Here is an 86,688-nt window from a genome sequence, read left to right as displayed (position 1 = left end):
ACAACTTCCTGGTGACCGACCCCGCCGACATCGCCCGGACCATCGCCGAGGCGTTCCACATCGCCTCGACGGGCCGTCCCGGGCCGGTGCTGGTGGACATCTCCAAGGACGCCCTGCAGGCCGAGACGGACTTCAGCTGGCCGCCGACGATGCAGCTGCCCGGCTACCGGCCGGTGACCAAGCCGCATTCGAAGCAGATCCGCGAGGCGGCCAAGCTGATCGCCGAGGCGAGGCGGCCGGTGCTGTACGTCGGCGGCGGCGTCCACAAGGCGCGCGCGTCGGCGGAGCTGCTGCGCCTGGCCGAGCTGACCGGCATCCCGGTCGTGACGACGCTGATGGCGCGTGGCACGTTCCCCGACAGCCACCCGCAGCACATGGGCATGCCGGGCATGCACGGCAGCGTGTCCGCGGTCGGCGCGCTGCAGAAGTCCGACCTGATCATCGCCCTCGGAGCCAGGTTCGACGAGCGCGTGACCGGCGAGCTGTCGTCCTTCGCGCCGCACGCGAAGGTCGTCCACGCCGACGTCGACCCGGCGGAGATCTCCAAGAACCGCCACGCCGACGTGCCGATCGTGGGCGACTGCAAGGAGGTGCTCGCCGAGCTCGTCGCCGTGCTGTCCGGGTGGGGCCCGCAGGCGGACCGCGCGGAGTGGTGGCGGGTGCTGCGGGGCTACAGGGAGACGTACCCGCTCGGGTACGAGGGGTTCGAGGACGGCTCGCTCGCCCCGCAGTACGTCATGGAGCGGCTCAGCGCCATCGCCGGACCCGAGGCCGTCTACACGGCGGGCGTGGGGCAGCACCAGATGTGGGCCGCCCAGTTCATCGCCCACGACAGGCCGGGCACGTTCATCACCTCCGGCGGGGCGGGCACGATGGGCTTCGCCGTGCCGGCCGCGATGGGCGCCAAGATGGGCCGCCCCGACGCGGTCGTGTGGGCCGTCGACGGCGACGGCTGCTTCCAGATGACCAACCAGGAGCTCGCCACCTGCGCCCTGGAGGGCGTGCCGATCAAGGTCGCCGTCATCAACAACGGCAACCTCGGCATGGTCAGGCAGTGGCAGACGCTGCTGTACGGCGAGCGCTACTCCGCCACGAGCCTGCAGGCGGCGCGCCGCATCCCCGACTTCGTGAAGCTCGCGGACGCCTACGGCTGCGTCGGGCTGCGGTGCGAGCGTCCCGAGGACGTCGACGCGACCATCAGGAGGGCCATGGAGATCGACGACGTGCCCGTGGTGGTCGACTTCGTCGTCCACGAGAACGCCATGGTGTGGCCCATGGTGCCCGCGGGCACCAGCAACGACGACATCAGGTACGCCCGCGACATGGCCCCCACCTGGGACACCACCGAGTGACACCGGAGCCGCCCCGGCGAACGCCCCGCGGCTGCCGACGTGTAGCTCGCCCCAGGTGAAGGCCAGGACGCCCCGACGAGGCCGCTGGTGGAGCGGGCCTCCCCGGAGATCGCCCGCAGGTCGTCACAGGACGCCTGGTCGGCCGGGACGATCACGAGCCGGTCCTCGGAGACTCCGGGCGTCACCATGGCGGGTCCTCGCCGACCAGCCCGTCGACCGACTCGCGGATGAGGTCCGCGTGGCCGACGTGACGGGCGTACTCCTCGACCATGTCGATCAGCAGGCGGCGGAGGCTGGGCGTCTCGCCACGCGAGGAGGTGTACGCGGACGCGCCACCGAGGCCGCCCGCCTCCAGCGCCTGCCGCACGTTGGCTCGGGAGCGGGCCACGGCCTCCTCCCAGAGCGCCATGAGCCGTTCGGGCGTGTCGTCGGCCGTGAGGCGCCACTCCCAGCCGGGACCGGCGCCGGCGGGCGCCGTGAGCGGCGGCGCCGGGTCGTTCCCGAGCAGGCGCTGCGAGAACATCTCGTCCTCGACCAGGGCCAGGTGCCTGAGCAGCCCGCCCAGCGTGACCGCCGACGCGCCGACCGTCGCCCTCAGCCCGTCCGCGTCCACGCCGCCGCACTTCCACGCGAGGGTCCTGCGCTGGCGCTCCAGCGACCCGAGCAGGGTGTCCGCCTCATCGCCCGCGACCGGCGGCTCGCGCAGCACCGGCTCGTTGTTTCCGTCCATGACGAGAAAGGCTACGGTCCGTTCCGGACGATCCGCTGCTTCCTGAACCCCCTGGCCTGCCGTCGAAACGCCGTCCGCCGCGATCCGCTCCGGGGTGCGCGCGTCGCCTCGGAACACCGCACCGGCTCCCGGGAGCACCGACCGCCGTCACCCCGTCCCCCGGAGGCCCCGTGAGACTCCTCGACCTCAAGGCGCTCGGCAACAGCAGGTTCCGGCTGATGCTGCTCAGCCAGGCGGCGTCCGTCGTGGGCGAGCAGATGCTCGGCGAGGCGGCTCCCCCGTGGAGTGGCGGCACTCGCCTGTTACGGGGTCGGTGGCCTCGTCGGGGGGCTGGTGACGATGGCGTGGCGTCCGAGGGCCGTCGGGGTGCTGGCGATGGTCGCGATGTCGCTCTACGCCGTCGCGCCGCTCTCGCTGGCGCGCAGGCGCTGGTGGGGCCGCTGGCCCGGGTGACGAGCGCGGAGACCGTGCTGGTGACGGGCGGGTCCATGGCCGGTTTCAAAAAACTCCAGCCGGGTTCGCGGGGGCCCGGCCGGCCGTGGGTGGGCCGGCCGGGGAGCGGGGTCAGGCGAGGTCGAACCGGTCGAGGTTCATCACCTTGTCCCACGCCGCGACGAAGTCCTTCACGAACTTCTCCTTCGCGTCGTCGCTCGCGTACACCTCGGCGACCGCGCGCAGCTCGGAGTTCGCCCCGAAGACGAGGTCCACCCGGCTGCCGGTCCACCTGAGCTCGCCCGTGGCGGCGTCGCGGCCCTCGAAGGTGTCCTCGTCGCCGGACACCGGCTGCCACGTCGTGCCCAGGTCGAGCAGGTTGACGAAGAAGTCGTTCGTCAGCGCGCCGGGGGTCGTGGTGAGGACGCCGAGCTGCGACTGCCTGTGGTTGGCGCCGAGGACGCGCAGGCCGCCGACGAGGACCGTCAGCTCGGGCGCGCTCAGGGTGAGCAGGTTGGCCTTGTCGATCAGCAGGTACTCGGCCGGGAGCCGGCTGCCCTTGCCCAGGTAGTTGCGGAACCCGTCGGCCGCCGGCTCCAGCACGGCGAACGACTCGACGTCCGTCTGCTCCTGCGACGCGTCCACGCGGCCCGGGGTGAAGGGGACCTCGACCTCGAAGCCCGCCTGCCGGGCGGCCTGCTCGACGGCGGCGCAGCCGGCGAGCACGATCACGTCGGCGAGCGAGACCTGCTTGCCGCCGGTCTGTGCCCCGTTGAAGGACTTCTGGATGCCCTCCAGGGCGCCCAGCACGATCGCGAGCTGGTCGGGGTCGTTGACCTCCCAGCCGCTCTGCGGTTCGAGGCGGATGCGCGCGCCGTTGGCGCCGCCGCGCTTGTCGCTGCCGCGGAAGGACGCGGCCGACGCCCACGCTGTGGAGACCAGCTGCGGCACCGTCAGGCCGGAGGCGAGGACCTGGCTCTTGAGCGCGGCGACGTCCTCGGCGTCGATCAGCTCGTACGTCCGCTCGGGGAGGGGGTCCTGCCACAGCAGGACCTCGGACGGCACCTCGGGGCCGAGGTAGCGGACGACCGGGCCCATGTCGCGGTGGGTCAGCTTGAACCACGCGCGGGCGAAGGCGTCGGCGAACTCGTCGGGGTTCTCGAGGAACCGCCGCGAGATCTGCTCGTAGACCGGGTCGACGCGCAGCGACAGGTCGGTGGTCAGCATCGTCGGGGCGTGCCGCTTGGACGGGTCGTGGGCGTCGGGCACGGTGCCGGCCCCCGCGTCGTCCTTGGGCTTCCACTGCCAGGCGCCCGCGGGGCTCTTGAACAGCTCCCACTCGTACCCGAAGAGGGTCTCGAAGAAGGAGTTGTCCCAGGTCACGGGGGTGGGGGTCCAGATGCCCTCAAGGCCGCTGGTGATCGTGTCGCCGCCCTTGCCGGTGCCGTACGTGCTCTTCCAGCCGAGGCCCTGCTGCTCGATCGGGGACGCCTCGGGGTCGGGGCCGACGTGGTCGGCGGGGCCGGCGCCGTGGGTCTTGCCGAAGGTGTGACCGCCCGCGATGAGGGCGACGGTCTCCTCGTCGTTCATCGCCATCCGGCGGAACGTCTCACGGATGTCGCGGGCGGCGGCGAGCGGGTCGGGGGTGCCGTTCGGGCCCTCGGGGTTGACGTAGATGAGGCCCATCTGCACGGCGGCGAGCGGGTTCTCCAGGTCCCTGTCGCCGGTGTAGCGCTGGTCGCCGAGCCAGGTCGTCTCGGGGCCCCAGTAGACGTCCTCGTCGGGCTCCCAGACGTCGGCGCGGCCGCCGCCGAAGCCGAACGTCCTGAAGCCCATGGACTCCAGGGCGACGTTGCCGGCGAGGACCAGCAGGTCGGCCCAGGACAGCTTCTTGCCGTACTTCTTCTTGACGGGCCACAGCAGGCGGCGGGCCTTGTCGAGGTTGGCGTTGTCGGGCCAGCTGTTGAGCGGGGCGAAGCGCTGCTGCCCGGCCCCGGCGCCGCCGCGGCCGTCGCTGATCCGGTACGTGCCCGCGCTGTGCCAGGCCATCCGGATGATGAACGGGCCGTAGTGGCCGAAGTCGGCCGGCCACCAGTCCTGGGAGGTGGTCAGCACCTCGGCGATGTCCCGCTTCACGGCCGGCAGGTCGAGGGTCCTGAACGCCTCGGCGTAGTCGAAGTCCTCGCCGAGGGGGTTGGCCACGGCGGGGTTCTTGGCGAGGATCTTCAGGTTGAGCCGCTCGGGCCACCACTGGCGGTTGCCGCCGCCCTGGGTGGGGTGGGCGGCGCGCCCGTGCGCGACCGGGCAGCCGCCGCTCTCCGTGCTCGCGGCTGTCTCCGTCTTCGCGTCTGTGACGATGGCGTCGTGGTTCTCCGACATGGGAATCCTTCCGGACTGGCCGATCACGTTGCTCAGGAACTGCGGTCTGTGGAACAGGCGGGGCAGACGCCCCAGTAGATGACCTCGGCCTCGTCGATGGCGAAGCCGTGGTCGTCGGACGCGCTCAGGCAGGGCGCCTCGCCGACGGCACAGTCGACGTCGGCCACGACGCCGCACGACCGGCACACGAGGTGGTGGTGGTTGTCGCCGACGCGCCCCTCGAACCTGGCCGGGCTGCCGGACGGTTCGATGCGCCGCACGAGGCCCGCGGCGGTGAGCGCGTGGAGGGCCTCGTACACGGCTTGGAGCGAGATGTGACCCACGCGGTCCCGCACCCCTGACGCGATCGCCTCGGCGTCGAGGTGGTCACCTTCCCTGATGGTCTCCAGCAGCGCGACCCGCGCCGCCGTCACCCTCAGGCCGGCACCGCGCAGCTCCTCGGCGATGGTCGGGGTCCCGGGTGGGGTCATGGCGCCAAACCTACCTTCACAAACACGAACAATTCAAGACAACGAATAGTACAAGTTTACAATCTCGACAGCCGTGGAGCCTTCCATGCCGACCAGGAGCTTTCGGATAAGGCCGAAAGACCCTGACAGGACAGGACGAGCGTGCCACCATGAGGGCACCCTCTCCAAGGAGTGTTCGATGTGTCACGATGAGTCATCTCATGACAGCCTCCTTCCCGAGCCGGTGGCCCGCGCCCTCGACGAGTACCGCGCCCTGCGCGACCGCCACGGCCCCTGCTGGGGCGAGCCGCCGATCGGGTACGTCGTCCAGTCGTGGGCCACGGTGTTCCTCGACCGGCGTCACAGCTTCTACCAGGCCGGTCTGAGGCAGCTCGCCGAGCGCCACCCGGGCGCCTCCCACGGCGAGCTGGAGGACCGCCTGGGCGAGGTGGACGCCCACCGCGGGGTGCGTGACGCGCTCGGCGGCGACGTTCCCGACAACCTGCCCGTGCTGCGGCTGACCCCCGGGGGCGCCGCGCTGGAGGCGCACACCCGGGTCGTCCTCGGCGACGAGCCGTTCCGCACCGCGCTGCTGCTCGACTCCAGCAGGGACGAACCGGTCACGGTGCTCGTCGACGGCGCGGCGCACGAGGTGCCGCCGGGCGGCGCGCAGGTGGTGGAGGTGACGCGCGAGGTCGTGGCGGACGGGCGGCCGGTCGATCTGTCGCCGCTCGCCAGGCGCGCCACCGGCGCCGCGATCCGGCTGAAGGCCGGGTTCCCGTGCCGGTGGAGCGTGACGGGCGCGAACGGGCAGGGCTGGTACCCCGACGGCGCGCCGCCCAAGGTCGACGCGCTGCGCAGGCCGTACTTCCACGGCGACGACGTCGTCCTCGCGGTGCCCGCCGAGGAGATCACGGTGACGGTCACCCGCGGCATGGAGTACGCGGAGGCGACCCGCACGCTCGTCCCCGCGCCGGGCGAGGAGACGGTGGTCGAGCTCACCCCCGAGCGGCTGTACGACGGGGCGGCGCGCGGCTGGTACGGCGGCGACCTGCACGTCCACCTCAACTGGATGGGCGAGGAGCCGGCCGCGCCGGCGCTCGCCGCGATCACCCAGCACGGCGAGGACCTGCACGTTCTCAACCTGGTCGCGGGCAACGTGTCCGGCGAGCGCGTCTACGACAGGGAGGCGCTGGAGCACTGGGTCGGCCGCGACCTGCCCTGGTCCGACGAGCGGCACCTGGCCAGGATCGGAGTCGAGTACCGCAACGACGTGGTCGGGCACCTCACCGCGTTCGGCCTGAACGGGCTGCCGGGCCGCTTCCACAGCGGCTTCGCCGGCTCCCCCGACTGGCCGCCGAACGCGGTCGCCTGCGAGGAACTGCGCGCCCTCGGCGGGACGACCGGCTACGGGCACCCGTTCCACACCGCGTTCGGCGAGGACGACCCGCCGGACGTCGCGCTCGACCGCGGGCGCAACTGCTCGGCGCGGGAGATCGTCGCCGACGCCGCGCTCGGGCTGATCGACACGCTCGACGTGCTCAACCACTCCTCGATCGCCGCCACGGCGGCCGTCTACCACCGCCTGATCGGCGCGGGCAACCGGCTGTCGGTCACCGCGGGCACGGACGTGGTGCTGTCCTTCTGCCGCCGGTTGAGCGCCGCCGCCCCGCCCGGCTGGGCCAGGGTGTACGCCCGCGTGGACGGCCCGCTCACCACCGCGGCGTACGCGGAGGCGGTACGGCTCGGCCGCACGTTCGCCACCACCGGGCCCTGGCTGGAGCTCACCGTGAACGGGCACGGCCCCGGCGACTCCCTCGACCTCGCTCCCGGCGAGGAGGTGGAGATCACGGTGGCCTCGGCCGGCCCGGAGGTCGAGACGCTGGAGATCCGCACCGCGGACGGCGTCCTCGCGCAGGGGCCGCCGCACCGCCTGACCGCGCGGCTCACCCTCGACCGGCCCACGTACGTGGTGGCCGTCGCCACCGGCGGGCCGCACCCGCGCAGCCAGCACCGGATGGGCGCGTACGCGCAGACCAGCCCCGTCTACCTGGACATGGCCGGCGAGCACGTGGTCAGGGAGGCGGACGTCCGCTGGTGCCTGGCCTGGCTGGACCGGCTGGAGACGATCCTCGCGGAGTCGGGCCGTTTCGAGACCAAGGAGCAGTACGCCGACCATCTGGCCCTGTACGACCGGGCCAGGCAGGTCTACCGCGCCCGGCTCGCCGCCCTCGGCCGCTGACCGGCCGGTCCCGCCGGGCGATCCGCCGCCCGGCGGGGCCCCGCCGCTGGTCCTGACCCGCCCGCGGCGCTACCGGAGAGAGCCCGCCGACGGAGCCGGCGGCGTCACCGCCGGGCGGAGCCGGAGTCCGGGCCGGCGGGGCCGAACTCCGGCCGGCGGTCGATGCGCGCGCGGTCGGCGTCCGAGCCGAAGTGGTAGTCGATCTTCCGGGTGGCCTCCGCCCACTCCCGCATCGTCCGCACGGGCGCCAGCGTGCCGACCACGAACGGGTCGTGCCAGCGTTCGACGGCGCGCCGCCAGAGCTCCGCCGGGGAGTCCGTCAGCACGTTGCCGACCGTCCCCTCGTACGCCGCCATCGCCCGTACGGCTCCGTCCGGCTCGATCTGCAGCACGGGGAAGAGGCTGCCCTTCCGGATGCGATCGGGGTGCATCTGCAGCGCCAGGTTGTCCGTCGCGCTCACCTGCACGGACGGCGGGGCCAGGGCGCGCAGGCGAGCCACGTACCCGGCGCTCCCCAGCAGCGCGGCCTGATCGTCCGACAGCAGTTCGTGCTCCACGAACCCGGCACGGCTGGCGAGCCCCTCCGGCACCACCGCCCCGAACGAGATCGACCCCAGGTCGGGGAACCTGGGCGCGACGGCGGCGCAGACGTCCTCGACCTGGTGGACGTTGCTGCGGACCACCACGCAGTCGATCCCGAAGGAGAGGCGTTCCCTCCCGCCGAGGCGCCGCTCCCGCGCGGCCTCGTCCAGCAGTTCCAACGCCCGCAGCGCCCGCTCGAACGACCCGCGCCGCCCGCGGATCCGGTCGTGCACCTCCGCCGTGGCGCCGTCGAGGCTCACGCTCACGCTGGAGAAGGCCCGCGCGACGTCGTCGATCATCTCGGCGCGCAGCGGCCAGCCGCTGGTGAAGAGCGAGACCCGGGTCCCGGCGGCGGTCATCCGCTCGGCGACCTCGACGATGCCGGGCACCACGAGGGGCTCGCCCCCTGCGATGGAGACGCCGTACGGCTCCATGGCGAGGATGGCGTCGGTCACGCGGAGCAGCTGCTCGCGGTCCAGCTGGCGGGTCGGGCGGCGCCCCGACTCCGAATAGCAGTGGGAGCACCGGAGCGGGCAGGCGTAGGTGACATCCCAGATGATCTCGAGCGGACGGTCGGGTATTTCCATGGCTGCGCTCCTGGCTGCGGAAGGGGGCCGGACCGGCCCTGAGGACGGGAGAACCGGCGACGGTCTCCCCGGACGTGTCCCTGGCCACCCGGATCCCGGGGCGTCAGGGGGCGGCGGTGAGGAACTGGGTGGCGGCGAGCTCGGCGTAGAGCGGGTCGGAGGCGACCAGCTCCGCATGGGTGCCGACGGCCTGAACGGTGCCCGCGTCCAGGACGACGATCCGGTCGGCCAGCGTGACCGTCGACAGCCGGTGCGCCACGACCAGCACGGTCGTCGTCCGCGCGACCTCGACGACGGTGTCGCGCAGGGCCGCCTCGTTGACGGCGTCGAGCTGCGAGGTGGCCTCGTCCAGGAGCAGCAGCCTGGGGCGGCGCAGCAGCGCGCGGGCGATGGCCACGCGCTGGCGCTCGCCGCCGGAGAGCTTGCTGCCGCGGTGGCCGACCAGGGTGTCCAGGCCCTCGGGCAGCCGGGCCACCAGGCCGTCGAGACGGGCGACCCGCAGGACCCGCGTCAGGTCGCGCTCGGTGGTGTCCGGGGCGCCGAGCACGAGGTTGTCGCGGAGGGAGCCCGACAGGACGGGCGCGTCCTGCTCGACGTACCCGATGGCGGAGCGCAGGCTCGGGATGTCCCAGCGGGCGAGGTCGCGGCCGTCGAGGAGGATGCTGCCCGAGGTCGGGTCGTAGAACCTCTCGATGAGCGAGAAGACGGTGGTCTTGCCCGCGCCGGACGGTCCGACGAAGGCGGTCATGCCTCGCGGCGGAACGGTGAAGGTCACCCCGCGGTGCACGAACGGCAGGCCGGGCGTGTAGCGGAAGCGCACGTCGCGGAACTCCAGCCGCGCCGGCGCCGCGCCCGGCTGGGGCAGCGCGGCCGGCGGCGCCGCCGGCTCGGCCGGGAGCCGCTCGGCCTCCCGCATCCGGGCGACCGCCGCCGCCCCGATCTGGTACTGGCCGGCCGCACCGACGAGCTGCTGGAGAGGCGGCACCAGGTAGTACACGTACATCAGGAACGCGACCAGCGTGCCCACGCCGATCGTCCCCGAGGTCACCCTGGCGCCGCCCACCGCGAGAACGGTGAAGAAGGCCACCTGGAGGGCGAGTTCCGCGGTGTGCCCGGCGACCGCCAGCCACTTGGCGGCGCGCACGCCGGCCCGCCACGCCCCCTCGGCGGCCCCGTGGAGTGCCGCCTCCTCGCGATGCTCCGCGCCGGACGCCTTCACGGTGCGCAGCGCCCCGAGGGTCCGCTCCAGGACCGCGCTCATGCGCCCCACCGCCTTCTGGACCTCCTTGCTGGCCCGGCTCAGACGCGGCATGGCCACCCGGACGACCGTCCCGGCCAGGGCCAGCACCCCGAGCGTGACGGCGAGCAGCACCGGGTCGAGCACGCCCATCATCGTCACGGTCGCCAGGACCGTGACGCTCCCGGTGACGACGCCGACCAGCGAGTCGGTCGTGACCTGGCGGAGCAGCGCGGTGTCGGAGGTGACCCTGGACATCAGGTCGCCGGGTTCCGCGTGGTCGACGGCGGACATCCGCAGCCGCAGCAGGTGGGAGACCAGGCGACGGCGGGCGGTGAGCACGATCGTCTCGCCGGTGCGGCGCAGCACGTACTCGCCCAGCGGACCGACCCCGGCGGTGACCACGACGAGGACGCCCATCAGCGCCAGCGCACCGGCCAGGGGCCGGTCGGCGCCGAGGTCGTCGAGCAGCCGCTTGGCCGCGAGCGGGAGCGCCAGCCCGACCGCTCCGGCCGTGAGGTTCAGCAGCCCGCCGAGGACGAGCCAGCGCCAGGACGGGCGCATGTGCCGCAGCAGCACGCGCCACGTGGGCGCCGGGCCGGGCGGCCCGTCCATGCCCGCCTCCTGCGTGTCCGCCTGGGCCGGAGCGGGCCGGTCCGGGCCGGGGACGCGGGTCTCGGCCGCCACCCCCGCCGCCGGGGCGTCGGACTGGTCGCGCTGCGTGTCCACGGGATTCCTCGCAAGCATGTCGGGGCCGGGGTCGGGAGAGGGCGGGGTGCGGTCCTCCCCCGCGACCGGCCCCGGCCTGACGCGCCGCGGCGCGTCAGGCCGGGGCCGGGTGCCGGGGACCTTCGCGGGTCCCCGGCGGTGCGTCGTCAGACGCAGATGTAGCAGGCGGTGCCGTTGTAGGACGTCACCAGGCTGGAGCAGGGGTGCGCCTTGCTCTCAGCGGTGCTCAGCGTCTGCAGCTGAAGGATCTGCGCCATTTCCGGGTTTCCTTTCTGTTGGCTCGCCCGCGGGGATCCGCGGCCGAGGTCTCTCGCTCGCCCGCGGGTCGGCGGGTCGAGGTCTTTCAGCTCGCCTGCGGGGTACGCAGGTCGAGAACCGGGAGGATCGACGCGTTCTGGCCGAAGACGACGCCAAGGGCGGCGAGGACTCCGGCCGAACCCGTCTCCACGTCCATGGACAACCGCATGAGCTGGTTGCCGGGGAAGGCGAGGTGGCCCTGGTAGGAGAGGGCGTGCCAGGAGAGCCGGCGCACGTGGTCGAGGATCACGGGCCGGTCCTCCTCGAGGCCCAGGAGGTGCAGCGTCGCGATGGTGCCCGCCCGGCCCATGAGCAGGGCCGGGTGCCGGGTGAACACCGCCCGGCAGGCGCGCCGGACGCCCTCGACGACGTCCGCGAAGCCCGGCTCGTCCCGCAGGCCCAGGTACTGGGAGAGCACCAGGGCCAGGCCGCCGCTGCCGCCGCCGAGGTAGGCGAGGTAGCGGTTGCTCTCCAGCAGGCAGAAGCCGCCGTCCGGCAGCACCTGGCCTCGGGCGATCTCCCGCTGCAGCGCCAGCCGGGCCAGGTCGAGGTGACGCTCGTCCCCGGTGACGCGATGCAGCGCGAGGAAGTAGGCGGCGACCCCGGTCAGTCCGTGCTGGAGGCCGACCCTTCCCTCCGCCGGGAACATCGCCGACCCGCCGTCGCCGAGCTCCGCGGCCAGCCTCTCACCGACGTTCAGTGCTTCGGTGCGCAGGTCCTCGTCCCCGGTGAGGCCGGAGAAGTGCAGGAGGTTGAGGCCCACCCCGGCCAGGCCGCCGTGCACGCCGGGCACGTCGAGGCCGTCGTGCAGCTTCCGGGCGCGGTCGAGCAGGTCGAGGGCGTCGTCCCTGCGCCCGAGCGACTCCAGGGTCGCCGCCACGCCGTGCAGCCCGTTCAGCAGGCCCGGACGCGGGTCGACGGCCCGGCGGGCGGCCTCGACGAGCCAGTCCACGTACGCGGACGGCACGTCGGCGCCTGCCTGCCGCAGCGCCCAGAGCACTCCCGCGGCGCCGTTGGCCACCGTGAACCCTCCGGTCGCGAACTGCTGCGGGTCGCCGGGGAAGAGCCGGTCCTTGCGGTCGGGTGTCGCGCTCGCGTTGATCCCCGCCACGATGGAGTCGCGCACGGCCGGCCAGTCGAACTCCTCGGCCGTGAACATCCGCGCGGGCCCGTCCTCGCCCAGCGGCCCCCGCACCTTCTCGAACTGCCGGACGACGCGCTTCCCGAACCCCGGCGGCAGCGGGAAGTGCTCGGTGATGACGTCGGTGAGGCTGGCGAGCTTCACCGGGTCCCGCTCCTGCAGCGGGCTGATCGGGAGGAACATCCACTGCCGCAGGCAGTTGAGCACGTAGTGGTCGGCGTCACGGCCGGACACGTCGCGCGGCGCGGCGAACCCCGCCGCGGCCAGACCCGGAGGCCGCGTGTCCGCCAGGTCCGACGAGATCTCGAAGTCGATCAGCACGACGCGCCCGTCCGGGCGGACGATGATGTTCTCAGGGTGCAGGTCCGCCAGGCGCACCCCTCTCGCGTGGACGGACATGAGCGCGTGGTCGACCTCGGCCAGGACGCCGGTCGCCCAGTCGGTGTACGCGGCCAGCACCTCGGGGCCCGGATCGGGGCTGGTCAGCGGGTAGCGCTCGAACACCTCGTCCAGCAGGGTCCTGCCCTCGACGTACTCCTCCACCAGGAAGTGGTGCTCCCAGATCACCCGGTGGTCCAGCAGGCGGGGTACGCAGTCGAGGCCGCTCAGCCGCTCCAGCATGTCGCGTTCGTGCGCCAGCCGGGCGACCGCGTCGGTGCCGCCCGTGTCGAGCCCCGCGTGCGGCCTGGCCTCCAGCAGCACCACGTAGCCGCCGGACGCCGCGTCCCTGGCGAGGTAGACCCCGCCGCCGTTGGAGAAGTGCAGCGCCTTCTCGATCTGGTACGGGAACTCCCCCTCCTCGCCCGACCCGCGCTTGTCGACCGAGGCCCGCAGCACCTCCGGGACGGTGACCCATTCCGGCACGGTGAAGGCGGGGGTCCGCTGGTCCGGCACCAGCCGCCCGTCGGGCGCCCGGAGCGCGTAGCCCAGTCCGCCGTCCGACCTGGTGTAGGTGATCGGCTGGAACGCGCCGTACCGGACGTAGACCGGCGAGTCCTCGTACCGGAGGTCGCTGAGGACGTAGGGGCCGGTGAAGCCGCGCAGGAGGTCGGCCAGCAGCGGCAGCACCTCGCTCAGCTGCCCCTCGTCCACCGGGTACAGCGTGAGCAGCTTGCCGCTGCTCCCCCGGTCGGCGTACTTGTTGTTGAGCAGCCGCACCGCCATCCTGCTCCTGAGGAACTTCACGGCGATGTTCCGCTCGACGCAGAAGTCCACGACGAGATCGCAGACGGCGCCCGCGTCGGCGTCCGTCGCCGAGACGTGGATCTTCCATCCCTGTTCGGGGAGCGCGACGTCGGGCGGGAGCATCACGACCCACAGCTCGCTCTCGCCGACGCGCCACCCGCTCGGGAGAGGACGGCGAGCGGTGGGGAACCGGTTGTCGTCGTCCGGTATGCGCCAGACCGGCTCGAAGAACAGCGGATCGGCCTGGCAGTACGCCACCAGCTGGGGAAGCGTCTCTTTCATCTGGTCGGACTCCTGAGTGCCGAGAGCGTTGAGAGGGATCCTGTGGGTGCCGGTCTCCGGCGTCAGGCGCCGGCTGAGACCGGCCGGGGACGGTCCGGTTCGAGGACGACCGGCAGCCCGAGGAGGTAGCGCACGCTGCTCTGCCGGTAGTGCAGGCTCCCGGAGTCGCGGGCGAGCTCCATGCCGGGGAAGCGCCGTACGAGCGTGCCGAGCGCGATCTGCAGCTGGGCCCTCGCCAGCTCCGCCCCCAGGCAGTGGTGGTGTCCGTGGCCGAAGGCCAGGTGAGGGTTGTCCTCGCGCCCGATGTCCAGCACGTCCGGGTCGGTGAAGAACGACGGGTCGCGGTTGGCGGCGACGAGCGACGCGACCAGGAGGTCCCCCTCGGGGAGCCGCCTGCCCCCCGCCTCGATCGGGACCGCCACGTGACGGGCGATGGTGACCGGGAAGGGAGTGATGACGCGCAGAAGTTCCTCGACCGCCGTGGGGACCAGGGCGGGATCGGCGACGAGGCGCTCCCACCGCTCGCGCCGGCGCAGCAGGGCCGCCACGCTGCTGGCCAGCATCGTGGTCGGCGCCCGGTGCCCGTTCACCATCAGGAACCTCGCGAGGGAGACGAGGTCCTCCTCACGCAGCCGGTCCCCCTCCGCTTCGACGACCCAGCCGAGCAGGTCCGCCGAGGGACGTTCCCTCCTGGCCGCGATCAGGCCGCGCAGGTAGTCGTCGATGTCGCCGTGCGCCTTGGGCGGCGGGGACGCCAGCCGTTCCACGATCCACTCGTGCAGGTAGTCACGGTCCTTCGCCGGCACGCCCAGCAGCTCGCACAGCACGATGACCGGGACGGGGTAGGCGAACGCCTGCAGGAGGTCGACGACCTCGCGTGAGGGGACCGCGTCCAGCAGCGCGTCGACCTCGCGCTGGACGCGCGGGCGCAGCCCTTCCACCCGCTCGGGCGTGAGGTGCCGCTCGGCCAGCCGGCGCAGCCGCGCGTGCTCCTGCCCGCTGATCGTGATCAGGTCCAGTTCGCCCCTGTGGGCGAGAGCCGGGTCGTCCGACTGGAGCCGGAAGCCCGCGGTGATCTCCACCTCCCCGATCAGCCGCGGGTCGGCCAGCAGCGCCGTGGTCGCCTGGTGCCCGGTCACGATCCACGACGCCGTCACGCCCGCCGCGTTGACCGGGTGGACCGGTCCGAGCTCCCTCAGCCGCCGGAGCGCCTCGGGGTCGTTGAGCCGCGTGGGGGTGAGCGCCTGGAGCCGTGCCGGGGACGGCGCGGGGACGTCGTCCCGCCGGCCGGATCCCGCCAGCAGGGTGGTGGTCGCGGACACCACCTCCCCGGGGTCCGCGGTGTGGAGCACCAGAACGGGGCAGGGCGGATCCGGGACGCCGGCTCCGGGAACCGGGCCCTCGCCGTGCGCGTCACCGGCGACCACCACCGCGATCACGCGCTCCGGGTGGCGGTCCGCGACCTCCACCGCGGCCGCGCCGGCCGCACGGCCGCCGAGCAGCACGGCGCGGTGCGGGCTCTCCGGCGCCGCCAGGAAGTCGATGATCTGGTCGACGCCGTCGTGGGCGTCGGCGCCGGCGTCGGCGTCGGCGTCGGCGTCGGCGTCGGCGTCGGCGTCGGCGGAGATCCTGACGGTCCAGACCCGCCAGCCCCTGCCGGCGAACTCGTCCGCGAGCCCCGGAGACGCCGCCTCCGCGCCGAGGACGACCACGGCCCGGTCGGCGGCGTCCCGGGTCGAAACCTCTGCCATCCCGGCCCCTCCGCATGTCCAGACAGCCGGAACGCACCGTTCGGCCTTGGTGATCACCGTTTCCCAGCAACCTTGTGAAGGACTTGCCGGCGATTGCGGGCACCTTGTGGATCACCGCCCAGGCGCCCCGATCCGCGCCTCGACCTGGCCCTTGACGCGCTTCTCCGGGCGACACGGAGACGACGATCGCGACGGTGATCGACCGCGGCGCTCGACGCTGACGGCCGCGTCCCGCACTTGTGAACCCTTGCCACGGCCCAAGGCGATCCCGCCCCCAAACCTGACCGGGAAAGCAGGATGTGACGACAATCCGCCCACCCGTCGCCCTGGGCTCCTGCGCGCCGCCGGACTGACGCCGGGGGCGGATCTAGCTCCGGGGCAGGGTGGACGGGGCGAAGCCGAACGCGCGTGAGAAGGCCGCGGTGAACGACGCCGGGGAGGAGTAGCCCAGGCGGCTCGCGACCTGGGTGACGGTGGACGTGCGCAGCAGCGGGACCGAGGCGACGAGCCGGGCGCGGGTCCGCCAGGCGGCCGGGCTGATGCCGGCCTCGCGGCGGAAGCGACGGGTGAAGGCGCGCTCGCTCATGGCCAGGCGGCGCGCCCAGGTCTCGTTGGTGACCTGGACGTCGGGGTCGGCGAGGTAGGCGCGGCAGAGGCCGGCCAGGTCCGGCGACGAGGGCAGCCCGACGTGGAGCGGCACCGGGCTCAGGCGGGTGATCTCGTGCAGCAGCAGTGCCGCGACCGCCCCCTCGCGGCCGGCGAGGTCGTACTCGGCCGCGAAGTCGACGGCGACGAGCAGCAGCTCGCGCAGCAGCGGGGTGACGTCCACGACGGCGCACCTGCGCGGCCACCAGGGCACGGCGTCCGGCTCGATGTAGAGGCTGCGGGTGCTGACGTCGAGCATGGTGACGCGGTGGCGGGTGCCGGCCGGGATGAGGACGGCGCGGTCGGTCGGCACCATCCACGTCTCGTCGTCGGTCTCGACGATCATCACGCCCGTGGCGCCGTACAGGAACTGCGCGCGCCGATGCCTGTGCCAGTCGAGCACCTGTCCTGAGGCGTAGTCGGTGCCGATGGGCAGCACGGCTCTCGCGACCCGGTCGACGTCGTCGAGCTGAACGTTCCGCACAGGCGGAAGCGTAGTGGCCGACTCTCGAAACATCACGACCGGCCTTCGATTGTCCGCCGCGAGGCGGCGCCGGTTGACTCGTGGTCGTGACTGTTCTCGTGCTGGCCGGGATCGGCCTCCTCACCGGCCTGACCACCGTGCTGTTCGGATTCGGCGGCGGGTTCGTCACCGTTCCCGTCATCGTGTGGGCCGACGCGCGGCTCGGCGCCGACGCGGCCCACGTCGCGGTCGCCACCTCCGCCGTGGTCATGATCGTCAACGCCTTCACGGCGACGGTCGCGACCGACCGTGCCGTCCTCCGCCTGCTGCGCCGGAGCGGGACCCTGCCGGCCTTCCTCGCCGTCGGCGGTGCGGCCGGCGCGCTCGCGACCCGCTGGACCCCGGCGTCCGTGACGCAGTGGGCCTTCGTCGCCTACCTGCTCGTCACGATCGCCGACGTGCTCCTGCGGCCCGGCTTCCTCCACCGCCCGGCTGGACGTACGGCCGCCGCCTCCGCTCCAGGAGCGGCGGCCGGTCGCATCCGGGCCCCGCTGGGCGTGCCCATCGGCGTGGCGGCGTCGTTCCTCGGGGTCGGCGGCAGTGTCATGACCGTCCCCCTGCTTCGCAGGCTGGGCCACGACATGCGCACCGCCACCGCGCTCGCCAACCCGCTGACGCTCGCCATCGCGGCGCCGGCGCTCGTCCTCTTCTTCGGCGAGAACGCGAGGACCACCGCGTCCGCGGGCGTCCTCCTGTGGGGTCCGGTCGATCTCGGGGCCGCGGCGGCGCTCCTGGCGGGCGCCCTGCCGATGATCGTCGTCATGCGCCGCCGCCCGCCCCGCATCCCCGACAGGCTGCACGCGTGGAGCTACCTGGCGCTCCTCGTCCTCGTCACCACCGCGATGATCGGCCTCTCCCTCGGCCGCACCTGACGGGGGCACTGCCTCAGTGGCGACGATCCGGTTCCAGCCGGGGCGATGGGGCTCGGCGTCGGGTTCGTCACCCACGCGTTCCGCCAGGACGCCGCGCTCACCTTCCTGGGCGGCGTCGCCGTCCACGGGGGCCTCTATCTCAGCCCCGATCCGTGGGAGCCCTACGTCGAGGAGCACGCCCGCCGCCTGGACGTCCTGGGCCACGTCACCTTCCTGACCACCCGGGACCTCCGCCGGGGCGAGGAGGCCGATCCCGTCGCGCTGGCCCGCGCCCTGTGGCCGCTGGACGAGATCGCCGGACGGTACGACAGGCTCGCCGCGGTGGCGGAGCCTCGGCTCCGGGCCCTCCAGGATCATCCGGAGCCGTCGGAGCCGCGGCGGCTGACCATCGCGGTGGAACCGGCCGCGGAGTTCACCCGGGCGATGGAGGCCGACCCGCTGCTTCCCCCCGAACTGCTCCCCCGGCCCTGGTCCGGCGCGCGGGCCCGCACGCTGACCGCGCGTTGCTGGTCGCTGCTGGAGGAGCGGACCGGCGAGGACGACGGCGCCATCCGCCTGTTCAGTCTCTACGGCGGCCTGAGCCGCCTGGCGGCGGGCGCCTGACGCGCCGTCGCACCGCTCCACGCTGAGCACGGCGAGTCGGGGATCGCCCTCGCCGCCGTGCTCCCTGGCCCGGACGGACCTGAACCCGCCGGGTCAGTTGTTCGCGATGAAGTCGGCGACCAGCCGGTTGAACTCGTCGGCGTGCTCGATCATGGCCCAGTGCCCGCAGCGGTTGAGCAGCACCAGCCGGCTGTTAGGGATGTTCGCCAGCAGGTACAGCGAGGTCTCGAACGAGACGACGCGGTCGTCGCGGCCGTGGATGAGCAGGGTCGGCACCTGGATCGAGGGCAGCAGCTCCGGCTTGACCCACTTCGGCAGGGGGGCGCCCTTCGGCAGGCCGTCCACGTAGTTGCGCAGGTGGTCGGGACGGGCCAGCGCGGCGTCGGAACGCGCCCGGCACAGCTCGGGGGTGGCGAACCGGGCCTTGTCGTAGACCATGATCTCGACGAGCCGGCGCATGTTCTCCGGGCTCGCGTCGCGGTAGGCCTCGATCAGCACCTTCAGGCCCTCGGAGGGGCCGTCACCGGCGCCGAAGAGCGTGGGCGTCCGGCCGACCGGCGGCCCCATGGTGACCAGGTGGGAGATCCGGCCGGGGTGCTCCGTCGCGAGCCGCAGCGAGGTCTGGCCGCCCATCGAGTTGCCGACGAACGCCGCCCTGTCGATGCCGAGGGCGTCCAGGAACTGGATCGCCGCCTCCACGTGGTCGAGCCGGTCGACGGTCGCGGGGTCCGACTCGCCCCAGCCGGGCATGTCCACGGCGTGGACGTGGAAGTGCTCGGCCAGCGCCTCGATGTTGCCGGCGAAGTTGCTCCAGCCCGTCGCGCCCGGTCCGCTGCCGTGCAGCAGCACGACCGGGTGACCGGAGCCCGCCTCGTAGTAGCGGAGCTTCCAGTCCTCGGTCTGGACGGTGCGCGCGATGTCCTTGGCGTGGAGGGTCATCGGTCGCCCTCCCCGCTCGTGGCGGGCGCGGCGGCCAGCAGCTCGGCGACGACGCCCGGCGGACGGTGGCCCCAGCTGTGCAGCCTGTCGAGCGTCCTCACCTCCCACGTCTCGTCGTCGATGACCAGCCCGCCCCAGCCGTACTCGACGCTGAAGCCCGACGGGGTGAAGACGTAGAAGCTGAACATGTGGTCGTTCGGGTGCATCCCGAGCGTCATCTCGAACGGCCGCCCGGCGTCCATGCACCGGTCGAAGGCCAGGCCGACGTCTCGGATGTCGGTCACCTCGGCCATGAAGTGATGGGTCCTCTTCGGCGACGGCAGGTCGCCGAAGGCCACGGTGTGGTGACGGCCGTTGCAGTGCAGGAAGATCAGGTCGGCGACCACGCCCGGGGCCAGTTCCTCGACGATGACGTCGCTGACCTTGAAGCCGAGCAGGTCGATGTAGAAGCGCAGGTAGGTCTCCCGCGGGACGCCGTGCGCGAGGAGGACCTGGTGGCCCGCGCCGCCGGCGCCCGTCACGAACCGGCCGAGCAGCTTCGCGGACTCGAACGGCGTGGCGGCGTCGGCCAGGCCGGTGACCAGCTCGACCCGGTTGCCCATGGGGTCGGCGGTGACGAAGATCCGCTCGACCTTGCGGGCCGCGGCGAGGGCGTCGTCGCCCTCCGTGACCTCGACCCCGGCCGCGCGGAGCTTCTCGACCAGCGCGTCGAGCGCGGCGGCGTCCGAGACCTCGTAGCCGGTGGCCACCAGGTCGTCGGCGGGCCCCGCGGTGACGATCCAGCGGTGGGCCTTCTCGTCGGTGCGCAGGGTGAACCCGCCGTCGGTCTTCTCGCCGAACTGCATGCCCAGCAGCTCGACGGCGAAGTGCTCCCAGTCGGCGAGGTCGCCGACCTCGTAGACGACGTAACCGAGTTCCTTGACTCCGGACATCTCTCTTCTCCTTCTCGGGTAACCGGTCTCAGGCGGGCACGGCGAGGCCGCTGACGTCGGCGGCGGCGACGAACCTGTCGGGGCGGAGCGCCACGGCGCGGGCGCCGTACCTGCGCAGCCACGGCAGGAGGACCTCGTCGAGGTCGACCAGCTCGTCAGGGCCCCGCGTGTACGCCGTCTTCGGCCGCACCGGGACGTAGCGGGCCCCGAGCGCGTCCCAGCCCGCCTTCTCCTCCGCCGTCAGCAGGGTCGCGGGGTCGACGTCGTCGCCGAGCAGGACGAAGCCGTCGCCGAGGAGGTCGTCGAGGCGCGCCATGCGGCCGACGGCGTCGCCGGCGGTCGGCTGCGGGACCATCCGGCCGACGATGCTGGCGTCGCCCAGCGGCCCCCTGATCCATCCGCCCTCGAGCACCGGCGGGGCGATGAGCGGCGGCTCGAACGGGGTGACCGTGTCCTGAGGGACCACGTTCATCGCGGCCTGCTCCTCTTCGGACAGTTCCTGCTTGATGACCCGCCCGAGCTCGACCGCGAGCCCCGTGTAGAAGGCGGCGTTCGGGCGCCGCTCCGCCTCGTAGGTGTCCAGCCAGCTCTCGGGCAGCTCGCCCTTGATCACGCGGGCGAGCTTCCAGCACAGGTTGTGGGCGTCGCGCATCCCGGTCTGCATCCCGGCGCCGGCCCACGGCGGCATCAGGTGGGCCGCGTCCCCGGCCAGGAACACCCGGCCCTCGCGCCAGGTGTCGGCCATCCGGGTGTGGTGCTTGTAGAAGGCGTGCTGGTGGATCTCGACGTCCTCCTCGGTGACGCCGATCGCCTTGAGCAGCGGCCACACCTCGGCGCTCGTCGGGTAGCTGTCAGGGGACTCGTCGGGCTTGAGCGGGATCTCCCATCGGTGGTTGCCGGCGGAGAGCGCGATGTCGACGACGGGCCGCTCCTTGTCGGACCAGAAGGTCAGGAAGTCCCGGTCGGGCCACCACCGCTTGACGCGGCAGTCGATGACCACCCAGGTGACGTCGTTGGTGTCGCCCAGCAGGCGGCAGCCCACCTCGCCCCGGATCGTGCTGCTGCCGCCGTCGGCGCCGATCGCGTAGCGTGCGCGGGTGGTGCGGGTCTCGCCGGTCGCGGTGTCCGTCGAGGTGACGGTGACGCCGTCGGCGTCCTGGTCGATGCCGGTGACCTCGGCGCCGTAGCGGACGGCGACGCGGTCGCCGTGCTCCTGGGCCGCCGCGCGCAGCTCGGCCTCCATCGTCGGCTGGTAGATGTTGTAGAAGCGCGGCCTGCGGCCCAGCGTGGAGGGCGGGTGCTCGACCCGCATGATCTCCGTTCCGCCGTAGGTCACCCAGCGGAGCGCCCGCTGGGGGTCGATCTTCTTCTCGATCCGCTCGTCCACGCCGAGGTCCTGGAAGATCCGCATCGTCCAGTCGTTGACGGTCACGGCCCGGGCCCGGGGATAGATGTCCTTGTCCCGCTCGAGGGCGACGGCGGAGACGCCGTACCTGGCGAGGGTGAGTGCGGCGATCACGCCGGTCGGGCCGTACCCGACGATCGCGACGTCCGCGTCGTAGCTCTCGGTCATGCGCTGACTCCGTTCTCGGCCGCAGGTGCTCGATGCGGCACTTTTGGACCAAACGTTCGGTCCAATAGTGAGGAGGGTAACAACGAGCAGCGGCGACGTGTCAAGACCTGTCCCGGACGGAGCACCCCGCCACCGCGGCCGCGCCGCGGGGATGAGCCGGCGTCTCCGGGTCCCTAGACTTCGGCAGGTGGACAAGCCCGCGCCGGAGGCGCACACCGGAAACCGCCGCGGCCGCCGGTCGCGCCAGGAGATCCTCGACGCGGCCGCCCGGGTGATGTCCGTGCGCGGCTACGCCGGCACGTCGATCTCGACGCTGGTGAAGGAGACGGGCCTGCCGAAGAGCGCCTTCTACCACCACTTCGAGTCCAAGGCGGGGCTGCTCTCCGCCGTCATGGCGCAGGGGGCGCAGGGCTTCTTCCAAGCCATGCGCGAGGCCCACCGCGACCCGCCGGCCGGCGGCACCCCGCGCGAGCGCCTGGGGTGGTACCTGCGGAGGACCGGCGAGGTCTTCATGCACCACGAGGAGTTCCTCCGGCTGCTGCTGGTCCTCGTGATGAGCAACGAGGCCGCCGAGGCGCCGGAGGCGATGCGGACCGTGATCGCGGTCCGCGGCGAGGGCCGCGACCACATGCGGCACATGATCCGCTCGTCGTTCGCGAGCGAGGGCGAGGACGCCGCGAACGCGGTCGCGGACGCCCTCGCCCACTTCGGCATGGCCGGGTTCGACGGCGCGTTCGTCTCGCTCCAGTCGGGGGACGCCAAGCCGATCTCCGAGTTCATGGAGCAGCTCGCCGACGCCATGGTGGCGATGGGCGAGGCGCTGATCGCCGCCCGCTGAGGCGTCGTCCCCCGGCCCCGCCGGTCAGGCCGGGCGCTTCCCGCGCTCGGCCGCCATCGTGAGCGCGATGTCGACGATCATGTCCTCCTGGCCGCCCACCAGCCGGCGGCGTCCGCACTCCATGAGGATGTCGCGGACGTCCACGCCGTACCGCGCCGCGGCGGCCTCCGCGTGGCGCAGGAACGACGAGTAGACGCCGGCGTACCCCAGGGTGAGGGTCTCCCGGTCGACGCGCACCGGACGGTCCTGCAGCGGGCGGACGATGTCGTCCGCGGCGTCCTGGAGCTGGAACAGGTCGCACCGGTGCTCGAAGCCCGAGAGGTCCGCGACCGCGACGAACGCCTCCAGCGGGCAGTTGCCCGCGCCCGCGCCGTGACCGGCCAGCGACGCGTCCACCCGGTGGACGCCGTTCTCGACCGCGACGACGGAGTTGGCGACCGACAGCGAGAGGTTCTCGTGGGCGTGGATGCCGATCTCGGTCCCGGCGTCGAGGACGTCCCGGTACGCCCGCACCCGCGCGGCCACGTCGTTCATGGTGAGCCGGCCGCCGGAGTCGGTGACGTAGACGCAGTGCGCGCCGTAGGACTCCATCAGCTTCGCCTGGCGGGCCAGCTCCTCCGGCGGGGCCATGTGGGAGAGCATCAGGAAGCCGGACACGTCCATGCCGAGCTCGCGCGCCGCGGCGATGTGCTGCGCGGAGATGTCGGCCTCGGTGCAGTGCGTGGCGACCCGGACGGAGCGTACGCCGAGGTCGTGGGCGCGCTTCAGCTCGTGGACGGTGCCGACTCCCGGCAGCAGCAGCGTGGTGAGGCGGGCGTTCACCAGCACCGACGCCGCCGCTTCGATCCACTCCCAGTCCGTGTGCGACCCGGGGCCGTAGGTGAGCGACCCTCCGGCGAGGCCGTCGCCGTGCGCGACCTCGATCGCGTCGACACCGGCCCGGTCGAGCGCGGTGACGATGCGCTTGACGTCCTCCGTGGAGATCCGGTGGCGTACGGCGTGCATCCCGTCGCGCAGCGTGACGTCCTGGACGAAGATCGGGGTGCCCATCACAGGCCCGCCTTCCGTGCCGCGATGCGCTCCGCGACCCGCAGGCCGGCGGAGGTCATGATGTCGAGGTTGCCGGCGTAGGCCGGGAGGTAGTGCGCGGCGCCCTCGACCTCGAGGAAGACCGACACCTGGTGGGTGGGCCGGGAGGCGCCGCCGGCGAGGAGCGTCCCGACCGGCTGGCCGGCGGGCACCTCGGTGATCTGCACCTGCTGTTTGAGCCGGTAGCCGGGGACGTAGGCCGCGACGTCGGCGACCATCTTCTCGACCGACCGCCGGATCTCCTCGCGTGCGGCCGGGTCCGGCGCGGTGACGAGGCACAAGACGGTGTCCCGCATGATCATCGGCGGCTCGGCCGGGTTGAGGATGATGATCGCCTTGCCCCGGCGCGCCCCGCCGACCTGCTCGATGGCGGCCGAGGTGGTCTCGGTGAACTCGTCGATGTTGGCGCGGGTGCCCGGACCGGCCGACCTGGACGCGATCGACGCGACGATCTCGGCGAACTCGACCGGCACCACACGGCCGACGGCGGCCACGATCGGGATCGTGGCCTGGCCGCCGCAGGTGACCATGTTGACGTCGGGTGCGTCGAGGTGCTCGTCGAGGTTGACGGCGGGGACGACGTACGGCCCGATCGCCGCGGGCGTCAGGTCGATCAAGCGCCTCCCGAGCGGGGTCAGCTTCGCGGCGTTCACCTCGTGCGCCTTGGCCGAGGTCGCGTCGAAGACGATCCCGATCTCGTCGAAGCCCGGCAGCGCCATCAGCCCGTCGACGCCCTCGTGCGTCGTCGGGACGCCGAGCCGGGCGGCGCGGGCCAGGCCGTCCGACCGGGGGTCGATGCCGACCATGGCCCCCATCTCGAGGTGCCGCGCCCCGCGCAACACCTTGATCATCAGGTCGGTGCCGATGTTGCCCGACCCGATGATCGCGACCTTCGTCCTGCTCATGGTGCTGCTCCTTCGGTGAAGCGGACCGTCACCGTGCCGAGGCCGGACAGGGTGGCGGTGACGGCGTCGCCGGCCGCGACCGGCCGCATCGGACCGAGCGCGCCGGACAGGACGACCTGCCCCGCCCGCAGCGGCTCGCCGAGGTCGCGGGCTGTGCGGGCCAGCCACACGAGCGCCTCGACCGGGTCGCCCAGGCAGGCCGCGCCGGTCCCGGTGGAGACCTCCTCGCCGCCGATGCTCATCGACATCACGACGTCCACCGGCTCGAACTCGTCGAGGGTGCGGCGCTCCGTCCCGAGCACGTAGGCGCCCGAGGACGCGTTGTCGGCGACCGTGTCGCCGAACGCGATGTCCCACCCGGCTATCCGGCTGCCGCAGATCTCGAGCGCGGCGACCGCGTGCTCGACCGCGTCCCGGACCTGCGGGGCGTCGAGCGGGCCTTCGGCCAGGTCGGAACGGAGCACGAAGGCGACCTCCGCCTCGACGCGTGGCTGGAGGACCCGCCCCACGGGGATCGCGTCCCCGTCGGCGTACGCCATGTCGTCGAAGAGGACGCCGAGATCGGGCTGGTCGACGCCGAGTTGCCGTTGCACCGCCTCCGAGGTGAGGCCGATCTTGCGGCCGACGATCCGGGCGCCGGCGGCGACGCGGCGAGCGGTGAGCGCGGCCTGGACGGCGTACGCGGCGGCCAGGTCGTCCGGGCCGATGAGGTCCCGCACGGGGGCGCACGGCACGCCGGACGCGAACGCCGCGGCGAGCCGCTCGACCGCGGCGGCGATGTCGGGCCGGCTCGTGGCGGCGGGCCCGGTGGTTTCGTTCACACCCCCACTGTGCAGGCAGGATGCGGTGCCAACCAGCACATCGTCTCGTTCAGCGATACGCTGCGAGTGTGACGGAGACGGCCGACCTCGACACCGTGCTGGGCAAGGCGGTGACGATCCTGCGCGCCTTCCGGCCCGAGGACCGCGTCGTCGGGCTCGCCGAGCTGGTGCGGCGCACCGGCCTGCACAAGGCGACCGTGCACCGGCTGTCCGGCGACCTGGTCGCCAACCGCCTGCTCGACCGCGCCGACGGCGGCTACCGGCTCAGTGGCGGCCTGTTCGAGCTCGGGATGCTCGCCTCGCTGGAGCGCAGCCTGCTGGAGGTGGCGATGCCGTTCCTGCAGGACCTCTACGAACGCACCCACGAGACCGTCCACCTCGGGGTGCGGGAGGGTCACGACGTCGTCTACGTCGCCAAGATCGGCGGCCACCGCCAGGCCAGGGCGCCCTCGCGCACCGGGGGGCGGATGCCGCTGCACTGCACCGCGATCGGCAAGGCGCTGCTCGCGCACGCCGGCGCCGACCTGCGGCGCGAGGTGCTGACGGGGCCGCTCGAGCGGCGCACGCCGCACACCGTCGTCGCGCCTGGCATCCTCCGGCGCCAGCTGCGGCGCGTCACCGAGACCGGCGTCGCGTTCGAGGTGGAGGAGTCGGCCGCCGGGCTCGTGTGCGTCGCCGCCCCCGTGCTGGGGCGCGGTGACGAGCCGGTCGCCGCGATCAGCGTGGCGGGCCCCACCGGCAGGTTCCGGCCCGAGGGGCACGTGACGGCGGTGCGCGCGGCGGCGGCGGCGCTCGGCAGCACGCTGATCAGGCGCGATCTCCTCCGGTGAACCCGGCGGCTCAGAGCGCGCGCGTGATCGCCTCGGCCGTGGCCGTCAGCGCGGCGACGAGCGACGGCACCTGCTCCGGGGAGTGGCGGACGCTGGGCATCGAGATCGACAGCGCCGCGACGGTCGCGCCGGCGCGGTCCGTCACCGGGCACCCCACCGCGACCAGACCCCGCTCGGTGCGTTCGAGGTTGAGCGCGACGCCGCTGCGTCGTACGGACCGGAGTTCGCGGCGGAGCCGCGCCAGGTCCGGCGGTTCCTCGGCGGGGTCACCGCGATCGGCGGCGTAGAGGAGCTCCAGTTCCTCGTCCGGGAGCGCCGCCAGCGCCACCAGGCCGCCGGTGGCCTGGTGGGCGGGGAAGACCATGCCTTCGCGGCTGCCCACCCGCAGGGCCTGAGCGCACTCGACGGAGGCGATGAAGCGGACGTTGCGGCCGGTGCGGATGCTGAGGTTCACCGTCTCGTCGATCCGGTCCACGAGCGCCCGCATCGGCCCGAGGGCCGCCGCGCGGAGCGCGCCGACGTCGGACCGGGCGCGCTCGGCGAGGGCGAGGACGGGGCCCACCCGGTAGGTCCGGTCCTCGTCCTGCACCGCGAAGTCGCGGTACACCAGCGCGGTCAGCAGCCGGTGGGCGGTGGAGCGGGCCACGCCCAGCCGTTCGGCCGCCGCCGAGACCGTGATCGCCCCGTCGAGCTGGAGGATCTGTGCGAGTCTGAGGGCGTGGTCGACGCTGTTCGGCGCGTAGGCCGGCGGGGTCTTCATCGGCTTCGCCATGGGACGATCCTGACACACCCTGTTCCGCTATGCAGAATCCTCTTTTCCCGATCTGCCGCCTCGGCGGATAGTCGGGGCCATGTCCGACGTGAACGCCACCAGGTCGCCGGTCAAGATCGCGGCTGAGGACCGGCCCGACCAGCCTCCCCTCAGCCCGGATCTGGAGGACCTCTACCGAGGCTTCGAACAGGCACTGCTCGTCCCGCTGTGGACTGAGATCGGCGACCTGATGCCGCGGCACCCGCGCTCCAGCGCGCGGCCGCACCGCTGGGAGTGGAGCGAGCTGCTCCGCCTCGCCGGACGCGCCGGGGACCTGGTCCCGGTCGGCCGCGGCGGCGAGCGCCGCGCGATCGCGCTGGCCAACCCGGGCCTCGGCGGCAAGCCCTACGCGACGCCGACCCTGTGGGCCGCGATCCAGTACCTGATGCCGGGCGAGGACGCGCCCGAGCACCGGCACAGCCAGAACGCGTTCCGCTTCGTCGTCGAGGGCGAGGGCGTGTGGACCGTCGTGGAACGCGACCCGGTGCCGATGCGGCGGGGCGACTTCCTCCCCCAGCCCGGCCTGCACTGGCACGCCCACCACAACGCGGCCGGCACGCCGATGGCCTGGATCGACGGGCTCGACATCCCGTTCCAGTACGGCGTCGAGGCGCAGTTCTTCGACGTCGGCCGGGACACCCTCACCGACGACGAGCACGCCACCCCCGATCGCTCACGCTCGGAACGGCTCTGGGGGCACCCCGGCCTGGCGCCGGTCTCACAGCTCGCCCGCCACCAGGGCACCCCGCTGCTGTGCTACCGCTGGGCCGACACCGACGCCGCCCTGTCCGACCAGCTCGCGCTGGAGCGGGAAGGGCACGGCGGAACGGTCGAGCCGGGCCACGCCCTGGTCCGCTACACCGACCCGGCGACCGCCGGCGACGTCCTGCCGACGATCCGGGCGCAGTTCCACCGGATCACGGCGGGTGTGGAGACCGCGCCGCGCCGGGAGACCGGCTCGTCGGTCTACCAGGTCTTCGACGGGTCCGGCCGGGTCACCGTCGGCGACCGCTCCTGGACGGTGACCCGCGGCGACCTCTTCGTCGTCCCGTCCTGGCAGCCGCTGTCGATCCGTTCGGAGGCGTCGGCGTCCGACTCCGACTCGGGCGCGCTCGACCTGTTCCAGTTCAGCGACGCCCCCATCCTCACCAAGCTCGACCTGTACCGCAGCCACACCGAGAAGGGCAGCCGATGAAGCTCGCCACCATCCGCCTGGGTGACCACCGCACCGCCGCCGTCCGCGTCGACGGCGACCAGCTCGTCGAGGTGGGCAGGGCCGACGTCGGCGCGGTGCTGGCCGCGCCCGGCGGTCTCGCGGCCGCCGCGGCCGCCGACGGCCCCCGGCACCCGCTCGCCGGAGCCGACCTCGCCCCGGTCGTGCCGCGGCCGGGCAAGGTCGTCTGCGTCGGGCTGAACTACCAGAACCACATCAAGGAGATGGGCCGCGACCTCCCGGAGTACCCGACCCTCTTCTCCAAGTTCGCCGACACCCTCATCGGCGCCAGGGACGCGATCCGGCGCCCGGTGGAGACCGAGCAGTTCGACTGGGAGGCCGAGCTCGCCGTGGTGATCGGCCGGCAGGTGCGCCGGGCGGACGAGGAGCAGGCGGTCGCCGCGATCGCGGGGTTCACCGTGCTCAACGACATCACCTGCCGGGACTGGCAGTTCCGCACCCGGGAGTGGCTGCAGGGCAAGAACTGGGACTCCACCACCCCGATCGGTCCGTTCCTCGTCACCGCGGACGAGACCGGCCCGCGGCCGGCGCTCGACGTCCGCTGCGAGGTCGACGGCCGGGTGATGCAGTCCGACAACACCGGCGACCTGCTCTTCGACCCGGTTCACCTGGTCCGCTACGTCTCGACGATGGTGCGGCTCAACCCGGGCGACGTGATCGCGACCGGCACGCCGGGCGGCGTCGGCCACGCGCGCAGGCCACCGGTCTTCCTGAAGGGCGGCGAGCTCGTCGTGACCGAGATCGAGGCGCTCGGCAGGCTCGAGAACCGCGTCGTCCCCGAGGGCGTGTGATGGCGCGCGACCTGGCCACCGCGCTCGGGTGGGTCGACGCGGGGACCCGGCTGTGCGCGTCGGCGATCGCCGGTCTCTCCGAGGAGGAGTACGGCGCCGCTTCGGCCCTGCCGGGCTGGACGCGCGGGCATGTCGTGGCGCACCTGGCGGCGAACGCCGAGGCGATCGGCAACCTCGTCCGGTGGGCGCGAACCGGCGAGGAGGCCCCGATGTACGCCTCTCCGGAGGCGCGCGCCGCGGGGATCGAGCGGGGTGCGCTGCTGGGCGCGGACGAGCTGAACCGATGGTTCACCGAGTCGGCCTCGGCCCTGGCGGCCGCGATGGCGGCACTGCCCGAGGAGGCGTGGCGAGCCGAGGTGGTGACCGCCCAGGGTCGCGCCGTGCCGGCGAGCGAGACCCCGTGGATGCGCGCCCGCGAGGTGATGGTGCACGCCGTGGACCTCGCGGTCGGGCTCACCTTCGCCGACCTCCCCGACGGCTTCCTGCGGGAGCTGCGGGAGGACATCCGCGCCAGGCGGGGTCACGACACGGTGCCCGACGTCACGGGATCCCTCGCCGACGTGACCGCCTGGCTGGCCGGGCGACCGGCGGACGGAGTGACCTCCGCCGGCGGCGGCCTCCCCCCGACCCTGCCTCCATGGCTGTGACGACAAGGACGGACCCCATGGGCACCTCCCCCTCCACCCGCGCCGACGTGATCGTCGTCGGAGGCGGCATCGGCGGCCTCTCCACCGCGCTCGCCCTGACCCGTCAGGGCCTGCGGGTCAGGGTGTACGAGCAGGCGTCCGCGTTCGGCGAGGTCGGCGCGGGGCTGCAGCTCGCGCCGAACTGCACCCGCATCCTCGACCGCTACGGGCTGCTCCAGGAGGCCACCGCCCTCGGCGTGCTGCCCGAGACCATGGTCATGAAGGACGCCGTGGACGGCGGCGAGCTGACCCGGCTCGACCTCCGCGACGTCGAACGCCGTTACGGCCACCCCTACCTGGTGATCCACCGCAGCGACCTGCACGGGATCCTGCTCCGCGCCTGTGACCGGGCGGGCGTCGAGCTCCTGACCGACGCCCGCTGCACCTCGTACGAGAACGTCGACGGCGGCGCCCGGGCCGGTTTCGCCGACGGCCGCGCCGACGAGGCGGAGGTCGTGATCGCCGCCGACGGGCTGCACTCGGTCGCCCGCGAGCTGCTGGTCCGGGACGAGCCGGTGAGCTCCGGGTACGTCGCCTACCGCGGCGCCGTGCCGTTCGAGCGGGTCGCCGGCAACGGCGTCCACGAGGACGACGTCGTCGTGTACGTCGGCCCGCGCTGTCACTTCGTGCAGTACCCGCTGCGGGGCGGGGAGACGTTCAACCAGGTCGCCGTGTTCGAGTCGCCGAAGGCGCTGGCCGGCGAGGACGACTGGGGGACCCCCGACGAGCTGGACGCGGCGTTCGCCGGGACCTGCGAGCAGGTCCGGAAGGGGCTGCCGCTGATGTGGCGCGACCGGTGGTGGCGGATGTACGACCGCGACCCGATCACGACCTGGGTGACCGGCCGGATCGCGCTGCTCGGCGACGCCGCGCACCCTCCCCTGCAGTACATGGCGCAGGGTGCGATCATGGCGATCGAGGACGGCTGGGTGCTCGGCGAGCACGTCGCCGCCCAGCGTGCCCGGCGGGCCGGGCACGGCTCGGGCGTGGACTGGGACACGGTGCTCGCCGCCTACGAGGCTGTGCGGCCCGAGCACTGCCGCCGGGTCGTCACCACCGCTCGGGCCTGGGGCGAGCTGTGGCACCTCGAGGGCGCCCGGAGGCTGCGGCGCAACGCCCTGCTGCGCGGACGCGACGTCCACGACTACTCGTTCGTCGACTGGATCTTCGGTCCCACGGCGCTGACCCCCGAGGACGAGCCGGAGATGTTCCGCCCGATCCCTCTCGACGCCTCGTCCTCGGACCCGGCCGGCTGATCGCGGGCCGGCCTCGGACCAGCCGGCCGTCGCGCGCCGACGTCCGCGGAGCGGGTCACCGGCGTTCTCCCAGGAAGGCGGAGAGCACCGCCGGGGGCAGCACGCCGCCGTCGGCGAGCGGTCGCCGGCGAAGGAACTCCTCGGCGGATCGGCCGGACGCACCGGCTTCGCGGAGCACCTGGACGGCGTGTCCGGCGGGGAGCAGGTCGAGCCAGCGGAGCACGGCCGCCCGGTGCGCGCCCGCGTCCAGCTCGCCGTGCACCCTGAGCCTGGCCAGGCCGCCGTCGGGGAAGACGTCGAGCCGGACGTGGGTCACCGGCGGGGCGGACACCGAGCGGAGGAAGTGCCGGGTGTCCGGCTGCAGCCGGGTCCTCGGCACCAGGTCGAACCACTCGGCGTCCTCATCCGGGTGATCGGCGTCCGTCCCGCGCAGCGAGGCCCAGCCGGGCGCGTTGCCGACGAAGCACGACGTGTCGATCTCCACGCGGCGGACCTGGCCACGGGCCGCCAGCCTGATCGTCACATGGTCGTTGCCGTCGTCGCGGCGGCGGGCGTTCTCCCAGCCGTCCGCCATGACCCTGGCCCTGCCGGGCAGCAGCAGGTGCACCGGCGAGGAGTAGAAGGAGTTCGAGCAGCCCACCACGGCTCCCCCGTGCTCCAGCGCGGCCAGGTCGATCGTGCCGTCGAGGAACCGCGGATCCGGCACCGGCTCGCCGTGCACCCGGAACCGGGCCACCCCGCCGTCGGGGTGGATGCTGAGCCGGACATGCGTCCAGCGTCGCCGGTCCGTCACCTCGAACGCGTTCCCGGTGTCACCCTTGATCGCGCTCTTCTCGACGATCGTCTCCCAGCTCGCCCGCTCCAGCTCCGCCGCTGACGGAGCCCCCTCGACGCTGGTCGCCTCCACCGAGGCGTACGGCGGATGGTTGCCCTTGAACCAGGCGGTGTCGATCACCACGCCGCGCACCACTCCCGGGACACCGAGCCGGACGATCGCGTGGTCGTTCCCCGGCTCGCGACGGCGACGGGTCTCCCAGCCGTCGTACACCTTGCCCTTGTGGCCGAAGTCCTCCGCCGAGAAGACGGCGGGCCCAGGCTTGATCAGGTTCTCCCTTTCGGCGAACAGCTCGTCGTTGGCGTACACGACGCTGCCGGCCAGCGCACGCGAGGCCAGGTCAGGAAAGCGGGCGAAAGTCATGCTTCTCCTCGGTTGAGCAGTCGGCCCTTCGGCGGGCCGTCGACATCGATCCGTACGCCGCGCAGCCAACCGGCGCGGACGACCCCGGCGAGCGATCGGCCGTGGTAGGGCGTCACGGGGTTGCGGTGGTGCAGCCGCTCCTTGTCGACCGTGAACACCTGGTCGGGCGCGAACACGCAGAAGTCGGCCTGGTAGCCCGGCGCGATCCGGCCCTTGCGGGCCAGTCCCGCCAGCTCCGCGGGACGTCCGGCCGTCCAGCGCGCCACGTCGGCCAGCGTGTGGCCGCGCCGTCTCGCCTCGGTCCACACCGCGGGCAGGCCGAGCTGCAGGGACGCGATGCCGCCCCAGGCGAGGCCGAAGTCGCCGCTGTCGAACCGCTTGAGCTCAGGTGTGCACGGCGAGTGGTCGGAGACGACGCAGTCGATCGTGCCGTCGGCGAGCCCCTGCCAGAGCGACTCGCGGTTGGCCGCCTCGCGGATCGGCGGGCAGCACTTGAACTGGGTGGCCCCCTCGGCGATCTCCTCGGCGCTGAACGTCAGGTAGTGCGGGCAGGTCTCCACGGTGATCCGGACGCCGTCGTGCCGGGCCGAGCGGATCATCGGCAGCGCGTCCGAGCTGGACAGGTGCAGGATGTGCACCCGGCAGCCGGTCCGGCGGGCCAGCTCGATCACCCGCGCGATCGCGAGGTTCTCCGCACCGCGCGGGCGGGAGCGCAGGAAATCCCGGTAGCGCGCGCCACGCGCGGCGGGGGCACGGTCGATCACGTCCGGGTCCTCGGCGTGCACGACCATCAGCGCGTCGAACCCGCGGATCTCCCGCAGCGCGTCCGCCAGCTCGTCCGGCTCCAGGTGGCGGAACTCGTCCACGCCGGAGTGCAGCAGGAAGCACTTGAATCCGAACACGCCCGCGTCGTGCAGCCCGCGCAGCTCGCGCAGGTTGCCGGGCACGGCACCGCCCCAGAAGCCGACGTCGACGTGCACCCGGCCCTCGGCGGCGTTCCGCTTCGCCCGCAGCGCCTCCGCGTCGGTGGTCGGCGGGACGCTGTTGAGCGGCATGTCGATGATCGTCGTGACGCCGCCGGCCGCGGCCGCCCGGGTGGCGCTCCCGAATCCCTCCCACTCGGCCCTGCCGGGGTCGTTCACGTGCACATGGGTGTCCACGAGTCCGGGCAGGAGCACCTCGTCGTCGCCGAGCTCGATCACCTCGGTGGCCGCGAGATCCGCGTCCAGCGGCTCGACCGCGGCGACCGTCCCGCCCCGTACGCCGACGCTGCGCGCCACCTCTCCGGCCGCGGTGACCACCCGGCGGGCCCTGAACACCAGGTCCAGCTCGGCCATCAGGCGCCACCTCCCTGGCCCGGCCGTCCCGCGTCGGCCGGCCGGACGCCGGCCGCGGTCCCGGCGGCGATCGGCCACCCGGTCACGGTCTTGGGGCGGGGCGTCCCGTAGGTGCGTACCTTGCTGGTGGTGAGGCCGAGCCGGACGAGCCCTTCGGCGAGGGCGACCGCGGCGGCGACGCCGTCGACGACGGGCACCCCGGTGGCGCAGGTGATCGCCTGGTCGAGGCCGGCCATTCCGCCGCACCCGAGGCAGATCACCTCGGCCCGGTCGTCGACGACGGCTCTGCGGGCCTGCGCGACGATCGCCTCGACGGCCAGGCCGGGCTCCCTCTCCAGTTCGAGGACCGACAGGCCGCTGGCCCTGATCGACGCGCACCGGCCGGCCAGCCCGGCGAGCCGCAGCCTGTCCTCGATCTGCGGCACGGCGCGGTCCAGGGTGGTGACGACCGAGTACGTGCGTCCGATCAGCATCGCGACCTGCGCGGCCGCCTCGGTGATGTCCACCACGGGGACGTCGAGCAGCTCCTGCAGCCCCTCACGGCCGTGCTCGCCGTATCCGGCCTGGATCACCGCGTCGTACGGCTCGTCGTACCGGACGACCCGGTCCATCACGGCGACCGCCGCCAGGTAGCTCTCGAAGTTCCCCTCCACCGACTCGGGCCCGAACGACGGAGTGAGGCCGACGATCTCGACGCCCGGCGACGCGTGCGCCGCGGCCTGGGCGCGGATCGTGTCGGTCATCGACGCGGTGGTGTTCACGTTCACGATGAGGATGCGCATGTCAGGCACCCGTCCCGTCGCCGCCGCGCGCACCCGGCGGACGGGTGAGGGCGCGCAGTTCGAGCGGGGCGACGCCGGTGAGGGTGTGGAGCTCGGCCTCGCCGACAGCGCCGCAGTCGAGACCTCGGGCGAGGAACCCGGCCATCGCCCGGACGGTCGCGGGCTCGTCGAGGAAGCCGGACTCCTCCTGCTCCAGGTAGCCGCGCAGCCGGGCGGCCGCGGCCGGCAACCCTTCCCTGAAGAAGGCGTAGACGGCGGCGTACCGGCTCGGGAGCTGGGCCGGATGCAGGTCCCAGCCCTGGTGGATGCCGCCCTCCAGCGCGCGCGTGACCAGGCGCGCGTGCAGTCGCCAGGCGGCGCGGACCGCGCCGGCGCCGCCGACCGGGAGGACGTTGGTCGAGCCGTCGCAGACGCGCACGCCGGTGCCGGCGGCGGCGACCCGCATCACCGCCTTGGCGTGGTCGGCGACCGGATGCTCCACGCTCTGGTACGCCGCCGGCACCCCGAGCGCCGCCGAGTAGTCGTAGGCGCCGTAGTGCAGGCCCGTGCAGCGCCCGGCCGAGGCGTGGATCATCGGCGCCAGCGGCGAGACGCCGTCCGCGCCGAGGACCGCCTGCGGTGTCTCCACCTGGATCTCGAACCGCAGGCTTGCGTGTTCCAGCCCGTACGCCGCTTCCAGCCGCTCGCCGGCCAGCACCATCGCCTCCACCTGCGCGACGGAGGTCACTTTCGGGAGCGTGACGACGAAGCCGTCGGGCGGCGGGCCGAGGGTCTCCAGGAAGAGCGCCAGGGTGCGCAGGCCGCGCCGCCGGGTCGGCGCCTCGAGACTCTTGAACCGGATGCCGCAGAAGGGCGAGCCGCCGCCGGAGGCGACGGCCGCGGCGAGGGCCTTCGCCGCGGCCCGGGCGGTGGTGTCCTCGTCCGCGTCCGAGCGGTCGCCGTAGCCGTCCTCGAAGTCGATCCTCAGGTCTTCGACCGGTTCCCGCTCCAGCTTGGCCCGGACCCGGTCGTACACCTCGGCCGCCGTCCGCGGCGGCAGGCCGAGCGCGTCGGCGAACTCGGCGGCGGTCCGGCCGTGCTCGGCCAGCGCCGCCCGGGCCTGCCGGCCCCATGTCCGTACGGTGTCCGCGGTGTAGCGGTCGGCCGGGACGTAGACGGTGTGCACCGGCTGCCGGCCGGGCGTCTCGCCCGGGTAGGCCGTACGCAGCCGCTCGTCCGCCGCGGCGAGCCGGGTGTCGAGTTCGGCGGCGAGTCCGGCGGTGAACTCGGCGAAGGCGTCGGCGCGGTTCATGAGCCGGCCTCCGCGCCGTCGCGGAACGACCCGGGGAACAGCGCCGACGGGTCGCGGCGCAGGTGGTCGCGCTCGGAGTAGGCGGCCTTCATCGTCTCGAAACACCTCTGCGCGCGAAGCCGCGCCGACTCCTCGTCCACCCCGGGGATCATCCGGTCGCGCATCACCGTCCGGCCGTCGATCACCACGGTGGACACGTCGGCGCCCGTGCAGTTCATCAGCATCGTCCTGACCGGGTCGTCGACGGGGCCGGTGCGCGGGCCGGAGAGGTCCACGACGACCAGGTCGGCCTTGGCGCCGGGGGCGAGCCGGCCCAGGTCGTCCCGGCCCAGCGCGCGGGCGCCGCCCAGCGTGGCGGCCCGGTAGTAGTCGGCGGCCGAGCCTGCCTCCAGCCGTCCGGTGACCAGCTTGGCCAGGTTGCCGCCGTAGTCCATGTTGCGGATCATGTCGGGGGGGAAGGAGTCGGTGCCCAGCGCCACGTTCACCCCGGCCTCCCGGTAACGGTCGAAGTCGCGGAGCGCGTCCCCGTACCTGACGAAGGTGAGGGGGCAGTGCACGATCCCGGCCAGGGCCGCGAGCCGGTCCGGTGATCCCTGATGCGGCGTCTCGGGGTCTCCGAGGTAGAGGGCGTGCGGGATCAGCAGCCGGGGGCCGAGCAGGCCCACCTCCGCCAGCACGTCCAGCGGGTGCCGGCCGTACCACTCGCGCAGCAGCCGCAGCTCCGTGAACCCCTGCATGCAGTGCAGGCGGACCAGGCAACCCAGGTCCGCGGCGGCTCGGGCGGTGGCGCGCAGCAGGTCGAGGGTGACGGTCTCGATGCGGCAGGGCAGCAACGCCCCCCGGATCCGGCCGTCGTGGGCGCCGTCGAAGTCCCGGACGAAGCGGACCGCGTCGGCGAGCCCCTTCTCGCCGAGCGCGGGCTCCCAGTGCACGTCCCTGACGCCGTCGGCACGCACCACCGGCACGCCGGAGCGGTAGGACGGCCCCAGGTACATGCGCAGGCCGAGCCGTCCGGCGATCTCCACGACGCCGGCGAGTTCCTCGTACGACTCGGCCCAGGCGCTGTGCGTCTCGGCCGCGATCGGCATCGCGGTGGTGATGCCGTTGCGGATGAGCTGGGTGAGGGCGTACTCCCGGATGAAGAGGGTGTCCTCGACGGGGAAGACGGCGCGGCGCCGGTTGACGGCGTAGTCGTGCGACCACTGCAGCCCGGCGGAGTCGGCGTGCCAGGTGTCGAGGATGGCGTGGTCGATGTCGGCGAGGGCGTCCAGGTCGATGAAACCGGGTCCGACGACCGCCGCGCCGGCGTCGATCACCTCGTCGACCGTGCCGTCGTAGGAGCGGCCGACGTGGACGATCCGGTCGCGGTCGTAGACGACGCACCCGTCGCGGTGGATGACGTGGTCGTCGCCGTCGAAACCGATGACGAACGACGCCTTGACGAGAGTGCTCACTGTGCGTTTCTCCGGGTCGGCTTCCATCCGGGCCTGGGTACGGCGGCCAGCAGGGCTCTGGTGTAGTCCTCCTGCGGCTCGCGCAGCAGGTCGCGGGTGTTTCCCCGCTCCACCACGCGGCCGTGACGCATCACGATCGCCGTGTCGCTGATCTGGTTGACCACGGCCAGGTCGTGGGAGATGAAGACGTAGCTGATCGACCGCTGCTCCCGGATGTCGGCGAGCAGGTTGAGGATCTGGGCCTGGATCGAGACGTCGAGCGCGGCGACCGCCTCGTCCAGCACCAGCACGCGCGGCTCCACCGCCAGGGCGCGGGCGATCGCCACGCGCTGGCGCTGCCCTCCTGAGAGCTGCCTCGGCAGCATCGCGGCGTGGCGCTCGGCCAGGCCCACGGACTCGAACAGGTCCAGCGCCTTCTTCCGCCGCTCGGCGGGGGTGAGCGGGAAGTGCAGGGCGAGGCTCGTCTCGATGACGTCGCCGGCCCGCTGGAGCCTGTCCAGCGAGGAGTAGGGGTCCTGGAAGACGATCTGGATCTCTCGCGCCCGTCTGCGCCGCTCCCCCGCCGACACCCGGCCTGGCGGCCGCGGCCGGCCGCAGACGCTGATCGTTCCCGCGGTGGGCGTCTCCAGGCCGAGCAGCATGCGCGCGACCGTGGTCTTGCCCGACCCGGACTCTCCCACGATGGCCAGCGACTCACCTTCGGCCACGGTGAAGGAGACCTCGTCCACGGCGGTGGCGTCGCCGTACACCTTGCGTAGCCGCTCCGCTTCGATCACGCTCATGCCGTCTCCTCCGCTCGCAGGCAGGCGACCCCTCGGACGAACGGCGGCCGCGTCTCACGGCAGCGGGGCTCGGCCAGGTCGCAGCGTGGCCCGAACGCGCAGCCCTCCCCGGCCTCGAACGCCGCCACGGGGCGTCCGGGGATCACCGGCAGCCGGTGCACGGCCTCCTCCAGGCTGGGCCGCGATCGCATGAGGCCACGCGTGTAGGGGTGGCGCGGCTCGCCGTCGATGTCCTCCACGATCCGGCCCGCGTACATCACGGCGAGCCGGTCGCAGGTGGCGGCGGCCAGCTCCAGGTCGTGGGTGATCAGCAGCATGGCCATGCCTCGCTCGCGGCGCAGCTCGTCCAGGATGGCCATGACCTCCGACTGGCTGGTCACGTCCAGTGCGGTGGTCGGCTCGTCGGCCAGCACCAGGTCCGGTTCGACGGCGAGCACGGAGGCGATCATGACGCGCTGCAGCAGGCCGCCGGACAGTTCGTGGGGGTACTGGCGCAGCCGCCGCTCGCCGTCGCCGATGCCGACCTCCTTGAGCAGTCGCACGGCTCGCGCCGACGCCTGCCGCACCGGCGTCCCCAAGTTGTGGATCATGGCTTCGGTGAGGAAGTCGCCGACGCTGCGGACGGGGTTGATGTGCGCCCGCGGATCCTGGAAGATCATCGCGATCCGCTCGGCCCGCAGCCGCCGCAGGGCCCTGCCCGAGGGCACCTCGGCACCGTCGAAGACGATCCGGCCGGTCACGCGGGCGCCCGGCGGTGTCAGGCCGATGACCGCCCGCGCGGTCATCGACTTGCCCGACCCCGACTCCCCCACCAGCCCGACGGCTTCTCCCCTGCCGATGGTCAGGTCCACCTGCTCCACCAGCGTCCGCCGGCCTCGTCCGTACGGAACGGCCAGGCCGAAGCCCTCCAACGTCAACAGGCTCACGACTGCCTCCCCAGGCGATCACCCAACAGGTTCACCGCGGCCACGACCAGCGCGATCAGCAGCCCCGCGCTCAGCGCCTCCAGCGGCTGGCCCCGCATGGCGCTGTCCAGCCCGCTCTTGACCATCAACCCCCAGTCGGCGGTGGGCGGCTGCACCCCCAGCCCGAGGAAGGAGACCGCCGCCACGTCGATCACCGCGAAGCCGAGCGCGGAGACCGACTGGGCGACGATGATCGGCCGCAGGTTGGGCAGCAGGTGGCGCAGGCAGATGGCGGTCGCGGAACGGCCCTGCACCCAGGCGGCGGCCACGTACGGCAGGCCGCGCTCACGCAGCGCCGCGCTCCGCACCACCCGAGCGACGTACGGGGTGTAGGCGACGGCCAGGCCGATCACCACGCCGGGGACGCCGGGACCGAGCACAGCCACGGTGACCAGCGCGAAGACGATGCCGGGCACGGAGAACAGCACGTCCAGCAGGCGGGAGACGACCGCGTCGACCTTGCCGCCCGCCCAGGCGGCGACGATCGCCAGCGTGGTCCCCGCGGCGCTCGCGACGCAGATCACCAGCACCGGGGCGAGCAGCGTGGTCCGCGCGCCGTACATCAGCCGGGACAGCACGTCCCTGCCCAGGGCGTCCCCGCCCAGCGGGTGCGCGGCGGTGGCGCCGCCCAGCGCGTTGAACAGGTCGGGCAGGTCGGGGTTGTAGGGCGCGAGCAGCGGAGCGAGCAGGGTGATCGCCACGATGGCGGCCAGCAGGACGGCGGCGGCCACGCCCGGCCCGCCCAGCCGGCGGGTCACTGCCGCGACAGGCGCGGGTCGAGAGCGGAGTAGCACAGGTCCACCACCAGATTGATCAGGACGAAGGCGGTGACGAGCACGAGCACCACCGCCTGGACGATCGCGAAGTCGCGTTGCAGGATCGCGCGGACGAACAGCGAGCCGAGCCCGTCCAGGGCGAAGATGCTCTCCACCACGACCGAGCCCGCGATCAGCCCGGCGACGTTCAGGCCGGCCACGGTCACCACCGGGATGGCCGCGTTGCGCAGCACGTGCCTGCGGACGATGTGCCCCTCTGCCAGGCCGCGGCTGCGGGCGGTCTCCACGTGCTCGCGGCCCGACTCCTCGGCCACCGAGGCGCGGGTGACGCGGGCGAGGAAGGCGGCGCTCGCCAGGCTGAGCGTCACCGCCGGGAGCGTGAGATGGTGGACGCGGTCACCGAACCCGCTGCCGGCGCCGAAGACCGGGAACCAGCCCAGGCCCAGCGCGAAGACGATGACGAGGATCACCCCGACCACGAACGGCGGCGTGGCCAGGAACGCCGAGGAGACGAGGGTGACGACGCCGTCGGCCCTGCCGCCGCGCAGCCCGGCCAGCAGGCCCATCGCCACGCCGCCGGTCACGATCAGCAGCGTCGCGTAGACCACCAGGAAGACGGTCGTCGTCGCCCGGGAGGCCATCAGCGCGGAGACGTCCTGCCGGTACACCAGGGAGGTGCCGAAGTCGCCCGTCACGGCGTCCCGCAGCCAGGCCGCGTAACGCACCAGGAACGGATCGTCCAGGTGGTACTGCGCGCGGATGGCCGCGATCTGCTCGGGGGTGCCGCTGCGGTTGCCGAGCAGGAACGCCATCGGCCCCCCGGGCACCAGATAGAGCAGGCCGTACACCAGGAAGGAGGCGACCAGCAGGACCGCGACCAGCCCTGCCAGCCGTTTCGCCAGGAACCTCATGCCGCGCCGAGCCCGGCGGCCCACGGGTAGTACAGGTAGGGGAAGGAGGCGACGGCGCCGGTCACCCGCTTGTTCATGTACAGGATCACCGGCAGGTTGTTCAGCGGCATCCACGGCACGTCGGCGGTGACCTTCTGCTGGATCGTCGTCACCAGCGCCGCCCGCTCCGCCTCGTCGTAGGCCGCCCGCGCCTTGGTGATGTCGCCGTCCACGCCCGCGTAGTCGTTGAAGTTGGTGCGGCCGCCCGCCAGGAAGACGGTGTAGATGTCGAGCGGGTCGGGGACGTTGCCGTACCAGGTGGAGAAGAAGGCGTCGATGCCCTCACGGGCCTTGGGGTCGCTGTAGAGGTTCCCGTACTGCTCGACCGGGATCACCTTGATCTCGATCTTCAGGCCGAGCGCCTCGCCGGTCGCCTTGATCAGGTTGGCGGTCTGCTCGTGGACGGCCGAGCTGCCCTGGATCCCGATGGTGATGGTCTGGGTGGGCGAGCCGGCCTCCGTGAGCAACTGCTTGGCCTTGGCCAGGTCGGGCGTCTCCGGAGGGATCGCGTCATGGGCCTTCTGGAAGACGTCCCGCTGGTAGCCCCAGTACTCGGCGCCCGCGAGGGTGCGCTGCGGCAGCGCCGTGCCCTGGAAGACCACCTTGGAGATCGCCGCCCGGTCCAGCGCCAGCGACAGGGCCCGGCGGACCTTCGGGTCGGCGTAGGGGCCGGACTTGGCTGCGCCCAGCAGCGTCCAGAAGGTCAGCGACCTGCCGAGCGTGACCGAGCCGGTCGTCGACTGCTGGAGCTGGCCGAGCCCCGCGGGAGGCAGGTAGAAGTACTGCCCGTCCACCTCGCCGGAGCGCAGCGCGTTGACCGCGGTGGTCTCGTCGGCGATGAACCGGAAGACCAGCTCCTTGGTCTTGGGCCGCAGCGCGGTGTCCCAGTAGGCGTCGTTACGCTTGATCGTCAGCGAGTCGCCGGACTTCCAGCTCTCGTACTGGTACGGGCCGGTGCACATCACGCCGCCGGTGGGCGAGCCCAGGTCCTTCTTCTTGGCGTACCCGGCGGAGACGATCGCCCCGGCCGCGGTGGCCATCGCCTGGTTGAACAGCACGTCGGGCTGCTTCAGGGTGACGGTGACCTGCATCGGCCCCGTCGCCTTGATCGACTCCACGTTGTGGAAGTAGTCGCCCCACCAGGTGCCGAGCGCGGGATCGAGGTGGCGGTCGAGGCTGGCCGCGACGTCCTCGGCGGTCAGCGGCGCGCCGTCCCAGAACTTCACGCCGTCGCGGATCGTGTAGACCCACGTCGTCGGGGTGGGGTTGTCGGCCTTCTCCGCGAGGCCGGGTTCGATGCGGAACTCGGGGGTCAGCCGCAGCAGGCTCTCGCACATGTTGGCCAGCACGGTGTTCTCGGCGTAGTTGAACGACCTGATCGGGTCGATGGTCTGCGGCTCGTACGGCAGGTTCCACGTCGCCTTGTCCAGCTCCCCGGTGGCCGGGGCGGTGACCGTTCTGAGCTCCAGCTTGGGCGCTCCGCCCGTTCCTTGCTGTTGTGGTGGTACGGCCTGTCGGCCGCATGCGGTCAGGGCCAGCGCGAGAGCGGCGGCCGCGGGCAGGGCACGGCGGATCATGAAGAGGACCTTTCGTGAACGCGTCCGTTGCGGACGACGAACTGGGGGGTGGGCTTGTCCACGACGGTCTGGGCCACGGACTCGGCGTGTACCAGGATGAAGGTGGCGGGGTCGCCGGGCTGGAGCCGCGCCGGCTCCAGGCCCAGCAGGGCGGCGCCTCCGTGCGCCGCGATCTCGTAGCACGTCGCCAGCTCCTCGTCGGTGCGGGCGTCGGTGCGGTAGGCGAGCAGATGGGCGCGGTTGATCATGTCGCCGTCGCCGAATGGCGTCCACGGATCCCGCACCCCATCGGATCCGAGGCCGACCAGCACTCCTGCTTCGAGCAGCGGCCCGACGGGCAGGACCGGGTCGGCGCCGAGCGCGCAGGTGGTCAGCGCGACCTTCGCCTCGGCCAGCGTCTCGGCGAGGTCCTCGCGGTCGGCCAGGCAGAAGGCGTGGCTGATCGTGGTCGGCACACCGCTGGTCCTCGCCCGGCGAGCGATCTCGAGAACCTGCGCGACCCCTTGCTCGCCGCGGTCGTGCAGGTGGATGTCGAGGGGTACGGCGTGCCGCTCGGCCATGCCGTACAGCAGGTCGAGGTGTCCGTGCAGGTCGCCGTCGACGCCGACGGGGTCGAGCCCGCCGAGGAGGTCCGCGCCCTCCTTCAGCGACCGCTCCATCAGCTCCGCGGTCCCCGGCATCGTGAGCAGCCCGAGCTGGGGGAACGCGACGATCTGCACGTCCAGCAGGTCCTCGCGAGCCTGGGCCGCCTCCCGCACGCCGTGCACGTTGCTCAGCCCGTACACCGGGGCGACGTCCACGTGCGCCCGCCAGGCCCGCGTGCCTCGCGCGATCGCGTGGTCCATGAGAGCCCCCGCGCGCGCGGTGACCGGCGCGGTCATCCCCGCCCGTGCCGCGACGTCGCCCTCGATGAGATCGCGCAGCGTGTGGGCCGGAGTACGGCTGAGCCAGGGCTGCCCCCAGGTGGTCTTGTCGGGATGGACGTGCGCGTCGACGGGGGCGGGCAGGGCGAGCAGCCCTGCCGCTTCCACCACCTCGCACCCTTCCGTCTTCCGTTCCAGGGGGACGACGCGGCCGTCTTCGACGAGGACATCGTGGGGGCGCATATCGGTGAACAGAATCTGAGCCATACCGGCTGATCCCCTTAACCTGAGGGCGACAGTGGCCTAGAATTATCAGACATCAGATGATTAGAGAAGAGGACAAATGCGGCATGTGGGCCGGACCTCCCTCGTCGACTCCGCCATCCGCGAGCTCCGCCAGGAGATCGCGAGCGGCGTCTGGCCGGTCGGCACCAAGATCCCCACAGAGGGCCGGCTGGCCGAGGCGCTGGGCGTGAGCAGGCTGTCGGTGCGCGAGGCCGTCCGCGTGCTCGTCCACGCCGGTCTGCTCACCACCCGTCAGGGCGACGGCACCTACGTCACCGCGACGGACGAGGGCGAGGTGGCGCTCAAGCGCCGCCTCGACCACGCGGCCACGATGGACATCATCGACGTGCGGCGCGGCCTCGACCTCGTGGCGGCCCGGCTCGCCGCCGAACGACGCGAGCCGGCGGACCTCGACGCGCTGAGGGAGACGCTGGAACGGCGCACCGCCGCTCACCGCGCCGGGGATCTCGACGCGTTCGCCGACGCGGACGTGGACTTCCACCTGTCCATCGCCGCGGCTTCGCACAACCCCGTGCTGCTGGACCTGTACCGCGGCATGAGCCAGGCGGTGCGCGACACCGTCCGCCGCGATCACTGCATGGAACGCGCCGTTCTCGGCTCCGACTCCTCCCACCAGGACCTGCTCGACGCGATCGAGGGCGGCGACGGGGCAGGCGCGGTCACGATCGCGCTCGCCATCCTCGACCAGCAGGAGCGCGACCTCTGACGCTTCGGCCCACCCCGAGGGGGAACCGCCCCTCAGGCGAGGTCCACCACCACGACACCGCACATGGGGTCCGGCAGGGCGGACGGGATCTCCACTCGCAGGTCGCTGAGCGGATCCCCGGTTCCTGAGCGGACCCCCTGAGCCGGGGCAGCACCGACCAGGCGAGCCACCCGTCCGCGCCAGGAGACGCACGCCGGCGATCCGGCGGACGGGCAGCCCGCGCACGGTCCGCTGTCCGCAGGGCCGCATGACCAGGTGGAGACAGAGCCGCCCCCGGGCAGGAGACGCCTACCGGCCGAACGCGCCCCACGCGGGGTCCGTCGGTGAGGTGGTGAAGCCGATCCCGGCCGACCTCGCGGCCGGCTCGGCCGAGGCGAAGGCCATGCCGAAGTCAATCGCCGACATGAGCCGATGGGAGAGCCCCGCGCCTGCGGGAAACGACGCGAGCAGACGCCCTGTCAACGACGCCCGGAAACGTGTCGGCGGCAGACTCGGCTCCGCATGATCGACAGCCACTCAGCCAGTCACGGGAAAAGGGTGCCACGTGATCTCGTGACACCCTCTCCGATCTGCGAAAACGCAGTCGGGACGACAGGATTTGAACCTGCGACCCCTTGACCCCCAGTCAAGTGCGCTACCAAGCTGCGCTACGTCCCGGTTTGTGTCGGCCGCCCCTCTGCGGGGCGGGACGTCATAACCTTAGCGCACATCAGACGCGCATGCGCACACAGCGGAGGCGGGAGTGGGGCGGAGGCCGACGATCGATCGGCAGGAGCTGGCGAGGCTGGTCGCCGAGGGCCTGAGCGTGCAGGAACTGGCCACGCATTTCGGGGTCAGCGAGTCGGGGGTGCTGCAGGCCAAGCGGGCGGCCGGGCTGGCCAAGCCCATGCTCGACCACAGCGGGGCGGTGCCGTGGAAGCTGTCGCGGGCGCACGCCCAGTCGGGCCCGGCCACGAACCTGCGGAACCTGTCGGCCGCCGCGCAGGGCAAGCCGCCCGCGCCGGAACGGCTCAACACGGCGCTGCGGTGGGCGCAGCGGCTCGTGGACGCGGGGCTGGACGTCCGCTACGACCCGGCCGAGGGCTTCAGCGAGGTCCCGGCGGCACCAGAGGGCTCCCACGTCGCAGCCGTGCTCGCGGCCGCCCAGGAGGCCCTCGACGCCCGCTGAGGGCGGGGTTTCGCGCGCCTGCTCCAGGGAAGTCGCTGGTCTCGACACAGAGACCGGAGGCGAATCATGACCACCTTAGTCTGGGTGATCGTCGTCGTGGTCGCGCTGGCGGCGGTCGCCGCAGTGGGGTACGTGGTGGTGCAGCAGCAGCGCCGCGGCCGCCTGCGCGCCCGCTTCGGCCCCGAGTACGAGCGTGTGATGGCGGAGTACGACAGCAAGCGCGACGCCGAGCTCGACCTCATGGCCCGCGAGCAGCGGCACGCCGAGCTCGACATCCGGCCGCTGCCGGAGGACGCGCGCGACGCCTACGCCCGTCGGTGGGCCGAGGTGCAGGAGCGCTTCGTGGACGCGCCCGGGTTCGCGGTGACGGAGGCCGACCAGCTCGTGACGGCCGTCATGGCGGAGCGCGGCTACCCGACGGAGAACTTCGAGCAGCGGCTGGCGGACCTGTCGGTGGCGCACGCGACCACCCTCGACCACTACAGGGCGGCCCACCGGATCAGCGGACGGGCGGCCCGGCAGGAGGCCTCCACGGAGGAGCTCCGCCAGGCCATGGTGCACTACCGCGCGCTGTTCGAGGAGCTGCTCCAGGAGACGACCCGAGGACGTGAACGACATGGACAGCGATGAGCTGAAGGTGCCGTCCCGGCGGGCGGAGGACGCTCGTACCCCTTCCTCCCGGCGTCCGGCGCGGGACGGCCGCGCGAACGACGACCACCCCCACGGCACCGCCTCGGGCCCGGCGCACGCCGGTCCCGTCGCCCTCTTCGACCAGGATCCCGGGCACGTGCGCACGCGCTGGCGCGAGGTGCAGTCGTCCTTCGTGGACGACCCCGGCGACGCGGTGCGGCGGGCCGACGGGCTGGTCGGCGAGGTGGTGGACGCGATCACCAAGGCCCTGGCGAGCCGCAGGAGCGCCCTGCGTGAGCGCTGGGAGGGCGCCGGAGGCGCCCGGGACACCGAGCAGCTCCGGCTGGCCCTGCGCGAGTACAGGACCGTCCTGGAGCGCCTGCTGGACCTCTCCGGCGGCGCCCACCACAGCCCGGAGAGCGCCGCGGCGCGAGAGAGCGGCGCAGCCTGGGAGAGCGGCACGGTGGGCGGCGCGGCTCGGGAGAGTGCCGCGAGCAGGGAGGCCGCGCGGGGGCCCGGTTCGGCCGTCGCGCACGGCACCGGCCCGGCCCGGCCCGTGCAGGGGGACGTCCCCAGGCAGCGGGAGGACGGGCGGACCGTGGACGGCTCCCGCGGGCCGTCGGGCCAGGAGCTGCGGGCCACCCCCGAACGGGCCGCCCCCGAACGGGCCACCTCCGAACGGGCCGTCCCCGAACCGGCGGTCCCTGAGCGAACCGTCCCCGGGCGGGGCGTCCACGAGCGGGGCGGGCGCGACCGTGCCGACGGCGACGGCGCTGACGGCGCTCACCGTCCGGGTGCCGGGCGGGAGGTGAGGTGACATGCTGGCGGTCGTCGCGGCGATCGTGTTCGGCATCGGGTTCCTGCTCGACCTGCTGGGCACGCGGATCGCCGGGATCTCGGGCATGACGTTCGCGCTGCTGGGCCTGACGTTGCTGGCCCTGCACCAGGCGGGCGTCGGCACGGCGAGCATCCGTTCCGGCTACAGCGGCTGGCGCGGCCGTGCCCGCCGCTAGGCTCCTCGCGGCCCGCGTGCCGGCCGCTCACCTCGTACGGACGGCCCCCGGCGTGCCGCATGACGGCTCGCCGGGGGCCGCCGCCGTTCGTGGGCCGTTCGCGGCGGGCACGGCCTCAGGAACGTGCCGGTCAGGGTTTGCCGGGGAAGCGCATGGTCACCGTGCTGCCGTCCTCCCCCGCGTGGACGGTCAGGTCGGCGGCGAGCAGCCGGCACACCCACAGCCCCATCCCGCCGACGGAGCCCGGCTGCGGCCCGGGCTTCCAGGCGCCCTCGTCGCGCACCTCCACGTACAGGTCGCCCCCGTTGCGCCACATGCGCAGGCGGGCGTGGTCGCCGCCGTGGGTGACCGCGTTGGTGGCCACCTCGTTGACGGCGATGACGAGGTCGGAGACGACGTCGGCGGACATGCCGAAGCCCCGCGCCTCGCCCTCGGCGACCTCCCGGACGCGCGGCAGGTCGGGCAGGTGGAAGCGCAGCTCGGTGACGGGCGTGCCGGGCGGCGGGCCCGTCCGGCCCCGGGGGGCGCTCCGGCCCTCCTGAGGCTGGACGTCGTCGTTCACCCGGCTGCCCGCCCGTTCAGCCGACCAGCTCGCTGCGGAGCTGGTCGAGCACCTTGCGCAGGATTCTGGAGACATGCATCTGGGAGATGCCGAACTCGGCGGCGATCTCGGCCTGGGTCATGTTGCCGAAGAAGCGCAGCAGGAGGATGTGCTTCTCGCGGTTGGGCAGCGCGTCGATGAGCGGTTTGACCGCCTCCCTGTCGACCATGGTGCTGAGCGTGTCGTCGTCCTCCGGGATCACGTCGCCGAGCGAGGCGGCGTCGTCGTCGGTGCCGAGCGGCGCGTCGAGCGACAGCGTGCTGTAGGCGGCGGAGGCGTCGAGGGTGAGCAGGACGTCCTCCTCGCTGATGTTCATCTTGGCGGCCAGTTCGGCCACGGTGGGCGACCGGCCGAGGTCCTGGCTGAGGTCGGCGACGAGCCTGTTCAGCTCGGAGCGGCGCTCCTGGTAGAGGCGGGGCACCCGGATGGCCCAGGTCCGGTCGCGGAAGTGCCGTTTGACCTCGCCGGTCATGGTCACCACCGCGTAGCCCCTGAAGGCGTGGCCCAGCGTGGGGTCGAAGCCGTTGACGGCCTTCATCAGGCCGACGTACGCGGCCTGGAGCAGGTCCTCCAGCGGCTCACCCCGGTATCGGTAGCGTCTGGCGATCTCCATGGCGAGCGGCCTGTGCATCTCGACGATGCGCTCCCGCAACCGTTCCCGCACGCTGGCGGGCGTGTCCTCCTTGACCATCTCGGCCAGGAGTTCTTCGGGGGTCATCTCCTCGAGGACGTGTTCCTGCACAGCCATCGCTGCTCCTCATATGGATCGCAGGCGGCCTCGGCCAGGAAAAGCCCAGGCAGAGGCACGCCTCGGTCAACTCTCGAGACGGAAGCCCTCTGCTGGACTCCGCAACCAGTGTCCCCCCTTGGGCGGGAAGTATTCCTCTCTCCCGCGGTGACAGTAGGGTTGCCCCGTGACAATGCCGGAAAACGGCGACGGGCCCGTGGCGGCCCTGAGCCTGACGTCGTCGACCGTGGACGAGATCACCGTCGTCAAGGTCGACGGCGTGCTTGACGCCACGACGCGCGAGCAGTTCGCCGACTACCTGTCACTGGCGGGCCCTGATCTGATCCTGGATCTGGGCGGGGTGACCTTCATGGACTCGCGCGCGCTCGGCCTGATCGTCCATCACTGGCAGCGGAGCCTCAGCTCGGGCGCCAGGTTCGCGCTGATCGGGGTGGAGTACACCCGGTCGAAGGTGATGTGGATCACCGGGCTGGCGCAGCGCCTGCCGCTGTACGACACGCTGGAGGACGCCCTGGAGGCGATCCGGTAGCGGCGCGGCTAGCCGGCGGCGGGCCTGCGGCGCGACTTGCGCTGGTGTTCCTCGACGAGGAGCCTGGCGAGGTCGGCGACCTTGACCTGGTGGTGCTGGGAGATGCGGCGCAGTTCCTCGAAGGCGGCCTCGGCGGTGCAGCCGCTGGTCTGCATGATGATGCCCTTGGCCTGGTCGATGAGGGCGCGCCCGGCCAGGGCCTCCTGGAGCTGCGCGTGGTCGGTGCGCACCTCCTCGAACTCCCACATGTTGGCCATGGCGACGCCGACCTGCTCGGTGAGCATCTCGGTCAGGGAGTGGGCGCCCTGCGGGGAGAACGCGCCGGGCCGCACCGAGTAGAGGCCGACGAGGAGCAGGGCGGGCGGCACCTCGATGGGCACGACGAGCACGGAGCGCACGCCCCAGCGGGTGGCGAGGGCGTCGTAGCGGGGCCAGCGGGTGTCGGTGAGCACGTCCGGCACGTAGGCGCGGGCGCCGGTCCTGCGCGCCTCGGCGGAGGGACCCTCGCCCAGTTCGCGCTCGCCCTCCACGAGCATGATCAGCTCGCTGTGCGAGCCGGAGACGAGGACGCGCTGGTCGCGCCAGTGCTCGGCGGACCCGCCGGAGCACCCCGGCACGCCCGCCGCGAGCGCCGTGGTGAGCCCGCGCAGGACGCTCTCCGTCGAGGTGTCCTCCCCCAGGCGCCCGAGGGTCGCCAGGTCGCGCGCGAGCCCGGGGGTGATCATCGCCGTCGATTCCATAGCGGTAAGCCCCTACCCCTTATGGCTGGCAATATCCCGAGTAGCGTAGCGTCAGAGGATGACCATGCCGGACCTCGAACACGCTCTGGACGCGCTCGCCGGACGTGTCTCGTCGCTGCGTGAGGCGAGGGCCGCCTACCCCTCGGACCTCGCGCCGACCCTCGACGCGGCCCTCGCCGAACTCGAGACCGCCACGGAGCTGCTGGCGGAGGCGCGTGAGGAGCTGCGCAAGGCGCCCAAGCGCGGCAAGAAGGACGGCGGGCAGCGGGAGCTGAAGCTGCTGCGCCAGGTGTTCCGCGCCTTCCCCGTGCCCGTCATCGTGCTGGACGGCGGCGGCGTGGTCAGGCGGATCAACCCGGAGACGTCGCGGGTGCTGGGCAGCCCGGACGGCTACCTGGTGGGCAGGTCGTTCCCGCTGCTCGTGGACGTGTCGCGGCGGGCGGCGTTCCGTTCCCATCTGACGGCCGTGCTGCAGACGGGCCAGCCGGCGGCGTTCGAGACGCGGCTGGCGCACCAGGGGCGTACGCACACGGTGCAGCTCGCGCTGACCAGGCTGACGATGCCGGGCGAGCCGCAGCAGATGGTGGCGGCGGTGGCGCTGCCGACGAAGGTGCAGCTCCCGGAGCCGGGCGCGCGGCGCCCTGAGCAGTCGGACGGCGCGCTGCTGCTGTCGGCGGCCAGGCGGCAGGACCTGCTGGCCAAGATGGGCAGGCTGCTGCTGGACGAGGAGGCGCTGCTGCGCCCGGTGGCGCTGCCGAGGGCGACCAGGCTGCTCGCGGCCGAGTGGGCCGACTGGGTGATCGTGGACATGGTGCGTGACGGGCTGCCGCGCCGCTCGGTGGTGGTGGCGCCGAAGGACCACCCGCTGGGCGACCTGCCGCGGCAGGTGGAGGCGGCCGACCCGGCGGGCAGCCAGGTGGTGATGCAGGTGCTGGAGCGCCGCTCCGGCGTCGTCCACGAGATGGTGGACGACGAGACCCTGCTGGGTTTCTGCGCGGACGGGCCGCTGCTGACGGCCATGGCGGCGGGGTCGCTGCTGTCCGTGCCGGTCGGGCCGTGCGACGGGGTGCTGACGCTGGTCCGTACGGGGGCCAGGCAGCCGTTCACGCTGGCGGACCTCAGCGTGATGCAGGAGGCGGGCCTACAGATCGGGCTGGCCGTGCGGGCGCAGAGCAGTTTCCAGAGCCGGTCGCGGGCGGCGGACGCGCTGTCGGCGAGCGTGGCGCCGCGCAACCTGCCGGACGTCCCCGGGTACGAGGCGGCGGCGGTCTACCATCCGGGCGCGTCGGTCGGGGCGGAGTTCTACGACGTGTTCCCGGTGGCGGGCGGCTGGGGGTTCGCGCTGGGCGGCGCCGCGGGGAAGGGCGAGGAGGCGGCGTCGGTGAGCGCGATGGTGCGCGGCGGCCTGCGCGTGCTGAGCGTCTGGGAGTCCGATCCCGACCTGGTCATGCGCAAGGTGAACGAGGCGCTGGTCGCGCAGGGCACGGGCATGTTCGTGCTGGCGGCGGCGGGGTTCGTGCGGGGCCGCAGCATCCGGCTGTCGTCGGCGGGGCACCATCCGGCGGCGCTGCTCGGCGCGGACGGCACGGTGCGCTTCGCGGTGGGCGGCGGCGTGCCGCTCGGCATCTCGGTGGAGGCGGAGACCGGGGTGGAGGAGCTGACGATCGGCGTCGGCGAGACGCTGGTGCTGTACTCGGAGGGGCTGATCTCGTCCAGGAACGAGCGGGGTGAGCCGTACGGGGAGGAGCGGCTGGCGGACGTGCTGGCCCGGTGCGCGGGCCAGTCGCCGTCGACCGTGGTCAAGGCGGTGGAGGCCGACAGGCACGCGTTCTCGGGCGGCCAGGTTTGGGATGAAATCGTGGTCCTGGCACTGAAAGGTGTCTGATCTGTGGGGGTTTGCGAGCGGCGCAAACCTGGGTATGGTCGTTTCGGAGTTAGACCGTGCCTAAGAAGCAGGCACACCTATGGAGGCTTTTCCATGCTTGAGGTGTGCCATGAATATCGCGATCGTCGCTTCCGCCGAGGGGAACCAGCGCCACCGCATCCTCGCCGTCGCCAAGGAGCTGGGGCGCGACCACCACGTCACCATTTACTCCCGTCGTGACAACGCCGAAGGCAAGCCCAGGACGCGGGTGTGCCCGGGAGTCACGCTTGAGCACATCGACGTGGGACCCGCCATTAACCTGTCCCCCGACGACGTTGCGCCGTACCTGAACGCCGTCGGCAGCCGGCTCATGGAGCGCTGGCGGCAGGACAGGCCCGACGTGATCCACGCGCACTCGTGGACCTGCGGCCTGGCCGCCGTCGCCGGGGCCAAGGACCTCGGCCTGCCGGTGACGCAGACCTTCCACCACGTGGACGCCGCCCACAAGAAGCTTGAACTGGCGCTCGGCCGCCGGGCCAACGCGGTGATCGCGGGCTCGGGCGACGAGGAGTCCGCGCTGATCAGGCTCGGCGTGCCGCGCGGCAACATCGCGGTCGTCCCGTACGGCGTCGACACCGAGCGCTTCCAGCGCCGCGGCGCGGTCGCCACGCGCGGCTCGCGCAAGCGGCTGCTGCACGTCGGACCGCTCACGCCCGAGCGCGGCGCGTACACCGCCGTGCGAGCGCTGCAGGTTCTGGCCGACGACGTGGAGCTCGTCCTCGCGGGCGGCCCCGAGCCCGAGGAGCTCGACGACGACCTCGACGCGCGCCGCCTGCGCGCCCTCGCCGAGCAGCTCGGCGTGGCCGACCGGGTGACCCTCCTCGGCCAGGTCAAGCGCGCCTCGGTGCCGAAGCTCATGCGCAGCGCCGACGCGGTGCTGTCCATCCCGCGCGAGTCCGTGACCGGCGTGGTCGCGCTGGAGGCCATGGCCTGCGGCGTCCCCGTGATCGCCTCCGCCGTGGGCGCCCACCTCGACTCCGTCATCGACGGCGTCACCGGCCTGCTGGTGCCGCCGGACCGTCCAGTACGCACCGCCCGCCTGGCCCGCCACCTGCTGTCGGACCAGACGCTGCGCACCGCGCTCGGCTACGCGGGCGCCGACCGGGCCCGCTCGCGCTACTCGTGGGAGCGCGTCAGCCAGGAACTCGTCCGCGTGTACGAGGCCGCCTGCGCCTGACCACGCCTGACCGCGCCTGACCGCACCTGACCACGCCCGAGCCCGCCCGGCGCCGCGGCGCGCCGGCCGGGACGCCGCCCGGCGCGCTCCCGGGGGTGTTACAGGAGTGAGATCTTTGCTTTGATGGGGCGCATGCGTGGTTCCCTCGTGGCCGCGGCGGCGCTCCTCGCCGCCGTCGCCCTCCCCCAGAGCGCGCAGGCGTCGAGCTGGGGCGCGCCCGTCCTCGTCGAGAACTTCGACGGCCCGTCCCTCGACACCGGCAGGTGGATGGTCTACCACTCCCCCGGCGCGGCCAGGAACCCGCGCACCGGCAGGGCGACGACCGTCGCGAACGGCGTGCTACGCCTCAAGGGCGGCGACTACGGCGGGCGCGACCTGTCCGGCGGCGTCGCGAGCCGCCTCGCCCAGCAGTACGGCCGGTGGGAGGTGAGGTTCCGCGCCGAGGCCGGAGCCGGGTACACGCCGGTGGCGCTGCTGTGGCCCGCCGACGGCGGCGGCGAACACGCCGAGGTGGACTTCGCCGAGATCGTCGACCCGCGCCGGCAGGGCGGCGGGATCTTCGTCCACGGCGAGGACGGCCGGGCGCGGCGGCCGTTGCGGGCCGACTTCACCCGCTGGCACACCGTCGCCGTCGACTGGCTGCCGGGCAGGCTGACCTTCTGGCTCGACGGCAGGAAGCTGTGGGACTACCGCGGCGACCTCGTCCCCGACGGCAGGAGGATGGGTCTCGCCCTGCAGAACGACGTGGTGTGCGAGCCGCGCTGCCGCGACGCCGGCACCCCGCCCACGGTCTCCATGTACGTCGACTGGGTGAAGATCTACAAGGCCCGCTGACCGGGGCGGGCCCGGCCGGCGACGCCGGCGCTACGTCGCGCCTCGGCCGAGGAGCCTGGCCGCCTTCAGCGCGAGGTGCACTGCCAGCCGGTCGTCGCCGTCCGACAGGTCGCGGTGCGTCAGCCGCTCGGCCTTGCCCAGCCGGTAGTACAGCGTCTGGCGGTGCACGCCCAGCTCGGCGGCCGTCTTCTGGGCGTGCCCGCCCAGGTCGAGGTACGTCTCCACGCTCTGGGCCAGCTCCGCGTCCAGCCCTGCCGTCTCCGCGGCCAGCTCGCGCAGGTCCGACTGGCCCAGCCTGGCCAGCAGCCGGTGCACGCCGAGGTCCTCCCAGCGGGCGACCGGCGCGAACCTCGGGAAGTGCTCGGCGACCCGCAGCGCCTGCCTGGCCTCGCGCCAGCTCTGCCAGGCGTCCGCCGGGTCGGGCCTGGCCCCGCCGACGCCCGCCGCGGTGCCGTACGCGCTCTGCACCGTCTGCGCCACCTCGGCCGCCAGGTGCGCGGGGGCGAGCAGCGCCACCGGCGAGCCGGCGCGGGCGAGCACGCCGCGCGGCAGCGTCCACAGGGCGGCGACCCGCTCCTCCGACTCGCGCACCGCGATCGCCGTGACCGGGCCCGGCACCTCGATCGTGGCGGTGGCCCGCTCCTCCGGGTCGCCCGACAGCAGGGCGCGCAGGCCCCGCCCGAGGTCCTGGCGGCTCCTCGCCTCCTGCGCGAGCGCGGCGGCGGCCCTGGCCACCAGCGGCGCCGCCGTCCGCAGCGTCGCCTCCGGCAGCCGGCCGTCGTCGAGCAGCCACAGGTAGCCGTACGTCACGTCGCCGTGCCGCAGCGGCCAGCACACCCGGGCCAGCACCTTCAGGTCGGCGTCCGCCGGGATCCTGACCGGGCCGCCCGCCCTGGCGATGCCGTAGCGCTCGAAGTACTCGCGCACCTCCCCCGTGGCGCGCCTGCGCAGGATCGACTCCTGGCGGACGGTGTCGATGTCGCCGTGCTGCGCGCCGTACGCGAGCAGACGGAACGAGCGGTCCTCCAGCGTCGCGGACGCCCCCAGCCGGGCGGCGATCTCGTCGACGAGCTCCTGTAGATCGGCGGTGTTGTGCATTTGTATGACAGCCTGCCACATCTGGCGTTACCGCCGTCAATGGCATGCTCTGAGCTGGGTTTTTAGACTGGAAAGCATGCTCGGTCAACTGCTACTCGCCGCCTCGCGGAGCGGCCTCGTGCGCCGATCCGTCTCCGGCTTCCCGCTCACCCGGAAGGTCGTCGAGCGGTTCGTGGCGGGCGAGAGCGTCGAGGACGCCCGCGCCGCCATCGAACGGCTGCGCGACGCCGGCCTCGCCGTCACCGTCGACCACCTCGGCGAGGAGACCCGCGACGCGGGCGCCGCCAAGGCCACCGCGCAGGCCTACATCACGCTGCTCGACGCGATGCGTCCCCTCGGGCTCGGCCGGGGCGGCGAGGTCTCGGTGAAGCTGTCGGCCGTCGGCCAGGCGCTCGACGACGCCATGGCGCTGGACCACGCCCGCGCCATCTGCGCCGCCGCCGACGCCAACGGGTCCACCGTCACCCTCGACATGGAGGACCACACCACCGTCGACTCGACGCTGTCGATCCTGCGCGAGCTGCGCGCCGACTACCCGGCGACCGGCGTGGCGATCCAGGCGTACCTGTTCCGCAGCGAGGCCGACTGCCGCGACCTGTCGGCGGAGGGCTCGCGCGTCCGGCTCGTCAAGGGCGCCTACCGGGAGCCCGCCTCCGTCGCCCACCAGGGCAAGGCCGCCGTGGACAAGGCGTACGTCCGGTGCCTGCGCATCCTCATGGCGGGCAAGGGGTATCCCATGCTGGCGACGCACGACGACCGCCTGATCTCGATCACCGAGCTGCTCGCCGACCGCTTCGGCCGGTCGATCGGCGACTACGAGTACCAGATGCTCTACGGAATCCGTACCGACCGGCAGGAGGCCCTGGCCGGAGCCGGTCACACGGTCCGCGTGTACATCCCTTACGGCGACGACTGGTACGGCTACTTCATGCGCCGCCTGGCCGAACGGCCCGCCAACGTCGCCTTCTTCCTTCGCGCCCTTGGGGGTAAGTAAATGGACGCCATCAGCAACGTCCCCGTGCCGGCGAACGAGCCCGTGCTCGGCTACGCGCCGGGCAGCGCCGAGCGGACGGCGCTGGAAGCGCGCATCAAGGAGCTCGCCGGCGCCTCGGCCGAGCTCACCATGACGATCGGCGGCGAGCAGCGGCTCGGCGGCGGTCCGTCCATCGACGTGGTCCAACCGCACAACCACGCCTCCGTCCTGGGCCGTACCAACGACGCTACGGCCCAGGACGTGAAGGAGGCGATCGACAGCGCGCTGGCGGCCGCCCCCGCCTGGCGGGCGCTGTCGTTCGACGAGCGCGCGGCCGTCTTCCTGCGGGCCGCCGACCTGCTGGCCGGGCCGTGGCGGGCGACGCTCAACGCCGCCACCGTCCTCGGCCAGTCCAAGTCGGCGCAGCAGGCGGAGATCGACTCGGCCTGCGAGCTGATCGACTTCCTGCGGTTCAACGTGGCGTACGCGCGCCAGCTCTACGCCGAGCAGCCCGTCTCGTCGCCCGGCGTGTGGAACCGGATGGAGTACCGGCCCCTCGAAGGGTTCGTGCTGGCGATCACGCCGTTCAACTTCACCGCCATCGCCGGCAACCTGCCGACGTCCGCCGCGCTCATGGGCAACGTCGTCGTCTGGAAGCCGTCGCCCACGCAGCAGTTCGCCGCGCACTTCACGATGCGGCTGCTGGAGGCGGCGGGCCTGCCTCCGGGCGTCATCAACCTCGTCACCGGCAACGGCCAGGCCGTCTCCGAGGTGGCGCTCGGCCACCCGGCGCTCGCCGGCATCCACTTCACCGGCTCCACCGCCACGTTCCAGCACCTGTGGGCGACCGTCGGCTCGAACATCGGCTCGTACCACTCCTACCCGCGCCTCGTCGGCGAGACCGGCGGCAAGGACTTCGTCCTCGCCCACCCCTCCGCCGACCCGGCCGTGCTCCAGACCGCCCTCGTCAGGGGCGCCTTCGAGTACCAGGGCCAGAAGTGCTCCGCCGCCTCCCGCGCCTACGTGCCGCGCTCGCTGTGGAACCGGATGCGTGACGACTTCGTCGCCGTGGCCGAGTCGCTGACCGTCGGCGACGTCGCCGCCGACCTGTCCACGTTCATGGGCGCCGTCATCGACGCGCGGGCCTTCGCCAAGCACAAGGCCGCCATCGACCGGGCGCGCGAGTCGTCGAGCATCGACGTCCTCACCGGCTCGTACGACGACTCCGTCGGCTACTTCGTCAGGCCGACCGTGCTGGAGTGCGCCGACCCGACCGACGAGATCTTCGTCAAGGAGTACTTCGGGCCGATCCTCGGCGTCCACGTCTACGACGACGCCGACTTCGACCGGGTGCTCGACCAGATGGAGAGCGTCTCGCCGTACGCGCTGACCGGCTCGATCATCGCCGACGACCGCTACGCGATCGCGGCGGCGTCGGAGAAGCTCCGCTTCGCGGCGGGCAACTTCTACGTCAACGACAAGCCGACGGGCGCCGTGGTCGGCCAGCAGCCGTTCGGCGGCGCGCGCGCCTCCGGCACCAACGACAAGGCCGGCTCGATCTTCAACCTGATCCGCTGGGTGAACGCCCGCACGATCAAGGAGACCTTCGTCCCGCCGACCGACCACCGCTACCCGCACATGGGCTGACGTCTGCCTGCCGAGCAGCGGTCCCCGGGTCTCACACGCGAGACCCGGGGACCTTCGGCGGTGGCTCGCGCCTCGGAGATCCGCACCTCCGGTTTACTCGTGATCACGTGCCCGCGCACCACCGAAGCGATCTCCACGTCGATCAACGCCGGGGCGTGCACCTTGTGCGCCAACCTCTGACGGGGTCGTACGGGACCGGCTCATCAGCAGCGATCTTGGCCATCACCAATATGCATGCAAGAAGGCTCTTTCCCCTTGTGGTCACAGGGGGAGGGCCGACGCCAGGCGGTGGATGACGGCGGTTTCCCTGTCGTCGGCGGGGCCCGGGGCCGGGGCGTGTTCGGTGATGGCGGCCCCCACGACGCCGTCCAGCGCGGCCACGAGGTCGATCAGGCGGTCGGGGAGCAGGCCGCCCGGCTCCGGGTAGCAGACCGAGCCGAACGCCTCCGGGTCGAGGACGTCCAGGTCGATGTGGACGTAGACCGGGCCGGTGACGCCGTCGAAGGCGGCCTCGACGTCCTCGACGCCGTGGACCCGCAGCCCCGTCCTGCGCAGGTAGTCGCGCTCGGTCACGTCGCCCGCGCGCACCCCGGCGAGGATCACCTGGGCGGGGTCCAGCGGACGCGCCGGGGTGAGCGGCGCCGGGCCGTCGCCGAGCAGGGTGCGCAGGACCATGCCGTGGAACGCGCCCGAGGGCAGGGTGTCGGGGTGGTACACGTCGGGGTGCGCGTCGATCCAGAGGACGGTCAGCCGGTCGCCGTGTCGGGCGCGGGCGGCGGTGATCGGGGCGAGGTCGACGCCGCAGTCGCCGCCGACGGTGATGACGGCGTCGTCGATGCCGGCCAGGGCCTCCTCGGTGCGGCGCAGGTTCTCCACGAGCACGTCGAGGGCGCGCGTGCCGTCGCGTTTCTCCCCGGGGTCGTCCAGGACGGGCACCGTGACGCGGGCGTCGGCGGGGACCAGGCCGGCGGCGCGGAGGGCGCCGGGCGCCAGGCGGGGCGCGTGGCCGGAGGCGGAGCCCTGCCACTGGGGGACACAGAGCACTGTCGTCATCCGGTGACCATACGACGTCCCGCCTCCGGCCGCCACCGCCTCCTTCCGTGGAGCGCCGTCAGGGGACGCGGGTGGCGGCCGACGTCCCCCGACGGCGGTGCGGCTTCGGTCAGCGGCAGGCGACGCGGTAGGCGTCGAGCTCCAGCCGCTTCTTCAGCGAGTTGAAGTTCTGGGCGTTGGACTTGGAGCAGAACTGCGACGTGGCCAGCTTGTACTCCACGGTGAAGACGGCCTTGCCGGCGCGCACGAACTGGTCGTAGCCGTAGTCGCCGTTCTGGGCGGTGGTGCACTCCTTGTACTGCCAGCACTGCTCGTTCAGCGCCCAGTCGAAGTACGGCAGCAGGCGCGGGATCTGCGGGATGTCGTTCTTCAGCCCGGCGGACAGCCCGCGCTGGTGGGCCTCGTTGGCCAGCCAGGCGTTGTAGCGGAGCTGGTCGTCGGCCGTCAGCTGGAAGCCGCTGTCGTTGGTGTATCCGTCGACGTTGTCGAACTCGACGGCGTCGAAGCCCTTGGCCTTGCACATGTCCAGGCGGGCCCGCATGATCTGGCCGAGCTCGCCGTCGTACCGGCGGATGTCGAGCCAGCGCTCGCCCTCCCAGCCGTCCAGGGGCTTGCCGAGGACGGAGGCGGGGAAGGCGCCGGCGTCGGGGCGCCAGTCCTCGTACGAGCCGGCGCTGAGGTAGCAGACGACCTTGCGCCCGGCCTTGGTCTCGTGCAGCCGGCGCACGGTGGCGGCGGTGGCGTTGAAGCCGTCGATGTCGTACATGACGACGTCGAGGAAGGGTTCGGCGGGCACCGTGGACAGCTGCCACTGCCAGCTGGTGTTCAGCGCGGGACGCCAGCACCCGGGGCACGCGACGGGCGCGGGCAGGTCCGCCCGTGACGCCGCCGCCGAGGACGCCGCCGTCGAAGGCGCCGCCGAGGACGCCGGTGACGCCGCGGCCGGTGAAGCTGCTCCCAGCCCGGCCGCCAGCATCGCGCAGGCGGCCGTGATCGCTGTCAGGAAACGCATGTCTCTCCTCACATGACAGGTGGTGATGGACAGTGGTGATAGACAGGCCCCTTGCGACGGGCTGTTCCGCACTCTCCGCGCCTGCCGGCCCTGGCAGCCCGCGGAGTGGCGCGGCCCAGGGAGTTCTGCAGGGCACGCGCCAGCCTCGGTGTACGAACCTCCTCAGTTACCGGTGAACAGGGCGTTGACCTGCTGGTTGGCGGCGGTCAACGCGGTGGTGGCGTCCTTCCTGCCGAGCCAGATCTCCTCCATCGCGGTGGAGACGATCTGGTTGATCTCGTCGCCGTGGTCGCTGACGGGGAGCAGGAAGGTGTCCTCGGCGGCCTGCACGAACGCGTCCACGTCCCTGCCCTTCGCCTGGTGGGCCTTCAGCGCGCGTTCGCCGGACGACGAGACGGCCGGGAACACCACGGCGTTGTCGGCGACGATGTCCTGGCAGGCGGCCGAGCCGAGGAACTTGACCCACTTCCAGGCGGCGTCCTTGTGCTCGGTGCCGGCGTAGATGACGTCGGCCAGCCCGTTGAAGGCGGACTTGCGGCCTTCCGGCCCCTTCGGCAGCGGCGCGAACGCGAACTTCTGCTCGGTGGAGCCGAGGTAGGTCTGGATCATCCACGACCCGGTGATGCCGAGCGCCGCCTTGCCGGAGGTGAGCACGGCGTCGATGCCGAGCGAGCTGGTCTTGTCGTACGGCGGCGCGTAGCCCTTCTCGATGAGGCGGCGGAACCAGGTGGCGGTCTCGGCCAGCTTCGGGCTGTCGTAGAAGTACTTGGTGCCGAACGGGTTCTTGTCGATGTAGTCGAAGCCGTTGGAGACGGCGAGGTCGCCCCAGCCGTTCTGGCCCTGCGAGCCGTCGTTCAGCTCGGGCATGATGCCGTACACGGCGACCTTGGTCTTGTCGAAGCCGGGCTCGTCGCCGCGCTTGCCGTTGGCGTCGACGGTGAGCCTGGCGATGGCCTTCTCGAACGTGCCGCCGTCGGCGGGGTTCCAGGTCAGGTCGGACAGGTCCACCCCGGCGCGCTTGGCCAGCCCGGTGTTGTACACGACGGCTATGGTGTCCCAGTCCTTCGGCAGGCCGTAGCGCTCGCCGTCCTTGACCCACAGCTCGGCCAGGCCGGGCCGGTACTGGCCGAGGTCCACCTTGTCGGCCTTGACCATCGGCTCGATGTCGAGCAGCTGCCCGTTCTTGACGAACTGCGGGTAGTAGGAGGCCTGCATCGTGATCACGTCGGGGGCGCCGCCTGACACCATCTGGGTGGTGAGGTTCTGCCAGTACTGGTCCCAGGCGTTCTGCGAGATCTTGATGCTGATGCCGGGGTTGGCCTTGCTGAAGGCGTCGGCGCACTGCTGGTAGGCGCCCTGCTGCACGTCGTCCCAGAGCGCGTACGTCAGGGTGGTCGTCCCGTCGCCGGAGCTCTGGGCGGCGCCGCAGCCGGTCGCCAGCACCAGCACGGCAAGACAAGCCCGAAATTTCATGCTCTACCCCTTCATGCCGGAGAACTGGATGGAGTCCACGAGCCTGCGGCCGAAGAAGACCACCAGCAGCAGGACGGGCACCACGGACAGGGCGGAACCGGCCATCAGCCCCGTCCAGTCGGGCGCGGTGTTGGGCGACTGCTTGAGGAAGACGCCGAGCGCGGCGGTGAGCACCCGCGTCTCCTCCCCCGGCGCGACGAGCAGCGGCCACAGGTAGTCGTTCCAGGTCCAGACCGCGGTGGTCAGGGCCAGGGTGAGCAGCGGGCCCTTGGTCATCGGCAGGACGACCCGCCAGAAGATGACCCCCTTGCCCGCCCCGTCGATGAGCGCGGCCTGCTCGACCTCGCGCGGGACGCCGAGGAAGAACTGGCGCAGGAAGAACACCGCGAACGGCGTCATCAGCAGGCTCGGCGCGACCATCCCCTGGTACGTGTCGAGCCAGCCCAGCTCCTTCACCAGGACGAAGTTGGGCAGCAGCGTGAAGATCGGCGGCACCATCAGCGCCGCGACGAAGAGCCCGAACAGCAGGTCGCGCCCGGGGAAGCGCAGGCGGGCGAAGGCGTAGCCGGCCATCGCGCACAGCACGGTCTGCACACCGGTGATCAGCCCGGTGTAGACGACGGAGTTGGCCAGGTAGCGGAAGAAGTCGAGGTCGGCGCCGGAGCCTCCGGCCGCCCTGGCCTCCTCGCGGGTGGCCAGGCCGAGCACCCGCTGGAAGTTGAACAGCGTCGGGTGCCGCGGCAGCAGCCCCGCGTTGTCCACGGCCAGCTCGCGGCCGGGGGTGATCGCGGTGCGCAGCATCCAGTAGAGCGGGAACAGGGAGATCACGATGGCCAGCACCAGGCAGGCCCAGGCGAACAGTCGGCCGAGTTTCATGCGAGGTCCGAGGTGGAGGCGCGCAGCAGGCGCATCTGGACGAAGGTCAGCACGCCGAGGATGAGCACCAGGCTCAACGCCAGCGCCGAGGCGTAACCCATCTTGAAGTGGGTGAAGGCCTGCTCGTAGATGTAGTAGTAGACGACCCTGGTGGCGTTGACGGGGCCGCCCTTGGTCGTGACCGCGACGGTGTCGAACAGCTGGAACGACCCGATCAGCGTGACCACCAGGACGAACGCCAGGATGGGCCGCATCAGCGGGAGCGTGATGCGGAAGAACGTCCGCACCTCGCCCGAGCCGTCCAGGGCGGCGGCCTCGTACACCGTGGGCGGCACCAGCAGCATGCCGGCGTACAGCAGCAGCGCGGTGTACCCGACGCCGCCCCAGGAGTTGATCACCGCGACGCTGGTCAGCGCGAGGTCCGGCGAGGTGAGGAAGCCCTGGTTGTCCAGGCCGAGTCCCACCAGCAGGTGGTTGAGGAAGCCGAGGTTGGCGTCGAGGAGCCACATCCACAGCAGGGCGGTGGTGACGCTGGGCACCAGCCACGGCACCAGGAGCAGCGACCGGATGACGAGCGACCTGGTCAGCCGGTGGAGCAGCGCGGCCAGGCCGAGCCCGGCGACCAGCTGGACGGCGATGGTGATCGCGACGTACCCGAAGGTCACCTTCAGCGAGTTCCAGAAGAGCGGGTCGCCGACGAGCTTGGCGTAGTTGCCCAGGCCGACGAACCGCGGCTCGGAGAGCAGGTTCCAGTCGGTCAGGGAGTACCAGGCGCCGCGTAAGGACGGGTACACGTAGAAGACCGCGAACCCGATCAGCACGGGGGCCAGGAACGCGACGGCGAGCCTGCCGTCACCGCGATTCACCATGCCGACCTCGATTTCACCATGCCGACCTCACCTGCCGGACCTGCCGATGGACGTTGGAGCCATCATGGCGACTTACGAAAGGTTGTCAATACCTTCGATGAATCACAAGTATTGACAAGATAACGAAGGTGCTGGGAGCGTCCTCCCCATGGATCTCCTTGTCATCGGTGACGCCAACCCCGATGTGATCGTCTCCGGGGCGCCCCGGCAGCCGGCCTTCGGCCAGCGCGAGGAGCTGGTGGAGAGCGGACGGCTGGTGCTGGGCGGGTCCGGGGCGATCACCGCGTGCGGCGCCGCCAGGCTCGGCCTGCGCACCGCCTTCGTCGGCCGGGTGGGCGCCGACCCGGCCGGCGCCTTCGTCCTCGACGAACTCACCCGCCGCGGCGTGGACGTCTCGGCCTGCGTGGTGGACCCCGACGCGCCCACGGCCCTCACCGTGGTGCTCGCCGACGGCGCCGACCGGGCGATCCTGACCGCGTCCGGCTGCCTCGACCGGCTCACCACCGCCGACGTGCCCGCCGGCCTGCTGCGCGACGCCGCGCACGTGCACGTCTCGTCGTACTTCCTGCAGCCGGGACTGGCCGACGGCCTGCCCGCGCTGTTCCGGCAGGCGCGCTCCACCTCGCTCGACACCAACGACGACCCGTCCGGGCGTTGGGAGGGGCTGGACGAGCTGCTCGCCGTGACCGGCCTGCTGCTCCCCAACGACCGGGAGGCGCTGCGGCTCGCCGGCGAGGACGACCTGCCCGCCGCCGTCCGCAGGCTCGCCGCCACCGGCACCACGCCCGTCGTCAAGTGCGGCCGGGACGGCGCGCTGACGATCGACGGCGGCGAGCTCGTGTCCGTCCCCGCGCGCGAGGCACGGGTCGTCGACACCGTCGGCGCGGGCGACAGCTTCAACGCGGGCCTGCTCGCCGCCCGGCACAGGGGGCTCGGCGTACGGCGCAGCCTGGAGATCGCCGTGGCCTGCGGCACCCTATCCACCCGAGCCGCGGGGGGCACAGCGGCGCAGCCGACCTGGGAGGACGTCACAGCATGAAGAACCCGAAGATCGTTTTCGTCGGCGCAGGCAGCGTCGTGTTCACCCACGGCCTGCTCGCCGACCTGCTGGCCCACCCCGAGCTGCACGACATCACCGTCGCGCTGCACGACATCGACCCCGAGCGGCTCGCCGTCGCCGAGGCGGTCGCCCGCAGGATCGCCGCGGCGCGCGGCGCCCGGCCCGCCGTCACCGCCACCCTCGACAGGCGCGCCGCCCTCGACGGGGCCGACTTCGTCATCAACATGATCCAGGTCGGGGGGCACCGGGCCACCGTCACCGACTTCGAGATCCCCGCCCGGTACGGCCTGCGCCAGACCATCGCCGACACCATCGGCGTCGGCGGCGTCTTCCGCGCCCTGCGCACCTTCCCCGTGCTGGACGCGCTGGCCGCCGACATGGCGGCGGTCTGCCCCGACGCGCTGCTGCTCAACTACACCAACCCGATGGCCATGAACGTCTGGTACCTGGCCGGCAAGGTCCGCAACGTCGTCGGCCTGTGCCACTCCGTCTACTGGACCACGCGCGGCCTGGCCGACCTGGTGGACGTGCCGTACGAGGAGGTCGCCTACGTCGCCGCAGGCGTCAACCACCAGGCGTGGGTGCTGCGCTTCGAACGCGACGGCGAGGACCTTCACCGGCGGCTCGACAAGGTCCTGGACGAGCGGCCCGAGCTGCGCCGCAGGGTGCGCATGGAGATGTACCGCCGCCTCGGCCACTACCCGACCGAGACCAGCGAGCACTCCGCCGAGTACCTGCCGTGGCTGCTGCGCCACGACGGCGAGATCGACCGCCTGCGCCTGCCGGTGGACGAGTACGTGCGCGTCAGCGAGGAGAACGTGCGCGAGTACGAGCGCACCCGCGAGGCGATGCGCGCCGGCGCCGAACTGGAGATCGCCGGCACCGACGAGTACGCCCCCCAGATCATCCACAGCATGGTCACCGGCAGGCCGCGCGTCGTCTACGGCAACGTCGTCAACGACGGCCTGATCTCGAACCTGCCGCCCGGCTGCGTGGTCGAGGTGCCGTGCGCCGTGGACGCCACGGGCGTCCGCCCCACCCGCGTCGGGGCGCTCCCGCCGCAGTGCGCGGCGCTCAACCGGTCGTACGTGAACGTCAACGAGCTCACCGTGCGCGCCGCCGTCGAGGGGCGGCCCGAGCACGTCCGGCACGCCGTCATGGTGGACCCCAACGCGTCGGCCACGCTCACGCTCGACCAGATCTGGCAGATGTGCGACGACCTCACCAGAGCCCACGGCGACCTTCTCCCCGAGCCCCTGCGCGCCACGCTCGTCAGCTGACGACCTCGACCCGCAGGCCACGCTCACGCAGCGCCGCCACCACGCCGGGGTCGGCCGACTCGCCCGTGATGAGCAGGTCGACCTCGGACAGCGCGCAGATCGGCGCCATCTCGACGACACCGAGCTTGGAGGAGTCGGCGACCACGACGCGCCGGCTCGCGGCACGCAGCATGCGCTGCTTGATCTCGGCGTCGGGCAGGTTGACGTTGGTGACGCCGGCCTCCGGATGCACCCCGCCGCAGCCGAGGAAGACCGTGCCCGCCCTGATGCCCTCCAGGATCCTGGTGGCGAGCGGGTCGACCAGCGAGTGCTGCTGGCGGCGCAGGCTGCCGCCGGTCACCACGACGGCGAAGCGGGGCAGCGCGGGCTCCAGCTCCAGCGCGGTGCGCAGGCCGTTGGTGAAGACCGTGACCTCGGTCAGCTCGGCCCTCGCCACCAGCTCCCGCGCCACGGCGGCGGTGGTGGTGCCCGCGCCGAGCAGCACGCTCTCCCCCGAGCTCACCAGCCGGGCCGCCGCCCTGGCGATGAGCGCCTTCTCCACGGCCGCCGTGCCGAGCGACAGCTCGAAGGACGGCTCGGTGCGGGGCTGCGGCCCCGCCGCCACCGCGCCGCCCCGCACGCGGCGGACCTTCCCCTGCTCCACCAGCGCGTCGAGGTCGGCCCGCACGGTGACGGTCGAGACGCCGAACGCCTCGGCCAGCTCCGCCACCCGGGCGAACTCCTGCTCCATCAGCAGGCCGAGCATGCGCTCCCGCCGCACCTCGGTGGGCATCGACTCGCTCATGCGGTGGTCGTCCCGGCGGTCGTGCCCGTGATCGTGGCGGGCAGCAGGCCCGCGTGCGCCTCGATCAGCTCGTCGCACAGCGCCTCGATCGCGGGCAGCGACAGCGTCGCCGCCGTGTTCGGATCGACCATCGCCGCGTGGTGGACGTGCCTGCGGTCGCCGTCGAGCACGGCGCGCACGGTCAGCTCGACCACGTTGAGGAACGTGCGGTGCAGGGCGACGAGCTGCACCGGCAGCTCGCCCACCGGCACAGGGTGGATGCCGTCAGCGTCGACCCTGGCGGGCACCTCCACGCAGCTGCTCTCCGGCAGGTTCGTGATCAGGCCCCTGTTGGCGACGTTGACGTAGACCTCCTTCTCCTCGCCGGTCAGCACGGCGAGCATCGCCGCCGCCGCGGGCTCCTGGTGCTGCCAGCGGATCAGCAGCGGACGCCCCGCCGACAGGGCGCGGCGGGTCTCCTCGTACAGGTGCAGGTTCTTGCCGGAGCGGCGCAGGTACTCCTCGACCTGCACGCCCAGCCGCGCCGTCTCGGCGGGGTGGCGCAGGAACCACGGGACGTACTCGGCGGCGTGCTCACTGGACTGCGTCGGGAAGTAGCCGAAGCGGCGGTACATCTCCACCCGCACGTGCCCCGGCTCCAGGAGGGCGTCCAGCTCGGGGTAGAGCGAGCGGCCCTCCGCCTCGAAACGCAGGACGAACGATTGGTGGTTGAGCCCCGCGCTGAGGAAGTCGATCTCGTCGACCCTCCGTCCCACGAGGTCCGCCAGGTACGTGTGCGTGTCGCACACCGCGTGACAGACCCCCGCGAACCGCTCGAACCCCGTGGCCTCGCGCACCGCCCAGCCGATCATCGCCATCGGGTCGCCGCAGTTCAGCAGCCAGGCGTCGGGGCACAGCTCGGCCATCTCGCGGCCCAGCTCCACGAAGAACGGGATCGTGCGCAGCCCGCGGAAGATGCCGCCGATGCCGATGGTGTCGCCGATCGTCTGGCGCAGGCCGTACCGGTGCGGGATCTCGAAGTCGCGCAGCGTCGCCTCGAAGCCGCCCACGTCGAGGTAGCTGACCACGAAGTCGGCGCCGTCGAGCGCGCGCCGCCGGTCGGGCGCCACCGTGATCGCCGCCCGCGCGCCCGCCTCGGCGTCGAGCGCGCGCACCAGCGCCTCGCCCGTGGCGAGCAGCCCCCCGTCGGCGTCGTGCAGCACGATCTCCAGCTCGCCGCGCAGCGACGGGGTGAGCAGGAGGTCGGAGACGACCCTGCGGGTCAGCTCGACCTGGCTCAGCCCCACGAAGACGATCCGCGACATCCCACCTCCCGCCCGCTACGTGCGCGAAGACTACAACGTCCGGTCAGCGGCGGCGAGTCCGCCGCCGCCGCGGGGCGCCGGGCCCGGCGGACGGGCGCCCGGCCGTGCCCGGTGCTCGTTAAGATCGGGAAGGTGATGGCCCACGGCGCCCCCCGCAGCGCTCCCCACGGTGCCTCCCCCAGCGCCCCCCACAGTGCTCCCCACAGTGCTCCCCACAGTGACGCCCACGTCCCCGGCCTCGGTCCCGACGACCCTCTCCAGCTCGGCCCGTACCGCGTCGCGAGCCGGCTGGGCAGAGGCGGCATGGGCACCGTCTACCTCGCTGAAGGACCCTCAGGGCCCGTCGCGATCAAGGTGATCAACCCGCATCTGGCGGGCGACCCCGAGTTCGTCGTGCGGTTCCGCCAGGAGGTCGCCGCCGCGCGCCGGGTGCACAGGTTCTGCACGGCGCCGGTGCTCGACGCCCGGCTGGAGGGCGACCCGCTGTGGGTGGTGACCGAGTACGTCGCCGGTCCCGACCTGGGCCGGGTCCTGCGGGAGAACGGCGCGCTCGCGGGCTCCAACGTCGAGGCCCTGGCCGTCGGCGTGGCCACCGCGCTGACCGCGATCCACGGCGCGGGCATCGTCCACCGCGACCTGAAACCCGGCAACGTGCTGCTCTCTCCGCTCGGCCCCCGCGTCATCGACTTCGGCATCGCCCGCGCCCTCGACGCGGGCGACGGGCAGACGGCCACCGGCGCGGTCCTGGGCACGCCCGAGTACATGGCCCCCGAGCTGCTGTCGGGCGAGCGGGCGGGCCCGCCCGCCGACGTCTTCGCCTGGGGGTGCGTGGTGGTGGCCGCCGCCACCGGGGTCTCGCCGTTCGCGTCGAGGACGGTACAGCAGGCGTTCTACCGGGTCATGCACGACGAGCCCGACCTGAGCCGGGTCGAGGCGGGGCTGCGCCCGGTCGTCCAGGCGGCGCTGAGCAAGGACCCCGCCGCCCGCCCCACGGCGCAGGAACTGCTCGCCACGCTGGTGCGGCGGCCCGACGTCGACACCGCCGACGTGGCGGGCACGCTGCGGCTCGACCTGTCGTCCATCGCGTCCACGCCGGCGGGCCCGCCCCCGCCCGCCCGGCCCCGCGGCCCGTTACGGGCGCGTCTGGCCGACCTGGGCATCGGCGCGGCCGCCGGAGCGGGCGCGGTCGCGCTGGTGGTGGCGGCGACGCTGGGGCTCCGCCTGCTGCCCGACCGGCCCCCGGCGGGCGACGACGTCGTGTACGAGGACCAGTTCGCCGCGGACGGCTCCGGCTGGGTCAACGACTTCACCGGCGTCGAGAGCTCCCGCGGCTACACCGGCGACGGCCGCTACACGATGGCCACCGACAGCTCCACGACCCACCGATGGGCGCAGGCTCCGGTCAACGCCGTCCTTCCCGACGACTCCCTGGTGTCGGTCAAGCTCGACCTCCGCCCGGCGCATCCGGGAGGCTGGAACGGCGTCTACTGCGAGTACTCCTCCGACGACAGCGACGAGAACGACTTCTTCTACGTCCTGGAGGTCCGGGGGCTCGGCGACGCGAAGATCGTCAAGGTGGTCGGGGGCGTGTGGTCCGACGTCACCCCCGACGTCGCCGTCCCCGGATTCAAGAAGGAGAACGTCCCGCTGCGCGTGACGTGCGCGCGCGGCGACGGCGAGGTGCGGCTGGGGCTGTGGGTCGGCGACGAGCGGGTCGCCGAGTACGCCGACACCGACGCGGCCAAGGCCACCGGCCGGCCGCGGTTCGGGCTGCACGTGGAGAGCCCGCCGAACGCCCGGTCGTGGGCCTACTTCGACGACTTCTCCATCGCCCGGCTCCCCTGAGCCGCGGACGCCTCGGAGGGGGCGCGGCTTTACCGGGCCGCGGGTTACCCCCGGCGCCGGAGGGCAGGCGGAAGGGTGGTCGTCGAACGGAGGAGGCACGTCATGGCCGTCGGACGCACCACCACGGAGCACACCACCCAGCCCACGCAGGGCGGGGGCGACGGGCGAAGGCAGGTCAACGTGCCCGTACTCGGACGGGTGACGGTGCCGCCGCCCGAGCAGCTCGCCTTCTACGGCGTGCTGGCGGCGCTGGGGGCCCTGGAGATCGTGGAGTGGCCCGTGGTGCTCATCGTGGGAGCCGGTCACGCCCTGTCGCGTCAGCACCGCTCCCGTTCGCTGCAGCAGGCCGGCGAGGCGGCCCAGTCGGCCTGACCTCTTCGCGACTTTGAGTGACGGATCAGTCACGCTGCGAGTAGGCTGTCGGCGCGAGGTGGAGATTCCGAAGGCCGAGTAGGACGCGCCGGCGCGCCGGCGCGCTTCACCCCGCACGCCGTGCCCCGCCCGCCCGCCGGGCGGGGCCGCACCCTTTCCCCAAGTCCTCCGTGTCGCTTGCTCTCCTCTCGCCTCCTTCCTGCGAGAGGCTCCTTTCCTCCCGCTCTGTGGGGATAATCCCGGCATGCCATCCCTCCTCACCCCCGCCATCGCCGCGGGCGCGCTCGCCCGCTCCGCCCAGCCCACCGTGCCCGCCGGAGAGGGCGTGACGCTGCGCCCCTGGCGACCCGACGACGCCGACGCCGTCATGGAGGCGTTCCAGGACCCCGGCATCCAGCGCTGGCACGCCCGCAGGGCCGACTCCGTGGACGAGACGCGCGCCTGGATCGAGGGCTGGCGCGCGGCCTGGCAGGCGGAGACGGACGCCCACTGGGCGATGGCCGCCACCGGCGCGGACCGGCTGCTCGGCCGGATCTCACTGAAGTCGTTCAACCTGGTCGACGGCACGGCGGAGGTCGCCTACTGGACGGCGCCGTGGGCGCGCGGCGGCGGCGTCTGCACCCGGGCCGTGCTGGCGGTGGCGGGCTGGGCACTGGACGAGGCCGGGTTCCACCGCCTGGAGCTGCAGCACTCCACCGGCAACCCGGCCTCCTGCCGGGTGGCGGCCAAGGCGGGGTTCGAGGCGGAGGGGACGCGCCGCGGCGCCGCCCTGCACACCGACGGCTGGCACGACATGCACCTGCACGCCCGCGTCAGCGACCGCCACCGGTAGACCGCAGGAACCGGTGGACCGCGGGAATGCGCGCCCACGTCGGCGGCAGCCGCCGGTCGGCCGCAGGCAGGCACCTGGCGGCGTGACGACCGCCGCCGTACGGCCCGGGCCGCGGCCTCCCCCGCCCGCCTCCGCCGGAGCAGGTGGGCGGCCAGGTGGGCGCTGATATCGTTATCAACCGGTGGCCTGCGGAGAAGGGGGTCCGGTGTCGGGTGTCCGGCGGGGCGCGCGTCCCGCGGTGATCGGCGACGTGGCGCGGCTGGCCGGGGTGTCCAACCAGACCGTCTCCCGCGTGCTCAACGAGCGGCCGAACGTGCGCCCCGAGACGCGCGAGCGCGTGCTCGACGCGATCCGCCGCCTCGACTACCGTCCCAACCTCATGGCCCGGGGCCTGGTCAGGCAGCAGCCGCACACGATCGGCGTGATCAGCTTCGACACGGTGCCGTTCGGGCCCGCCTCCACGCTGCTGGGCATCGGCAGGGCCGCCCGCGCCGCCGGCTACGGCGTCACCATCGCCACGCCCGAGAGCCACGACCGGGGCAGCATCATCGAGGCGGCGGGCGACCTGGTCGGCCACGCGGTGGCCGGGGTGATCTCCGTGTTCGCCTCCCGCGCCGCCGCCACCAGCGCGATGCTCAGCCTGCCCGAGGGGATGCCCGCCGTCGCGGTGGAGGCCGCGCCCGATCACTCCACGGCCACCGTCCGCATCGACCAGGCGGCGGGCGTCCGCATGGCCGTGGAGCATCTGCTGCACCTCGGCCACGAGACCGTGTGGCACGTCTCGGGGCCGCGCGACCGCATGGACGCGCAGACGAGGGTCGAGTCGTGGCGTGCCGCGCTGGAGGAGGCGGGCCGCCAGGCGCCGAGGGTCGTCCCCGGCGACTGGAGCCCCGAGTCGGGCTACCAGGCGGGCCTGGAACTGGCCGAGCGGCGCGACGTCACCGCCGTCTTCGCCGCCAACGACCACATGGCGCTCGGCCTGCTGCGCGCCTTCCACGAGCGCGGCATCAGGGTGCCGCAGGACGTCAGCGTGGTGGGGTTCGACGACATCCCGGAGGCGGCGTACCTGATCCCTCCGCTCACCACGGTGCGGCCCGACCACGAGGAGGTGGGCCGGCGGGCCGTCGAGACGCTGCTGCGCCTGGTCGGCGGCGAGGAGGCGCAGGAGCCGCCGCCCGTGGCGCCCACGCTGATCCGCCGCGCCAGCACCGCCCCCGCACGCGGCTGAGGCCGGGTCCGGTGGGCGGCTACGGGGTCAGGTAGCGGGCGCGCAGGGCCTCGGTGACGGCGTCGTCCACGCCGAGGCCGCCGGTCACGTACGCCTGCACCGAGCCGTGCGACGCGGTGAGGTCGGCCAGGAACAGGCGCATCACCTCCTCAGGGGCGCGGCCGTAGCCGGGCCAGGAGGGCGTCGTGCCGCCGTGTGCCGCGCTCCAGTCGGCGACGAGCCGTTCGGTGGCCAGGCCGGTGAGGGCGAAGTCCTCGATGATCGTCTCCTCGTCCACGCCGAGCAGCGTCAGGACGAGCGCGGCGAGCAGCCCGGTGCGGTCCTTGCCGGAGGCGCAGTGCATCACCAGCGGGGCGCTGTCGTCCTCCGCGATCACCTCCAGGGCCCGCCTGAGCTCCTTGACGCCGTCGAGCGCCACCTCGGCGTACCGGTCGGCGAGGTAGCGCCCGACCTCCACGTCCTCGCCCAGCGACGCCTGGTCGTAGGGGCGGTGCTCGATGCTCAGGTTGTGGTACGCCAGACCGTCGTGGTGCGGCACGCGGCCACTGCCGGCGATCTCCCACGGGTAGCGCAGGTCGATCACGGTGCGTACGCCGAGGTCCAGGAACCGCCGCCAGTCCTCGCCCTGGAGCTTGGACAGCGAGTCGGAGCGGTACAGCCGGCCCCACCGCACGGTCCGCCCGTCGCGCGTCGGGTATCCGCCGAGGTCCCGGAAGTTGTGCAACCGCTCGAAGGCGACGTGTCTGGTCACCCGGGCCACCCTAGCCGACCATGATCAGGGCGTTTCCTCCTGGTGGGTCTCCCCGACGGGGAACAGGTCGAAGTGGACGACGACGTGGCCGGTGCCGGGCGGCGGCGCGGCGGGCTCGGCCTGGGCCGCCTGGGCGCGGCCGTCGGACAGGCCGCGGTAGCGCTCCAGCACGGCGAGCACCTCGTCCCGCAGCCCGGACGCCTCCTCGACGGTGAGGCGCAGCGACCTGCGCGCCAGGACGCTCGCCCGCACCCATTCCTCGCGGGTGCGCTCCTCCTCGGACCGCCACCGGTTCAGCTCGGCGCCCCGCTGGCGGACGAGGTCGTCCAGCAGGTACGTCAGGGCGCTCGCCGCCTCCGGGTCCTCCGCCGGGTCGCCGTACGAGAAGCCGCCGGGGGTGACCCGCCAGAACTTCTCCTTGCCGCGCCCCATGCCCGGGACGACCTCGATGATGCCGTGCCTGGCCAGCTCCCTGAGGTGGTAGCTGGTGGCGCCGGTGTTCTGCCCGAGGAGGGCGGCCAGGCGCGTGGCGGTGGACGGCCCGTGCTCGTCGAGCAGTTCGAACAGGCGCAGGCGGAGCGGGTGGGCGAAGGACTTGAGGGCGTTCGCGCCGAGGGTGCGGGCGGAGAAGCTCTTGCGCGGCATCGCTATGCACACCTATCTTTGCAAAGAAAACTATGCACACTTTCCCTTTCACAGTAGCGGAGCAGAGCATGGCGCGTCCCAGCCGGTCGTTCGGGTTCCTGTGGGCGTCCACGGCGCTGTCCAACGTCGCGGACGGCCTGCTCAAGGTGGGCGCGCCGCTGCTGGCCGTGTCGATGACCAGGTCACCGTCGCTGGTGTCGCTGGTCCAGGCCGCCGCGACGGCCCCGTGGCTGCTGTTCGCGCTCCACGCGGGCGCGTTCGCCGACCGGGCCGACCGCCGCCACGTCATGGTCACCGCCAACGTGGCCCGCGCCGTCGTCCTGGCGGGGGCCGCGGCGGCGGCCGCGTCCGGCCTGCTCGACCTGTGGACGCTCGTCGTGGCGGTGCTCCTGGCCGGAGTGGCCGAGGTCTTCGCCGACACCTCCGCGCAGTCGATCCTGCCGATGACGGTGCCGGACGCCCGCCTCACCCAGGCCAACGGGCGCGTCATGGGGGCGCAGATGATCGGCAACGAGTTCACCGGGGCACCCGCGGCGGGCCTGCTCGCGGGGCTGCTGCCCGCCGCGCTCTTCGGCGGGCCCGCCGTCCTGTACGCCGCCGCCGGGCTGCTCCTGCTCGGCATGCGCGGGACGTACCAGGCGACCCCGGCGGGGGCTCCAGGCGACGGCGACGAGCGGGACGGCGCGGCACGGGCCGCAGGCGACGGCGACCGGCGGGACGGCGCGGCGGGGGCGGGCGACGGCGGCGGCCGTGCGCGCCGGTCCCTGTTCGGGGAGATCCGGGAGGCGCTGCGCTTCCTGTGGGGGCACCGGCTGCTGCGCGGGCTCGCGGTCTCGGCGGGCCTGCTCAACCTGGCCAACGCGGCGTACTTCGCCGTGTTCGTCCTGTGGTGCGTCGGCGACGGGTCCGCGGTGGGGCTGGAGCCGGGCGCGTACGGGCTGATCATGACCGCCATGGCGGTGGGAGCCGTGGGCGGCTCGCTGCTGAGCTCCAGGGCGGCGCGTGCGCTGGGCGAGGCGCGCACGCTGCTGGGCGCCTGGCTGGCGAGCACTCTCCTGCTCGTCGTGCCCGTGGCGGCCCCCACCCCCTGGGCGCTCTACCCGACGGCGGTGCTGTGGGGGCTCGCCGGCGCGGCGGGGAACGTGCTGGTCATCTCGGCGCGGCAGCGCCTCATCCCGGGGCCGCTGCTGGGGCGGGTCAACTCGGCGTACCGGCTCGTCGGCATGGGCGGCATGCCGCTCGGAGCGGCGCTGGGCGGGGTGGCGGCGGAGTTCGCGGGCCTCGCGCCGGTGCTGCTGTGCGCCGCGGCCGTGTGCCTGGGCGCCGTGGGGCTGGCGCGGCGCGCCCTGTCTGATCGAATTTCTGGGGCCCTGACCAGCGCGGCCACACTTTCCGACATTTCCAGATCACGTTAGGCACGCTATGTCCCGTGCGGAAGTGTCATGATTATCCCCGAGCTTGAGGGGATGGTATGCGGGACATCGGCGGACGGTACCTCCTGACCGAGGAGGCCGGTCGTGGGGGCATGGGAGTCGTCTGGCGTGCGTTCGATCAGCTTCTCCATCGCGAGGTGGCGCTCAAGGAGCTGACACTGTCCGGCGAGGTCGAGATGGTGCGCCGCCGGGTGCTGCGTGAGGCGCGCATGGCGGCCGGGCTCACGCACCCCAACATCGTCACGGTCCACGACCTCATCGAGGAGGGCGGCAAGCTCTGGATCGTGATGGAGTACCTGCACGGGCTCTCCCTGCACCAACTGCTCTCCCAGGTGGGCACGCTCCCCGCGCAGTCGGTGGCCGCGATCGGCCAGCACCTGCTCGCCGCGCTGCGCACCGCCCACCAGGCGGGGGTGCTGCACAGGGACGTCAAACCGGCCAACGTCATGCTGACCGGCGACCGGGTGGTGCTGACCGACTTCGGCATCGCCACCGCCGAGGGCGACATCCGCATGACGACGTCGAGGCGGCTGCGCGGCACGCCCGCGTTCATGGCGCCCGAGCGGCTGTACGGCGGGCCCGCCAGCAAGGAGGCCGACATGTGGTCCTTCGGCGCGACGCTGTACAGCGCCGTGGAGGGCCAGCCGCCGTACCCCGGGCAGGACGCCGCGACCGTGCTCGGCATGGCGCGGAGCGGCAGCTACCCGCCGCCCCGGCGGGCCGGCGTGATGCGACCGCTCATCGAGGGCCTGCTGCACCACGACCCGGTGCGCCGCTTCACGCCCGAGCAGACGGCGGCGCTGCTCGCGGGCATGCGGGCGAACGCGTACCAGGCGGCCATGTGAACCCCGGCGGCCGCCTGACCCGCGGGCCGGGACCTCGCGCCTGACGCGCGCCCGGCCCGTGGGCGTGTTCCGCTCTCAGTCCTTCTTGGCGCGGGCCTCGGCCTCGGCGGCGTCCATGGCGGCGGCCTCCTCCGGGGTGGGCGCCGTGCCGCCCAGGTGCGCGGGCTGCCACCACACGCCCGGCGGCACCTCCGGGTAGGTGCGCTGCGCCTTGTCGACCAGGTCCGTCAGGCGGGCGTGCAGCTCGCTGGTGTGCTTGTCGACGTCCTCGCCGCGCTTCGGGTGCATCGGCTCGCCCACCAGGATCGTGATGGGGACGTGCCGCTGCAGCAGGCTCTTCGGCCTGCCCTTCGTCCACAGGCGCTGGCTGCCCCACAGGCCGACCGGGATGACCGGCGTGTTCGTCGCCTGGGCCATCCTGATCGCGCCGTTCTTGATCTCCTTCACCGTGAACGAGCGGCTGATCGTGGCCTCGGCGAACACGCCCACCACCTCGCCGCCCTTCAGCATGCGCAGCGCCGTGGCGTACGAGCCCGCTCCCGCGCCGCGGTCGACCGGGATGTGGTGCATCCCCCGCATCAGCGGCCCCGACACCGGGTGCTCGAACACGTCCTGCTTGGCCATGAAGCGCACCAGCCGCTTGGACGGCAGCGCGGCGAACCCGGCGAAGATGAAGTCGAGGTAGCTGATGTGGTTGCTGACCAGCACCGCTCCCCCGGTCCGCGGCACGTGCTCGGTCCCCTCCAGGTGGAAGCGGTAGTCGAGCACGCGAAAGAGGGTCCGCGCGGCGGCGATCACCGGCGGGTACACGATCTCAGCCATGAGCTGACGGTAGCCTACCCCGGCAGGTGCGGCGGCCCCGTCCGCCCGGCGGGTGGCCCGCCCCGAGGTCGCGAGGCTTGCCGGAGGCCGAAAAGGGGCAGATGTTGTGACCATGAAGAAGCTCATCAACGACCCCGGCGCGGTGGTCGAGGACGCACTGAACGGCCTGGTGGCGGCCCATCCGTCCCTCGCCGTCCGCGACAGGGTCGTGTACCGGGCCGCGGGGCCGCGTCCCGGCAAGGTGGGGCTGGTCTCCGGCGGCGGCTCCGGGCACGAACCGCTGCACGCCGGGTTCGTCGGGCACGGCATGCTCGACGCCGCCTGCCCGGGGGAGGTCTTCACCTCGCCCGTGCCCGACCAGATCGTCGCGGCGACCGCCGCGGTGGACGGCGGCGCGGGCGTCCTGCACGTCGTCAAGAACTACACCGGCGACGTGCTCAACTTCGAGATGGCCGCCGAACTGGCCGAGGACGTCGAGATCGTGAGCGTCCTGGTGAACGACGACGTGGCCGTCCAGGACTCCCTCTACACCGCAGGACGGCGCGGCACGGGCGCCACGGTGTTCGTGGAGAAGATCGCGGGGGCGCTGGCGGAGGAGGGCGCGCCGCTGGCCGAGGTGGCGCGGGTGGCGTCGGAGGTGAACGCGCGCAGCCGGTCGTTCGGCATCGCCCTGACCTCCTGCACCACCCCCGCGTCGGGCAAGCCGACGTTCGAGCTGCCCGAGTCGGACGTGGAGCTGGGCGTCGGCATCCACGGCGAGCCGGGACGGCAGCGTGCCCCCATGGCGTCCGCGCGGGAGCTGGCGGCGCTGGCGATGGAGGCGGTCCACGGCGACCTGCCGCTGGAGGGCGACCTGCTCGTCATGGTCAACGGCATGGGCGGCACGCCGCTCATGGAGCTGTACGTGGTGTTCGCCGAGGTGGCCGCGTACGTCCGCGGCAAGGGCGCGCGCGTCGCCAGGTCGCTGGTGGGCAACTACGTGACCAGCCTGGACATGCAGGGCTTCTCCGTGACGGTCTGCCGCCTCGACGACACGCTGACCCGGCTGTGGGACGCGCCCGTCGAGACGCCGGGGCTGCGCTGGGGGCGTTGATGGTGGGCCTGGTGCTGGTCGCGCACAGCGCGGGGCTGGCGGTCGAGACGGCGGCGCTCGCGCGCAGCGTCGCGGGCGAGGACACGCCGATCGCCGCCGCCGGCGGCGCCGCCGCCGGGGGCCTCGGCACCAGCGTGGACGTCATCGAGAAGGCGCTGCGCACCGTCGAGCAGGGCGACGGCGTGGTGGTCATCGCCGACCTCGGCAGCTCGGTGCTGAGCGCCCGGCTGCTGGAGGAGCCGGGCCGGGTGGTGCTGGCGGACGCGCCGTTCGTGGAGGGCGCGATCGCGGCGGCCGTGGCGGCGGGCGGCGGGGCGGCGCTCGCCGACGTGCTGGCCGCGGCGGAGGAGGCCCGCACCTTCCGCAAGCTGTGACCTCCCCTCAGTGGCCCTTGAAGGCCTCCTCCAGCCACCAGGCGCCGCGCCTGCCCGTGACCTTGCCGTGCACCAGCAGGGGACGGTCGCGCGGCCCCTCCAGCCACCTGGCGACGCCGTCGAGGTCGGAGGGGCGGGTGACGGTGACGGCGGCGAAGCCGTGGCCCCTCGCGACGGCCGCGAGGTCGGCGGGCGGGAAGGTGACGGTGTCCAGCGGGTGCCCGTGCGGGCCGAAGTGGTGCACCTCGGCGCCGTACGCCTCGTCGTCGTACACGACGACCACCATGGGCAGGCCCAGCCTGACCACGGTCTCCAGCTCGGCGGCGCCCATCAGCGCGCCGCCGTCGCCGAGCGCCGCCACGGGCAGGCGGTCGGGACGCGCCAGGGCGGCGCCGATCGCGGTGGCCAGCCCCAGCCCGACGGACTGGAACGCCTGCGTGAAGCAGAACCCACCCTCATCCGGGACATCCATCAACATCGACGGATATCCCATGAAATTTCCGGAATCGATGCTGATGATCCGCTCGGCGGGCAGCAGGTCGTCCAGCCCGATCGTGAACGTCCTCGGGTCGATCCCGCCCTCACCGCTCTCGTCCTCGTACGGCACGTCCCGCCAGCGACCCTCCGCCGCGATGCGGCGCGCCAGCTCCGGCGAGCGGTAACCGCGCACGCCGGGCCTCGCCTCCCCCGCCGGTTCCCCACCCGCCGCCTCCTGCGCGGGCCGCCGGGCGAGCGCCGCCACCTCCTCGGCCGCCGCCCTCGCCACCGTCGCCACGTCGCCCGTCACGGCCAGACGGACCGGGACGTGCGCGCCCGCGGCCGCCCGGTCCAGATCGACCTGCACCACCGTGGCGCCGGGCCCCACCAGGGAGCCGTGCCTGGTCGTCCACATGTTGAGCGCGCAGCCCCAGCCCACGATCAGGTCGGCGCCCGCGATCAGCTCGGCCGCGAGCGGGGTGGCGAAGCCGCCGCTCACGTCGAGGTCCCAGGGGCTGCCGCGGAACAGCCCCTTGGCCACCGCCGACGTCGCCGTCAGCGCGCCCGTCAGCCCCGCCAGCTCCTCCAGCTCCCGCCGGGCGTGCCTCGCGCCGCGCCCCGCGACGAACACCGGACGCCGCGCCGCCAGCAGCAGCCGCACCAGCTCACGCAGCTCGGCGCCGGACGGGACGGCGCCCGACCGGTCCGCCACGCCGGGGAACAGCCGCCGCGCCTCCTCCTCCACCTCCTCGGTGGGCGGCGCGGGCGCGGCCTGCACGTCGAGCGGCAGGTTCAGCAGCACCGTGCGCCGCTCGGACCAGGCCAGGCGGAACGCCTCCAGTGCCGTCGCCGCGGCGGCCCGCGGCGAGGCCACCCGCATCGGCACCGCGCCCACGGCGGCGGCCAGGGCGTCCTGGTCGATGTGGAAGTTGGAGCGCGGGTCGGTCGCCTCACCCGCCAGGACGACCAGCGGGGTGCGGCTCTTGGCGGCCTCGGCCAGGCCCGTCACGGCGTTCGTCAGGCCGGGGCCCTGGTGCACGGAGACGACGGCGGGCCTGCCGCTCACCCGCACGTACGCGTCGGCCATCGTGGCCGCCCCGCCCTCGTGCCGGGCGGCGACGAAGCGTACCCCCTGCTCGACCAGGGCGTTCGTGACGTGGAAGTTGCCGCTGCCGACCACGCAGAAGACGGTGTCGGCGCCGCAGGCGGCGAGCACCCGTCCGACCGCCCGCGCGACCGTCATCGCTCGACCAGCGCGAGGACCCGCACCGGGCTGCCAGAACCGCCCACGATGGGCAGCGGCGGCGCCACGACGACCGCGCCCCGCACGGGCAGGCGGTCGAGGTTGCGCAGCTGCGTCAGGCCGTACTTGCCCGCGCCCAGCAGGAACGAGTGGCACGGGAAGGGCGGGTCGAAGGAGTGCGCGGCGCCCGCGTCGGTGCCGACGGTCTCGACGCCCACGCCGAGGATCGGCGTCTCCTCGCCCAGCCAGCGCGCGCACTCCACCGAGATGCCGGGGGTGTGCGGGCCGGTCTCGTCGGCGTTGAGGAACGCGCCCTGGTCGCCCGACCGGGAGTCCCAGCCGGTGCGGTACAGCAGCCAGCCGCCCTCGGGCAGCGCGCCGTTGGCCCGCTCCCACTCCTTGACGTGGTCGACCTGCAGGAGGAAGTCGGCGTCCTTGGCGGCCTCGGCGGAGAGGTCGAGGACGACGGCGGGGGCGATCAGGCTCCGCGCGGGCACCTGGGAGACGTCCTCGCCGTCGCGGCCGGTGACCCAGTGGACCGGCGCGTCGAAGTGCGTGCCGGTGTGCTCGCCCGTGTGGATGTCGTTCCAGTACCAGGCGGGGCCGCGGTCGTCGTAGCGGCTGATCTCCTCCAGGCGGAACGGGATCGTGTTGCCGAACGGCTCGGGGAGCTGGAGGATCGGCGTCTCCCGCGACAGGGGCGCGGTCAGGTCGATCACCTCGATCGCCCCTGCTCGCACGCTGTCCACGAGGCTCTGCAGCACCGACATGTCATCCTCCTAGGTGGGCTGAGGCGCATCCTCCTACGCCCGGTCCCGCCGGTGCAATCCTCCGTGCCGGTGTCAGACGGCCCTGGTCCACTCGGCGCAGCCGCCCGTCTGGAACACCTTGTCACCGGGCTCGATGGTGACCGTCGCGGGGCCGGACGGCATGCCCGCGGCGATCACCTCGCCCGGCTGGGCGGCGGTGCCGGTCAGGCGGGCCCAGTAGCAGCGGGTCGCGCCCGGCGCGGGGCCGGTGGTGCGGTAGGTGCCGGGCTGGATGTCCACGCCGACCGTGAACGTCCTGAGCGAGGCGGCGCCGCCCCGGGCGGGCCCTGTCTGACCGGGTCCTGTCTGACCGGGTCCTGTCTGGCCCGGCCCCGACCGGGCCGGATCGGGCTGGGCCTGGCCGGACTGGTCGGGGCCGGGCTGCCCAGGATCCGGCTGCGCGGAGTTCGGCTGCGTGGGGTTCGGCTGTGCCGGATCGGACCGGGCCGGGTCCGGCTGCGCGGGAGGGGTGGCCGGGGCCGCGGTGCCGGCCTGCGCGGACGGGTCCTGGGGCGGCGACCCCGGAGGATCGGTCTGCTCCATCGTGACGGTCACCCTGGGCGAGGGCTCGGCCGACGGCTCGCCCGCCCCGAACCCCACGAAGACGCCCAGCATGAAGCCGAGCAGCCCGGTGAGGCCGGAGACGAGCAGGATGACCGTGGGACTGCTCGTGGCCCGGGGGTACTCAGGCGGCCCGTACATCACGGGCCAAGCCTGCCATCCCCGTCAACGGTGGAGGTAGTCGACGAGCGACGCGTTCTCCGACTCCAGCTCCTCGATGGCGCTCTTGACCACGTCGCCGATGCTGACGATGCCGGTCAGCACGCCGTTCTCGACGACCGGCATGTGCCTGACCCGGTGGTTGGTCATCGTGCGGCGTAGCTCCTCGACGTTGTCGCCCGGCCCGACCGTGCGCACCTCCGTCGTCATGATCACCGACACCGGCCCGTCGAGGATCTCGGCGCCGCGGTCGTTCAGCCGGCGCACGACGTCCCGCTCCGAGACGATGCCGTCGATGGTGAGACCGTCGGAGGAGACGACGACGGCGCCGATGTTGCGTTCGGCGAGGACCGCGAGCAGTTCGCGCACCGTCGAGCCGGGCGCGACGGTCGCCACCTCGCTGCCCTTGGCCCGCAGGATCGTCCCGATGAGCATGTGCACCACCTCTGACCTTCGTAGTCCCCGGCCGGGCCCCGGGAGGTGCCCGCGGTCCGCGCCGTGCCCTTGCCTTCCTCCAAGGCAAACAACCGGGTGGGGACCCCGTCAAGGAGTGACATAGGCTGCCTCCCGACGAGCTGAGTATGTGAAATACCACTGAGTGAGAGGACGCCCATGACCGAGCCGCTCAACACCGGGAGCCACGACCTTCCCATCACCCCGGAGCTGGCGGAGTTCATGCGTACCGGATGGGCCGACACCCGGCACACCGGCATCGCGCCGCTGCCCGTCGCGCCCTGGGCCGCCAAGCGGCGCGCCGCCCTCGCGGCCCGCTTCCCCGGCGAGCGGCTCGTCATCCCGTCCGGGACGCTCAAGGTGCGCAGCAACGACTGCGACTACCGGTTCAGGCCGCACAGCGCCTACTCGTACCTGACGGGCGCCGGCGAGCCCGACGACGTGCTGGTCGTCGAACCGTCCGGCGAGGCGCGGCTGTACCTGCGCCCGCGCTCGCCCCGCGACGAGGGCGAGGAGTTCTACCGCGACCGCCGCTACGGCGAGTTCTGGGTGGGCCGCCGCCCCGACCTCGCCGAGGCCGCCGAGCTGTACCAGATCGAGTGCGCCCACATCCGCGACCTCGACCTCGCCCGCCCCGCCCGGGTGCTGCGCGGCGTCGACCCGTCCGTGGACGCCCGCGCGCCGCGCGGCGACGGCGACGCCGAACTGGAGTCGTTCCTGTCGGAGATGCGGCTCGTCAAGGACGAGTGGGAGGTCGGCGAGCTCCAGCACGCCGTCGACGCGACCGGGCGCGGCTTCGAGGACGTCGTGCGCGCCCTGCCGCAGGCGCTCGCCCACCCGCGCGGCGAGCGGTACCTGGAGGGCGTGTTCGGCCTGCGCTCGCGCCTCGAGGGCAACGCCGTCGGCTACGAGAGCATCGTCGCCTCCGGCGCGCACGCCTGCGTCCTGCACTGGATCCGCAACGACGGCGGGCTCGACCCGGCGAACCTGCTCCTCCTCGACGCGGGAGTCGAGACCGACACCCTCTACACCGCCGACGTCACCCGCACACTCCCCCTGTCCGGCCGGTTCAGCCCGGTGCAGCGGCAGGCGTACGAACTGGTGCTCGCGGCGCAGGACGCCGCCATCGCCACCCTCAGGCCCGGCGCCCGCTTCCGCGACTTCCACCTCGCCGCCATGCGGGTCATCTGCGAGGGCCTGCACGACTGGGGCGTGCTCAAGGACTCCCCCGACACGCTGATGGAGACCGGCCTCTACCGCCGCTACACGCTCTGCAGCAGCGGCCACATGCTCGGCCTCGACGTGCACGACTGCGCCAGGTCGCGCGCCGAGGTCTACCTGGACGGCGTGCTGGAGGAGGGCCACGTCCTGACCGTGGAGCCCGGCCTGTACTTCCAGCCCGACGACCTGACGCTGCCCGAGGAACTGCGCGGCATCGGGATCCGCATCGAGGACGACCTGGTGGTGACGTCCGACGGCGCCACCCTCATGTCCTCGTCCCTCCCCCGCGACCCGGACGCCGTCGAATCCTGGATGTCCGCCCTCCTCCCCTGACCCGTCCCCGAACCGGCCGACCCCTCGGGAAGACCCGGGGGGCCAGGAAGGGGAGGGGCATGCCGACACCGTCGATCCCCAGCAGCCGGCTCGCCGTGCTCGCGGTTCAGGCTCCCGACTTCCACTGGCACGTTCCGCTACTGATCGAAGCGGCGAACGCCCTTCCCCTGGACAGAACGCACGAGCGGGTGCGTCCGGACCGGGCGGGTGGCGCGCCGGCGCGGCTCGTTTCCCTGGCCCCTTGTCCTACTGGGGGGCCGACCCAGGTATGAGGCGGATTTTCATACTCCAGTCTGATGATCTTACGAGCCGTGTCGAGTCACAATCGGGGTCCCCGACGATTGGACGCCCTGTGCGAAGACACGTCACGGTCCTCAGCCTCCTGCTCGCGCTCGCCGCGCCGCTGGCCCCGGCGGCCCCCGCCGCCGCGGCCGTCCCCGACGCCCCGGCCGGGGCGTCGAAGCCCATCTCCTGGTCCCCCTGCCCGGAGGACGCGAGCGCGGAGTGCGGCACCATCACGGTGCCGGTCGACTGGAACAACCCCGGCGGCCAGACGTTCGCGCTGGCCCTGGCGCGCCGCAAGGCCACCGACCCCGCCGCCAGGATCGGCTCGGTGGTGATCAACCCTGGTGGTCCGGGCGGCTCCGGGGTCGACGCCGTCGTCCACGACTGGCTCAGCCTCACCCCCGAGGTCAGACGCCGCTTCGACGTCGTCGGCTTCGACCCGCGCGGGGTCGGCCGCAGCAGCCCCGTCCTCTGCTCGCGCGACCTCGCCATGCGGGGCGTCGACCCCTTACAGGTGCGCAGCCAGGCCGACTTCGACGCGCTGCTCGCCGCCAACGAGCGCTACCGCCAGGACTGCAGGTCCCGTACGGGCCCGGTGTTCGACCACGTCGACACCGGCAGCGTCGTACGCGACCTCGACACCCTGCGCGCCGCGCTCGGCGACGAGAAGCTCACCTACTACGGCATCTCGTACGGCACCCTGATCGGCCAGCTGTACGCCGAGCGCTTCCCGCAGCGCGTACGCGCCCTCGCGCTCGACAGCAACATGGACCACAGCCTGGGCACCCGCGCCTTCGTCGAGACCGAGGCGTGGACGTCTCAGGACTCCTTCGACGAGTTCGTCGCCTGGTGCGAGCGGACCACCACCTGCGCGCTGCACGGCAAGGACGTCCGCGCCCTCTGGGCCGGCCTGCTGGCGCGCGCCGAGCGGGGCGAGCTGTCCCTGCCCGGAAACCCCGAGATCAAGGTCCCGCCGCTGTACGTCATCCAGCGCGCGACCCGCTGGCTGTACGACCCCGGCTTCAAGGAGCTGGCCGACCTGCTGGTGGAGCTCGACACCGGCGTGCCGTCGGCCACCCCGCTCGCCACGCCGTTCACCGTGCCGTCGTCCGCGACGGCCGAGGACGTCGTCAACGACGCCTCGCAGGTCTTCTGCCAGGACTTCCTGCTCCCGGTGCGCGACTACCGCGAGTACGCCCGGCTCATGCGCCGGTCCGAGGCGATCGCGCCCGACATGCGGATCAGCGCCGTCGGCATGCCGCTGGTGACCCGCTGCCTCGGCCAGCCCGCACCGATCCCCAACCCGCAGCACCGCCTCCGGGTCGACGGCAGCGGGCCGATCCTCATGACCAACGCCCTGCACGACCCGGCCACCGCCTACCCGTGGGCGGTCAACGCCGCGCGCCAGATCGGGCGCGAGGCGCGGTTCATCACGTACGAGGGGTGGGGCCACGGCGTCTACGGCCGCAGCGAGTGCACCACCGCCCCGATCGACGCCTACCTGATCTCCCTCACGCCACCCGCCAAGGGCACCAGGTGCGCGGCGGTGCCTCCGGCTGAGGTGTCCCAGCTGCGCACCCCCACCTTCCCCGGCCCGATCCCGGGTCTGCCCGGCTTCGTCCGCCCCGTGACGCCGTCCTTCACCCGATGACCGTACGGGCGGGGTGACAGCCCACCGAGCAGAGTGACGGCGGCACCTGGAGTGCCGCCGTCACCACCTCCCGGAACCAGAAACACTCGACGGCAGGTGCCAGCCCCATCAAAACAGGACAGACTAGGGACGCCCCACCATCAGGCGCGCAGACGGCGAGGAACGGCGGAACGGAGAACCAGCGATCGACACCTCAGCCCCCCACCCCGGCACACCCCGACCCCCGGCACCTGACAGGCGCCTCCCCGGCACCTGGGCGACCGACACCCCACCCCACCAGACATCCCCTGAGAGGCCATCCATCCAGGGGCCGTCCATCGAGGCGCCGTCCGGCCAGGGGGCGTCCACCCAGAGGGCTTCCATCCAAGGGGGGTCCACCCGGAGGGCTTCCATCCATGAGGTGTTGACCGAGGCGGTGGCCATGGGCGGGCGGCCCGACGAGGTTCGCGCGCCAGAGAGCTGGCTCACCGGCACGGAACGGGAGAGGGCGGCCAGGTTCAGGTTCGAGGCGGACCGGCAGTCGTTCACGGCCGCGCACCTCCTGGCACGGCTGTGCGCCGCCGCCGCCCTGGACGCCGACCCGGCCGCGCTGACGCTGCTCCAGCACTGCAAGGTGCACGGCCCCGGGCACGGCAGGCCGTACATCGCGGAGGCGCCCGAACTGGGCGTCAGCCTCAGCCACACCCGCGGCTACGTCTGCGCCGCGGCAGGCCCCGGCCGGGTCGGCGTCGACGCCGAGCGCGTGCCGCCTGGCCCCCTGGACGAGCGGCTGGCCGGCCACGTGCTCGCCCCCTCCGAACGCGCGCTCGTCACCGGGAACGACGAGCTGATCACGTACTGGACGCGCAAGGAGGCCCTGATCAAGCGAGGTGAGCTGACACTCGACCGGATGAACGCGCCGGCCGCGCACCTGCTGACCGGCCGCCACCTCCTGGAATGGGCGGAGAGCCCCGACATCCGGGTATCCGTGATCACCGACACACCGGCACACCGAGCCGCCTTACCCCTCCACACCGACTGACCCCGGCCGCGAGGGCCCGCAGCAGCGAACCCACCTCACAGACCGACGCCGAAGCACGCACCACGAACCGACGCCCAGCGCACACGTACGAGCCAGCGCCTCGCACGCTCACAAGCCGAGGCCCAGCATGCATGTACGAGCCAGCGCCTCGCACGCTCACAAGCCGAGGCCCAGCGCACACGTACGAGCCAGCGCCTCGCACGCTCACAAGCCGAGGCCCAGCGCACACGTACGAGCCAGCGCCTCGCACGCTCACAAGCGGGCCGTAGGCACAGGACAGAAACGGTAGGCGATGCACCGGTACCGGTAACCGTGGGGCCAGAACCGGCAGCGGAGGACGCGCCCCCTCGACGTGACCAGCCCGTACCGTAGGCACGCCCCGAGACACCGCCCAGGCGAGCGAGAGGGAGCCCCGAGAGCGGCTGCGCCTCCGTGCCGGGGGCGAGCACCACGCCGCGATTCCAGCCCGGCAACCCCCGCAGCCTCCGTCGCGTGCGACCTCTCCTCCTGACCTGTGCGGGCGGCCTCAGCACCGAGGGACACGGTGTGAGGACATGGCCTTGGCGCTACGCCCCCCAGCCCGCGACCGCCCGACACCGCGAGCGAGTCCCCCAAACGTCACCACGCCGCCAATCCAGCCCGGCAACCCCCGCGACCTTTCCCGAGTGCCACCCCTCCTCCTGACGTTGTGCCGTCGGCGTCAACACCGAGCGACCCGGCCTGAGCGCCACGACCACCGGCCCGCGACCGCCCACACCGGGCGCCGCCCCACAGGCCGACACACCCCACAGCTCGCCCCATCCCACACGGGACATAGCGGACACCGCCTCGCGGGTCACCGCGCATCGTCCCCACCGCGCCGCATGTCACTGCACATCGCGCCTCACGCCAGAGCCGAACGCGCCAGCTCGCCCGGTCCGGCACGAGGGGACGCCGCGCCAGCTCCCCCGGTCCGGCACCAGGGGACGCCGCGCCACTTCACCGGGCCTGACGTGCGGACCGACAGCGCGAGCCACGCACGCTTCGCCACGTCACACGCACGCTTCGCCGCGCCAAAGGCGCAAGCCAGCGCCCCGCACCGGGAGCCGCCCGCGCACCTCGCCGCGACAGCCTCGGGCGAGCCAGCGTTCCGGGCGGCCGAGACGTCAGCAGGTATCACGTTGAAACAGGTTTGCGTACGTCGTAAACTTACGCCGTACGCAAACGAGCTTTCCCCTAGAGGTGTGATGTGTCCACGGTCGCGTTCATCGTCCCGTTCGTCTGGCTGGGCTGGCTGGTGCTGACCGAGTGGGTCCCGATGTTCCCGCTCAACGACCTGACCCCTGGCAACCACCGTGAGCGGATCACGGCTGCTTTGATCAACTATCCGTTCCCGCTGCTCATCGCGGCCGGTGTCGCCGCGAACCAGCGGTGGTCGCTGATCGCGGCCAGCGTCCTGTGCTGCCTGATCATGGTCGGCCACGTCACCAGCTGGTGGCTGCCCTACTTCGGCGTCAGCACCGCCGCCCAGCGCGAGTCCTACCGGCGCGACTACGCCCGAACCCTGAAGATCCTTCCGGCGGAGGGCCGTGACGTCGTCATCGACGTCCAGCACATGGTGGTGGGCGTGCTGTCCGTGGTGATGCTGGGCACCACGCTCACCGCTACCCTGGCCCCATGACCCAGCCGACCCGCCGGCAGGAGGCGAGGACCGGACGCGGCGGCCGGCCGGCCCTGCTCACCCGCGAGCGCA

At 73.0% G+C, this 86,688-nt stretch carries 81 protein-coding genes and 1 tRNA gene (1 of these 82 only partly in view); 36 read left to right on the top strand and 46 right to left on the bottom strand.

What is annotated here, in order from left to right:
* Positions 1–1,352: thiamine pyrophosphate-dependent enzyme (locus BMX74_RS11700; RefSeq protein ID WP_091100211.1), on the top strand; the 1,352-nt coding region annotated here is incomplete at its 5' end.
* A 181-nt stretch (positions 1,353–1,533) separates the two neighbouring features.
* On the opposite strand, the gene BMX74_RS11695 is transcribed toward BMX74_RS11700, so the two are convergent.
* The 3 genes from BMX74_RS11695 to BMX74_RS11685 form a co-directional block, all read right to left on the bottom strand.
* The gene (locus BMX74_RS11695; protein ID WP_091100118.1) at positions 1,534–2,082 is read right to left on the bottom strand and encodes a DinB family protein; all 549 of its coding nucleotides are present in this window, start codon (positions 2,080–2,082) and stop codon (positions 1,534–1,536) included.
* Positions 2,083–2,646: 564 nt separating this feature from the next.
* A complete protein-coding gene (katG, locus tag BMX74_RS11690) occupies positions 2,647–4,893 on the bottom strand; it encodes a catalase/peroxidase HPI (protein ID WP_091100115.1) in 2,247 nt (748 codons plus the stop codon).
* A 32-nt stretch (positions 4,894–4,925) separates the two neighbouring features.
* Positions 4,926–5,363, bottom strand: coding sequence for a Fur family transcriptional regulator (locus tag BMX74_RS11685; RefSeq protein ID WP_055502901.1), 438 nt, complete (start codon positions 5,361–5,363; stop codon positions 4,926–4,928).
* A 178-nt stretch (positions 5,364–5,541) separates the two neighbouring features.
* Here BMX74_RS11685 and BMX74_RS11680 point away from each other — a divergent pair, with 178 nt between their 5' ends.
* Positions 5,542–7,584, top strand: a complete 2,043-nt coding sequence (locus BMX74_RS11680) for a CehA/McbA family metallohydrolase (protein WP_091100113.1) — start codon at positions 5,542–5,544, stop codon at positions 7,582–7,584.
* A 104-nt stretch (positions 7,585–7,688) separates the two neighbouring features.
* Here BMX74_RS11680 and BMX74_RS11675 read toward each other — a convergent pair whose 3' ends face one another.
* From BMX74_RS11675 to BMX74_RS11655, 5 genes are all read right to left on the bottom strand, one after another.
* Entirely contained in the window at positions 7,689–8,753 is a 1,065-nt protein-coding gene (locus BMX74_RS11675; RefSeq protein WP_091100110.1) for a radical SAM protein, read from the bottom strand.
* Between the two features lie 103 nt (positions 8,754–8,856).
* Entirely contained in the window at positions 8,857–10,719 is a 1,863-nt protein-coding gene (locus tag BMX74_RS11670) for an ABC transporter ATP-binding protein (protein ID WP_218153937.1), read from the bottom strand.
* Positions 10,720–11,062: 343 nt separating this feature from the next.
* Positions 11,063–13,624: a class III lanthionine synthetase LanKC gene (lanKC, locus tag BMX74_RS11665; RefSeq protein ID WP_055502905.1), complete on the bottom strand. Its 2,562-nt coding sequence runs from the start codon at positions 13,622–13,624 to the stop codon at positions 11,063–11,065.
* A 62-nt stretch (positions 13,625–13,686) separates the two neighbouring features.
* Positions 13,687–15,375 (bottom strand): cytochrome P450, encoded by a 1,689-nt coding sequence (locus BMX74_RS11660; protein WP_091100108.1) that lies wholly within the window; start codon positions 15,373–15,375, stop codon positions 13,687–13,689.
* A gap of 367 nt (positions 15,376–15,742) precedes the next feature.
* A complete protein-coding gene (locus BMX74_RS11655) occupies positions 15,743–16,504 on the bottom strand; it encodes an AraC family transcriptional regulator (RefSeq protein ID WP_055502907.1) in 762 nt (253 codons plus the stop codon).
* An 86-nt stretch (positions 16,505–16,590) separates the two neighbouring features.
* Here BMX74_RS11655 and BMX74_RS11650 point away from each other — a divergent pair, with 86 nt between their 5' ends.
* Both BMX74_RS11650 and BMX74_RS11645 read left to right on the top strand, forming a co-directional pair.
* Positions 16,591–17,415, top strand: coding sequence for a TSUP family transporter (locus tag BMX74_RS11650; protein ID WP_091100207.1), 825 nt, complete (start codon positions 16,591–16,593; stop codon positions 17,413–17,415).
* Positions 17,416–17,460: 45 nt separating this feature from the next.
* Positions 17,461–18,018, top strand: coding sequence for a PaaX family transcriptional regulator C-terminal domain-containing protein (locus BMX74_RS11645; protein WP_091100106.1), 558 nt, complete (start codon positions 17,461–17,463; stop codon positions 18,016–18,018).
* 93 nt (positions 18,019–18,111) lie between these two features.
* Here BMX74_RS11645 and BMX74_RS11640 read toward each other — a convergent pair whose 3' ends face one another.
* From BMX74_RS11640 to BMX74_RS11630, 3 genes are read right to left on the bottom strand one after another with little or no spacing between them, the layout of a single operon-like run.
* Positions 18,112–18,957 carry an alpha/beta fold hydrolase gene (locus BMX74_RS11640; RefSeq protein WP_091100104.1) on the bottom strand — a complete coding sequence of 282 codons (846 nt, stop codon included), beginning with the start codon at positions 18,955–18,957 and terminating at the stop codon, positions 18,112–18,114.
* Positions 18,954–19,889 carry a VOC family protein gene (locus BMX74_RS11635; RefSeq protein WP_055502910.1) on the bottom strand — a complete coding sequence of 312 codons (936 nt, stop codon included), beginning with the start codon at positions 19,887–19,889 and terminating at the stop codon, positions 18,954–18,956. Before BMX74_RS11635 ends, BMX74_RS11640 begins: the two co-directional genes overlap by 4 nt.
* 28 nt (positions 19,890–19,917) lie before the next feature.
* Positions 19,918–21,462 carry a bifunctional 3-(3-hydroxy-phenyl)propionate/3-hydroxycinnamic acid hydroxylase gene (locus BMX74_RS11630; RefSeq protein ID WP_091100101.1) on the bottom strand — a complete coding sequence of 515 codons (1,545 nt, stop codon included), beginning with the start codon at positions 21,460–21,462 and terminating at the stop codon, positions 19,918–19,920.
* Positions 21,463–21,649: 187 nt separating this feature from the next.
* Between BMX74_RS11630 and BMX74_RS11625 the strand changes: the two genes are divergently transcribed.
* Entirely contained in the window at positions 21,650–22,300 is a 651-nt protein-coding gene (locus BMX74_RS11625; protein ID WP_201784511.1) for a TetR/AcrR family transcriptional regulator, read from the top strand.
* 24 nt (positions 22,301–22,324) lie between these two features.
* Here BMX74_RS11625 and dmpG read toward each other — a convergent pair whose 3' ends face one another.
* From dmpG to BMX74_RS11610, 3 genes are read right to left on the bottom strand one after another with little or no spacing between them, the layout of a single operon-like run.
* A complete protein-coding gene (gene dmpG, locus BMX74_RS11620) occupies positions 22,325–23,350 on the bottom strand; it encodes a 4-hydroxy-2-oxovalerate aldolase (protein WP_091100100.1) in 1,026 nt (341 codons plus the stop codon).
* Positions 23,350–24,294: an acetaldehyde dehydrogenase (acetylating) gene (locus tag BMX74_RS11615; RefSeq protein WP_055502914.1), complete on the bottom strand. Its 945-nt coding sequence runs from the start codon at positions 24,292–24,294 to the stop codon at positions 23,350–23,352. The genes dmpG and BMX74_RS11615 overlap by 1 nt, the downstream gene beginning before the upstream one ends.
* A complete protein-coding gene (locus tag BMX74_RS11610) occupies positions 24,291–25,115 on the bottom strand; it encodes a 2-keto-4-pentenoate hydratase (RefSeq protein WP_055502915.1) in 825 nt (274 codons plus the stop codon). The genes BMX74_RS11615 and BMX74_RS11610 overlap by 4 nt, the downstream gene beginning before the upstream one ends.
* Before the next feature lie 68 nt (positions 25,116–25,183).
* Between BMX74_RS11610 and BMX74_RS11605 the strand changes: the two genes are divergently transcribed.
* The gene (locus BMX74_RS11605) at positions 25,184–25,945 is read left to right on the top strand and encodes an IclR family transcriptional regulator (RefSeq protein WP_055502916.1); all 762 of its coding nucleotides are present in this window, start codon (positions 25,184–25,186) and stop codon (positions 25,943–25,945) included.
* Positions 25,946–25,955: 10 nt separating this feature from the next.
* Here the strand turns inward: BMX74_RS11605 and BMX74_RS11600 are convergent, their stop codons facing one another.
* On the bottom strand, positions 25,956–26,717 hold the full coding sequence (locus BMX74_RS11600) for an IclR family transcriptional regulator (RefSeq protein ID WP_055502917.1): 762 nt from the start codon (positions 26,715–26,717) through the stop codon (positions 25,956–25,958).
* Positions 26,718–26,796: 79 nt separating this feature from the next.
* On the opposite strand from BMX74_RS11600, the gene BMX74_RS11595 reads away from it, so the two are divergent.
* From BMX74_RS11595 to BMX74_RS11580, 4 genes are read left to right on the top strand one after another with little or no spacing between them, the layout of a single operon-like run.
* Positions 26,797–27,951, top strand: a complete 1,155-nt coding sequence (locus tag BMX74_RS11595; protein WP_055502918.1) for a cupin domain-containing protein — start codon at positions 26,797–26,799, stop codon at positions 27,949–27,951.
* Positions 27,948–28,781, top strand: coding sequence for a fumarylacetoacetate hydrolase family protein (locus tag BMX74_RS11590; RefSeq protein ID WP_091100096.1), 834 nt, complete (start codon positions 27,948–27,950; stop codon positions 28,779–28,781). Before BMX74_RS11595 ends, BMX74_RS11590 begins: the two co-directional genes overlap by 4 nt.
* Entirely contained in the window at positions 28,781–29,428 is a 648-nt protein-coding gene (locus BMX74_RS11585; RefSeq protein ID WP_091100093.1) for a maleylpyruvate isomerase family mycothiol-dependent enzyme, read from the top strand. The genes BMX74_RS11590 and BMX74_RS11585 overlap by 1 nt, the downstream gene beginning before the upstream one ends.
* The gene (locus BMX74_RS11580) at positions 29,419–30,723 is read left to right on the top strand and encodes an FAD-dependent oxidoreductase (RefSeq protein ID WP_256256880.1); all 1,305 of its coding nucleotides are present in this window, start codon (positions 29,419–29,421) and stop codon (positions 30,721–30,723) included. The genes BMX74_RS11585 and BMX74_RS11580 overlap by 10 nt, the downstream gene beginning before the upstream one ends.
* A gap of 55 nt (positions 30,724–30,778) precedes the next feature.
* Here BMX74_RS11580 and alc read toward each other — a convergent pair whose 3' ends face one another.
* Genes alc through BMX74_RS11525 form a run of 11 tightly spaced genes read right to left on the bottom strand, consistent with a single transcriptional unit; the run spans position 30,779 to position 42,941 of the window.
* A complete protein-coding gene (gene alc / locus BMX74_RS11575; RefSeq protein WP_091100090.1) occupies positions 30,779–31,921 on the bottom strand; it encodes an allantoicase in 1,143 nt (380 codons plus the stop codon).
* Entirely contained in the window at positions 31,918–33,258 is a 1,341-nt protein-coding gene (allB, locus tag BMX74_RS11570) for an allantoinase AllB (RefSeq protein ID WP_055502922.1), read from the bottom strand. Before allB ends, alc begins: the two co-directional genes overlap by 4 nt.
* On the bottom strand, positions 33,258–34,040 hold the full coding sequence (locus BMX74_RS11565) for an aspartate/glutamate racemase family protein (RefSeq protein ID WP_055504008.1): 783 nt from the start codon (positions 34,038–34,040) through the stop codon (positions 33,258–33,260). The genes allB and BMX74_RS11565 overlap by 1 nt, the downstream gene beginning before the upstream one ends.
* Before the next feature lies 1 nt (position 34,041).
* Entirely contained in the window at positions 34,042–35,331 is a 1,290-nt protein-coding gene (locus BMX74_RS11560; protein WP_091100088.1) for a DUF6986 family protein, read from the bottom strand.
* Positions 35,328–36,785 carry an amidohydrolase family protein gene (locus tag BMX74_RS11555; RefSeq protein ID WP_091100084.1) on the bottom strand — a complete coding sequence of 486 codons (1,458 nt, stop codon included), beginning with the start codon at positions 36,783–36,785 and terminating at the stop codon, positions 35,328–35,330. The genes BMX74_RS11560 and BMX74_RS11555 overlap by 4 nt, the downstream gene beginning before the upstream one ends.
* Positions 36,782–37,567 carry an ABC transporter ATP-binding protein gene (locus BMX74_RS11550; protein ID WP_091100082.1) on the bottom strand — a complete coding sequence of 262 codons (786 nt, stop codon included), beginning with the start codon at positions 37,565–37,567 and terminating at the stop codon, positions 36,782–36,784. The genes BMX74_RS11555 and BMX74_RS11550 overlap by 4 nt, the downstream gene beginning before the upstream one ends.
* Positions 37,564–38,493, bottom strand: a complete 930-nt coding sequence (locus BMX74_RS11545) for an ABC transporter ATP-binding protein (RefSeq protein WP_055502926.1) — start codon at positions 38,491–38,493, stop codon at positions 37,564–37,566. The genes BMX74_RS11550 and BMX74_RS11545 overlap by 4 nt, the downstream gene beginning before the upstream one ends.
* Positions 38,490–39,290 (bottom strand): ABC transporter permease, encoded by an 801-nt coding sequence (locus BMX74_RS11540; protein WP_091100079.1) that lies wholly within the window; start codon positions 39,288–39,290, stop codon positions 38,490–38,492. Before BMX74_RS11540 ends, BMX74_RS11545 begins: the two co-directional genes overlap by 4 nt.
* Positions 39,287–40,219 (bottom strand): ABC transporter permease, encoded by a 933-nt coding sequence (locus BMX74_RS11535; protein ID WP_055504009.1) that lies wholly within the window; start codon positions 40,217–40,219, stop codon positions 39,287–39,289. Before BMX74_RS11535 ends, BMX74_RS11540 begins: the two co-directional genes overlap by 4 nt.
* On the bottom strand, positions 40,216–41,835 hold the full coding sequence (locus tag BMX74_RS11530) for an ABC transporter substrate-binding protein (RefSeq protein WP_091100077.1): 1,620 nt from the start codon (positions 41,833–41,835) through the stop codon (positions 40,216–40,218). The genes BMX74_RS11535 and BMX74_RS11530 overlap by 4 nt, the downstream gene beginning before the upstream one ends.
* Positions 41,832–42,941, bottom strand: coding sequence for an amidohydrolase family protein (locus BMX74_RS11525; RefSeq protein ID WP_256256879.1), 1,110 nt, complete (start codon positions 42,939–42,941; stop codon positions 41,832–41,834). The genes BMX74_RS11530 and BMX74_RS11525 overlap by 4 nt, the downstream gene beginning before the upstream one ends.
* Before the next feature lie 100 nt (positions 42,942–43,041).
* Here BMX74_RS11525 and BMX74_RS11520 point away from each other — a divergent pair, with 100 nt between their 5' ends.
* Complete coding sequence (locus BMX74_RS11520; protein WP_091100072.1) at positions 43,042–43,710, top strand: FadR/GntR family transcriptional regulator; 669 nt, start codon at positions 43,042–43,044, stop codon at positions 43,708–43,710.
* 583 nt (positions 43,711–44,293) lie between these two features.
* Here BMX74_RS11520 and BMX74_RS11515 read toward each other — a convergent pair.
* Positions 44,294–44,367 (bottom strand) — tRNA-Pro (locus tag BMX74_RS11515).
* A gap of 85 nt (positions 44,368–44,452) precedes the next feature.
* Between BMX74_RS11515 and BMX74_RS11510 the strand changes: the two genes are divergently transcribed.
* The 4 genes from BMX74_RS11510 (at position 44,453) to BMX74_RS11495 (ending at position 46,521) form a co-directional block, all read left to right on the top strand.
* Entirely contained in the window at positions 44,453–44,878 is a 426-nt protein-coding gene (locus BMX74_RS11510) for a helix-turn-helix domain-containing protein (protein ID WP_091100070.1), read from the top strand.
* Between the two features lie 66 nt (positions 44,879–44,944).
* A complete protein-coding gene (locus BMX74_RS11505; RefSeq protein ID WP_091100067.1) occupies positions 44,945–45,508 on the top strand; it encodes a hypothetical protein in 564 nt (187 codons plus the stop codon).
* Complete coding sequence (locus BMX74_RS11500) at positions 45,495–46,325, top strand: hypothetical protein (RefSeq protein ID WP_091100066.1); 831 nt, start codon at positions 45,495–45,497, stop codon at positions 46,323–46,325. Before BMX74_RS11505 ends, BMX74_RS11500 begins: the two co-directional genes overlap by 14 nt.
* Before the next feature lies 1 nt (position 46,326).
* Positions 46,327–46,521, top strand: coding sequence for a hypothetical protein (locus tag BMX74_RS11495; RefSeq protein ID WP_055502934.1), 195 nt, complete (start codon positions 46,327–46,329; stop codon positions 46,519–46,521).
* 130 nt (positions 46,522–46,651) lie between these two features.
* Here the strand turns inward: BMX74_RS11495 and BMX74_RS11490 are convergent, their stop codons facing one another.
* Positions 46,652–47,083 carry an ATP-binding protein gene (locus BMX74_RS11490; RefSeq protein ID WP_055502935.1) on the bottom strand — a complete coding sequence of 144 codons (432 nt, stop codon included), beginning with the start codon at positions 47,081–47,083 and terminating at the stop codon, positions 46,652–46,654.
* Between the two features lie 16 nt (positions 47,084–47,099).
* Positions 47,100–47,870: a SigB/SigF/SigG family RNA polymerase sigma factor gene (locus tag BMX74_RS11485; protein WP_055502936.1), complete on the bottom strand. Its 771-nt coding sequence runs from the start codon at positions 47,868–47,870 to the stop codon at positions 47,100–47,102.
* A gap of 172 nt (positions 47,871–48,042) precedes the next feature.
* Here BMX74_RS11485 and BMX74_RS11480 point away from each other — a divergent pair, with 172 nt between their 5' ends.
* Positions 48,043–48,399: an STAS domain-containing protein gene (locus tag BMX74_RS11480; RefSeq protein WP_055502937.1), complete on the top strand. Its 357-nt coding sequence runs from the start codon at positions 48,043–48,045 to the stop codon at positions 48,397–48,399.
* A gap of 8 nt (positions 48,400–48,407) precedes the next feature.
* On the opposite strand, the gene BMX74_RS11475 is transcribed toward BMX74_RS11480, so the two are convergent.
* The gene (locus tag BMX74_RS11475; RefSeq protein ID WP_055502938.1) at positions 48,408–49,139 is read right to left on the bottom strand and encodes an ANTAR domain-containing response regulator; all 732 of its coding nucleotides are present in this window, start codon (positions 49,137–49,139) and stop codon (positions 48,408–48,410) included.
* Between the two features lie 58 nt (positions 49,140–49,197).
* Here BMX74_RS11475 and BMX74_RS11470 point away from each other — a divergent pair, with 58 nt between their 5' ends.
* The 3 genes from BMX74_RS11470 (at position 49,198) to BMX74_RS11460 (ending at position 53,074) form a co-directional block, all read left to right on the top strand.
* The gene (locus BMX74_RS11470; protein WP_256256878.1) at positions 49,198–51,024 is read left to right on the top strand and encodes a SpoIIE family protein phosphatase; all 1,827 of its coding nucleotides are present in this window, start codon (positions 49,198–49,200) and stop codon (positions 51,022–51,024) included.
* 109 nt (positions 51,025–51,133) lie between these two features.
* Positions 51,134–52,240, top strand: a complete 1,107-nt coding sequence (locus tag BMX74_RS11465) for a glycosyltransferase (protein WP_055502940.1) — start codon at positions 51,134–51,136, stop codon at positions 52,238–52,240.
* Positions 52,241–52,372: 132 nt separating this feature from the next.
* Entirely contained in the window at positions 52,373–53,074 is a 702-nt protein-coding gene (locus tag BMX74_RS11460) for a glycoside hydrolase family 16 protein (protein WP_177227308.1), read from the top strand.
* Between the two features lie 30 nt (positions 53,075–53,104).
* Here BMX74_RS11460 and BMX74_RS11455 read toward each other — a convergent pair whose 3' ends face one another.
* Complete coding sequence (locus BMX74_RS11455; RefSeq protein WP_055502942.1) at positions 53,105–54,172, bottom strand: PucR family transcriptional regulator; 1,068 nt, start codon at positions 54,170–54,172, stop codon at positions 53,105–53,107.
* 76 nt (positions 54,173–54,248) lie between these two features.
* Here BMX74_RS11455 and BMX74_RS11450 point away from each other — a divergent pair, with 76 nt between their 5' ends.
* Both BMX74_RS11450 and pruA read left to right on the top strand, forming a co-directional pair.
* Positions 54,249–55,166, top strand: coding sequence for a proline dehydrogenase family protein (locus tag BMX74_RS11450; protein ID WP_055502943.1), 918 nt, complete (start codon positions 54,249–54,251; stop codon positions 55,164–55,166).
* Complete coding sequence (gene pruA, locus BMX74_RS11445; protein WP_055502944.1) at positions 55,167–56,792, top strand: L-glutamate gamma-semialdehyde dehydrogenase; 1,626 nt, start codon at positions 55,167–55,169, stop codon at positions 56,790–56,792.
* A 261-nt stretch (positions 56,793–57,053) separates the two neighbouring features.
* On the opposite strand, the gene BMX74_RS11435 is transcribed toward pruA, so the two are convergent.
* The 5 genes from BMX74_RS11435 to BMX74_RS11415 all read right to left on the bottom strand — a co-directional run bounded on the left by BMX74_RS11435 (position 57,054) and on the right by BMX74_RS11415 (position 62,075).
* Positions 57,054–57,845 (bottom strand): arginase family protein, encoded by a 792-nt coding sequence (locus tag BMX74_RS11435; RefSeq protein WP_091100060.1) that lies wholly within the window; start codon positions 57,843–57,845, stop codon positions 57,054–57,056.
* Between the two features lie 109 nt (positions 57,846–57,954).
* A complete protein-coding gene (locus BMX74_RS11430; RefSeq protein WP_218153935.1) occupies positions 57,955–58,857 on the bottom strand; it encodes an endo alpha-1,4 polygalactosaminidase in 903 nt (300 codons plus the stop codon).
* A 162-nt stretch (positions 58,858–59,019) separates the two neighbouring features.
* On the bottom strand, positions 59,020–60,330 hold the full coding sequence (locus tag BMX74_RS11425; protein WP_091100058.1) for an ABC transporter substrate-binding protein: 1,311 nt from the start codon (positions 60,328–60,330) through the stop codon (positions 59,020–59,022).
* A 3-nt stretch (positions 60,331–60,333) separates the two neighbouring features.
* Positions 60,334–61,206: a carbohydrate ABC transporter permease gene (locus BMX74_RS11420; RefSeq protein ID WP_055502948.1), complete on the bottom strand. Its 873-nt coding sequence runs from the start codon at positions 61,204–61,206 to the stop codon at positions 60,334–60,336.
* Positions 61,203–62,075 (bottom strand): carbohydrate ABC transporter permease, encoded by an 873-nt coding sequence (locus BMX74_RS11415; RefSeq protein WP_091100056.1) that lies wholly within the window; start codon positions 62,073–62,075, stop codon positions 61,203–61,205. The genes BMX74_RS11420 and BMX74_RS11415 overlap by 4 nt, the downstream gene beginning before the upstream one ends.
* 148 nt (positions 62,076–62,223) lie before the next feature.
* Here BMX74_RS11415 and BMX74_RS11410 point away from each other — a divergent pair, with 148 nt between their 5' ends.
* Positions 62,224–63,114, top strand: coding sequence for a carbohydrate kinase family protein (locus BMX74_RS11410; protein WP_091100054.1), 891 nt, complete (start codon positions 62,224–62,226; stop codon positions 63,112–63,114).
* Complete coding sequence (melA, locus tag BMX74_RS11405) at positions 63,111–64,415, top strand: alpha-glucosidase/alpha-galactosidase (RefSeq protein ID WP_055502951.1); 1,305 nt, start codon at positions 63,111–63,113, stop codon at positions 64,413–64,415. Before BMX74_RS11410 ends, melA begins: the two co-directional genes overlap by 4 nt.
* Here melA and BMX74_RS11400 read toward each other — a convergent pair.
* Complete coding sequence (locus BMX74_RS11400) at positions 64,408–65,199, bottom strand: DeoR/GlpR family DNA-binding transcription regulator (RefSeq protein ID WP_055502952.1); 792 nt, start codon at positions 65,197–65,199, stop codon at positions 64,408–64,410. The genes melA and BMX74_RS11400 overlap by 8 nt on opposite strands.
* Positions 65,196–66,503, bottom strand: coding sequence for a family 4 glycosyl hydrolase (locus BMX74_RS11395; protein ID WP_055502953.1), 1,308 nt, complete (start codon positions 66,501–66,503; stop codon positions 65,196–65,198). Before BMX74_RS11395 ends, BMX74_RS11400 begins: the two co-directional genes overlap by 4 nt.
* A gap of 135 nt (positions 66,504–66,638) precedes the next feature.
* On the opposite strand from BMX74_RS11395, the gene BMX74_RS11390 reads away from it, so the two are divergent.
* The 4 genes from BMX74_RS11390 to BMX74_RS11375 all read left to right on the top strand — a co-directional run bounded on the left by BMX74_RS11390 (position 66,639) and on the right by BMX74_RS11375 (position 70,780).
* The gene (locus BMX74_RS11390) at positions 66,639–68,348 is read left to right on the top strand and encodes a serine/threonine-protein kinase (RefSeq protein ID WP_256256889.1); all 1,710 of its coding nucleotides are present in this window, start codon (positions 66,639–66,641) and stop codon (positions 68,346–68,348) included.
* A 102-nt stretch (positions 68,349–68,450) separates the two neighbouring features.
* Entirely contained in the window at positions 68,451–68,720 is a 270-nt protein-coding gene (locus tag BMX74_RS11385; protein WP_055502955.1) for a hypothetical protein, read from the top strand.
* Positions 68,721–68,964: 244 nt separating this feature from the next.
* Positions 68,965–69,552, top strand: coding sequence for a GNAT family N-acetyltransferase (locus BMX74_RS11380; RefSeq protein ID WP_055502956.1), 588 nt, complete (start codon positions 68,965–68,967; stop codon positions 69,550–69,552).
* Positions 69,553–69,757: 205 nt separating this feature from the next.
* Entirely contained in the window at positions 69,758–70,780 is a 1,023-nt protein-coding gene (locus BMX74_RS11375) for a LacI family DNA-binding transcriptional regulator (RefSeq protein ID WP_055502957.1), read from the top strand.
* Between the two features lie 19 nt (positions 70,781–70,799).
* Here BMX74_RS11375 and BMX74_RS11370 read toward each other — a convergent pair whose 3' ends face one another.
* Positions 70,800–71,531, bottom strand: coding sequence for a tyrosine-protein phosphatase (locus BMX74_RS11370; protein ID WP_091100050.1), 732 nt, complete (start codon positions 71,529–71,531; stop codon positions 70,800–70,802).
* Positions 71,532–71,555: 24 nt separating this feature from the next.
* Positions 71,556–72,176 carry a winged helix-turn-helix domain-containing protein gene (locus BMX74_RS11365; protein WP_055502958.1) on the bottom strand — a complete coding sequence of 207 codons (621 nt, stop codon included), beginning with the start codon at positions 72,174–72,176 and terminating at the stop codon, positions 71,556–71,558.
* 68 nt (positions 72,177–72,244) lie between these two features.
* On the opposite strand from BMX74_RS11365, the gene BMX74_RS11360 reads away from it, so the two are divergent.
* Together BMX74_RS11360 and BMX74_RS11355 are read left to right on the top strand one after the other, a co-directional pair.
* Complete coding sequence (locus tag BMX74_RS11360; protein WP_091100048.1) at positions 72,245–73,591, top strand: MFS transporter; 1,347 nt, start codon at positions 72,245–72,247, stop codon at positions 73,589–73,591.
* A 56-nt stretch (positions 73,592–73,647) separates the two neighbouring features.
* Positions 73,648–74,454 (top strand): serine/threonine-protein kinase, encoded by an 807-nt coding sequence (locus BMX74_RS11355; protein WP_082534844.1) that lies wholly within the window; start codon positions 73,648–73,650, stop codon positions 74,452–74,454.
* A gap of 75 nt (positions 74,455–74,529) precedes the next feature.
* Here BMX74_RS11355 and BMX74_RS11350 read toward each other — a convergent pair whose 3' ends face one another.
* The gene (locus BMX74_RS11350; RefSeq protein ID WP_055502960.1) at positions 74,530–75,276 is read right to left on the bottom strand and encodes a lysophospholipid acyltransferase family protein; all 747 of its coding nucleotides are present in this window, start codon (positions 75,274–75,276) and stop codon (positions 74,530–74,532) included.
* A gap of 112 nt (positions 75,277–75,388) precedes the next feature.
* Between BMX74_RS11350 and dhaK the strand changes: the two genes are divergently transcribed.
* Complete coding sequence (gene dhaK / locus BMX74_RS11345) at positions 75,389–76,369, top strand: dihydroxyacetone kinase subunit DhaK (RefSeq protein ID WP_055504012.1); 981 nt, start codon at positions 75,389–75,391, stop codon at positions 76,367–76,369.
* Complete coding sequence (locus tag BMX74_RS11340) at positions 76,369–76,743, top strand: PTS-dependent dihydroxyacetone kinase phosphotransferase subunit DhaM (protein WP_055502961.1); 375 nt, start codon at positions 76,369–76,371, stop codon at positions 76,741–76,743. The genes dhaK and BMX74_RS11340 overlap by 1 nt, the downstream gene beginning before the upstream one ends.
* 7 nt (positions 76,744–76,750) lie before the next feature.
* Here BMX74_RS11340 and BMX74_RS11335 read toward each other — a convergent pair whose 3' ends face one another.
* The 4 genes from BMX74_RS11335 to BMX74_RS11320 all read right to left on the bottom strand — a co-directional run bounded on the left by BMX74_RS11335 (position 76,751) and on the right by BMX74_RS11320 (position 80,427).
* A complete protein-coding gene (locus tag BMX74_RS11335) occupies positions 76,751–78,463 on the bottom strand; it encodes a thiamine pyrophosphate-binding protein (RefSeq protein WP_091100045.1) in 1,713 nt (570 codons plus the stop codon).
* Complete coding sequence (locus tag BMX74_RS11330) at positions 78,460–79,233, bottom strand: cyclase family protein (RefSeq protein WP_055502963.1); 774 nt, start codon at positions 79,231–79,233, stop codon at positions 78,460–78,462. The genes BMX74_RS11335 and BMX74_RS11330 overlap by 4 nt, the downstream gene beginning before the upstream one ends.
* A 72-nt stretch (positions 79,234–79,305) precedes the next feature.
* Positions 79,306–79,977 carry a hypothetical protein gene (locus tag BMX74_RS11325; RefSeq protein ID WP_143078617.1) on the bottom strand — a complete coding sequence of 224 codons (672 nt, stop codon included), beginning with the start codon at positions 79,975–79,977 and terminating at the stop codon, positions 79,306–79,308.
* Positions 79,978–79,998: 21 nt separating this feature from the next.
* The gene (locus tag BMX74_RS11320) at positions 79,999–80,427 is read right to left on the bottom strand and encodes a CBS domain-containing protein (protein ID WP_091100199.1); all 429 of its coding nucleotides are present in this window, start codon (positions 80,425–80,427) and stop codon (positions 79,999–80,001) included.
* Between the two features lie 177 nt (positions 80,428–80,604).
* Between BMX74_RS11320 and BMX74_RS11315 the strand changes: the two genes are divergently transcribed.
* From BMX74_RS11315 to BMX74_RS11305, 3 genes are all read left to right on the top strand, one after another.
* The gene (locus BMX74_RS11315) at positions 80,605–81,999 is read left to right on the top strand and encodes an aminopeptidase P family protein (protein ID WP_055502965.1); all 1,395 of its coding nucleotides are present in this window, start codon (positions 80,605–80,607) and stop codon (positions 81,997–81,999) included.
* Positions 82,000–82,351: 352 nt separating this feature from the next.
* Positions 82,352–83,935, top strand: a complete 1,584-nt coding sequence (locus tag BMX74_RS11310; protein WP_218153934.1) for an alpha/beta hydrolase — start codon at positions 82,352–82,354, stop codon at positions 83,933–83,935.
* A gap of 400 nt (positions 83,936–84,335) precedes the next feature.
* Positions 84,336–84,956: a 4'-phosphopantetheinyl transferase family protein gene (locus tag BMX74_RS11305; RefSeq protein WP_236714678.1), complete on the top strand. Its 621-nt coding sequence runs from the start codon at positions 84,336–84,338 to the stop codon at positions 84,954–84,956.
* Here BMX74_RS11305 and BMX74_RS46620 read toward each other — a convergent pair.
* Positions 84,907–85,206: a thiovarsolin family RiPP gene (locus tag BMX74_RS46620; RefSeq protein WP_420538126.1), complete on the bottom strand. Its 300-nt coding sequence runs from the start codon at positions 85,204–85,206 to the stop codon at positions 84,907–84,909. The two genes, BMX74_RS11305 and BMX74_RS46620, sit on opposite strands and share 50 nt — an antisense overlap.
* A 978-nt stretch (positions 85,207–86,184) precedes the next feature.
* Between BMX74_RS46620 and BMX74_RS11300 the strand changes: the two genes are divergently transcribed.
* Both BMX74_RS11300 and BMX74_RS11295 read left to right on the top strand, forming a co-directional pair.
* The gene (locus tag BMX74_RS11300; protein ID WP_091100039.1) at positions 86,185–86,616 is read left to right on the top strand and encodes a hypothetical protein; all 432 of its coding nucleotides are present in this window, start codon (positions 86,185–86,187) and stop codon (positions 86,614–86,616) included.
* Positions 86,613–86,688: the 5' portion of a TetR/AcrR family transcriptional regulator gene (locus tag BMX74_RS11295; protein ID WP_091100036.1), read on the top strand. 629 nt of this gene lie beyond the right edge of the window; 76 of the gene's 705 nt are visible here — the first part of the coding sequence; the start codon lies at positions 86,613–86,615; its stop codon lies beyond the right edge, outside the window. Before BMX74_RS11300 ends, BMX74_RS11295 begins: the two co-directional genes overlap by 4 nt.

The sequence above is a fragment of the Nonomuraea pusilla genome (genome assembly GCF_900109355.1).
Lineage (GTDB): Bacteria > Actinomycetota > Actinomycetes > Streptosporangiales > Streptosporangiaceae > Nonomuraea > Nonomuraea pusilla.
Note: the sequence above shows the minus strand (reverse complement) of the source record. Positions and strands in the feature narration are given on the sequence as shown.

Coding starts and splice junctions, on each gene's coding strand:
- BMX74_RS11550 (WP_091100082.1), bottom strand. CDS start 37,567: ATGAGCGTGATCGAAGCGGAGCGGCTACGCAAGGTGTACGGCGACGCC.
- BMX74_RS11565 (WP_055504008.1), bottom strand. CDS start 34,040: ATGCGCATCCTCATCGTGAACGTGAACACCACCGCGTCGATGACCGAC.
- BMX74_RS11500 (WP_091100066.1), top strand. CDS start 45,495: ATGGACAGCGATGAGCTGAAGGTGCCGTCCCGGCGGGCGGAGGACGCT.
- BMX74_RS11520 (WP_091100072.1), top strand. CDS start 43,042: ATGCGGCATGTGGGCCGGACCTCCCTCGTCGACTCCGCCATCCGCGAG.
- BMX74_RS11420 (WP_055502948.1), bottom strand. CDS start 61,206: ATGAAACTCGGCCGACTGTTCGCCTGGGCCTGCCTGGTGCTGGCCATC.
- pruA (WP_055502944.1), top strand. CDS start 55,167: ATGGACGCCATCAGCAACGTCCCCGTGCCGGCGAACGAGCCCGTGCTC.
- BMX74_RS11410 (WP_091100054.1), top strand. CDS start 62,224: ATGGATCTCCTTGTCATCGGTGACGCCAACCCCGATGTGATCGTCTCC.
- BMX74_RS11385 (WP_055502955.1), top strand. CDS start 68,451: ATGGCCGTCGGACGCACCACCACGGAGCACACCACCCAGCCCACGCAG.
- BMX74_RS11505 (WP_091100067.1), top strand. CDS start 44,945: ATGACCACCTTAGTCTGGGTGATCGTCGTCGTGGTCGCGCTGGCGGCG.
- BMX74_RS11340 (WP_055502961.1), top strand. CDS start 76,369: ATGGTGGGCCTGGTGCTGGTCGCGCACAGCGCGGGGCTGGCGGTCGAG.
- BMX74_RS11395 (WP_055502953.1), bottom strand. CDS start 66,503: ATGTCGCGGATCGTCTTCGTGGGGCTGAGCCAGGTCGAGCTGACCCGC.
- BMX74_RS11380 (WP_055502956.1), top strand. CDS start 68,965: ATGCCATCCCTCCTCACCCCCGCCATCGCCGCGGGCGCGCTCGCCCGC.
- BMX74_RS11360 (WP_091100048.1), top strand. CDS start 72,245: ATGGCGCGTCCCAGCCGGTCGTTCGGGTTCCTGTGGGCGTCCACGGCG.
- BMX74_RS11390 (WP_256256889.1), top strand. CDS start 66,639: ATGGCCCACGGCGCCCCCCGCAGCGCTCCCCACGGTGCCTCCCCCAGC.
- BMX74_RS11630 (WP_091100101.1), bottom strand. CDS start 21,462: ATGACCGAGAGCTACGACGCGGACGTCGCGATCGTCGGGTACGGCCCG.
- BMX74_RS11365 (WP_055502958.1), bottom strand. CDS start 72,176: ATGCCGCGCAAGAGCTTCTCCGCCCGCACCCTCGGCGCGAACGCCCTC.
- BMX74_RS11530 (WP_091100077.1), bottom strand. CDS start 41,835: ATGATCCGCCGTGCCCTGCCCGCGGCCGCCGCTCTCGCGCTGGCCCTG.
- alc (WP_091100090.1), bottom strand. CDS start 31,921: ATGACTTTCGCCCGCTTTCCTGACCTGGCCTCGCGTGCGCTGGCCGGC.
- BMX74_RS11685 (WP_055502901.1), bottom strand. CDS start 5,363: ATGACCCCACCCGGGACCCCGACCATCGCCGAGGAGCTGCGCGGTGCC.
- BMX74_RS11675 (WP_091100110.1), bottom strand. CDS start 8,753: ATGGAAATACCCGACCGTCCGCTCGAGATCATCTGGGATGTCACCTAC.
- BMX74_RS11635 (WP_055502910.1), bottom strand. CDS start 19,889: ATGTCCGGAGTCAAGGAACTCGGTTACGTCGTCTACGAGGTCGGCGAC.
- BMX74_RS11535 (WP_055504009.1), bottom strand. CDS start 40,219: ATGAGGTTCCTGGCGAAACGGCTGGCAGGGCTGGTCGCGGTCCTGCTG.
- BMX74_RS11315 (WP_055502965.1), top strand. CDS start 80,605: ATGACCGAGCCGCTCAACACCGGGAGCCACGACCTTCCCATCACCCCG.
- dmpG (WP_091100100.1), bottom strand. CDS start 23,350: ATGGGCACCCCGATCTTCGTCCAGGACGTCACGCTGCGCGACGGGATG.
- lanKC (WP_055502905.1), bottom strand. CDS start 13,624: ATGAAAGAGACGCTTCCCCAGCTGGTGGCGTACTGCCAGGCCGATCCG.
- BMX74_RS11350 (WP_055502960.1), bottom strand. CDS start 75,276: ATGGCTGAGATCGTGTACCCGCCGGTGATCGCCGCCGCGCGGACCCTC.
- BMX74_RS11435 (WP_091100060.1), bottom strand. CDS start 57,845: ATGACGACAGTGCTCTGTGTCCCCCAGTGGCAGGGCTCCGCCTCCGGC.
- BMX74_RS11560 (WP_091100088.1), bottom strand. CDS start 35,331: ATGAACCGCGCCGACGCCTTCGCCGAGTTCACCGCCGGACTCGCCGCC.
- allB (WP_055502922.1), bottom strand. CDS start 33,258: ATGGCCGAGCTGGACCTGGTGTTCAGGGCCCGCCGGGTGGTCACCGCG.
- BMX74_RS11525 (WP_256256879.1), bottom strand. CDS start 42,941: ATGCGCCCCCACGATGTCCTCGTCGAAGACGGCCGCGTCGTCCCCCTG.
- BMX74_RS11585 (WP_091100093.1), top strand. CDS start 28,781: ATGGCGCGCGACCTGGCCACCGCGCTCGGGTGGGTCGACGCGGGGACC.
- BMX74_RS11485 (WP_055502936.1), bottom strand. CDS start 47,870: ATGGCTGTGCAGGAACACGTCCTCGAGGAGATGACCCCCGAAGAACTC.
- BMX74_RS11450 (WP_055502943.1), top strand. CDS start 54,249: ATGCTCGGTCAACTGCTACTCGCCGCCTCGCGGAGCGGCCTCGTGCGC.
- BMX74_RS11460 (WP_177227308.1), top strand. CDS start 52,373: ATGCGTGGTTCCCTCGTGGCCGCGGCGGCGCTCCTCGCCGCCGTCGCC.
- BMX74_RS11695 (WP_091100118.1), bottom strand. CDS start 2,082: ATGGACGGAAACAACGAGCCGGTGCTGCGCGAGCCGCCGGTCGCGGGC.
- BMX74_RS11480 (WP_055502937.1), top strand. CDS start 48,043: ATGCCGGAAAACGGCGACGGGCCCGTGGCGGCCCTGAGCCTGACGTCG.
- BMX74_RS11400 (WP_055502952.1), bottom strand. CDS start 65,199: ATGAGCGAGTCGATGCCCACCGAGGTGCGGCGGGAGCGCATGCTCGGC.
- BMX74_RS11455 (WP_055502942.1), bottom strand. CDS start 54,172: ATGCACAACACCGCCGATCTACAGGAGCTCGTCGACGAGATCGCCGCC.
- BMX74_RS11660 (WP_091100108.1), bottom strand. CDS start 15,375: ATGGCAGAGGTTTCGACCCGGGACGCCGCCGACCGGGCCGTGGTCGTC.
- BMX74_RS11615 (WP_055502914.1), bottom strand. CDS start 24,294: ATGAGCAGGACGAAGGTCGCGATCATCGGGTCGGGCAACATCGGCACC.
- BMX74_RS11415 (WP_091100056.1), bottom strand. CDS start 62,075: ATGGTGAATCGCGGTGACGGCAGGCTCGCCGTCGCGTTCCTGGCCCCC.
- BMX74_RS11330 (WP_055502963.1), bottom strand. CDS start 79,233: ATGTCGGTGCTGCAGAGCCTCGTGGACAGCGTGCGAGCAGGGGCGATC.
- BMX74_RS11680 (WP_091100113.1), top strand. CDS start 5,542: ATGTGTCACGATGAGTCATCTCATGACAGCCTCCTTCCCGAGCCGGTG.
- BMX74_RS11425 (WP_091100058.1), bottom strand. CDS start 60,330: ATGAAATTTCGGGCTTGTCTTGCCGTGCTGGTGCTGGCGACCGGCTGC.
- BMX74_RS11580 (WP_256256880.1), top strand. CDS start 29,419: ATGGCTGTGACGACAAGGACGGACCCCATGGGCACCTCCCCCTCCACC.
- BMX74_RS11645 (WP_091100106.1), top strand. CDS start 17,461: ATGGGGCTCGGCGTCGGGTTCGTCACCCACGCGTTCCGCCAGGACGCC.
- BMX74_RS11430 (WP_218153935.1), bottom strand. CDS start 58,857: ATGCGTTTCCTGACAGCGATCACGGCCGCCTGCGCGATGCTGGCGGCC.
- BMX74_RS11595 (WP_055502918.1), top strand. CDS start 26,797: ATGTCCGACGTGAACGCCACCAGGTCGCCGGTCAAGATCGCGGCTGAG.
- BMX74_RS11590 (WP_091100096.1), top strand. CDS start 27,948: ATGAAGCTCGCCACCATCCGCCTGGGTGACCACCGCACCGCCGCCGTC.
- dhaK (WP_055504012.1), top strand. CDS start 75,389: ATGAAGAAGCTCATCAACGACCCCGGCGCGGTGGTCGAGGACGCACTG.
- BMX74_RS11355 (WP_082534844.1), top strand. CDS start 73,648: ATGCGGGACATCGGCGGACGGTACCTCCTGACCGAGGAGGCCGGTCGT.
- melA (WP_055502951.1), top strand. CDS start 63,111: ATGAAGAACCCGAAGATCGTTTTCGTCGGCGCAGGCAGCGTCGTGTTC.
- BMX74_RS11475 (WP_055502938.1), bottom strand. CDS start 49,139: ATGGAATCGACGGCGATGATCACCCCCGGGCTCGCGCGCGACCTGGCG.
- BMX74_RS11495 (WP_055502934.1), top strand. CDS start 46,327: ATGCTGGCGGTCGTCGCGGCGATCGTGTTCGGCATCGGGTTCCTGCTC.
- BMX74_RS11640 (WP_091100104.1), bottom strand. CDS start 18,957: ATGACCCTCCACGCCAAGGACATCGCGCGCACCGTCCAGACCGAGGAC.
- BMX74_RS11320 (WP_091100199.1), bottom strand. CDS start 80,427: ATGCTCATCGGGACGATCCTGCGGGCCAAGGGCAGCGAGGTGGCGACC.
- BMX74_RS11470 (WP_256256878.1), top strand. CDS start 49,198: ATGACCATGCCGGACCTCGAACACGCTCTGGACGCGCTCGCCGGACGT.
- BMX74_RS11335 (WP_091100045.1), bottom strand. CDS start 78,463: ATGACGGTCGCGCGGGCGGTCGGACGGGTGCTCGCCGCCTGCGGCGCC.
- katG (WP_091100115.1), bottom strand. CDS start 4,893: ATGTCGGAGAACCACGACGCCATCGTCACAGACGCGAAGACGGAGACA.
- BMX74_RS11465 (WP_055502940.1), top strand. CDS start 51,134: ATGAATATCGCGATCGTCGCTTCCGCCGAGGGGAACCAGCGCCACCGC.
- BMX74_RS11600 (WP_055502917.1), bottom strand. CDS start 26,717: ATGGCGAAGCCGATGAAGACCCCGCCGGCCTACGCGCCGAACAGCGTC.